This window comes from Pseudomonas sp. PSB11, assembly GCF_014596605.1.
Lineage (GTDB): Bacteria > Pseudomonadota > Gammaproteobacteria > Pseudomonadales > Pseudomonadaceae > Aquipseudomonas > Aquipseudomonas umsongensis.
In genome coordinates this window covers 1-102,940 of sequence record NZ_NOIO01000024.1, presented here as the reverse complement: position 1 = coordinate 102,940, position 102,940 = coordinate 1, and the positions used below count along the sequence as shown (strand labels likewise).

Here is a 102,940-nt window from a genome sequence, read left to right as displayed (position 1 = left end):
TTTTCAGAAGCTTTCAAGGAAACCTTAACAACTTCAACCACTTGCGCTTCAGATCTCTCATCAGCGGGAGGCGAATTCTACAGCGTTACACGCTGCTGTCAACACCTCTTTTTCAACTGCCTTGGCGCTTCGATGAACTGAAGCAACCTGCTGCCGAAAACTTCGTAACTCATTGTTTACCAAGGAGTTTTCCGTTTCGACTGCGCCGGAAGTGGGGCGAATTATAGGCCCCTGAGATCCGCCGTCAACCCTTTGTTACAGGTTTATTCAGATTTGAGCGTAATACGCGCAAAAGCCTTCTTGCCGGCCTGGCAAACGTGGGTAGCTCCCAGTACGTACATAAAGGAGCGATCGACAACCTCGCCATCGATACGCACACCACCGGAACCGAGCAGATCACGCGCCACAGCCGAGTTCTTCACCAGGCCTGCCTTATTAAGGACAGCGGCAATCGGCATATCTTCGGCTGCGGTCAACTCGATCTCAGGCAGATCGTCCGGCAGCTCACCGTCCTTCATACGGTTACCTGCCGCACGATGAGCATTGGCCGCCGCCTCTTCACCATGGAAGCGGGCAACGATCTCTTCAGCCAGCTTGATCTTGATATCACGCGGATTGGCGCCCGCCTCGACATCGGAACGGAAGGCATTGATCTCATCCATGGAACGGAAGCTGAGCAGCTCGAAGTAACGCCACATCAACGCATCCGGAATGGAGACCAGCTTGCTGTACATCACTCCCGGCGCTTCCTGGATACCGACGTAGTTGCCCAGGGACTTGGACATCTTCTTCACGCCATCCAGACCTTCAAGCAGGGGCATGGTCAGAATGCACTGGGCTTCCTGGCCGTAACCACGCTGCAATTCACGCCCCATCAAGAGGTTGAACTTCTGATCGGTGCCGCCGAGCTCGACATCCGCGCGCAAGGCGACCGAGTCGTAACCCTGGACCAGCGGATAAAGGAACTCATGGATGGCGATCGGCTGATTGGTCGTGTAGCGCTTGTCGAAGTCATCGCGCTCGAGCATGCGAGCCACAGTGTACTGCGAAGTCAGGCGGATGAAGTCGGCGGGGCCCATCTGATCCATCCAGGTGGAGTTGAACGCCACTTCAGTCCTGGCTGGATCGAGAATCTTGAACACCTGGGTCTTGTAGGTCTCGGCATTTTCGAGAACCTGCTCACGAGTCAGCGGAGGACGTGTTGCACTCTTGCCGCTCGGATCGCCAATCATCCCGGTGAAGTCGCCAATCAGGAAGATCACCTGGTGACCCAATTCCTGGAACTGGCGCAGCTTATTGATAAGCACGGTGTGGCCCAGGTGCAAATCCGGGGCGGTCGGATCGAAGCCGGCCTTGATACGTAGCGGTTGGCCACGCTTGAGCTTTTCGATCAGCTCGGACTCGACCAACAGTTCTTCCGCACCACGTTTAATCAGCGCTAGCTGCTCTTCAACCGACTTCATAACAGACCCGCAAGACTCGAATTCAAAGGGGACCAACCATACAAGATCGCGCGTCAAATACAAAGTTCGGCCGGCACAATGACGCCAATCCGCTGACAGAGCGTCCACGGACTTGCTTCAGGGATGATTTGGTTATATTTTATACAGTTATTTCATCTTCATCATGTCATTCATCTTTTCCAATTCATCTTTTTCAAAGTCAAAACACTACTTATGACCAAAGAATCGTCTAAAGCGCCACCGCTTTACCCGAAAACCCATCTGCTCGCAGCCAGTGGCATTGCCGCCCTGCTGAGCCTGGCGCTTCTGGTATTTCCTTCCAGTGATGTAGAAGCCAAAAAGACAACCCTGAGCCTTGAACTGGAAAGCCCTGCTGAACAACTGACACAAGAACAAGACGCTGCACACGCCGTCCAAGCCACAAATGAGCCGGTCGAGTCTCCTTTTGCACAGATCGAGGACAGCCCTCAGGAGCCTCAGGAAACGGCTCAGGCAGCGCCCCTGCCTGCTGCAGCACCTGTGCCGGTTGCAGAAGAAAAGAAGGCGCCAAGCCACAGGGAAGTGATCGTCAGCAAAGGCGATACGCTCTCTACGCTGTTCGCAAAAGTCGGCCTTCCAGCCACTTCAGTGCATGACTTGTTGGCCAGCGACAAACAGGCCAAGCAGTTCAGCCAGCTCAAGCATGGGCAGAAACTCGAATTCGAATTGGGTCCGGACGGCCAGTTGACCAGCCTGCATAGCAAAGTCAGCGACCTCGAAACCATCACCCTGACCAAGAACGACAAGGGTTACAGCTTCAACCGCACGACCGCCAAGCCCACCGTGCGTTCCGCCTACGTGCATGGCGTGATCAATAGCTCGCTGTCACAGTCAGCTGCGCGTGCCGGCCTGTCGCATAGCCTGACCATGGACATGGCCAGCGTGTTTGGCTATGACGTCGACTTTGCCCAGGATATTCGCCAGGGCGACCAATTCGACGTGATCTATGAACAGAAAGTGGTCAACGGCAAAGCGGTCGGCAACGGTCCGATCCTGTCCGCACGCTTCACCAACCGCGGCAAGACCTACACCGCCGTGCGCTACACCGACAAGCAAGGCAACAGCAGCTATTACACGGCTGATGGCAACAGTATGCGCAAGGCATTCATCCGCACCCCGGTGGATTTCGCCCGCATCAGCTCGAAATTCTCCATGGGCCGCAAACACCCGATCCTGAACAAGATCCGCGCCCACAAAGGTGTGGACTACGCAGCACCGCGTGGTACGCCAATCAAGGCGGCTGGCGATGGTAAAGTGCTGCTGGCAGGTCGCCGCGGCGGTTACGGCAACACGGTCATTCTGCAGCACGGCAATACCTACCGCACGCTGTACGGCCACATGCAAGGCTTCGCCAAAGGCGTCAAGACCGGAGGAACAGTCAAGCAAGGCCAGGTCATCGGCTACATCGGTACTACCGGCCTTTCCACCGGCCCGCATTTGCATTACGAATTCCAGGTCAATGGCGTACACGTCGATCCGCTGGGCCAGAAAGTAGCGATGGCCGACCCGATTTCCAAAGCTGAACGCGCACGTTTCCTGGCGCAAAGCCAGCCACTGATGGCCCGCATGGACCAGGAAAGAGCCACCCAGCTGGCTTCGGCCAAGCGCTAAGCCATGGCGCTCTATATAGGTGTAATGTCCGGGACCAGCCTTGATGGCCTGGACATAGCGCTGATCGAACAAGCCCCGGCGATCAGACTGATTGCCACCCACTACATCCCGATGCCCGACTCACTGCGCGCCGAGCTGCTTGGCTTGTGCGCCAGCGGTCCGGACGAGATCGCCCGCTCCGCCATTGCCCAACAGAACTGGGTGAAACTGGCAGCGCAGGGTGTTAACGCCCTCCTTGCCCAACAGCACCTCAAGCCTGACGACATTCGCGCGATTGGCAGTCACGGCCAGACCATTCGCCATGAACCCGCACGCGGCTTCACGGTGCAAATCGGTAATCCGGCCCTGCTGACCGAGCTGACCGGCATCACGGTGGTCAGTGATTTCCGCAGCCGCGACGTCGCCGCTGGCGGGCAAGGCGCACCGCTGGTACCAGCCTTTCACGAAGCACTTTTTGAAGAACAGCCTGGCAACCGCGCCGTGCTCAACGTGGGTGGTTTCAGCAACCTCAGCCTGATTGAACCCGGCAAGCCTGTCGCAGGTTTCGACTGCGGCCCGGGCAACGTGTTGCTGGACGCCTGGATTCAGCAACGGCTCGGAGACAACTTTGACCGTGATGGCCAATGGGCTGCCAGCGGCAAAGTCGAACCGGTACTGTTGAAGGCATTGCTCAGCGACCCCTTCTTTGTAACAAAGGGCCCGAAGAGTACCGGCCGCGAAGTCTTCAACCTGCCATGGCTGACCCGACATCTGGCAGCGCTGCCAGCCTTCGCAGCCGAGGACGTCCAGGCAACGCTGCTGGAGCTGACGGCATTGACCATCGTCGAATCGCTGCGCAGCGCCCAGGCCAATACGCAGGAACTGCTGGTCTGCGGTGGTGGCGCACACAATGCTGCACTCATGAAGCGCCTGGCGGGCCTGCTACCAGATGCGACCGTCAGCAGCACCGCCACTCACGGCGTAGACCCTGACTGGGTCGAAGCCATGGCTTTCGCCTGGCTGGCTCACTGCTGCCTGGAAGGTATCGCGGCCAATCGCCCGAGCGTCACCGGTGCCCGTGGGCTGCGCGTACTTGGCGCCATCTACCCCGCATAGTTAAATGCCGGACAGCAAAACGCCGCAGGGCCCTGAGGCCGTGCGGCGTTTTGATGATTCAGGCGCGCTGATCAGATCGAGAACGAAGAGCCACAGCCACAGGTGGTGGTAGCGTTCGGGTTCTTGATGACGAAACGCGAGCCTTCCAGACCTTCCTGATAATCCACCTCGGCTCCTGCCAGGTACTGGAAGCTCATAGGATCGACAACCAGACTCACACCTTCGCGCTCAACGATGGTGTCGTCATCGGCCACTTCTTCATCGAAAGTGAAGCCGTACTGAAAACCTGAACAACCGCCGCCCGTAACGAATACGCGCAGCTTCAAGCGATCATTCCCCTCTTCATCGACCAGGCTCTTCACCTTGTGCGCGGCACCGTGGGTGAATTGCAAAGCCGTGGGGGTGAAGGATTCGACGCTCATGCTGACTATCTCCCGGCGTTAAGCCGTCATATTGCGTGATGACGCGCATTATCCGCTTCTCCTAGAAAAGCGGTCAACTATTGTTATGGTATATCAAGCAACCCATTCGCTCGGCCTGAAATGCAAAAAGGCCCGTTCAACGGGCCTTTTGCTGTGTGCGATATAGCCTTACGGCAACATGCCCGCGTGGGACAAGCCCAGACGTTCGTCCAGCCCGAACAGGATGTTCATGTTCTGCACGGCCTGACCCGACGCGCCTTTGACCAGGTTATCGATCACCGACAGCACGACCACCAGATCGCCGTCCTGAGGGCGGTGCACGGCAATACGGCACACATTGGCGCCGCGTACGCTGCGGGTTTCCGGATGGCTGCCGGCAGGCATGACATCGACGAACGGCTCGTTCGCATAACGTTTTTCAAACAGCGCCTGCAGGTCCACCGAGCGATCCACGACGGTCGCGTAGAGCGTGGAGTGGATGCCACGGATCATCGGGGTCAGATGCGGCACGAAGGTCAGGCCAACGTCCTTGCCCGCCGCACGACGCAAACCTTGGCGAATTTCCGGCAGGTGGCGATGCCCTTTGACGGCGTAAGCCTTCATGCTTTCCGACGTCTCGGAGTACAGCGAACCCACAGCAGCACCACGACCCGCACCGCTGACGCCGGACTTGCAGTCGGCGATCAGGCGCGAAGCATCGGCCAAGCCCGCTTCGAGCAATGGCAGGAAACCCAACTGCGTAGCGGTCGGGTAGCAACCCGGCACCGCGATCAGGCGCGCCTTCTTGATCTGCTCGCGATTGACTTCCGGCAGGCCGTAGACCGCTTCATCCAACAGTTCAGGAGCACCGTGGGGCTGGCCGTACCATTTCGCCCACTCATCAGCGTCTTGCAGACGGAAGTCCGCAGACAGATCGATGACCTTGGTGCCGGCCGCCAGCAGTTCACCCGCCAGGGCATGCGCGACACCGTGGGGAGTGGCAAAGAACACTACGTCGCAAGCGCCCAGGGTCTTGATGTCCGGAACACTGAACGCCAGGCCGTCGTAGTGGCCTCGCAGGTTCGGGTACATGTCGGCTACGGCCAGGCCGGCCTCGGATCGGGAAGTGATCACCACCACTTCAGCTTGCGGATGTTGCGCCAACAGACGCAACAGTTCGACACCGGTGTAACCCGTGCCGCCGACGATACCGACCTTGACCATAAACCTGCCCTCAACGAACCCACTGGAAAGCCGTCGATAATAGGGCCCGTATCGTCCTGCGACAACCGGCAAGGTGACGTGCGGAGCCTCAAGCCTCTACTATCCGGTTACCGTGAACCTGGGAATAACCAAAAATGCTTTATCTGTGGCTCAAAGCTTTCCACATCATCAGCGTCGTGTGCTGGTTTGCCGGCCTGTTCTACCTGCCGCGCCTTTTCGTCTACCACGCCCAAAGCGAAGACACCGTCAGCAAGGAGCGCTTCAGCATCATGGAGCGCAAGTTGTACCGGGGCATCATGGGACCGGCAATGATCGCCACGCTGATCTTCGGTGGCTGGCTCATCTACCTCAATCCAGGCATCTTCAGCCAGGGCGGCTGGATACACGCCAAACTGACCCTGGTCGTGTTGCTGATCGGCTACCACCATATGTGCGGCGCGCAGGTAAAGCGCTTTGCCCGTGGCGAAAATACCCGCAGTCATGTCTTTTATCGCTGGTTCAACGAAGTGCCGGTTCTGATATTGCTGGCGATCGTGATTCTGGTCGTCGTTCGGCCGTTCTAAATCCAATAGATACCACTCACCGGGGTACTTCAAATGTCGCTGCCCGCTCTGCTTGAACAACGCTTGCGTTTGCCCGTAGTGGCCGCGCCGATGTTCCTGATTTCCAACCCGCAACTGGTGCTTGCCTGCTGTCGCAACGGCGTAGTGGGCAGTTTTCCGGCGCTGAATCAACGCGAGAGCAGTGGTTTCAAGGCCTGGCTGGAGGAAATCGAGGCGCAGCTGGCGACTCTGGAAAACCCTGCGCCCTACGCGGTGAACCTGATCGTGCACAACAGCAATCCGCGCTTGCAGGCGGACCTGGATATCTGCATCGAACACGAAGTGCCGATCGTGATCACCAGCCTGGGCGCCGTTAAGGAAGTAGTCGATGCGGTCCACAGCTATGGCGGCCTGGTTTTCCATGATGTGACGACCCGTCGCCATGCCGAGAAAGCCGCCGAGGCGGGTGTGGACGGGCTGATTGCCGTCGCGGCGGGTGCCGGCGGACACGCTGGCACCTGGAGCCCGTTCTCGCTGGTCGCCGAGATCCGCCAGTTTTTCGACAAGACGCTACTGCTGGCCGGGTGCCTGAACCACGGCCACGAAATTCTCGCAGCACAATTGCTCGGTGCGGACCTGGCCTACTTCGGTACACGATTTATCGGCACCACTGAGAGTCACGCGCCTGACGCCTATAAAGAGATGCTGCTGACGTCCAGAGCCGCAGATATCATCCATACTCCAGCAGTGTCGGGGGTACCGGCAAGCTTCATGCGCCAAAGCCTGGAGGCCGCCGGATTCGACATGGCAGCGCTGCAAAACAAGGGAGAAGTCAATTTCGGCTCCAAACTCAAACCCATCAGCGATGAAGCCAAAGCCTGGAAAACTGTGTGGTCCGCGGGCCAGGGCGTCGGTGAAATCGACGACTTGCCAAGCGTCGAACAACTGATCGCACGTCTCGACGCCGAATACCGCAAGGCACAGGAGCAAGCAGAGCAACTGCGCCAACACTGGCCGCGCTGAGCAACCACTCAAGCAGCGGCTGGCCATTCGTATCGATGACTTGCGACAAGGACGCCTGGGCAATGAGCGAAAACCATTACAAGATCGTGTTTGACGGCACTTTGTTGCCGGGGGTTGATATCAACACGGCTAAACTCAATCTCGCTGCGCTGTTCAAGAGCGACGTCAGCGCCATCGAGCGCCTGTTCAATGGTCGACCGATAGCATTAAAGACTGACCTGTCACAAGCTGATGCCCAGGCCTATCTTCAAGCCTTGAGGAACACGGGTGTCGATGCCCGGATCGAGGCGCAACCTGCGATCGAGCCAGACCTGGCCGATGTTCACGATCCTGTGCCGCAGTCCCCGTATTCGCCACCACAGGCCAGCCTGGGCGAAAGACTGCCGGAGTTTGCCGTACTCAAACCCTTCAGCGTCGAAGGTCGCATCGGGCGCCTGCGTTTTCTGGCGTGGACGATGGTGCTGAGCCTGGTGACCCTTCCCGTTGTCGGCGTGTTTGCGCTCATCGGCCTGGGTCTGGTCAGTGGCAACTCCACCACCGGACTGATCATCGGCGGCATCTTCGCCTTCTTCCTGTTCTTGGCGTTCGTGGTGATCAGTGTTCTGTTCACCATTCAGCGTTTACACGATATAGGCTGGTCGGGCTGGCTCTGGCTCCTGAACCTGGTTCCGTTCGTAGGCAGTTTCTTCCCGCTGGTGATCATGGTCATGCCAGGCAACGTCGGCGCCAACCGCTATGGCCCGCCTCCCCCGCCCAACAGCACGGCGGTCAAGGTTTTGTGTGCATTGTGGATTGTGTTTATCGGTTTATTTACCGTCGGTGCAATGGTGGGTGGAATCTCGGCAATCCAGCAAGAGTATGAAGACACCCTCGAAAGCAGCTACCAAAGCGGCTCGATGACCACTGAGGAAATCGATGTCGAAGTCGAACCGCAAGCAAATTCGCCAGCCGAGGCAGCCGAAGAAGCCCCGCCCCCTGTAGACTCTGCGAAAGAATGAACAGCGCTCCCCGCCCGTGACACCTGCGTCGCGGCGCGGAGCTGTTGCGATGGAGAATGGCATGACCCGTTACGCTCTGATCACCGGCGCTTCCAGCGGCATCGGCCTGGCGATGGCTGAAGCGCTGGCCCGGCGCGGCCGCAGCCTGATTCTGGTGGCTCGACAGCGTGATCAGCTGGAAAGCATTGCGATTGAACTGACCCAACGTTTTGGCGTGGAAGTGTTATTCCGTGCCTGCGATCTGGGCGAGCCACTGCGCCTGTCGGGCTTCCTGCTGGAACTGGAGGAAGGTGACCGGCAAATCGACCTGCTGGTCAACTGCGCCGGCATTGGCACTTGCGGCCCGTTCCTGGCTCAAGACTGGATGACCGAACAGGATTTGATTGAAGTGAACATCCTGGCACTCACTCGCCTGTGCCATGCCATCGGTAACAGCATGGCGTTACAGGGTGGCGGTCAAATTCTGAACGTCGCTTCGGTCGCGGCGTTCCAGCCCGGGCCGTGGATGAGCACTTACTACGCGAGCAAGGCCTATGTACTGCACTTTTCCGAAGCCCTGCGCGTCGAGCTGAAAAAATGCGCGGTCAAGGTCTCGGTGCTCTGCCCCGGCCCGACTCGCACGGCGTTTTTCCGCACCGCGCAACTGAACGACGACAAACTGTCCAACAGTAAAATGCTGATGAGTCCGGAGGAAGTCGCGCTCTATACCGTGCGAGCCCTGGAGAAAAATCGCGCAATCATTATTCCGGGGCGACGCAACCGCTGGTTCGCCACCCTGCCCCGGTTCGGCTCGCGCTGGCTGATCAGGACGATCACCGGCATGGTCATCAAGGCTCACTGCCCGCGCTGAAGGTAAAACACTGGGCGGGTACAACCGGCATGGGTACACTCGGGCCAGCCCAAACAACGGAGAAAACAGCTGTGGATACTCTGTTCACCAAGATCATCAACCGGGAAATCCCGGCGAAGATCATTTACGAGGACGACCAGGTACTGGCCTTCCACGATATCGCCCCGCAGGCACCGGTGCACTTCCTGGTGGTCCCGAAGAAGCCGGTACGTACCCTGAACGACCTGACCGAGGACGACAAGGCCCTGGCTGGACATATCCTGTTCACCGCCCAGCGCCTGGCCCTGGAACTGGGTTGCGAAAAAGGTTTCCGCGTTGTCATGAACTGCAATGAAGAAGGTGGGCAGACTGTTTACCACATTCATATGCACGTACTTGGACAGCGTCAGATGCACTGGCCACCGGGCTGATTCAATACACGCTCCTGTAGGAGCCAGGCTTGCCGGCGATGGCGTCATTGAGATCGCCATCGCCGGCAAACCTGGCGCCTACAAGGGCGAGCCTGCGTCGTAATGACCCAACGCAAACCTTCCCCGGCCGATTGGGTTAAACTGGCCGCCGAGATTCCTCCGGAGGTCAGCATGACTACCCAACGTCACTACTCGCCAATTGATCGCTTTCTGCTGCAAGCCGATGCGGCGATGCGGACCCTGCTGCCCTTCAGCGGCCAGCCCTACCGTCCGTCGCCGGCCATTGTGCAGCCCGATGCGAAATTGAGCGATGAAGACACTCGCCATGTTGCCGGGCTGATGCGCATCAACCATACCGGTGAAGTCTGTGCCCAGGCGCTGTACCAGGGGCAGGCCCTGACTGCCAAGCTGCCGCAAGTACGCATCGCGATGGAGCATGCCGCCGAAGAAGAAGTCGACCATTTGGCATGGTGTGAGCAACGCATCCATCAATTGGGTAGCCACACCAGCATTCTCAATCCGCTGTTTTATGGCATGTCGTTCGGAATAGGCGCTGTTGCAGGCCTGATCAGCGACAAAGTCAGCCTGGGTTTTGTCGCAGCGACAGAAGATCAGGTGTGCAAGCACTTGAATGAACACCTGGAGCAACTGCCGGCCGAGGATGAAAAATCCCGGGCGATTCTCGAGCAGATGCGCATCGATGAAGAACAACATGCCGAAAGCGCACTGGAGGCTGGCGGCTTTCGCTTTCCGGCACCGGTAAAGTTCGGGATGAGCTTGATGGCCAAGGTCATGACCAAGAGTACTTATCGGATCTGACCGGCTGCAACGGAAACAAAAAAGGCGACAGCCCTGAGGCAGTCGCCTTTTTTTGATCTCGATTCAACCCAACTCGATGATCTCGTAGTCGTGGGTGATTTCTACACCTGCCGCACCGAGCATGATCGAAGCCGAGCAATACTTTTCAGCGGAAAGTTCGATAGCGCGCTTGACCTGCGCTTCCTTCAGGCCACGCCCCTTGACCACAAAATGCATGTGGATCTTGGTGAAAACCTTCGGATCTTCAGTCGCACGCTCGGCTTCAAGGAACGCCTCGCAGCTCTCGACCGCCTGACGGGACTTCTTGAGGATGCTGACCACATCGAAATTGCTGCAACCGCCGACACCCAGCAGGAGCATTTCCATCGGCCGGACACCCAGGTTACGACCGCCGGCATCGGGCGGACCGTCCATGACCACGACATGACCGCTGCCGGATTCGCCGAGGAACATGGCTTCGCCAGCCCATTGGATGCGTGCCTTCATCGCCAAGACTCCACTGTCTAAAAAAGGGTCGCCAGCTTAGCACAGGCCCCTTGGTTGACAGTGATTGGCGTCCTAGGACATAACCATCAGCGCTGTAGGTAAAATCTCGAATATCGCAAGAAGTGTCTGGTAAGCTGGCGCCAATTCGCTGGCGCTCGGCCGGCTGAGCCGCAATGTCCGCAATTCATAAAAAACCCAACACACCGTGCAGTCTTTTCGGGATACAACCATGGTTGCTATTGCCCCCACCCTCAAGATGAAAAACCTCGACAAGCTGTTGATGCATTGCCAACGCCGTCGCTATCAGGCCAAGACCAACATCATTTGCGCCGGTGACCGCTCGGAGACGCTGTTCTTCATCATCAAGGGTTCGGTCACCATCCTGATCGAAGACGACGACGGTCGGGAAATGATCATCGCCTACCTGAACGCCGGGGATTTTTTCGGTGAGTTGGGGCTGTTTGAGCAGGCCGGCCACGAACAGGAACGCAGCGCCTGGGTGCGAGCCAAGGTCGAATGCGAAGTGGCAGAAATCAGCTATACGAAATTCCGCGAATTGTCGCAGCAGGATCCGGACATTCTTTACGTACTAAGCGGACAGATCGCACAACGCCTGCGTAACACCACCCGAAAGGTCGGTGACCTGGCTTTTTTCGACGTCACCGGTCGTGTCGCCCGCTGCCTGCTTGAATTGTGCAAGCAGCCAGATGCCATGACTCATCCCGATGGCATGCAGATCAAGGTGACCCGTCAGGAAATCGGACGGATCGTTGGCTGCTCCCGGGAGATGGTCGGACGTGTGCTCAAGGATCTGGAAGAGCGCAACCTGGTGGATGTCAAAGGCAAGACCATGGTGGTCTTCGGTACGCGTTGAGCTCGTAAATCTAGCCGTTGAACATGCGCGCAAGCATTCGACGGTAGAGATCATCAAGACGTTCCAGCGCATCCGGCGCGGTGAACTTCTCATGCAAGGCGATGTGGCTTTCAGCGCGCACCCGTTGCTCCAGACCGCAGGCCTCATTAAAGCGATTGACCGCCGCGACCATCGATTCGCGCTCGTTATCCAGCAACATCGCACCATGAACCAGCCCTACCGGACGCTGACCACCTTGGCTCTGGCGCCAGCGCTGGGCAGTACCCACCATCTTGCGCCCATCCAGATTGACGTTGAAGCGGCCATCACAGAAGGCTCCGTCGATTTCACCCAGGGACGAAGTGCCCCCCAACTCATCCAGCAACTGGCAGATCGGGTCACATAGACGCCGGTAGCCGGACTCGATACGGTTTAGATCCCCTTCGCTACGCGGTGGCGCGTAAACCAGGGCAATGTTGAGGGTTGTCGCTGATTGCGGAACGGGTTCACCACCAGTATCGCGCAACAGCACCGGCCAGCCGGCAGCGGCGGAGACTTCGCAGGCGTGTTCGAAACCTGGCAAACGATTCAAGCGGCGCGGCATTACCAATGCCTGGTCGCTGGGCTGCCAGAACAGCAGGCCAAATTCCGCGTCGCCAGCACAGACCGAGGCCAGCAGATCCTGCTCGGCCTGAAGGCCGCCTTCGATGGTCAGAGAAACAGGTGAGGTCACAAGGTACTCCGTAAGACAAAAAGTCTGTGGTGTTTCTTATGCCGCTATCGCGAGCAGGCTCGCTCCCACAGTTGATTGTGGTTACCCTCAAACCCTGTAGGAGCAAGCTTGCTCGCGATGCTTTTCAGTCGAGGGTCGAACCGCTGACGGGAATACCGCGCTCAGGGAAGAACAGTCGCTGCAATTCAGTGCCCGGATTTTCGGCACGCATGAACGCCTCGCCAACCAGGAACGCGTAGACATCGCTGATTTCCATCAACTCGACATCGGCGCGATTGAGGATGCCGCTTTCAGTGACCACCAGACGATCTCGCGGGATACGCGGCAACAGGTCGAGGGTGGTTTCCAGGCTAACCTCGAATGTGTGCAGGTTGCGGTTGTTGATGCCGACCAGCGGCGTGTCGAGGGTTTTCAAGGCCCGCTCCAACTCATCGCCATCGTGGACTTCCACCAGCACATCAAGGTTGACGCTTTTGGCCACGGCCGCCAGCTCAGCCATTTTCACGTCGTCCAGCGCGGAGACGATCAACAGCACGCAGTCGGCGCCAAGGGCACGGGCTTCGACGATCTGGTAAGGATCGATCATGAAGTCCTTGCGGATCACCGGCAGGTTGCACGCGGCACGAGCCTGCTGCAGATATGCATCGGCACCCTGGAAATAATCGATGTCGGTCAGCACGGAAAGGCAGGTCGCTCCGCCCCTCTCGTAGCTCTTGGCAATATCGGCAGGAACAAAGTTCTCGCGGATCACGCCTTTGCTCGGGGAAGCCTTCTTGATTTCAGCAATGACTGCCGGCTCTTTCAGCTTGGCCTGAGCCAGCAAAGCCTTGGCAAAACCACGGGGTGCATCGGCCGCCTTGGCCAGACTTTCCAGCTCGGCGAGGCTGACACGAGCGCTGCGCTCGGCTACTTCCTCTACCTTGCGCGCCAGAATGTTTTCCAGAACCGTCGGTACACTCATCCCTCATTCTCCACTTTGAATACCGCCGTAAACGCACCCAGTTCCTCGAGTTTTTCCCGAGCGAGGCCGGTGTGCAGCGCATCGTGCGCCAGGGCAACGCCTTCTTTCAGACTGCTGGCATGGTCAGCCGCATACAGCGCGGCACCGGCATTGAGCATGATCATCTCGGCAGCTTTCTGGCCGTTTTCGGTCTTGCGCTTGCCCAAGGCATCGCGGATCAGCTCCAGGGACGCCGCCGGGCTTTCCACCGCCAGGCCATGCAGGCTCTGGCTTTTCATGCCCAGGTCTTCCGGTTCGACCCAATATTCGGTGATCTGGTCGTTTTTCAGCTCCGCAACATAGGTCGGTGCTGCCAGGCTGAATTCATCCAGACCATCCTTCGAATGCACCACCAGCACATGCTTGCTGCCCAAACGCTGCAACACTTCAGCAAGCGGTCGACACAACGCCTGGGTGAATACACCCACTACCTGATGTTTCACACCGGCCGGATTCGTAAGCGGGCCAAGCATGTTGAACAGCGTACGCAAGCCGAGCTCCTTGCGCGGGCCGGCGGCATATTTCATGGCACTGTGATGAGTCTGGGCAAACATGAAGCCGATGCCGACGTTATCGATGCAGCGCGCCACCTGGACCGGGGTCAGGTTCAGGTAGATACCGGCTGCCTCCAGCAAATCGGCACTGCCGCTTTTACCCGAGACCGCGCGGTTGCCGTGCTTGGCCACCGTGCAACCGGCCGCCGCGACCACAAAGGATGACGCAGTCGACACGTTGAAGATGTTGGCACCGTCACCGCCAGTACCGACCACGTCGACCACGCCGTCGAGGGTCTTGAGTTCGACCGTGTCTGCCAGTTCACGCATGACCGACACCGCGCCGACGATTTCGTCGATGCTTTCGCTCTTCATGCGCATGGCCATCATGAACGCGCCGATCTGCGCGTCCGTGCATTGGCCGGTCATGATTTCGCGCATCACGTCGCGCATTTCATCGGTGCTGAGGTCGAGCTGTTCGACGATACGGCCCAGGGCTGTCTTGATGTTCATGAAAGGTCCTTAGCGCGTGCCGCCGGTTTGTTTGAGGAAGTTGGCGAACAACTCGTGTCCCTGTTCGGTAAGAATCGACTCGGGGTGGAACTGCACGCCTTCAATGTTCAGGGTCTTGTGGCGCAGGCCCATGATCTCGTCGACGGAGCCGTCTTCCAATTGGGTCCAGGCGGTCAGCTCGAGGCAATCTGGCAGGGTTTCGCGCTTGACGATCAATGAATGATAGCGGGTGACCGTCAGCGGCATGTTCAGGCCTTCGAACACACCTTTGTCTTCATGGAACACCGGGCTGGTCTTGCCGTGCATGACCTGGCGCGCGCGAACCACATCGCCACCAAAGGCCTGGCCGATGGACTGATGGCCCAGGCAGACGCCGAGGATCGGCAGTTTGCCGGCGAAATGCTTGATGACATCTATCGAGACGCCCGCTTCGGTCGGAGTGCAAGGGCCGGGAGAGACGACGATGCGCTCAGGATTGAGGGCTTCGATTTCGGCGACGGTGAGTTCGTCGTTGCGCACGACTTTGACCTGGGAGCCCAGCTCACCAAGGTATTGCACAACGTTGTAGGTAAAAGAGTCGTAGTTATCGATCATCAGCAACATGGCGTTAAGAACCTCTTGAATTCACTGACTTGATTCAGCCTTCGAATGATTTACCCGCAGCGTCCTGCACTTTGGCGGACGCTGGAATCGCGCAGCAAAGCGGTGTGTCTGACGGGTAAAGAAGGCAAAGCGGTAAAGATCCGGCCGGGCCGGCAGAAGGATTCAGGCGCGCCAACGCCAGCGGGCGTGTGCCTTGATGACTTGATCCAGGAGTTTGCTGACGATCAACACGGGGAAGGTCTCATTTATACGTCTTGGCACAGTAACTTAGCTGGGCAGAGCGTGCAATATGGGGCGATCGAAGCAAGTGAAACATTCGGCAAGTTCGCGCCGAATGGCATGAGGCTCTATAGTTTTTTGGCACTGTCGTTTACTCCACTAAAACAAAAAACAAACGGACTTGCTCATGATCAGACAGACGCTGTTTGCACCGCTTGCCGGTTGCTTGCTCGCCTTGGCTTGCGCTCAGGCAATTGCGGCGCCCAATCCTTACTCCAATTTCATCGTCTTCGGTGACAGCCTCAACGATGCCGGGCAGTTTACCGACGCGGGGGGCCCTCCCGGCTCGACTCTGCGCTTCACCAACCGGACCGGGCCGACTTATCAGGACGGCAGTGGTGAAGTCTATTCCGCCAACTCAACCCAGTTGCTCGGGGGCAGGCTTGGTTTCTCAGCGGACCAGACTGCCGCTTCGACTTCAGCCGCACGCGTCGCCCAGGGCCTGCCAGACGGTAACAACTGGGCCGTCGGCGGCTACCGCACCGACCAGATCCTCGATTCAATCACTACGTTATCCGCCACCGGCGAACGTGCACGAGCGGGTTATTTGCCGACCAACAACTTGCGCGCCGATCCGAACGCGCTGTATTACCTTTCCGGCGGCGGTAACGACTTTCTCCAGGGCCGCGTGCAAAGTGGCGCCCAGGCGAATGCCGCGGCAGACCGCCTGGCCAACAGCGTTCAGGTTCTGCAAACAGCCGGCGCCCGCTACATCATGGTCTGGCTGTTGCCTGACCTGGGCTTGACCCCTGCCATCAATGGCACCCCGCTTCAGGGACCGACCTCGCAACTGAGCGCGGCCTTCAACCGGCAACTGGTCACTCGACTGGCGGGCATCGATGCCGAAATCATCCCGCTGAACATTCCACTGTTGCTGCAGGAAACCTTCGCCGATCCCGCGCGATTCGGTTTTGCCACTGGGCAGAACCTGACCGCGACTTGCTTCAGCGGCGACGGCTGCAGCGAAAACGCTGCCTTTGGCATCAACAGCGCCACCCCCGACCCCAGCAAGCTGGTTTATAACGACAGGGTTCATCCGACCGAAGCCGGACAAAAGCTGGTGTCCGACTACGCCTATTCCTTACTCGCTGCACCTTGGGAACTGACGCTGCTGCCGGAAATGGCCCACGCCACGCTACGCGCGCATCAGGATGAACTGCGCAGCCAATGGCAATCCGACTGGGAAAGCTGGCAGGCGGTCGGCCAATGGCGGGCCATTGTGGCCGGGGGTGGCCAGCATCTCGATGTGGACCATCAAAGCAGCGGCGCCGATGCCGATGGCAACGGCTACAGCTTGAACATTGGCGGCAGCTATCGCCTCAATGAAGCCTGGCGAGTAGGTGCGGCGGCAGGCTTCTATCGTCAGAACCTGGAGGCAGGCAACAACGATTCTGACTACAAGCTCAACAGCTACCTGGCCACGGCATTCGCGCAGTTCCAGCAGAACCGATGGTGGGCCGATGCCGCATTGACCGGCGGCAAGCTGGATTACGACAATCTCAAACGCAAATTCGATCTAGGCGCGGGTGAGGGTGCGGAGAAAGGCGACACCGATGGCTATCTCTGGGCCTTCAGCACACGCCTGGGCTATGACATAGCGCAGCCGGGCAGTGAGTGGCACCTGTCGCCGTTCATCAGCGCCGATTACGCCAAAGTGGAAGTCGACGGTTATTCGGAAAATACCAGTCGCTCCACGGCGCTGACCTTTGATGATCAGAAACGCGATTCGAAACGTCTCGGCGCCGGGCTTCAGGGTAAGTATCAGATCACCTCGCAGACCCAGGTGTTTGGCGAATATGCCTACGAGCGTGAGTATGAAGATGACGTACAGAAGGTGAACATCGCCCTCAATAGCTTGCCGTCACTCGACTTCACGCTCGCTGGCTATACACCGCAGAGCCACTTGAACCGCGTGAGCCTGGGCGTCAGCCACAAGCTGACGGCCGATCTTGCGCTGCGTGGTGGGTATACGTTGCGCAAGGATGATGACTTTACCCAGCAAGGCATCAACGTGGGCGTTGCGCTGGACTTCTGATTCAGCAAACAGCAGGCATAAAAAACGCGGCACCCTCGAGGGTGCCGCGTTTTTTATGCTGATGAGATCCTTGTGGGAGCGGGCTTGCCCGCGATGGCGACCTGTCAGTCAACATGAATGTTGAATGTTCCGCCCTCTTCGCGGGCAAGCCCGCTCCCACAGGTTTTGCGTGAATTCAGGCGTCCGGGGTTTGTTCCGCCAGGGCCACTGCACGGAACATCGCGCGGCGTTTGTTCAGGGTTTCTTCCCATTCCAGCGCCGGCACCGAGTCGGCGACGATGCCGCCACCGGCCTGCACATGCAGCTCGCCGTTCTTGATCACCGCCGTACGGATCGCAATGGCGGTGTCCATGTTGCCGTTCCAGGCGAAGTAGCCGACGGCGCCGCCGTAGACACCGCGCTTGACCGGTTCCAGTTCATCGATGATTTCCATCGCACGGATCTTCGGTGCGCCAGACAAGGTGCCCGCCGGCAGAATCGCCCGCAGTGCATCCATCGCCGTCAGTCCGGCCTTCAATTGGCCGGTGACGTTGGACACGATGTGCATCACGTTGGAGTAACGCTCGATGACCATTTTCTCGGTGAGTTTCACCGAACCAATTTCCGATACGCGACCCGTGTCGTTACGACCGAGGTCGATCAGCATCAGGTGCTCGGCAATTTCCTTGTCGTCCGAGAGCAAGTCTTTTTCCAGCGCCACATCGGCCTCTTCGTTGGCTCCGCGTGGACGGGTGCCGGCGATCGGGCGTACGGTGATCAGATTGTCTTCGACCCGCACCAGCACTTCTGGCGAACTGCCGACGACGTGGAAGTCGCCGAAGTTGAAGAAGTACATGTAAGGCGTCGGGTTGAAGCAGCGCAGCGCTCGGTACAGATCGATGGGCGCTGCCTTGAAGTCGATCGACATGCGCTGGGACGGCACGACCTGCATGCAGTCACCGGCCAGGATGTATTCCTTGATGGTGTCGACGGCTTTTTCGTAATCGTTCTGGGTGAAACTGGAACGGAACACCGGATCGGCGGATTGCTGCTTGCTGAAGTCCAGGCCACGGCGCGGGGTAATTGGCTGACGGAGTTTTTCCAGCAACTCTTCCAGGCGCGTGCGGCCTTGCTCGAAAGCGTCTTCCTGGGCCGGATCGGCCAGGACGATTGCATGCATCTTGCCGGCGAGGTTATCGAACACCACCACCGCGTCGGACACCATCAGCAGAATGTCCGGCACGCCCAACGGGTCCGGGTTCGGGCATTTGCCCAGACGCTTTTCCACATAACGTACGCAGTCATAACCGAAGTAGCCCACCAGGCCGCCGTTGAAGCGCGGCAGACCGGCAATCGTCGGCACGTTGTAACGGGCCTTGAAGGTTTCGACGAAGGCCAGTGGGTCTTCTACATCGTGGCTTTCAGTCTCGACACCGTCGATGGTCACGCTGACGTGATGGTCGTGCACCCGCAGCACAGTGCGACACGGCAGGCCGATGATCGAGTATCGGCCCCACTTCTCGCCACCTTGTACGGACTCCAGCAAATAGGAGTTGGGCTCGTCGGCCAGTTTCAGGTAGATCGATAGCGGCGTGTCGAAGTCGGCCAGGGTTTCGCAAGCAAGCGGGATGCGGTTATAGCCGGCAGCGGCCAAACGCAGGAATTCTTCGCGGATCATGAGGTGCCTCGTGGCTTGAGGGTCAAACAGTCAGGTATGCAAACGCGCCGGACAACCGGCCAGGATCAGTCAGGCGCGCCAACGCCAGCGGGCCAGGGCCTTGATGACTTTCATCCAGAGTTTGCGAGTGACCACCACGATGACGTTTCCAGAAGGGGGTTGGACAGCGTCGGCCAACGTTATCTCAGCGGCCGGGTCCAGGCAACCGCGAATTAGCTTGCGCAGGTCGTCGATCACCAACGCCGGTGACTCTTCGGCAATCGGACGCCCGTGGTTGTAGCCGTAGCTCAGGGCCACGCACTTGACCCCCGCCGCTTTCGCCGCCTGCACATCACTGCGCGAGTCGCCGACAAACAAGGATTGCGAAGCCGGGATATTGGCCATCTTCATTACGAAAAACAGCGCAGCCGGGTCGGGTTTTTTCTGTGGCAGGGTGTCGCCGCCAATGATCCACTTGAAATATCGGCCGATTTTCATCTGGTCCAGCAGCGGCGCGACGAAGCGCTCCGGCTTGTTGGTAATCAGCGCCATCTCGATGCCCTGCTTTTGCAGCCATTTAAGGGTATCGCGCACACCGGGGTAGACCACGGTCAACCCATGGCTATCGGCATAGGCCTGCATGAAAATCTCCAGCGCGCTGTCGGCCTCGGCGTCATCGACCTTCGAGTGGTCGATACCGCCGGCCAGGGCACGGCGCACCAGCACGGGCGCGCCATTACCGACCCATTCACGCACCGCTTCGATACCTGCCGGAGCGCGACCGAGCTTGAGCAGCATTTTGTCCACCGCCACCGCCAGGTCCGGGACCGAGTCGACCAAGGTGCCATCCAGGTCGAACATCACCAGTCGTGGCAGGGTTCCGGGAAACAGCTGCTCAAAGCCACTCATGGGCGGGCCAGCGCCAGTTCGGAACGCATTTTTTCAATCACTTCCTGGTAGTTCGGTGCATTGAAGATCGCCGAACCGGCAACGAAGGTGTCAGCACCCGCTGCAGCGATTTCACGAATGTTGTTCACGTTGACGCCACCGTCGATTTCCAGGCGAATGTCACGACCCGACGCGTCGATCAAAGCCCGCGCCTCACGCAGCTTGTCGAGGGTGCCAGGGATGAACTTTTGCCCGCCGAAGCCCGGGTTGACGCTCATCAGCAGGATCATGTCGACCTTGTCCATCACGTACTTGAGCACGTCCAGCGGCGTTGCCGGGTTGAACACCAGGCCCGACTTGCAACCACCTTCACGGATCAGTTGCAGGGAGCGGTCGATGTGCTGGGTAGCCTCCGGGTGGAAGGTGATGTAGGTCGCGCCGGCTTCGATGAAGTCACCGACAATGCGGTCCACCGGGCTGACCATCAGGTGCGCGTCGATCGGCGCGGTCACGCCGTACTTGCGCAGCGCCGAGCAGACCATCGGGCCGATGGTCAGGTTCGGCACGTAGTGGTTGTCCATGACATCGAAATGCACGAAGTCGGCGCCGGCGGCCAGGACGTTGTCCACTTCTTCGCCCAGGCGGGCGAAGTCGGCGGAAAGAATCGACGGAGCAATTACGAAGGGCTGCATGACGCACCTTTTCTGAGCAGAATCACGATGGCGCGCATTGTATACCTCATGCTTTGGCCCGCGCACCGAAAGCGCGATGATCAGTAGGCTGCCCGGTAGATTTTCTCGATATCGACAGCACTCAACCGGCGCGGATTGTTGCGCATCAGGCGCTCGATCCCCGCTGCCTCCACGGCCATCGCCGCAATCGCATCCTCGGGAACCCCGACACTACGCAGGCCTTGGGGGATTTCCACCGCCGTGCACAGCGCAGCCATGGCCTCCACGGCCTTGTCGGCCGCTTCGTTGGCGCTCAGATGAGCCGTCCTCACGCCCATGGCTTCGGCGATATCCTGCATGCGTTCAATGCAGGCCATCTTGTTCCAGGTCATGACATGGGGCAGCAGCAAGGCGTTGCTCACGCCATGGGCGATGTTGAAGCGCCCACCCAAGGGATACGCCAGCGCATGCACCGCACCCACCCCGGCATTGCCGAATGCCATGCCCGCCATCAGGCTGGCGGTGGCCATGTCTTCACGGGCCTGCAGGTTGGACGGGTTGGCGTAGGCCTTGGGCAACGCCTTGGCTATCAGTTTGATGGCGCCAATGGCCAAGGCGTCGGTAATCGGCGAGGCATTGACCGACAGATAGGATTCGATGGCATGCACCAGCGCATCGACGCCGCTGGCCGCCGTGACCCCGCGCGGACAAGTCAGCGTCATCTGCGGGCTTATCAATGCCACGTCCGGCAACAAGTAATCGCTGACGATGCCTTTCTTCAATTGCGCGACCTTATCGGAAAGGATCGCCACGTTGGTGACTTCCGAACCGGTGCCGGCGGTGGTGGGGATGGCGATCAGTGGCGGGCCTTTGCGTGGTACCTGGTCAACCCCGAACAAATCTTCAAGGGCACCGTGGTAACCGGCGTAGGCCGCCACGCTCTTGGCGATGTCGATGGCGCTCCCCCCGCCCAGGCCGATCAGCCCGTCATGCCCGCCGTCGCGGTAGACCCGCATGCAGTCTTCGACGATGGCGATTTCCGGATCCGGCAGCACGCGGTCGAAGATTTCGAAGGTGCGACCACCCAACTGCGCCAGCGCCAGCTCTACCGTGCCAGACTTGACCAGCGCGGCGTCGGTGACGATCAGCGGATGGTCGATGTCCAGGCGTGCCAGTTCGGCAGACAGTTGCTCGATGGCCTCTGCGCCGGTGATCAGTTTGTGAGCGATCTTGAAGGAGGAAAGACCCATGTGCGCAGCCTCTTATGGATGTGGGAGCTGGGCACAAGAGTAGCTGGGGTTTAGGGGTGGGCTGATATTCAGGCGGTGAATGACCGGCGTGCTTCTGTGTCGATCGTTCCCCACGCTCCGCGTGGGAATGCAGCCAGGGACGCTCTGCGTCCCAAAAGCGGACGCGGAGCGTCCGATGAGGCATTCCCACGCAGAGCGTGGGAACGATCGTTAACCGTAGATCAGACCTGCGCGGTACGCAGTTTCTCGCTGCGCCCACGCAGCCATTCCAGGGTCAGCAGCAGGATCACCGAGAAGGCGATCAGCAGCGTCGCGGCGGCGGCGATGGTCGGACTGAGGTTTTCGCGGATGCCGCTGAACATCTGCCGTGGCAAGGTCGCTTGCTCGGGGCCGGCGAGGAACAGCGTTACCACCACTTCATCGAAGGAAGTGGCGAAGGCAAACAAAGCACCGGAAATCACCCCGGGCGCAATCAACGGCAAAGTCACCCGACGGAACGCCGTCAGCGGCGAAGCACCGAGGCTGGCCGCCGCGCGCACCAGATTCTGGTTAAACCCTTGCAAAGTCGCCGACACGGTGATGATCACGAACGGCACGCCCAACACCGCATGCACCACAATCAGTGAGAAGAAGCTGTTGCCCAGGCCCAAGGGCGCAAAGAACAGATAGCTGGCCACACCAATGATCACCACGGGCACCACCATCGGCGAAATGACCAGCGCCATCACCAGCGGTTTGCCGGGGAAGTCACCACGGGTCAGGCCGATGGCCGCCAGTGTACCGAACACCATGGCCAGCACCGTAGCGGCCGGCGCGACGATAATGCTGTTCTTCAGGGCGCGCATCCATTCCGCCGAGGCGAAAAAGTCGTGATACCACTGCAGCGAGAAGCCTTGCAGCGGGTACACCAGGAAACTGCCGGAGTTGAACGACAGCGGGATGATCACCAGCACCGGCAGGATCAGGAACAACAGAATCAAGCCGCAGAGAATCCGCAAGCTGTAGAACCACACCCGCTCGATGGGCGACATATAAGGACTCAGCATTTCATTCTCCCCTTAGCTCAGGCGCAGGCGACTGGCGCCCACCAGCCAGCTGTAAATCAGATAAAGCACCACGGTCGCCAGGAGCAACAGGCCGCCGAGTGCGGTCGCCATGCCCCAGTTGATGCTGGTGTTGGTGTAGAAGGCGACGAAGTAGCTGACCATCTGATCGTTCGGGCTGCCCAGCAACGCCGGGGTGATGTAGTAGCCGATGGCGAGGATGAACACCAACAGGCAACCGGCGCCGACACCGGCATAGGTTTGCGGGAAGTACACCCGCCAGAAGCTGGCGAATGGATGGCACCCCAGGGAAATCGCCGCACGCATGTAGGTCGGCGAAATGCCTTTCATCACGCTATAGATCGGCAGGATCATGAAGGGCAGCAGGATGTGCACCATCGAGATGTAAACACCGATGCGGTTGAACACCAGCTCCAGCGGCTTATCGATGATGCCCATGGCCATCAGGCCGCTGTTGATCAGGCCACCCGATTGCAGCAAGACAATCCACGCGGCAACCCGTACCAGGATCGAGGTCCAGAACGGTAGCAGCACCAGAATCATCAGCAGGTTGCTCTGGCGCGACGGCAGGTTCGCCAACAGGTAAGCCAGGGGATACGCGAGTACCAGGCAGATCACGGTGATGATCAGGCCCATCCAGAACGTGCGGGCAAAGATGTCGAGGTAGATCGCCTGGTCCGGGGTGGCCGGGGCGATTTCGCCGAGGTCGTCGATGCGGTGATCGACCGCGGCCAGCAAATAATACGGCGTAATGCTGCTGGTATTGCGGCGTACGGCTTGCCAGTAGGCCGGGTCACCCCAGCGCTCGTCGAGACCTTCCAGCGCTTCTTTATAAGAGGCCGGTTCAGCGGCGAACGGCAAGGCGCGGGCGGTTTTGGTCAGCAGGCTGCGATAGCCGGCCAACTCCATGTTCAAGCGCTTGGACAAATCGCCCAGGGTCTGATTCTTGCGCGCTTCGGCGAGGTCTTCGCTGGCCGCCTTGTAGACCGGTTCGGCAGGCAGGCCTCGGCCGTCCCAACTGGCGATGGCCGCCACGGTGCGCGGCATGCCACCGACCACTTCCGGGTTACCCACGCTTTTGTAGAGCAGCGCCACGATTGGCACCAGGAACACCAGCAACAGGAACAGCACCAGCGGCGCGATCAACGCCTGGGCCTTCCAGCGGTTGACCCGCTCGGCGTGCTTGAGCCGCTGCTTCAAGGTGGGGTCAGTGCCCGCGTTCACGGGAACGGCGATAGCCATGGCGTACTCCGGAAATCTTTGGATGGGCGGCATCAAACAGCGCGATGCCGCATTACATCAATGTTCTTGAACCATTCACTGGCCCCTGTAGGAGCTGGCGCAGCCTGCGATCTTTTGGCGGCTTAGAGACCGCTGAAGATCAAAAGATCGCAGCCTTCGGCAGCTCCTACAGCGTAAGCCCGCGCTACGGTCTTACTTCGCAGCCCAGGAATTGAAGCGCTGTTCCAGTTGCTCGCCGTTGTCAGCCCAGAAGCTGACGTCGATCTGTACCTGGTTGGCGATGTTTTCCGGGGTGGTCGGCATGTCCTTCAGGACATCCTTGGCCAGCAACGGTACGGCCTGGGTGTTGGCCGGGCCGTAGGCGATGTTTTCCGAGTAGGTCTTCTGCTGCTGTGGCTGTACCGAGAAGGCGATGAATTTCTTCGCCGCTTCCGCACGCTTGGCATCCAGACCTTTTGGAATAGCCCATGCGTCGAAGTCGTAGATACCGCCGTTCCACACCACTTTCAGGTTGCTTTCTTTCTGCACGGCGGCGATGCGGCCGTTGTAGGCAGAGCTCATGACCACGTCACCGGAAGCGAGGTATTGCGGCGGTTGTGCGCCCGCTTCCCACCACTGGATGTTGGGCTTGAGTTCGTCGAGTTTCTTGAACGCGCGATCCTGTCCATCTTTACCGGCCAGCACTTTGTAGACGTCTTTTGGCGCAACGCCGTCAGCCATCAGTGCGAACTCCAGGGTGTACTTGGCGCCTTTACGCAGGCCTCGCTTGCCTGGGAATTGCTTGGTGTCCCAGAAATCCGCCCAGCTGGTCGGTGCGGTCTTCAGCTTGTCGGCGTTGTAGGCCAACACGGTCGACCACACGAAGAAACCTACGCCACATGGCTGGATAGCGCCTTTGACGTAGTCCTCGGTCTTGCCGAACAGGGCCGGGTCGAGTTGCTCGAACATGTCTTCGTCGCAACCACGGGACAGTTCTGGTGATTCGACTTCTACCAGATCCCAGGACACGCTCTTGGTGTCGACCATGGCCTTGACCTTGGCCATCTCACCGTTGTATTCGCCCGCCACGATCTTGCCGTTGCCTGCCGCTTCCCACGGTGCGTAGAAGGCTTTGACCTGCGCCGCCTTGTTCGCCCCGCCAAAGGACACCACGGTCAGGTCCGGGCCAGCCGCCATTGCGCTTGCTGCCCCCATCATGCCCAGTGCCAGAGCGGTGAATTTCAGGGATCTCAACATTTATTGTTCTCTCCACGTGCAGGGTTTGTGTTGTTGAAGCCGGGGCGATCAGTTCGCCTCTAGAATGGGATCGAGCGCGCGAACGTGTTCGACCTGCCAGCCAAGCGGAACCACGTCGCCGACCGCGAGCGCAGGATCGAGCTCGGCAATCGGTTGTTTCACGAAGAAGTCGGTCTTGCCACAGACCTCCAGGCGAACCCGGACGTGGTCGCCCAGATAGATAAATTCCGCTACCCGTCCCGAGAAGCGGTTGATGCAAGACTCGCTGGAGCCATTGAGACTCACGCGTTCGGGGCGAATGGACAAGGTCACCGGTTCACCGGTCCTGCCGACGTTCACCGCCAGGGCTTCAACTTTTTCACCACGGCCCAGTTCGACCACGCAACGGTCGCCGGTCTGACTGTGCAGACGGCCATTAAGACGGTTGTTTTCGCCAATGAAGTTGGCGACGAAGGTGTTTTTCGGCTCTTCATACAACGTACGTGGAGGCGCGATCTGCTGGATCTCGCCCTGATGGAAAACGGCCACACGGTCGGACATGGTCAAGGCTTCGCCCTGGTCGTGGGTCACGTAGACCACGGTCACACCCAGACGCTGGTGCAGGTGCTTGATTTCCATCTGCATGTGTTCGCGCAACTGTTTATCCAGTGCGCCGAGGGGTTCGTCCATCAGCACCAGTTGCGGCTCGAACACCAGTGCGCGGGCCAGTGCCACGCGCTGCTGCTGTCCACCGGACAGTTGTGCCGGATAACGCTGGGCAAAGGCGTCGAGCTGCACCATGCTCAGGACTTTTTTGACCTTATCGCTGACGTCGCTTTTGTTCAGCCCGCGCACAGTCAGAGGGAACGCCAGGTTCTCGGCAACCGTCATGTGCGGGAACAACGCATAGTTCTGGAAGACCATGCCGATGTCACGCTTGTGCGGCGGCACGTTGTTGATGGCGCGTCCGGCCAGCAGGATCTCTCCCGCTGTCGGAGTTTCGAAACCGGCGAGCATCATCAGGCTGGTGGTTTTGCCGGAGCCGGAGGGGCCAAGCAAGGTGAGGAATTCGCCTTTGCGAATGTCCAGGTTGAGGTCCTTGACGATCAGGTTCTCGCCATCGTAGCTCTTCTGCACTCCACGAAAGCTGACCAGAACATCATTGGCCCCTGCGCTTGAATCGACCTGGCTCATACCCACACCTTTGTTGTTGATGACTGCTGTGGACTAAGCCTAGTGGACGCTGGGACCTGCGCAAATCGGGGGGCAAGAGAGAATCGCCTCAGCCATATGGAAGGCTGGGGGTAGGGATTGCCCTACAAGGATGGCGCGCTTTGGCAAGCGCAGCGGCGAGCGGTGAGCTGCACGCCGCAAGAACGAGCAATAGCGGTTGTCCAGGCATGTCGCAAATGGACATGGCGACGCGCGCAGGGGGGCGGGGGTGTTTTCAGAGGAGCTTGTGTTCCATCGCGTACTTCACCAGCTCCGCCAGCGAGGTGATATTGAGTTTCTGCATCAACCGCGCCTTGTGGGTACTGATGGTTTTGCTGCTCAACGCCAGTTGCTGGGCAATGTCGTTGACGTTGGCGCCCTGGGCCAGGCGTTCGAACACCGAAAACTCACGCTCCGAGAGCAGTGAGTGCAACGGCCGCGAATCGGTCAGGCCGACTTCGAAGACCATCCGGTCGGCCAGGTCCGGGTCGATATAGCGCCCTCCCGCTGCCACCCGGCGGATGGCCGTCAGCAACAGCGCCGGATCACTGTCCTTGGTGGCATAGCCTGCCGCACCGACTTTCAACGCCCGTGCCGCCATTTGCGCCTCGTCATGCATCGACAACACCAGGATCACCGGCGGATTGTTCAAGGCACGGATCCGCGGGATCGCCTCAAGGCCGTTGACACCCGGCATGGAGATATCCAGCAGCACCACTTCGCAGGGTACATGCCGCAGGGTCTCGAGCAGCTGTTCGCCATTGCTCGCCTCCCCCACCACCAGCAAGTCCTTGGCCAGGCCGATCAATTGCTTGATGCCTTCGCGGACAATGGTGTGGTCTTCGGCAACCAGTACACGGATCACTTACGTCTCCTTATCCAAGGGTACTCGCACAGTCAGGGTCGTGCCCTCACCCGGCTCACTCTCAAGGGACAGTTGCCCGCCCATGATCAACACCCGCTCGCGCATGCCGACCAACCCAAAGGAAGTTTGCCTGCCGCTTTCGGCGACAAATCCTACGCCATCATCGCTGACGGTCAGGCACAACTCGTCGCCTTCAAGAGTAAGTGTCAGTTCGACAGTATGCGCCTGGGCGTGGCGCATGACATTGGTCAGTGCTTCCTGAAGTATACGAAACAGGCCGATGGCCTTGGCATCACTGAGCACGGGCAAGTTTTCAGGCACCTGTACCAGGCACGGAATCTGCGTGCGCGCCTCGAACCGGCGTGCCTGCCATTCGATGGCCGAGGCTATCCCGGCATCTAGAATCGGTGGCCGCAACGCCGTCGCCACATCGCGTACCAGCTGGAACAGCTGTGCGATCAAACGCTTCATGCTGTTCAGGCGCTCGTTCAATCCGGGGTCGAGTTGCGCATAAGCCAGCTCGCACATGGACGTTTCCAGCTTGAGCACCGTCAACATCTGGCCCAGTTCGTCGTGAACTTCCCGGGCAATGCGCGCCTTCTCCTCTTCGCGCACGCTTTCAAGGTGCGCCGACAATTCGCGCAGTTGCTCACGCGAGCTCGCCAGTTCCAGTTCGATGCGTTTGCTCTCGCTGATGTCCCAGACAATGCCATCCCAAACGTAGGCGCCGCCCTCGAGTCGACGGGTTATCGCCTTGATCTCCGCCCAGCGTTGTTCCCCCTGACGCGTAAGGATCCGCCCCTGCCAGGACCAGTCGCTGTCAGTGTCCAGCGCACGATCCTGGGTCTGGTGATAGCTGGCCTTGTCGTCCGGATGCACGAGGCTGCGCAGGCCTTTGTCACGATGGGCCAGGGTCGCTGGCGAATAACCCACCAGGCTCTCGCTGCCCTCACTGATATAGGCAAAGTCGATCTGGCCTGTCACCGGCGCCCGTTCCAGGCGAAAAACCAGGCCCGGCACATTCGCCGCGATCCCTTGCAAGCGTGCTTCACTTTCCTGCAACGCCGCCAGGGCGCGACGACGTTCGGTGACATCGGTCAGGTAGACCACCAGGTACTCGCCATCGCGAAAGCGCAAAAAACTCAGGGAGACATCGGCCGGCAGGATGCTGCCATCGGCCCGCAGGCAATTGGATTCGAAACTTTGCGGCGCGTCGTCGCTGCCCCTGGCGCGCTTCCACAGGTTCAACCAGCGATCCATGTGCAGTTCGGGCTCGAACTCGATCAATGGCCGGTCGATAATCCCTCCGGGCGGATAGCCCAGCATGGTTTCGGCAGCGCGGTTGGCGTAGCGCACGTGGCTGTCCCAATTCACCCAGAGAATGCCGACGGTGCTCTGGTCGATGGAAAACTGCGTGAGCCGCAGGGCCTCTTCACTGGCGGCACGCAGGGCAATGTCTGCCTGCGCCGCCACCAGTCGTTGTTCCAGGCTGTGCTGCTGGCGTCGTTGCCAGAACACGATGGCCATGGCGCTGAGCGCCACCACCAATAGCAACAGGCAAAGGTTTTGCCAGAATCCCGGGGATTCGGTGAGCCGCGGGTACTTGGGTTGCAGCCACTGGTTGTGCAGCGCCTCCAGGTCCTTGGCCGGGATCGCCCGCAGCGCGCTTTCGACAATGCCGGCCAACTCGGGCAGGTCGCGTCGCGTGGCCACCCGCAGCAGCTGTGGCAAGCCGATATCACCGACCACCACCAGCCCGGAGAACTCAGGTTCAACGGACAGGCGCCCCAATTGTGCCTCGTCGACCACTGCGTAGGCGGCTTGCTGGCTCAACAACAGTTGCAAGGCCTGGCGTTCGGCCGGTACACCCTGCAGGTTCAAATGCGGATAGTTTCCACGCAGGTAGTCGGCGGTGGCACTGGGCATGCGCACGGCGACGCGGGTTTGGCTGTCGAGCTTTTCCAGCTCAACCGCCCCGGTGCTTTTCTGGTCGCTGACCACCAGTTGTGGCACCCGCATGTACGGGTCGGAAAACTGCCAGAGGCGCAGGCCGCCAGGGGTCTGGGTCAGCCCCGGGGCGAGATCGATTTCGCCGGCGCGCGCGGCCGCTTCCAATTGCTCGAGATCGGGAAAGTTGCGCCAGCTCAGTTCGACCTTGAGCGACTTGGCCAGCCACTTCATCAGCTCGACATTGACCCCGGACAGGCGCTGCAAGCGGCGGTCGTACTGCGCGTAGGGCGCTTGCAACACCAGTCCCACCCGCAAATCGCCCTGCCGCGCCAACCACTGTTGCTGGCCTGCCGACAATGGCGCGACATGCGCCGGTGGCGCGGCCGCCGCCCAGCCCATCAAGGGCAACCACAAACAGCCGATAACCCACAGGCAGCGAAAACGCATCATCGAACTCTCACACACTGACAAAAACTGACCAACCCATTAGGCTGCCGGAATAACTTCTGGCCTGGAATATCCAATGCTCCCTGTCTACCGCCTGGCACTGCCAGCATTGTGCCTGTCGCTGGTCCTGCCATGGGCTTTTTCCGTTGAAGCAGCCGACCCGACGCCTGCCACGGCAGAAACCCCCTCCGAAGCAAAACCACTCGAACGCCAGCCGTTGCCTGAGCGTAGTCAGGAAGAAGCCATTGCACTGGAGCGAAAAATTCCGCTCCAGGAACAACAGCAATTGCAAGCAGGCTCCGATACGTTCCTGGCCCTGTGGAAGCCGGCCAATACCGCCGACCCCAAAGGTGCGGTCATTATCATTCCTGGCGCTGGCGAAACCGTTGACTGGCCGCAAGCAATCGGCCCGCTGCGCCGCCAATTACCGGATGCCCAATGGAGCAGCCTGAGTATCACCCTGCCTGACTTGCAAAGCGAAGCCATGGCGCCGCGCGTGGTGCAAGCCACTGCGCAAGCCAAAGCGCCAGACGTCGGCAGCAAAGACTCGACCACCGCCGCGCCCATCGAACAGGCCGCGGGTGGCGAAGCCGAGGTGGCGGACAAGGCCGTCGCCGAAACCGCTGACGAACAGAGCAAGGCTGACGCCGAGCGAATCTTCGCCCGCATCGACGCAGCCATCGCTTTTGCCGAACAGCAAAGTGCTCGCAGCCTGGTGGTGCTGGGGCATGGTACCGGCGCCTATTGGGCTGCGCGGTATTTGAGCGAGAGGCAGACGGCACAGGTCGAGCGCTTCGTCATGGTCGCCGCGCAGACGCCGAACAAAGCGGTCCCTGAACTGGACAACCTCGCGCCAAGCCTCAAGCTGCCCACCGCCGACTTCTTCTATATGGACAAGCCGCTGGACCGCAACGCGGCGCTGGCCCGCCTGCAGGCCAGCAAACGCCTGAAGACTTCGGCCTTCAGCCAGGTCTCGCTCAAGGCTCTGCCGGGCAATAACAAGGCACAACAGGAACAATTGGTGCGCCGGGTGCGGGGCTGGTTGAATCCGCAGAATGCGTCGAACTGATGGACTGAGTCGCCCCACTCTTGGGGCGACGCAACGCTTCGCTGCTAACGAAAGTCCCGCCGTTGACGAATCAACGTATAGGCGTTGTGCAGCTCGCGTGTCTTATCGGTGGCCTCTCGAACCTGCGACGCCGTGGCACCACTGCCGGCAATCTTGTCCGGGTGATGACGACTGAGCAGGCGGCGATAGGCGCGCTTGATCTGGGCGGGCTCACTGGTGGCAGTTACACCCAACAGCCGCAAAGCGTCCTGATAGGTTGTCACACTGCTGACCAACGGACGATGCTGTGGCTCGTAATCGGCCGCCAACGCCCTGACATGCCGTTCGGACCACCCCAGCCAATTCCCCCACTGAAAGAGCAGCTCACGCTCGCGATTGCCCGCATGCCCATCAGCCCAAACCATCCGCCAACAAGCGCGCAAGACCCCTTCTGCCGCATAGGGTTGAGACTTTAGGCTGCGCAAATGGCCACGCAACCGGTCACTGCCCGACTTGCCACGATTGAACGCGGCAATCGCCCGACGCTGTGCCGATTCGGACATTTCCAGGGCACGCATCTCCGCGCGAGCCTGCTGGATATGCCCCTCCACGACCCGTCCATCACACTTGGCCAGGCGTCCCAGCAACACAAACAACAACTCGTCGTTGCGCAGGACAGGTCGCCCCCCGAGCTTTTCGCGCAAATGCGCCAGGCTTTGCAGGTGCAGGTGCCGATCCAGCACCTGCCCCAACAAGGCGCCAAGCATGGCTCCCGGAATGCTGGCGATGGCAAAGCCCACTCCGGTTCCGATCAGCGTCCCTGGCCACAGCATGTCAGCGGCTCGCTTCGATCAGGGTTTCAACTTCGGCCAGACGCTCGTGAGTGCCGACATCGACCCAATGCCCCCTCAGGCGTTCGCCGCTCACTAGCCCGTCTGCCATGGCTTTGCGCAATAGCGGCGCGAGCTTGAACGCTCCTGCCGAGCAACCATCGAACAACTGTGGATGCAGCACGGCGATACCGCTGTAGGTCAGGGTTGCGGTGTCCGGCTGACCGTCCCGGACCTGGCCGTCGCTCAGGCTGAAGTCTCCGGCGAGATGATGGGGTGGGTTGTCGGCCAGCACCAGATGCGCCAGCCCGGTAATGGGTTGATGCAGCACGCTGAAATCGTAGTCGGTCCAGATGTCACCGTTGACCACCAGGAAAGCTTCGTCACCCAATAACGGCAAGGCGCGGAAGATTCCGCCACCGGTTTCCAGGGGTTCACCTTCGGCCGAGTAGCGAATGCTCACGCCGTAGCGCGAGCCATCGCCCAGATAGTCTTCGATCTGCTGGCCCAGCCAGGCATGATTGATCACGATCTCGGTAAAACCTGCCGCCGCCAGGGCTCGCAGGTGATACTCGATCAGCGGCACGCCGCCGGCGCGCACCAGCGGCTTGGGCGTGGTCAGGGTCAAGGGACGCATGCGCTCGCCCTTGCCTGCCGCCAGAATCATCGCCTTCATGCGGTCACTCCGGCACGCAGGCTGGCCAGCAATACATCGAGCCCAGCCAGTTCAGGACGACGCGCAATCACTGCATCTATATAGGCAAAGAAGCGAGGCACATCGCCCAGGTAGCGCGGCTTGCCGTCGCGGTGGCAAATACGCGCAAAGATACCGATCACTTTCAGGTGACGCTGCACGCCCATCAGGTCGCTGGCGCGCAGGAAGTCTTCGAAGTCTGGCTGCACCGGAATGTTCAGCGCAGCCGCTTGCTGCCAGTAATTTTCCAGCCAGCCGCGCACGCGCTCCTCGGGCCAACTGAGGAAGGCATCCTTGAACAGGCAGGTTACGTCGTAGGTGACAGGACCATAGACGGCGTCCTGGAAATCCAGCACGCCCGGGTTGGGCTCGCTGAGCATCAGGTTACGTGGCATGTAGTCGCGATGCACCAGGACCTTCGGCTGGGCCAGGGCACTGTCGATCAACAGATCGCTGACCTGCTGCCAGAGCACTTGCTGCGCCGCATCAAACTCGACGCCCAATTCATGCTTGACGTACCACTCGGGAAACAATTGCAGCTCGCGTCGCAACAGCGCCACGTCGTAACTCGGCAATGGCGCAACCATCGGCAACTGCTGGAACGCCAGTAGCGCTTGCAGGGCATCGTTGAACAAATCGTCGGCGTTTTCGCTGTCGATCACGTCCAGGTAAGTCTGGTTGCCCAGGTCATTGAGCAAAAGAAATCCGCGTTCAAGGTCTTCGGCGTAGATTTTCGGCACATTTATCCCGGATTTCGCCAGCAGAAATGCGATATCCACGAAAGGCTTGCAGTTTTCCTGGGGCGGAGGTGCGTCCATCACGATCAAGCTTTGACCTGCACCCTCCCACCGAAAATAGCGCCGAAAACTCGCGTCGCTGCTTGCCGCAGTCAACGTGGCCGGGGGTACGGCACCCCACCCCTGTTGTGCAAAAAGAATTGCCAATTGCTCATCGAGCCAAACTTTCAGGTGTTGCAAACGTATATCTTGGTCAGGCATTGCAAGGGTCTCCGACGGCGCTAGCCGTCAAGCGGGTCATGCTTTATTATCCAGCATCTTTTTCAGACCATCGAGAGGCGTGCGGCCCACACCGCGGGCAGATGGCACGCAGGAAGCCCGGACTATTAAGATGGCATTGAAATCCCCCGCGTTTCGTAAAAAATTTCCGTTGTTGATGACCGGCAGTTTGCTGGCTCTGCAACCCTTGGCCACCCCTTTCGTGGTCGCCGCGGAACAGTATGACTGCTCGGTCTCCGCTTCGGGAGCCTGGAATTGTGCGCCAAAATCGCCAGCGGCTGCATTGCCACCGCGTCCAGTCCACGAGGGCAGCGCAGTCTCCGCCACCGGCGAGTCACCCGCCGAAACGGGCGCCAGCGAAGACACGGGGGCCAAACCTGCACTGGTCACCGAATCCAAAGGCCGTGGCCTGAAGTCGCGTAGCGCAGACTACAGCCACCTCGACTGGGTTCCGCGCGAGCAGCTCACTGCAGCACAATTGGCCGAAACCGGTCCTTATTGCTCTGGTTCCTATATCGAACCGATTCGTCCTGGCATGAATGACAAGACGAATAAAAGTGACGCTCCCACCTTTGTCGGCGCCAAAGCCTCCCGCTACAAGCAGGATGAGCAGGTCGCCAGCCTGGCCGGTGACGTGGTCATGCGCCAGGGCAGCATGCAGGTCGAAGCCGATGAAGCCAACCTTTACCAGGCCGAGAGCCGTGGCGAGCTGAGCGGCAACGTGCGCATTCGCGACAACGGTGCACTGATCGTGGGTGACCACGCCGACGTGCAGCTCGATACCGGTGAAGCCAAGATCGACAACGCCGAATACGTGATGCACAAATCGCGTATCCGCGGTAACGCGCTGTACGCCAAGCGTGCCGAGAACGCGATCATCCGCCTCAAGGATGGTACGTACACCACGTGCGAACCGAACAGCAACGCCTGGCAACTCAAGGGCAACAACATCACCTTGAACCCGGCGACCGGCTTCGGCACCGCGACCAACGTGACACTGCGGGTCAAGGACATTCCTGTCCTGTACACGCCGTATATCTACTTCCCGATCGACGACCGCCGTCAATCCGGCTTCCTGCCGCCGACCATCGGCACCGGCAGCGATACCGGCTTCCTGCTGGTTACGCCGTACTACTTCAACCTGGCACCCAACTACGATGCCACGTTGTACCCACGCTACATGAGCGATCGCGGCCTGTTGATGGAAGGCGAATTCCGCTACCTGACCAAGTCCAGCGAAGGTCAGTTCGGCGCCGCGTACCTCAATGATGAGAACGACGATCGCAAGCTGCAGACCGATTACGATAAAACGCGCTACATGTACAACTGGCAGCACAAGGGTGGTCTTGATTCGCGTGTCCTGACCCAGGTCGACTACACCAAGATCAGCGACCCTTATTACTTCCAGGATCTGAAGACCGACCAGATTGGCGTGAAGAGTGCCGACTACGTCAACCAGCAGGGTGTTGTTACCTACCGTGGCGACAGTTACACCGCCCGCGTGAATGCCCAGGCCTATCAACTGGCGACTGTGTCGAACATCACCCCGTATGACCGTTTGCCGCAGATCACCTTCAACGGTGCGCTACCGGATCGTCCAGGTGGTCTGAATTTCACGTATGACACTGAGCTTGTGCGGTTCGATCGGGATTTGAAGACCGGCGACTACACCGATGAAGACGGCAATGTTGAGCCACGCCTCGACCAAAACGTTCAAGGCCTGGCCCGTGCCAATGGCGATCGCCTCAACCTTGCGCCAGCGGTCAGCTTCCCGATGGAGGCGAGCTATGGGTTCCTGACGCCTAAACTCAAGTACCAGTACACGCAGTACCAACTGGACCTGGACAGCATCGGCAAAAGCCAGATTGCCGCGCAGACTGCAGAACAGGACCGACTCAACGGCACGTTCGACAGCAACCAGAACCGTGGCGTGCCAATCGCCAGCATCGACAGCGGCCTGTATTTCGATCGCAAGACCAGCTGGTTTGGCAAGAACTATAACCAGACCCTCGAACCACGCCTGTTCTACCTCTACGTACCCGAGAAGGACCAGGAAGACATTCCGGTATTCGACACCAGCGAATACACCTTCAGCTATGCCTCGCTGTTCCGCGACAATCGTTTCTCTGGCTCCGATCGCGTCGGCGACGAGAACAAACTGTCCCTGGGCGTAACCAGTCGCTGGATCGAAGAAAACGGCTTCGAACGCCAACGCATCAGCGTCGGCCAGGCTCTCTACTTCAAGGACCGCGAAGTCCAGCTGCCGGGCATCGATGCAAAAACCCGCGAAGACGCGCACTCTGACGTTTCTCCTTATGCGCTGGAGTACGAATATCGCTGGAACCGCGACTGGCGCACCACGGCCGACTACAACTGGGACCCGGACAGCCGCAGCCCTCGTTCGGGCAGTGCGATGTTCCACTACCAGCCTGAGGACAACCCGAACAAGGTTATCAACGCCGGCTATCGCTATCGCAATGACCAGGTTCGTTACGACCAGAACTCCGGTACATGGCAGGTCGGCGGTGGTGACTATGGCGTCCCGGGCCAACCTGGCTACGTGAAGGACTACTACAAGATCGAACAGCACGACTTCTCGGTGATCTGGCCGGTCGTGCCGCAATGGAACGTCATCAGCCGCTGGCAGTACGACTACAACCGCAACCGTACCCTGGAAGCCTTCGGTGGCTTCGAGTACGACAACTGCTGCTGGAAACTGCGCCTGATCAACCGTTACTGGGTCGATTATGACGAAACCAGTCAAGACGCCCCGGAAAACGAAAAAGGCGACCATGGCGTCTTCCTCCAAATTGTTCTGAAGGGACTCGGCGGCCTCACCGGCGCCAAAGTAGAGAGTTTCCTCGACAAAGGCATCCAAGGTTATCGTGAACGTGAAGACCAAGCTTTCTGATTGTCTGCGCCCGCTGTTGCTGGGCGCGCTGTTCCTGGGTACCGCGGCCAACGCCGCGGTACAGTCCATCGACAAAGTGGTGGCCATTGTCGACAACGACGTGGTCATGCAGAGCCAACTGGACCAACGGGTCCATGAAGTCCAGCAAACCATCGCCAAGCGCGGCACCGCCGTGCCACCGGCCAGCGTATTGGAGCAACAGGTGCTTGAGCGCCTGATCGTCGAGAACCTGCAACTGCAGATCGGCGAACGCTCCGGCATCCGCATCACCGATGAAGAACTGAACCAGGCCGTCGGCACGATTGCCCAGCGCAACAACATGTCGGTGGAGCAGTTCCGCGCCGCCCTGACGCGTGACGGCCTGTCCTACGACGACGCACGTGACCAGATTCGCCGCGAAATGGTCATCAGCCGTGTGCGTCAGCGCCGCGTCGCCGAACGCATCCAGGTCTCCGAGCAGGAAGTGAAGAACTTCCTGGCTTCGGACCTTGGCAAAATGCAGCTGTCCGAAGAATTCCGCCTGGCCAACATCCTGATTCCTACGCCGGAAAGCGCCAACTCCGACGCCATCCAGAATGCCGCCAAGCAGGCCGACGCGGTTTACCAGCAGCTCAAGCAAGGCGCTGACTTCGGTCAGCTGGCAATCGCCAAGTCCGCCAGCGAAACCGCACTGGAAGGTGGCGACATGGGCTGGCGTAAAGCCGCTCAACTGCCGCCACCCTTCGATCGCCTGCTGAGCACCATGGCTGTGGGCGACATCACCCAACCGATGCGCACGCCGGGGGGCTTCATCATCCTGAAGATCACCGACAAGCGTGGTGGTGAGGCGCAAGTGCGTGACGAAGTGCACGTACGCCACATCCTGGTCAAACCAAGCCCGATCCGTGACGAAGCAAAGACCAAGGCCCTGGCCGAGTCGCTCTACGCCCGCATCGAAGCAGGCGAAGATTTCGGCGAACTGGCGAAAAGCTTCTCGGAAGATCCGGGTTCCGCCCTCAATGGCGGCGACCTGAACTGGATCGACCCGAATGTACTGGTTCCGGAGTTCCGCGAAGTGATGGCCAAGACCCCGCAAGGTCAGCTGTCCAAGCCATTCCAGACCCAATACGGCTGGCACGTCCTGGAAGTCCTTGGTCGTCGCGCCACCGACAGCACGAGCCAGGCTCGCGAACAGCAAGCGATGACCGTGCTGCGTAATCGCAAATACGACGAAGAGCTGCAAACCTGGCTGCGTCAGATCCGTGACGAAGCGTATGTGGAAATCAAACTCCCTGGCGCCGACCAGGCAGCACAGTGAAACCAAAGCGTTTCGCGCTGACACCCGGCGAACCGGCCGGCATAGGTCCCGACCTGTGCCTGCTGCTCGCCGCGCACGCCCAGCCACACCCCCTGATAGCCATTACCAGCCGCGACCTGCTCCTTGAGCGGGCCGCGCAGTTGGGCGTGGCCGTCGATGTGCTGCCCGTCACGCCGGACAACTGGCCGGATGCTCCCGCTCCCGCCAACAGCCTGTATGTGTGGGATACCCCGCTCAATGCCAAGGTGGTCGCCGGGCAACTGGACAAAGCCAACGCCGCTTTCGTCCTGGAAACCCTCACCCGCGCCGGCCAGGGCTGCCTGGACGGGCATTTTGCCGGCATGATCACCGCCCCGGTGCACAAAGGCGTGATCAATGAATCCGGTATCGCGTTTTCCGGGCACACGGAATTCCTCGCCGACCTGACCCATACCGCGCAAGTGGTCATGATGCTCGCCACCCGTGGTCTGCGCGTGGCACTGGTCACCACCCACCTGCCGCTGCGCGAGATTGCCGATGCGATCACGCCGGAGCGTCTGGAGCGGGTGACGCGAATCCTGCACACCGACCTGAAAGAAAAGTTCGGCATCGCCCAGCCACGCATCCTGGTATGTGGGCTCAACCCCCATGCCGGTGAAGGCGGACACCTGGGCCATGAAGAAATCGATATCATCGAACCCACACTAGAGCGCCTTCGCGGCGAAGGCATGGACCTACGCGGCCCGCTGCCCGCCGACACTCTGTTTACCCCCAAATATCTGGAGCACTGCGATGCAGTGCTGGCGATGTACCACGACCAGGGCCTGCCTGTGCTGAAATACAAAGGCTTTGGCGCAGCAGTCAATGTGACTCTCGGCTTGCCGATCATCCGCACCTCGGTCGACCACGGCACCGCCCTGGACCTGGCCGGTAGCGGCAAGATCGACACCGGCAGCCTGCAAGTCGCCCTGGAAACCGCCTACCAGATGGCCGAGACCCGTTTATGACCGAGCAATACCAACACAAGGCGCGCAAGCGCTTTGGCCAGAACTTTCTGCACGATGCCGGCGTTATCGACCGCATCCTGCGCTCCATCCATGCCAAGGCCGAAGACCGCCTCCTGGAAATCGGCCCCGGCCAAGGCGCGCTGACCCAGGGCCTGCTCAGCAGCGGCGCCCAACTCGACGTGGTGGAACTGGACAAGGACCTGATCCCGATCCTCAACCAGCAGTTCGCTGGCAAGAGCAACTTCAACCTGCATCAGGGTGATGCGTTGAAGTTCGATTTCACCAGTTTGAATGCTGCACCTGGCAGCCTGCGCGTAGTCGGCAACTTGCCATATAACATCTCTACACCGCTGATTTTCCACCTGCTGCACAACGCCCACCTGATTCGCGACATGCACTTCATGCTGCAAAAAGAAGTGGTCGAGCGTCTGGCGGCAGGGCCTGGTGGCGGTGATTGGGGCCGGCTGTCGATCATGGTCCAGTACCACTGCCGGGTCGAGCATCTGTTCAACGTAGGTCCTGGCGCGTTCAACCCGCCACCAAAAGTCGACTCGGCCATCGTGCGCCTGGTGCCCCATGCAGTACTGCCGCACCCGGCCAAGGATCACCGCTTGCTGGAGCGCGTCGTGCGCGAGGCTTTCAACCAGCGCCGCAAGACCCTGCGCAACACCCTCAAGCTCCTGCTGAGCAACGCCGAAATCGAAGCCGCTGGCGTCGATGGCAGCTTGCGTCCCGAGCAGCTCGATCTGGCGGCGTTCGTACGCCTTGCTGACAAGCTCAGCGAACAAGCCCTACAGAAAACCGCGGACGCCTGACAGGACTGAAGCGTTATCGGGTAGGACACCAGCGCCCATGTCTGGTTTACTATCCGATACCTGGCCTAGACTGACTTATCAGCTACGTCCCGCGTTTCGCTTCGTTTTTAAGGCCCTTTGCATGTCCGATCCTCGTTATCAGGTCGACGTCAGCGTCGTCACCCGCTATCTGGCAGAACAATCGCAACCCGAGCAAGAGCGTTTTGCCTTCGCGTACACCATCACCGTGCAAAATAACGGCCTGCTACCGGCCCAACTGCTATCACGGCATTGGGTCATCACCGATGGCGATGGGCATGTCGAGGAAGTTCGCGGTGCGGGCGTGGTAGGTCAGCAACCGCTGATCGAGCCTGGGCAAAGCCATACCTACAGCAGCGGCACCGTCATGACATCCAAGGTCGGCACCATGCAGGGCACTTACGAGATGCTCGCCGACGACGGCAAACATTTCGATGCCATCATCGCCCCGTTCCGCCTGGCGGTGCCTGGAGCCTTGCACTGATGGCCACCTATGCCGTCGGCGACCTGCAAGGCTGCCTTGAAGCACTGCAATGCCTGCTCAAGAAGGTCGCCTTCGACCCGGCCGAAGACCGTCTGTGGCTGGTCGGCGACCTGGTTAATCGCGGCCCGCAGTCGCTGGAAACCCTGCGCTTCCTCTATAGCATCCGTCACTCACTGGTGTGCGTGCTTGGCAACCACGACCTGCACCTGCTGGCGGCCGGCAAGAATATCGAGCGCCTGAAGAAAGCCGACACCCTGCGCGAAATTATCGAAGCCCCGGACAGCGCCGAGCTGCTGGAATGGCTGCGCCAGCAAAAACTCATGCACTACGACGAGCAGCGCAACGTGGCGATGGTACATGCTGGCATTCCGCCGCAATGGTCGCTGCGCAAAGCACTGAAATGCGCGGCCGAAGTCGAGACGGCCCTGCGCGATGACAACCTGCTGCCGCCTTACCTCGATGGCATGTACGGTAACGATCCGGCGAAATGGGACAGTGACCTCAAGGGCGTCACGCGCCTGCGGGTGATTACCAACTATTTCACGCGCATGCGCTTCTGCACGGCCGAGGGCAAACTCGACCTCAAGAGCAAGGAAGGCCTGGGCACGGCACCTGCAGGCTTCAAGCCGTGGTTCCAGCACAAGGAACGCAAAACCAGGGACGTAAAGATCATCTTCGGCCACTGGGCAGCACTGGAAGGCAAGATCCAGGAGCCGGGCGTCTCGGCCCTCGACACTGGCTGTGTCTGGGGCGGTGCCCTGACCCTGATGAATGTCGACACGGGTGAACGCCTGGCCTGCAAATGCGACGAACACGGCCATGCCGCCGAGCCGCCAGTCGCCCCACAGATTTCCGAACCATCGCCAGCCAGCGCCCCGCGCTAGACTGCATTTTCTGCCGAGCCACAGGAGCCCGCCATGAGCGAATTCAAACGTATTCCCCCGGAACAGGCCCAGGCCCTGCGCGAACAAGGTGCAGTGGTGGTCGATGTCCGGGACCCTGCAACCTTTGCCGCCTTGCACATCAGCGGCTCGAAGCATCTGGACAACCACTCCCTGCACGCCTTCATCCAGGGTGCCGATCTGGACGCGCCCACCGTGGTGGTTTGCTATCACGGCAACTCCAGCCAGGGTGCCGCCGCCTACCTGGTCAGCCAGGGTTTTTCCGACGTCTACAGCATGGATGGCGGCTTCGAGCTATGGCGTACGACTTATCCTTCAGAAACAGCGCAAGGCACCACCGAATAATTTTTTTGTCATGCGCAAGGCCCCGCCCCCCGCGGGCTAGCGCGGTGGCAGACGAACGGTCTGCCACAACTAATTACGTATCTCGCCTTTACCTCCCGAATTCCCAACTATCCTTAAGCGCAGGCCATCCAAAACAGGGGAGAGCCGGTACACCGGCGCACGGGTCATCGGGAGTAGCTTTCGGGGTAGTCAGCTCCGAAAGAGTTCTGGGGGGTAAACAGCGACCGCCTGTTCGGTTGCTGCCAGCATCGACTGAGTGATCCGGCGTCGGCTCCACGTATCGAGCGAGGTGACGTCATGAGTATCTTTAGCCACTTCCAACAACGCTTCGAGTCCACACGCCAGGAAGAACTCTCTCTGCAAGAGTATCTGGAGCTGTGCAAAAAGGACCGTAGCGCCTACGTTTCCGCCGCCGAGCGTCTGTTGCTGGCCATCGGTGAACCGGAACTGCTCGACACCTCGACCAACTCGAGGCTGTCGCGAATCTTCTCCAACAAGGTAATCCGTCGCTATCCGGCCTTTGAGGACTTCCACGGGATGGAAGAATGCATCGACCAGATCGTGTCGTATTTCCGCCATGCCGCCCAAGGCCTGGAAGAGAAGAAACAGATCCTTTACCTGCTCGGCCCCGTCGGCGGCGGTAAGTCGTCCCTGGCCGAAAAACTCAAACAACTGATGGAAAAAGTGCCCTTCTACGCGATCAAGGGCTCGCCAGTATTCGAATCTCCCCTGGGTCTGTTCAACGCCACTGAAGATGGCGCGATCCTCGAGGAAGACTTCGGCATCCCACGGCGCTACCTCAACACCATCATGTCGCCATGGGCCACCAAGCGCCTGGCCGAATTCGGCGGCGACATCAGTCAGTTCCGCGTGGTCAAGCTCTACCCGTCGATCCTGAATCAGATCGCCGTGGCCAAGACCGAGCCGGGAGATGAAAACAACCAGGACATCTCGGCACTGGTGGGCAAGGTCGATATCCGCAAACTGGAAGAATTCCCGCAGAACGACGCCGACGCCTACAGCTATTCGGGCGCATTGTGCCGGGCCAACCAGGGCCTGATGGAGTTCGTCGAAATGTTCAAGGCCCCGATCAAGGTGCTGCACCCCTTGCTGACGGCCACCCAGGAAGGCAACTACAACAGTACCGAAGGCCTCGGGGCGATTCCGTTTACCGGGATCCTGCTGGCCCACTCCAACGAATCGGAATGGCATACCTTCCGTAACAACAAGAACAACGAAGCGTTCATCGACCGGATCTACATCGTCAAGGTGCCGTACTGCCTGCGGGTCAGCGACGAAGTGAAGATCTACGACAAGTTGCTGTTCAACAGCTCGCTGGCCAAGGCCCATTGCGCGCCCGACACCTTGAAGATGCTCGCCCAGTTCACCGTGCTGTCACGCCTGAAGGAGCCGGAAAACTCCAACATCTACTCCAAGATGCGTGTGTATGACGGCGAAAACCTCAAGGACACCGATCCGAAGGCCAAGTCGATCCAGGAGTATCGCGACAACGCCGGTGTCGACGAAGGCATGAACGGCCTGTCGACCCGCTTCGCGTTCAAGATCCTGTCCAAGGTCTTCAACTTCGATCCCCACGAAATCGCTGCCAACCCGGTGCACCTGCTCTACGTGCTGGAGCAACAGATCGAACAGGAACAGTTCCAGGCCGAAACCCGCGAACGCTACCTGCGCTTCCTCAAGGAGTACCTGGCACCGCGGTACATCGAATTCATCGGCAAGGAGATCCAGACCGCCTACCTCGAGTCCTACAGCGAGTACGGCCAGAACATCTTCGATCGTTATGTACTGTACGCAGACTTCTGGATTCAGGACCAGGAGTACCGCGACCCGGAAACCGGCGAGATTCTCAACCGAGTGGCACTGAACGAAGAACTGGAGAAAATCGAAAAACCGGCCGGCATCAGCAATCCGAAGGATTTCCGCAACGAAATCGTCAACTTCGTGCTGCGCGCCCGTGCCAACAACAATGGCAAGAACCCGACCTGGCTCAGCTACGAAAAACTGCGGGTGGTCATCGAGAAGAAAATGTTCTCCAACACCGAAGACCTGCTGCCAGTCATCAGCTTCAACGCCAAGGCCAGCAAAGAGGACCAGCAGAAACACAACGACTTCGTCACACGGATGGTCGAGCGGGGTTACACCGACAAACAGGTACGGCTTCTGTCCGAGTGGTACCTGCGGGTCAGAAAATCACAATAACCCGCTGCCGGTCAGACCGGTTGTCGTCAGCCAGAGACCTGTGCGTGCTTTTTCTGCTACACAGGCCTCTGGAAGGTGTTCGAAAGTCGGTAGCGAGTTCAGGCAGCATCCAAAGCGCTTGGGGGAGCGTTGAATATCCCTTGGCTCTCGGTCCGATGCTGCATCACCGCTCGCCCCTTTCAGGACAGCTTCTAAGGAGCAGTCATGAGCTATGTGATCGACCGACGTCTCAATGGCAAGAACAAGAGCACGGTAAACCGCCAACGGTTTCTGCGGCGTTACCGTGATCACATCAAGAAGGCTGTCGAAGAGGCGGTCAGCCGGCGCTCCATTACCGATATGGAACACGGCGAGCAAATCAGTATCCCGGGGCGCGACATCGACGAACCGGTGCTTCACCATGGTCGCGGTGGCAAACAGACCGTCGTGCACCCGGGCAACAAGGAATTCACCAGCGGCGAACACATTGCCCGGCCACCGGGGGGTGGAGGCGGCAGAGGCCCTGGCAAGGCTGGCAACTCGGGCGAAGGGATGGACGAATTCGTCTTCCAGATCACCCAGGAAGAATTCCTCGAGTTCATGTTTGAAGACCTGGAGTTGCCGAACCTGGTCAAGCGCAACCTGACCGGCACCGACACCTTCAAGACTGTACGCGCGGGGATCAGCAACGAGGGCAACCCGTCGCGGATCAACATCATCCGCACATTGCGCTCGGCCCATGCACGGCGAATCGCCCTCTCGGGCAGCAGCCGGGCGAAACTGCGCGAAGCCAAGGAAGAACTCCTGCGACTCAAGCAGGAAGAGCCGGACAATTTCGGTGATATTCAGGATCTTGAGGCAGAAATCGAAAAACTCAGCGCACGTATCCATCGCGTGCCGTTTCTCGACACCTTCGACCTCAAGTACAACCTGCTGATCAAACAGCCCAACCCCAGCTCGAAGGCGGTGATGTTCTGCCTCATGGACGTTTCCGGCTCCATGACCCAGGCGACCAAGGACATCGCCAAGCGCTTCTTCATCCTGCTGTACCTGTTTCTCAAGCGTAACTACGACAAGATTGACGTAGTGTTCATTCGCCACCACACCAGCGCCCGCGAAGTGGACGAGGAAGAGTTTTTCTACTCCCGCGAAACCGGCGGGACCATCGTCTCCAGCGCCTTGAAGCTGATGCAGGAGATCATGGCCGAGCGCTATCCGGCCAACGAATGGAACATCTACGCCGCCCAGGCCTCCGACGGCGACAACTGGAACGACGACTCGCCGATCTGCCGCGACATCCTCATCAACCAGATCATGCCGTTCGTGCAGTACTACACTTACGTTGAGATTACCCCACGGGAACATCAGGCCCTGTGGTTCGAATACGAGCGTATCGCCGAAGCCTTTTCCGACACGTTTGCCCAGCAACAACTGGTCTCGGCCGGGGATATCTATCCGGTCTTCCGTGAACTCTTCCAGCGCAGGTTAGTGACATGACCGCCAAAGAGCTGAAGCGCCAACCCATATCCACCGGATCGGAGTGGACGTTCGAGCTGATCCAGGCGTACGACCGTGAAATCAGTCGTATTGCAGCTCGCTACGCGCTCGATACGTACCCTAACCAGATCGAAGTGATCACCGCCGAACAGATGATGGACGCCTATGCTTCTGTCGGCATGCCGCTGGGCTATCACCACTGGTCCTATGGCAAACACTTCCTCAGTACCGAAAAGTCCTATACCCGCGGCCAGATGGGGCTGGCCTATGAAATCGTAATCAACTCCGACCCCTGCATTGCCTACCTCATGGAGGAAAACACCATCTGCATGCAGGCGCTGGTGGTGGCGCATGCGTGCTACGGGCACAACAGCTTTTTCAAGGGCAATTACCTGTTCCGCACCTGGACCGATGCCAGCTCGATCATCGATTACCTGGTGTTCGCCAAGCAGTACATCATGCAGTGCGAAGAACGCCATGGCATCGATGCGGTGGAAGACCTGCTCGACTCCTGCCACGCGCTGATGAACTACGGGGTCGACCGCTACAAACGTCCCTATCCTATCTCCGCGGAGGAAGAACGGCGCCGGCAAAAGGACCGGGAAGAACATCTGCAGAAGCAGATCAACGATCTGTGGCGCACCATTCCAAAAGGCGCGGACAAGTACAGCGACAAGGACAACGCGCGTTTCCCCGCCGAACCGCAGGAAAACATCCTGTACTTCATCGAAAAACATGCACCGCTGCTGGAGCCCTGGCAGCGGGAAATTGTGCGGATCGTACGCAAGATCGCCCAGTATTTTTATCCACAGCGCCAGACCCAGGTCATGAACGAAGGCTGGGCGACATTCTGGCACTACACCCTGATGAACGACCTGTACGACGAAGGCCTGGTGACCGACGGCTTCATGATGGAGTTCCTGACGTCACACACCAGCGTGGTCTTCCAGCCTGGCTTCGACAGCCCCTACTACAGTGGCATCAACCCTTACGCCTTGGGCTTTGCCATGTACCGCGATATCCGTCGCATGTGTGAAGAACCCACTGAAGAGGATTACCGCTGGTTCCCTGATATTGCCGGCACCGACTGGCTCGCCGCCATCAAGTTCGCCATGAGCAGCTTCAAGGATGAGAGCTTCATCCTGCAGTACCTTTCACCCAAAGTGATTCGCGACTTGAAACTGTTCAGCATTCTCGATGACGACCAGAAGGACGACCTGCTGGTGCCAGCCATTCACGACGAAGGCGGTTATCGCATCATCCGTGAAACCCTTGCGGCACAGTACAACCTTGGTAATCGCGAACCCAACGTGCAGATCTACAGCATCGACAGGCGCGGCGATCGCTCCCTGACCCTGCGCCACCAACAGCACGACCGTAAACCCCTGGGAGAGTCCACCGAGGAAGTACTCAAGCATCTGCACCGTCTCTGGGGTTTCGATATTCATCTGGAAACCCTGCAAGGTGACCAGGTCATGAAAACCCACCATGTGCCACCTAAGGGGGAACACAGCGAAGGCGATTACGGACGGCTGGACCTGGCCGTCATCCATTTGTGATCCTGGTTGTGCCTCCGAACGCTCGACGTAAAGGTTATCCTGTCGAGCTAACGGAGGTTTTTCATGCAGATTTATAAAGTTGGCGGTGCCGTACGTGATCGCCTGCTCGGCATAGCAGTCACCGACATCGACCGCGTCGTGGTCGGTGCGACCACTGAGGAAATGCTCGCCAAGGGTTTTCGCCCGGTAGGCGCTGATTTTCCGGTATTTCTTCATCCGAAAACCGGCGAGGAATATGCCCTTGCCCGGACCGAACGCAAAAGCGGGCGTGGATACGGCGGGTTCACGTTCCACGCCAGCCCTGACGTGACACTGGAAGAAGACCTGATTCGCCGCGACCTGACGATCAATGCGATGGCCGAAGACGATGAGCAGAACCTGACCGACCCCTATCACGGCCAGCGCGATCTCGAGGCACGAATACTTCGCCACGTTTCCCCCGCGTTCGCCGAAGATCCCCTCAGGGTTTTGCGCGTTGCCCGTTTCGCCGCACGCTATGCAGAGCTTGGCTTCACTGTTGCCCCCGAAACCCTCGAATTGATGCGCCAACTCAGCGAGTCAGGCGAACTCCAGGCGCTGACGGCGGAACGCAGCTGGAAAGAGATCTCCCGCGCCCTCATGGAAAATCAGCCGCAGGTGTTTGTCGAGGTGTTGCGCGCCTGCGGTGCGCTCAAAGTGCTGATGCCGGAAGTCGACGCGCTGTTCGGTGTACCGCAGCCCGCGATACACCACCCCGAAATCGACACCGGCACCCACACCCTGAGCGTGCTTCAGCAAGCGGCACACCATAAACAACCGCTGACCGTGCGCTGGGCCTGTCTGCTGCATGACCTGGGTAAAGGGCTGACGCCAGAGGAGCAATGGCCTCGCCATATCGCCCATGAGGCCAAGGGGCTGAAGCTGATCAAGGCGGTCAACGAACGTTTCAAGGCGCCAAGGGATTGCCAGGAGTTGGCGCTGCTGGTGGGCGAATATCACACCCACGGGCATCGCGCGCTGGAGCTGAAGGCATCTACTTTGCTCGAGCTACTGCAGAGTTTTGACGTTTACCGTCGACCGCAGCGGTTCGAGGAATTTATTGCCGCGTGCGAAATGGATGCACGCGGACGCAAGGGACTGGAGGAGAGAAGTTATCCACAGGCGGACTATTTGCGCGGGGCAGCGACGGCGGCGCGCGGCGTTGCTGTTCAGCCTTTGCTGGAGCAGGGATTTAAAGGGCCTGAACTGGGTGAGGCGATCAAGCGAGAGCGGCTCAAAGCATTGAAAGCCTACAAAGAGGCGTCGTCCTGAAAAGCTTAGCGAGCAGGCTCGCTCTCACAAGGGTTGCACTGACCCCTGTGGGAGCGAGCCTGCTCGCGAAGGCGTCAGTTAAATCACAACAAATTCAAAGGTGTCAGTTGCTCACCGCGCCATTCGAAAGCCACTGGCGCCAACACCTGGTCAATCTGCGATTCGGCCCACAACACGGCGAAACTTTTACCTACGCCCGGGTGCACGCGATCCGGAGCAATCAGCGACAGCGGCCACAACACAAAGGCGTTTTTAAGAATTTCCGCCCTCGGCAGCACCAGGCCATCGAAGTTGCCCACCAAATCACCGAAGAGTAAAACGTCGATATCCAGAGGCAAACCTCGGCGATCCGGTGCGTAACGCCCATTATCCGCTTCGATAAACTTCAGACGGCGATCCAATTCCATCAACGGCAAGTCGGTATAAGCCGACACCACGAAGTTGAAGAACGGCCCGCTCTTGATCCCCACCGGCAGGCTTTCGAAGACCGCCGAGCAACGCATATCCACGAGAAAGCTCGCCAGGGCATCCAGGCCGGCCTGCAAATGGGTTTCGCGCTCGATGTTGCTGCCGAGCCCGAGATACACCTGAGTCAGCGACATCCGCGCTCGATCTCCACACCCACGCCACCTGTGGCGGCAGGAACCGCACCTGGCTTGGTCAGTTTGAGGCGCATCCAGGTAATCTTGAATTCGCTCATCAGCGCTTCAACCAGGCGCTCGGCAAAGGTCTCGACCAGCTGAAACTGTGCCTGCTCGGCAAAGGCCTGGATACGCGATGAAACGCTCGCGTAATCAAGCGCCAGGGTCAGGTCATCGCCAGCGGCGGCTGGACGATTGTCCCAAGCGAAACTCAGGTCAAGCCGCAAGCACTGTCGGATGCCTCGCTCCCAGTCATAGGCACCGATCACGGTGTCGACTTCCAGGCCCTCGATAAACACTCTGTCCAAGCACTTTTCTCCGCTACACGACAAGGGCGCAATGCGCCGTTAGAATCAGGGCGTCCTCGCCCGGAATAGTTAGCATGTTTTGGTTACTGGCGATCCTCGCCTACCTGCTCGGCTCGCTGTCCTTCGCCATCTTGCTCAGCCGCATGACCGGTAACCCCGATCCGCGAATGAGTGGTTCGGGCAATGCTGGCGCCACCAACATGTTGCGCCTGGCCGGCAAGAAACTCGCCATCCTGACCCTGCTCGGCGACCTCTGCAAAGGCCTGCTGCCCGTACTGGTCGCCAGTGCCGCCGGCCTGTCACTGCAGGACCAGGCCTGGGTCGGCGTTTGCGCCGTCATCGGTCACCTGTTCCCGCTGTACTTCCGCTTTCGCGGTGGCAAGGGTGTCGCCACCGCTGCCGGCATGTTGCTGGGGTTATACCCGCCTGCAGCCTTGATGGCGGTCTGTGCCTGGCTGCTGACGTTCTACCTGACCCGCACCAGCTCGCTGGCTGCCTTGATCGCCACGCCCTTGACCCTGCCACTGCTGGCCTGGCAAGAACCGGCAGCGCTGCTGCCCATGTGCGCCCTGACCGGCATGATCGTCTGGCGCCACCGGGGCAATCTACGCGACCTGTTTGCCGGGCGCGAACGGCATTTTTAGCGGCCCGCATGAGTACGCTTCATCACAGGGGCGACAACTGCTCCATCGGCCACCGCGCCTGCACACTGATCGCCAGGCTTTCCTGCTGACCGGCCTGTAGGCGCTGGCAGCCCGCAAACGCAATCATGGCGCCATTATCGGTACAGAACTGCGCACGGGCGTAAAAAACATCGCCCTTCATGTCGCCTAGCATCTTTTCCAGGGAAGAGCGCAACGCCTTGTTGGCACTGACGCCCCCAGCGATCACCAGACGCTTCATGCCAGCTGCTTTCAGGGCACGCTTGCACTTGATGGTCAAAGTCTCCACCACGGCCTGCTGGAACGCCAGCGAGATGTCGCAACGGGCTTGCTCACCGTCGTCCCCGGCACTCACGCACTGCTGCCAGGTGTTCAAGGCGAAGGTTTTCAAGCCGCTGAAACTGAAGTCCAGGCCAGGGCGGTCGCACATCGGGCGCGGAAACACGAAACGCCCTGCAACGCCTTGCTCTGCCAGGCGAGCGATTTCCGGCCCACCCGGATAATGGAGCCCCATCATCTTCGCGGTCTTGTCGAACGCTTCGCCCGCGGCATCGTCCAGGGTCTCACCCAGAAGCGTGTATTGGCCGATCCCGTCGACCTGAACCAACTGCGTATGGCCGCCCGATACCAACAAAGCGACGAACGGGAATTCCGGCGGTTGCGACTCCAACATCGGCGCCAGCAAGTGACCTTCCATGTGATGCACGCCGAGTGCCGGAATGCCCCAGGCAAAGGCCAGTGCCTGAGCGCAGGAAGCACCCACCAGCAAGGCACCGACAAGACCAGGGCCGGCGGTATAAGCGATGGCGTCGATCTCGGTTGGCACACAGTCGGCTTCGGCCAAGACCTGGCGAATCAAGGGCAGCATGCGCTTGACGTGATCACGCGAGGCCAACTCCGGTACTACGCCACCATACGCCCGGTGCAGGTCGATCTGGCTGAACAGCGCGTCGGCCAGCAGGCCTCTTTCACTGTCGTAGAGTGCGACACCAGTTTCGTCGCAAGAGGTTTCTAATCCCAGTACTAGCATGGGTTTGCGCCTTGTTTAGGCTGAATTCGAAGGCGCGCATAATAGTCGTCGCGTGATGCCCCGACCAGCGGTTTTCGATCAGAGGCTTTGCATTCCGTGCGATGAGGGGTTAACATCCGCAACCCTTAAAAACCGACGTCTTCAAGTGCTCTTTTGCCGCGAGGATGTTGACCCCGGTAATGAATGAAGGTAGCTCTGGATGCCAGCCGTCAAAGTAAAAGAGAACGAACCCTTCGACGTAGCTCTGCGTCGTTTCAAGCGCTCCTGCGAAAAAGCCGGTGTACTGGCTGAAGTTCGTAGCCGCGAATTTTACGAGAAGCCAACTTCTGAGCGTAAGCGCAAAGCAGCAGCCGCTGTTAAGCGTCACGCCAAGAAAGTTCAGCGCGAACAGCGCCGCGCCGTTCGTCTGTACTAATACACAGACGATCGTAGCAAGCTTCTGCCAAGCCCGGCTCTGAGCCGGGCTTATGGCATTTGCGTAAAACGCTTGATGCTTCACCGTCGAAGCCGCAGATGCGACTGAGACAAATCTGCTTCACCGCGTCAGACCTGGCTCTTTTGCCAGCGGTGCACGTCTTTTCTGACGAGCCTTTCAAGGCTACTGACGAGCACACCCACTGATTCCTCTCACGACGATCAGCCCAAGGCACCTGTTTGCGTGCCGAATTACGAGCTATCCGAGACCATTGACTGGTCGCAGCCGGATTCAGCGTAACATTTTCAAATAGTCGAATACTGATGAGCAGTAACGTCGGTGGATTTTCGGCAGATACACTTCCCGACAGCGATCATGCAGGCGATACCGGTCGAGCCGCACACTTTGCGCGCCTCAAGCAATGACCCGCGCTCAGCCGCCCTTCGCTTCGGTTCCTTTTCAGCGCAGATGACGAGAACGCCATGGCCGGGCTAATTCCCCAGAGCTTCATTGACGACCTTCTGAACCGCACCGACATCGTCGACGTGGTCAGCTCGCGCCTGCAATTGAAAAAGGCCGGAAAAAACCATACTGCCTGCTGCCCGTTCCACAAAGAGAAAACCCCCTCTTTCAGCGTGAGCCCCGACAAGCAGTTCTATTACTGCTTCGGCTGCGGCGCTGGCGGCAATGCCCTGGGCTTCATCATGGACCACGACAACCTGGATTTCCCCCAGGCTGTCGAGGAACTGGCCAAAGCCGCCGGAATGGAAGTCCCCCGCGAAGAAAGTGGGCGCTCGCACAAACCACGCCAGCCAACTGACTCGCCGCTGTACCCGCTGCTCACGGCCGCCGCCGATTTCTATCGCGCCGCCCTGAAAAGCCATCCTGCACGCAAAGCCGCCGTGGACTACCTCAAAGGTCGCGGGCTGACCGGTGAAATCGCCCGGGACTTCGGCCTGGGCTTTGCGCCACCTGGGTGGGACAACCTGTTCAAGCACTTGAGCAGCGATACCCTGCAACAAAAAGCCATGATCGATGCCGGCCTGCTGATCGAGAACGCCGAAACCGGCAAACGCTACGACCGCTTTCGTGATCGCGTGATGTTCCCGATCCGCGACAGTCGCGGGCGCATCATCGCGTTTGGTGGCCGGGTGCTGGGCGACGACAAACCCAAGTACCTCAACTCACCGGAAACTCCGGTCTTTCATAAAGGCCAGGAACTCTACGGCCTCTACGAAGCGCGCAAGAACAATCGCAACCTCGACGAAATCATCGTCGTCGAGGGCTACATGGACGTCATCGCCCTCGCCCAGCAAGGCTTGCGCAATGCCGTCGCGACCCTGGGCACCGCCACCAGCGAAGAGCACATGAAACGACTGTTTCGAGTCGTGCCCAGCGTGCTGTTCTGTTTCGACGGCGACCAGGCCGGCCGCAATGCGGCCTGGCGCGCACTGGAAGCGACACTGACAAGCCTGCAGGACGGTCGCCGCGCGCGATTCCTGTTCCTGCCCGAGGGTGAAGACCCGGACACCCTGGTCCGCTCCGAAGGCACCGACGCCTTTCGCGCACGGATCAACCAGCACGCGCAGCCGCTGGCCGATTACTTCTTCCAACAACTGACCGAAGAGGCCGACCCTCGCTCGCTCGAAGGCAAGGCCCACATGGCCACCCTCGCCGCACCGCTGATCGACAAGGTCCCCGGTGCCAACCTGCGCACCCTGATGCGCCAGAGGCTGCTGGAAATAACCGGACTGAGCGGCGAGGCGGTGAGCCAACTGGTACACAGCGCGCCCCAGGACGCGCCACCGGCCTATGACCCTGGCATGGATTACGATGCCATGCCGGACTACTCCGACTTCCACCAACCCCAGGAGGCCTACACGCCCCAGCAGGAGTGGACGCCGAAGAAATCCGGGGCCGGCGGCAAGAAATGGGACAAGAAACCCTGGAGCAAGAACGGCAAGCGCGGTGATCGCGACGAGCCTTATGCCCCACGCAAGCCAGTCGCAGTGGAAGCCCCGACGCTTATCGCTTTGCGCACACTGATTCACCACCCGCAACTGGCCAAAAAAGTTGAGAGTGCCGATCATTTTGCCAACGAGAGCAACACGTACGCTCAGGTACTAATCGCCCTGATCGAGGCTGTGCAGAAAAATCCTGGGCTAAACTCTATTCAGTTGATGGCCCGTTGGCACGGTACAGAGCAAGGACGCCTATTGAGAGCCCTCGCAGAAAAGGAATGGCTAATTGACGGCGATAACCTTGAACAACAGTTTTTAGACACCATTACTAGGTTATCTGCGGGTCAGCACACGCAGACCCTCGATGACCTCATCAAGAAAGCAAGGCAGCCGGGATTGTCGGCTGAAGAGCAAATTCAGATAGCTAAACAGATGCGCGACCTCTTAAAACAGAATGTTTCCGCATCAAACCCGACCTCAACTGGCGCGTGAGGTCATAGCTCAGGTATAATCCTCGGCTTGTTTTTTGCCCGCCAAGACCTTCAGTGGATAGGGTGTTATGTCCGGAAAAGCGCAACAGCAGTCTCGTATTATTGAGTTGATCAAACTGGGTCGTGAGCAGAAGTATCTGACTTACGCCGAGGTCAACGACCACCTGCCCGAGGATATTTCAGATCCAGAGCAGGTGGAAGACATCATCCGCATGATTAACGACATGGGGATCCCCGTACACGAGAGTGCTCCGGATGCGGACGCCCTTATGTTGGCCGACGCCGATACCGACGAGGCCGCTGCGGAAGAAGCCGCCGCCGCGTTGGCAGCGGTGGAGACCGATATCGGTCGCACCACTGACCCAGTGCGCATGTACATGCGCGAAATGGGTACGGTCGAGCTCCTCACGCGTGAAGGCGAAATCGAAATCGCCAAGCGTATTGAAGAGGGCATCCGTGAAGTGATGAGCGCAATCGCGCACTTCCCTGGCACGGTTGATCATATTCTCTCCGAATACACTCGCGTTACCACCGAAGGTGGCCGCCTGTCCGACGTCCTGAGCGGTTATATCGACCCGGACGACGGTATTGCGCCGCCTGCTGCGGAGGTTCCGCCGCCGATCGACACCAAGACCGCGAAAGCGGATGACGATTCCGACGACGATGACGCCGAAGCTTCCGATGACGAAGAAGAAGCCGAAAGCGGTCCGGATCCAATCATCGCCGCCCAGCGCTTTGGTGCTGTCGCCGATCAGATGGAAATCACCCGCAAGGCGCTGAAAAAGCACGGTCGCCACAACAAGCTGGCGATTGCCGAGCTGTTGGCCCTGTCCGACCTGTTCATGCCGATCAAACTGGTTCCGAAGCAATTCGAAGGCCTGGTCGAGCGTGTACGCAGCGCCCTGGATCGTCTGCGCCAGCAAGAGCGTGCAATCATGCAGCTCTGCGTTCGTGATGCACGCATGCCGCGTGCCGACTTCCTGCGCCAGTTCCCGGGCAACGAAGTCGACGAAAGCTGGAGCGATGCACTGGCCAAAGGCAAAAGCAAATACGCTGAAGCCATCGCTCGCGTGCAGCCGGACATCATTCGGTGCCAGCAGAAGCTGACCGCGCTGGAAACCGAAACCGGTTTGACGATCGCCGAGATCAAGGACATCAACCGTCGCATGTCGATCGGTGAGGCCAAGGCCCGCCGCGCGAAGAAAGAGATGGTCGAAGCGAACTTGCGTCTGGTGATCTCCATCGCCAAGAAGTACACCAACCGTGGCCTGCAATTCCTCGACCTGATCCAGGAAGGCAACATCGGCCTGATGAAAGCGGTAGACAAGTTCGAATACCGCCGCGGCTACAAATTCTCGACTTATGCCACCTGGTGGATCCGTCAGGCGATCACTCGCTCGATCGCCGACCAGGCCCGCACCATCCGTATTCCGGTGCACATGATCGAGACGATCAACAAGCTCAACCGCATTTCCCGCCAGATGCTGCAGGAAATGGGTCGCGAACCGACCCCGGAAGAGCTGGGCGAACGCATGGAAATGCCTGAGGACAAGATCCGCAAGGTATTGAAGATCGCAAAAGAGCCGATCTCCATGGAAACCCCGATCGGTGATGACGAAGACTCCCATCTGGGTGACTTCATCGAAGACTCGACCATGCAGTCGCCAATCGATGTTGCAACCGTTGAGAGCCTTAAGGAAGCGACTCGCGAAGTGCTGTCCGGCCTTACTGCCCGTGAAGCCAAGGTACTGCGCATGCGCTTCGGTATCGACATGAATACCGACCACACCCTCGAGGAAGTTGGTAAGCAGTTCGACGTTACCCGCGAACGGATTCGTCAGATCGAAGCCAAGGCGTTGCGCAAGCTGCGCCACCCGACGAGAAGCGAGCATCTGCGCTCCTTCCTCGACGAGTGATACCAGAACCCCCGGCCCAGGCCGGGGGTTTTGTTTTTGCAGATAATTCCCCCCGCTTCACCCCACCCGCCGATTTGCCCGTCTACACTCGAAACATTCCCCGAGCCATAACGAGACCGTTATGCCCAGACTGCCGACCGTGTGTTTTTTGCTGTCGCTGATGACTTGGACCGCAACGGCTGGCGCGCTGACTCTAACTGACGAAGAACGTAGCTGGCTGGCGGCCCATCCGGACCTGCGCCTGGGTGTCGATGCATCCTGGCCGCCCTTTGAGTTTCGCGACGACCAGGGGCGTTACCAGGGCCTTGCTGCAGACTATATCGACCGTGTTCGCCAGCGGCTGGCCATCAAGCTCACACCCATTGAGCCCGTGAGCTGGACGGTGGTACTGGACCAGGCCAAGCAAGGCAAGCTGGACCTTTTGCCGGGCATCATGTCGACCCCGGAACGTCAGGCCTACCTGTCATTCACCCGTCCCTACCTGGATTTCCCGATTGTCATCCTGGCGCACGTCGGAGGCGCCCAACCGCGCAAACTCAAAGACCTGTACGGACTAAAAATCGCCGTAGTGGAAAACTACGCACCTCACGAACTGTTGCGCACCCACAATCCCGATTTGAACCTGGTGGCGATGCCCAATGTCAGCTCCGCTTTACAGGCGCTGGCTACCGATGAAGTAGACGCCGTGGTAGGCGACCTCGCTTCCAGCGTCTGGAGTTTGCGCCAGCTCAAGCTCGACGGGCTGTACGTCAGCGGCGAAACCCCCTACCGCTACCAGCTGGCAATGGGTGTCCCCCGGGACAACAAAATGCTGGTCGGCATTCTGGATAAAGTCCTCGCCGACATGACACCGGCCGAAATCAGTTCGATCCAGGAACATTGGGTCGGCAACGTACTGGATCATCGTACATTCTGGTCCGATCTATTGGTCTACGGCTTGCCTGGGCTACTGCTGCTGATCGCCGTGCTCGCCGCCGTGATCCGCGTCAATCGCCGCTTGAGTTCGGAAATCTCCCGCAGGGTCGACCTGGAGCAGGAACTGCGCAGCAGCGAATACCATTACCGCGGGCTGGTGGAGAGCCTCTCGGCCATCGCCTGGGAAGCGCGGATGAGTGACTTCACCTACAGCTATGTGTCGCCCCACGCCGAAGACCTGCTCGGTTACCCCTTGTCGCATTGGCTGATCCCAGGCTTCTGGCGCAACATCATCCATCCCGCCGACCTCACCCGCGCGCAGAGCTTCTGCGACCACGAAGTGTTGGCCGGGCGAGATCACACTCTCGATTACCGGGTCATCACCGCTGACGGTCGTTGCATCTGGGTCCGCGACATCGTCAGCCTGATCGAACACGGTCATGAGCCGGTGATGCGCGGCTTGATGATTGACATCAGCGAAACCAAACGCACCGAAGAAGCACTGCGCCTGTCTGAACAGAAGTTTGCCTCGGTGTTCCAGCAGTGCCCAGACATTCTGGTGATCGCACGCCTGAGTGACGGTTGCCTGCTGGAGGTTAACGATGCGTTCGAAGAACAGATCGGCCTAAAGGCCGAAGATGTGATCGGCCAGACTGCCACCGACCTGAACATCTGGGGTATTCCAGGTGTCGGGCCAGGGCTGCTGCAGCGCTTGCAGGCCGGCAGCATTCGCAACCTGGAGATGCCCTTTCGTCGCAGCAATGGCCAGGTGTTCACCGGCTTGATCTCGGCCGAACCCTTCGACCTCGATACCACCCCGGCGCTGGTCGTCGTGGTGCGAGACATCACCCAACTCAAGGAAACCCAGCAACAACTGCAAACCTCCGAAGAAAAGTTCGCCAAGGCCTTCCACGCCTCCCCCGACGGCTTGCTGCTGTCGCGCCAGAGCGATGGCCTGCTGTTGGAGGTCAACGAGGGGTTCAGCCGCATTACCGGCTTCAACAGCGCGATGTCGGTGGATCGCTCGGCCCTTGACCTGGGGATCTGGGTCAACCTCAACGAGCGCAAACAAATGCTCGACCTGTTGCACCGGGATGGTTACGTCCGCGATTTCAGCTGCCACATCCGCCGCAGCGACGGTCAGATCCGCCTATGCGAAGTCTCCAGCCGTCCGCTACCGATCGGTGACGACGACTGCATGCTGACCATCGCCCGGGACATCACCGAACGCCACCTGATGCAGGAAAAACTGCAGCAGGCCGCGACGGTATTCGAGAGCACCGCAGAAGGCGTGTTGATCACCGATACCCAGCAGCACATCAGTGCAGTCAACCGTGCCTTTACCGAAATCACCGGCTACAGCGAAAGCGAAGCACTGGGGCATACCCCGCGCCTGCTTGCCTCGGGCCTGCATGACAGTGCGTTCTACGCCGCCATGTGGCATCAACTGACCGACGAAGGTCATTGGCAAGGCGAGATTTCCAACCGACGCAAAAATGGCGAACTGTATCCCAGCTGGTTGACCATCAGCGCCGTACGAAATCGTAACAACTTCATCACGCACTTCGTGGCTGTGTTCGCCGACATCTCCAGCCTCAAGCACGCCCAGGCCAAACTGGACTACCAGGCTCACCACGACCCGTTGACCGGTCTGCCAAACCGCACGTTGTTCGAAAGTCGCCTGCTCAACGCGCTCAATCACCAGAAGGAAAACGGCGGTCAGGGCGCAGTGCTGTTCCTGGATCTGGACCGTTTCAAGCACATCAATGACAGCCTTGGTCACCCGGTCGGCGATCTTTTGCTCAAGGGTATTGCCGTGCGTCTCAAGGAGCAGTTGCGAGACATCGACACTGTCGCGCGCCTGGGCGGCGACGAATTCATCATCCTGCTCCCCGGCCTGCAGCAAGCCAGCGATGCGGACAACATCGCCACCAAGCTGCTCAATTGCTTTACCGCGCCATTCCAGGCGGGTGAGCATGAGTTTTTCATCAGCTCCAGCATCGGCACCAGCCTCTACCCCAAGGACGGCAGTGACGTGGCCACGCTGATCAAAAACGCCGACGCGGCCATGTACCGCTCCAAGGCCAAAGGCCGTAACCGCGTAGAAAGCTACACCTGCGATCTCACCGCTCAAGCCAGCGAGCGTGTGGCGCTGGAGCACGAACTGCGACGCGCCATCGAGCGCAATGAACTGCACCTGTGCTACCAACCCAAGATCAGCCTCGACGACTATCGCCTGGTGGGGGCCGAAGCCCTGATTCGCTGGCGTCATCCGACCTTCGGCGACGTGCCGCCCGAACACTTCATCTCACTTGCCGAAGAAAACGGCATGATCCTGCAGATCGGCGACTGGGTACTCGAGACCGCCTGCCGGCAGATGTTCGAATGGAACCAGATGTACGAAGGCCTCGGCCCGCTGTCGGTCAACCTCGCCGGTGCCCAACTGCGCCAACCGAATCTTTTGGGGCGAATCGAACAACTGCTCAAGGACAACCGCCTCAATCCCGGTTGCCTGCAACTGGAGATCACCGAAAACTTCATCATGAGCCAGGCCGAAGAAGCGCTTGCGGTGCTGCACCAACTCAAGCATCTGGGTGTGCAATTGGCGATCGACGACTTCGGCACCGGGTACTCCTCGCTGAGTTACCTCAAGCGCCTGCCGCTGGACATACTCAAGATCGACCAGTCCTTCGTCCGCGGTTTGCCCGACGACCCTCACGATGCCGCCATCGTGCGTGCCATTATCGCCCTCGGCCGCAGCATGCAATTCACGGTCATTGCCGAGGGCGTCGAAACCCAGGCGCAGCAGCAATTCCTGGCTGCCGAAGGCTGTGAGCAGATCCAGGGCTACATCGTCAGCCTGCCCCTGCCCCCTGACGAATTCGCCGCGACGTTTCTTCGTACAACAGTAATGGATTTTTCGGATAGCACAGCCGCGAAACCATCGCTATAATCCGCGACCAATGGGGCCTATAGCTCAGTTGGTTAGAGCAGAGGACTCATAATCCTTTGGTCCACGGTTCAAGTCCGTGTGGGCCCACCAAACAAGAAAGCCGCGCAATGCGCGGCTTTTGCGTGTCTGAAGCGCCCATTTGAGCGGCGACGAACTGCAAGGACTAGCGGCGGCTCACCTGCGAACTACACGCCCCGACCTTTCGGGGCCTGCAATTGTCATTGACGGAATGGCTTGCACTGCCCGCAGCCGCTCCAACATTGGCCCGGTGTACACAACCTCATACGTATCCGCCGCCCGCCCCCACTGCTCCACGATAACCATGCCGTCAACCAAGACCGCTGCCAATTCGGCAATGATCCCCGACAGCTCTTCCACGATGTCTTGAGTCCGCTGCCACGCGCGATCCGTCAGCATTTTAAGCTCGGCCGTAATGCGCTCAGATGAGACCGGATGGGTCTCAGGGTAGAGGATATTGCGCAGCAGGTGCTGCAACTCCCGGATCTTTGCGTAATCCTGGTGTGCGCCCTGCTCACCTTTAAGGATGGCTGTCGCTTTCAACTTGTCGACGCGCTGCCCGGCTGATTTTTTTAAAGGCAGGGTCTGCGCCATCGCGCCAGCCAGGAGGACCATCATCCGGGCCTCCAGATGTTGCTTCATGGCGTCCATCGACGAAATCGCCCGCACCAGGCTGATGGACGCCCCGCCTTGGTGCCGCAAGTCCATGGTCACCGTCAGGTTCACGCTGCCCGTGGCAAAACCCAAGGCACGGGCCACGACGTAGTGGCCCATTTCGTGATGGGCGATCTGCCAGGCGTGATCCCTTACAGTGGGCGGCAACTTCTTCGTCATGACCTGTCCCCTCGCGCCACGGCCTCAATTGAGCGTTCCTTTACGATTTGTCATACATCACAGACCCAATGGGGGTCCAGGGTCAATCATCAAAACCCGAATCGAACCACCGTTCGCCAGATGTTCTCCAGCCGCCCCTTGGCACCTTCACAGACCTCTGCGCGACCCAGGGCCACGGAAAAAATCAATGATCGGCAAGTGGGCCCCGCCGTGTATGTCAGACACGTCCTGAAATGGCGTTGCTTTTTTCCCTCCCAATTAGCGCCCACGAAAAAGCCGCGACATTGCGCGGCTTTTTCGTCGGCGGGTTCAGTCAGCTTGCCTGAATTACCGAGTTATCGTTCTTCGCGGGCAAGCCTCGCTCCTACGGTTCGTGAGAATGGCCGCGTTATCTATGGCAATGCATAGGCAACCACATAATCACCACGGTCCGGCGACTGACGTGCACCGCCAACGGTGAGCAGGATGTACTGCTTGCCCGTTTTCGGCGAGACATAGGTCATCGGGCCGGACTGGCTGCCCACCGGCAACCGCGCCTTCCAGATTTCCTTGCCGTTGCCGGTATCGAAGGCGCGCAGGTAGAAGTCCTGGGTGCCGGCGAAGAACAGCAGGCCCGACTGGGTGGCGAGCGAGGCGCCGAGGGTTGGCATGCCGATCGGGATCGGCAGGTGCATGCGGATGCCCAGTGGGCCGGTGTCCTGTACGGTGCCGACCGGTACCTGCCACATCAGTTTGTGGGTCTTGAGGTCGATGGCAGACATGGTGCCGAACGGTGGTTTCTGGCACGGAATACCGACCGCCGAAAGGAAACGCTCACGCATGGCGCCGAACGGCGTGCCTTCCTGGGGTACCACGCCCATTTCGATGCCACTGGCCCCGGCTTTGATCTTGTCGCGCGGGATCATGTAGTTGGCCAGGCCCAGGCGCATGTCGTTGACGAACATGTAGTTCGTGTTCGGGTCGACCGAGACGCTACCCCAGTTCATCCCGCCCAGCGAGCCCGGGAATTGCAGGGCGCGATCCATGCCTGGCGGGGTGTAGACGCCTTCATGACGCATGCCCTTGAACTGGATGCGGCACATCAATTGGTCAAACGGCGTGGCGCCCCACATGTCGGATTCAGTCAGGGTCTTGTTGCCGATTGACGGCATGTCCACGGAAAACGGTTGGGTTGGCGAGTAGCGTTCGCCAGGCACATGGCCCTGCGGCACCGGGCGCTCTTCGACCCGCGCTATCGGCACGCCAGTTTCGCGGTTGAGCAGGAAAATCTCGCCCTGCTTGGTGACCTGCGCCAACGCAGGCTGGGTGCCGCCCTTGTCGTCCGGCACGTCATACAGCAGCGGCTGAGCAGGCAGGTCGAAGTCCCACAGATCATTGTGAGTGGTCTGGAAGTGCCAGCGCACCTGACCGGTTTTCACATCGAGGGCAACGATGGACGAGTTCCATTTGTTGTCCATGTCGGTCCGCTGGCCGCCGAAGAAGTCCGGTGTCGCGTTGCCGGTTGGCAGGTAGACCAGACCGAGCTTGGCGTCGTAGGACATCGCCGACCAGACGTTCGGCGTACCCCGGGTGTAGGTCTCGCCGGCCGGTGGGCGTTTGGTGGTGTTCGGGTTTCCCGGATCCCACGCCCACACCAACTCGCCGCTGCGAACGTCGTAGGCGCGAACCACACCTGGCGGCTCGCCAGTGGAGTAGTTATCGGCGACACGGCCACCGACGATCACCACGTCCCCTGCGACCAACGGGGTCGAGGTCTGCTGGTAGTAACCGGGTTTGACTTCACCCATGTCGGTGGTCAGGTCGACGGTGCCCTGGTTGCCGAACTCTTCGCACGGCTTGCCGGTTTCGGCATTGATGGCGATCAGGCGGGCATCGCCGGTCGGCAGGAACAGACGTTTCGTACAAGCACCTGGCTGCTCGGCCACAGGCGCAACGCCTGCATCGAAGTAGCCCAGGCCACGGCAGCGCTGCCAGTTGGGCGCGGTACCCTGCGGGTCGAACTTCCAGCGCTGGGCACCAGTGTCGGCGTCCAGGGCGAAAACCTTGCCGTACGCGGTGCAGGTGTAGACCGTGTCACCGATCTGCAACGGGGTGTTCTGGTCTTCGGCACCGGCCCCGGTGCTTTGCGGGATATCGCCGGTGCGGAAGGTCCAGGCCACCTGCAATTTGTCGATGTTGCCTTTGTTGATCTGGTCCAGCGCGGCGAAGCGGTTGCCGGCGGTGGTGTTGCCCCAGTGCGCCCAGTCTTTCTGTTCGGTACCCGGTACCACCGGCGTGACCGCCGGTTCAGTGGTGGCCTTGACCACCGGGGTCGGTACAAACATATAGGCCAGCGTCGCGACGACACCGACACCCAGCAGCCCGGCCAGGCCATAGGCGCCTCGACCTGCGGTTGCGCCGCAAGCGCGCACCAGCGCCGGATAAATCAATGCGACGACCAGGCCGATGACGGCAAAGGTCAGCACACGCGAGACCAGTGGCCAATATTCGAGACCGGCATCCCACACTGCCCAAACGGCCGTGAGGATCAGCGCCAGACCATAAAGCCACGCCCCCAGCGGTCTACGGCGGGCAATCAACAGGCCCGAGACCAGCATCGCCAGGCCCATCAGCAGGAAATACCAGCTGCCACCGAGGGTGATCAGATACCCGCCGCCACCGGCCAAACCGAGCCCGATCAGTGCAATCAGGACACCCAGCCCCGTCAGCAGCCATTTGCTGCCGCCGGCAGCCCCAGAATTATTCATGTCGGAATTTTTCCCCATTTGTGACAAGGGCGGAATAATGTACTACCTAGTTACTTATGGCAATTTGTCGCAGGCACAAATGTCATGAACGGTATTGAGGCTAGTCCAGATATCCGGCGCGAGCGCTGCGGGGGATGTGCCTGTAACATGCCTGGACATTGATTCCATGCCGCCGGAGACCGCCCTTGCCTGACATCCGCCCGCCCGTTCTTGACGAGATCGACCGTCAGTTGATTGCGGCCCTGCAGATCAACGCCCGTGAAAGCGTGGCCATGCTCGCCCGGCACCTGGGCATCGCCCGGACCACCGTTACCTCGCGCCTGGCGCGCCTGGAAAAGGCCAAGGTGATTACCGGTTATGGCGTACGGCTCGGCCAGCGCGTGGTGGACGGCGGGTTGCAGGCGTATGTGGGGATTACCGTACAACCTCGCTCCGGCAAGGAAGTGTTGCGGCGCTTGAGTGCGATGGGCCAGGTGCAGCAACTGTGTGCGGTAAGTGGCGAATTTGATTATGTCGCCTGGTTGCGCAGCGATTCGCCAGAGCAACTGGACCAACTGCTGGATCAGATTGGCAGTGTCGATGGGGTGGAGAAGACCACGACGTCGATCATCTTGAGCAGCAAGATCGATCGGGGGCAGCCGGTTTGAAAACTATCCAATGTGGGAGCGATTGTGGACAGTATGCACAGAGCTATCGTCATATTGATCAATTAATTGGCAAAACGACGACACATTGCGTCTTATTAACGTGTTCTACGCTCTCTAGAATGGCTGGCATCTTTTCCTATACTCAGATGCGCACTCCGCGTCGGGTCGACAGCAAGGTCAGCCATGAACAAGAACAATCGCCATCCTGCAGACGGTAAAAAACCAGTCACCATTTTCGGTCCGGACTTTCCTTTCGCCTTCGACGACTGGATCGAACACCCGGCTGGCCTAGGCAGCATTCCCGAGCACCATCACGGTGCCGAAGTGGCGATCGTCGGTGCCGGTATTGCCGGGCTGGTAGCCGCGTATGAACTGATGAAGCTCGGTCTCAAGCCGGTGGTTTATGAGGCCTCGAAGCTGGGTGGCCGCCTGCGCTCCCAAGCGTTCAATGGCACCGACGGCATCGTCGCGGAACTGGGCGGCATGCGTTTTCCAGTGTCATCCACGGCCTTCTATCACTACGTCGACAAGCTGAACCTTGAAACCAAACCCTTCCCCAACCCGCTGACACCAGCCTCAGGCAGTACTGTCATCGATCTGGAAGGCAAGACCCATTACGCACAGAAACTGGCGGATCTTCCTGCACTGTTCCAGGAAGTCGCCGACGCCTGGGCCGACGCCCTGGAAGCGGGCTCGCAGTTCTCAGATATACAGCAGGCTATCCGCGACCGCGACGTACCGCGCCTCAAGGCGTTGTGGAACACCCTCGTACCGCTGTGGGACGACCGCACTTTCTACGATTTCGTTGCCACCTCCAAAGCCTTCGCCAAACTGTCGTTCCATCACCGCGAAGTGTTCGGCCAGGTCGGTTTCGGTACCGGTGGCTGGGACTCGGACTTCCCCAACTCGATGCTGGAAATCTTCCGCGTGGTGATGACCAACTGCGACGATCACCAGCATCTGGTGGTCGGTGGCGTGGAACAAGTGCCACAGGGCATCTGGCGCCATGTCCCGGAACGCTGCGTACACTGGCCGCAGGGCACCAGCCTCAAGTCATTGCACAGCGGTGCGCCACGTTCCGGCGTGAAGAAAATCGCCCATGCGCCGGACGGCCGCTTTGCGGTCACCGACAACAACGGCGATACCCGCGAATACGCGGCGGTGCTGACCACCTGCCAGAGCTGGCTTTTGACCACCCAGATCGAATGCGATGAAACCCTGTTTTCGCAGAAGATGTGGATGGCCCTGGACCGCACCCGCTACATGCAGTCGTCGAAAACCTTCGTGATGGTCGATCGCCCGTTCTGGAAGGATAAAGACCCGGAAACCGGACGCGACCTGATGAGCATGACCCTCACCGATCGCCTGACCCGCGGCACCTACCTGTTCGATAACGGCGACGACAAGCCCGGGGTGATATGCCTGTCGTATTCCTGGATGAGCGACGCCTTGAAAATGCTCCCTCACCCGGTGGAAAAACGCGTGAAACTGGCGTTGGATGCGTTGAAAAAGATCTACCCGAAAGTCGACATCGCCGCGCGAATCATCGGCGATCCGATCACCGTGTCCTGGGAAGCCGACCCGCATTTCCTCGGAGCCTTCAAGGGTGCGCTGCCCGGCCATTACCGCTACAACCAGCGCATGTACGCGCACTTCATGCAGGACGACATGCCGGCCGAACAACGCGGGATTTTCATCGCCGGCGACGATGTTTCGTGGACGCCGGCCTGGGTCGAAGGCGCGGTGCAAACCTCGCTCAATGCCGTATGGGGCATCATGAAACACTTCGGCGGTGCAACTCACGCCGAGAATCCGGGTCCAGGAGATGTGTTCAACGAGATCGGTCCGATCGCCCTGCCCGAGTAAGAGGAATCCGAAATGCGCGTAGCCCTTTACCAATGTCCACCGTTGCCCCTGGATGTCGCCGGCAACCTTCAGCGCCTGCATCAGCTGGCACTGGAAGCAAAGGGCGCCGACCTGCTGGTACTGCCGGAGATGTTCCTGACCGGCTACAACATCGGCGTCGATGCCGTCAGTGTGTTGGCGGAAGTGTACAACGGTGAATCGGCGCAACAGATTGCGCGCATTGCCAAGACCACCGGGATCGCCATTTTGTATGGCTATCCCGAACGCACCGGGGACGGACAGATCTACAACGCCGTGCAATTGATCGACGCCAATGGCGAGCGTCTGTGCAATTACCGCAAGACGCACCTGTTCGGTGACCTCGACCGTTCGATGTTCAGCGCCGGCACGGACGATTTCCCGATCGTGGAACTCAACGGCTGGAAGCTCGGGTTCCTGATCTGCTACGACCTCGAGTTTCCGGAAAACACCCGGCGCCTGGCCTTGGCTGGCGCCGAACTGATCCTGGTACCGACCGCCAACATGACCCCGTTCGACTTCATCGCCGATGTCACCGTACGTGCCCGGGCCTACGAGAATCAGTGCTACGTGGCTTATGCCAACTATTGCGGGCACGAAGGCGATATCCAGTACTGTGGCCAAAGCAGCATCGCCGCGCCGGATGGCAGCCGCATCGCCCAGGCCGGTCTCGATGAAGCACTGATTGTCGGTGAGCTGGATCGTCAGTTGATGGTCGAGTCGCGCGCCGCCAATCGCTATTTGCTCGATCGCCGCCCAGAACTATACGGCGCGCTGAACAAGCGCTAATCCGCTAGCATTGGCACTCCACTGTTCTGGAAGTGCCCATGCCTGCGCCGAATCCCCCTCGTCTCTACACTGAAACCCTGGCCAATGGTCTGCGGGTGACACTGCGTCACGTGCCTGATTTGAAGCGCGCCGCCGCGGTGTTACGTGTCGCTGCCGGGAGCCATGATGCGCCCCTGGCCTGGCCCGGTCTCGCGCACTTTCTTGAGCATTTGCTGTTTCTGGGGACCGAGCGCTTTCCTGCGGACCAAGGGCTGATGGCCTACGTCCTGGGTCATGCCGGCCAGGTCAATGCGCGGACCAGCGAGCGCACCACCGACTACTTTTTCGAATTAGCGCCTCAGGCGTTTAACAACGGGTTGGACCGTCTGTCAGACATGCTCGCCCATCCGCGTATGAATCCGGACGAACAACAGCGAGAACGGGAAGTTCTGCATGCGGAATTTGTTGCCTGGTCGCAGGATGCGGCGGCCCAACAGCAATTTGCGCTATTCGGCGGGCTTTGCGAAGCTCATCCGCTAAGGGGGTTTCATGCCGGAAACCGTGACAGCCTGCCAGTGCCACGTCCCGAATTTCAGCAGGCATTGAAGGATTTCCATCAGCGGTTTTATCAGGCCGGACAGATGACGCTGAGTCTTGTCGGCCCGCAATCCCTGCAAGAGCTGAAGGCGCTTGCCCAGGCATTTGCAGATGCAATTCCTGACGGCCACCCTATCAGGCAACAAGAGCCTCCTCGATTAATGGAAGCTGGGGGCAATAGTTATCAACAGGCCGGTGAACGACGGCTAGACCTGATGTTTGCCCTCGAAGCACTGCCTGACGCATCTCCACTGGCACTGGCGTTTCTCTGCCATTGGCTGAACGCTACGAAACCTGGTGGCTTGTTAGCCGCATTGCGTGAGCGAGGCATCGCCGACCAACTCAAGGCTGAGCCGTTGTATCAGTACGCCGGACAAGCCTTGTTGCACATCGAATTCACTTTATCCGATAACGCGACTGCAGTCGGAATTCGTGAACAACTCACGGATTGGTTGAGTTTTTTCGCACAACAAGACTGGAGTGGGTTGCGTGACGAATACACCACCCTGCTCCAACGCCAGCAGCAGGTCAGTACAGCCCTGCAGCTGGCCCGACAGGACAGCGAGCAACGTGAAGCTGCATTGTCCGAGCCCGGTGTTATCGCCCTCAAGGACATACTGAAACAAATGGGTGCTGAGGATAACTTCAGCGGCCAATGGCAACTGCCAGCGCCAAACCCGTTTTTGCAAGCAGAAGCGCCCGCGCCCAACGCCGGCCTGATTCGTGGCCAAACCAGCGCCCACCGTGGCCTGCGCACTTTTGCCCAAGATCGCTCGCGCAGCCGCCGCGAGCGTTCGCCGATGCAATTCAGCCAGGCATTACCGGATAACACCGCTGAGGGCGCTGTGTATTTGCGTTGGCGCCTGGTCTTTACACCAGGCAGCCACCTGCAAGCGAATCTGGAAAGTCGTCTTCAGCCGTTGCGCGAAGACGCTCGCCAGGCAGGTGTGGATTTTTCCTTTGGCAAATCGGGCAATGAATGGCTGCTGAAAATGGTGGGCCTGCAGGAGCCTATGCCCATCATCCTTGAGCATGCGCTGAAAGAATTGACAAAACCTGATGCAGATTGCTTACGAGAACTTCCCGCGAGCGTTGCGCCAATGCCAATTCGACAGCTACTCAAGGTGCTGCCCGATCAGTGCCTTGAATCCGTTGCCGAATCGCAAGATTTGCAGCAACTCTGGTCAGGCGCCCGATGGGATGGCCTGGCAATAGGCCTTGGCGCTCAGACCCAAGCGGCAATGGGCCTCGCCTTGAGTCGCATCCCTGGCACTGCGGACAGCCAACTGCCGCCACCCCCAGCGATCCCCGCGAAACATCTGTGGGCCCACGTCGAAACTGGCTCCAGCGAGCACGCATTACTGCTGTTCTGCCCGGCTGCAATCGACGATATAACCCACGAAGCTGCCTGGCGCTTGCTTGCGCAGGTCTGCCAGACACCGTTCTACCAACGGCTGCGAGTGCAATTGCAACTTGGCTACGCAGTGTTCAGTGCCCTGCGCCAGATTCACGGGCAAACCGGGCTGTTGTTCGGTGTGCAATCGCCGGGTGTCCTGCCGTTGGATTTGCTGCAACACATCCAACTGTTCTTGAACGAGCTGCCGGGACTGATTCGAGATATCGATGACGCCAACTTCATGGTCTTGCGCCGGGCCTTGGCCGAACAATTCGACAAGGCCGCGCTTCCCCTTGCCCAAGCAGCCGAGTTGCTCTGGCAGGGCAAATTAGCTAGCCGTTCGTCTGATTATTTGAGCCAGTTGCCTCATGAAATTCTCAACATTGATCGACCTATGCTAATAGCGGCAGCCCAACGTCTGATTCAGGTAGAAGGCGGTGCGCGCTGCTTGTCCAGCAGGCCTTGCCCTGGCCCGCCTTGGCAAGAGGCAAAGTGATCATTACCGGGGCTGCAATTAACTTTTTCGAACATTCGCAGCCAATCATTCTGAAATTTTGAGTAACATAGCTACCTAACTATCTGAACATCTCCCGCTGGAGGTGGGCTATATGTATAGATGCCGTTACTCCCATCAATTGAAGGAACGCCCCATGTCGTGGACCAAACCAGCTTACACCGACCTGCGTATCGGCTTTGAAGTCACCATGTACTTCGCCAGCCGCTAATCTCTGTCTTGGCAGAAATGCAGTTCAACGCCTCGGTTTATCCCGAGGCGTTTTATTTTCAGCGTTGAAATGATGGAGCATCCATGTTCGTCCAGATCCTAGGTTCCGCCGCCGGCGGCGGTTTTCCCCAGTGGAACTGCAATTGCGAAAACTGCGCAGGTTTTCGCAAGGGTAGCCTGCGGGCCAAGGCACGCACCCAATCGTCCATCGCGATTTCCGATAACGGCGTGAATTGGGTGCTGTGCAATACCTCCCCGGACATCCGTGCCCAGCTCCAGAGCTTCGCGCCCATGCAACCGGGGCGCGCACTGCGCGATACCGGGATCAGCTCGATCATCCTTATGGACAGCCAGATCGACCACACCACCGGTCTGCTCATGCTGCGCGAAGGTTGCCCGCACCAGGTCTGGTGCACCGACATGGTCCATGAGGATTTGAGTACCGGATTCCCGCTGTTCAACATGCTGACCCACTGGAACGGCGGCCTGAGCTGGAACCGCATCGAACTCGACCAGAGCTTCAGCATCCCGGCCTGCCCGAACCTGCGCTTCACCCCGCTGCCACTGCGCAGCGCCGCGCCGCCCTACTCGCCGCATCGCTTCGACCCGCATCCGGGCGACAACATCGGCCTGATCGTTGAAGACCTCAATACCGGTGGCAAGCTGTTCTATGCACCAGGGCTGGGCAAGGTCGATGCGCCGCTGCTGGAAATCATGGCCGCCAGTGATTGCCTGTTGGTGGACGGCACGCTGTGGGACGACGACGAAATGCAGCGCCGTGGTGTCGGCACCCGCACCGGCCGTGAGATGGGCCACCTGGCGCAGAACGGCCCTGGCGGCATGCTTGAAGTGCTGGAACAACTGCCCAAACAGCGCAAGGTGCTTATTCACATCAACAACACCAACCCGATTCTCGACGAAGATTCGCCGCAGCGGGCGGAGTTGGAACGGCGCCAGGTTGAAGTGGCTTATGACGGCATGAGTATTGTGTTGTAACCGATGGCCCCTTCGCGAGCAGGCTCGCTCCCACAGGGGGAAGGCGATCTACTGTGGGAGCGAGCCTGCTCGCGAAGAGGCCGGTAATAACGCCTCATTTCTACGGCTGTTCGTTGGAGAACCGCAATGACCGACACCCCCATGTCCCCCGCCGAATTCGAAGCCGCCCTGCGCGCCAAGGGCGCCTACTACCACATCCACCACCCCTACCACGTGGCGATGTACGAAGGCCGGGCTACCCGCGAGCAGATCCAGGGCTGGGTCGCCAACCGCTTTTACTATCAGGTGAACATCCCCCTGAAGGACGCGGCCATCCTGGCCAATTGCCCGGACCGCGAGGTCCGGCGCGAATGGATTCAACGCCTGCTCGACCATGACGGCGCCCCCGGCGAAGACGGCGGTATCGAAGCCTGGCTGCGCCTGGGCCAGGCCGTCGGTCTCGACCCGGAGCAATTGCGCTCCCAGGAACTGGTGCTGCCCGGCGTTCGTTTTGCCGTCGACGCCTACGTCAACTTCGCCCGTCGCGCCCGTTGGCAGGAAGCGGCCAGCAGCTCGCTGACCGAGCTGTTCGCCCCGCAGATCCACCAATCGCGCCTGGACAGCTGGCCGCAGCACTACCCGTGGATCGACCCCGCCGGCTACGCGTATTTCCGCACCCGCCTGGGCCAGGCGCGGCGCGATGTCGAGCACGGCCTGGCCATCACCCTCGAGCACTACACGACGCGGGAAGGCCAGGAGCGCATGCTGGAAATTCTCCAGTTCAAACTGGACATTCTTTGGAGCATGCTCGATGCCATGAGCATGGCCTATGAGTTGAACCGCCCGCCCTACCATACGGTGACGAGTGAACGGGTCTGGCATAAAGGAATCACCCTATGAGTTTCGATCGCAGCAAGACCCCGTCCTGGCGTCCTGGCTACCGTTTCCAGTACGAACCGGCACAGAAAGGCCACGTGCTGCTGTACCCGGAAGGCATGATTAAACTCAATGAAAGCGCCGCGCTGATCGGCGGCCTGATCGATGGCGAGCGTGATGTCGCCGCGATCATCAACGAGCTCGACCGGCAGTTCCCTGGCGTGCCTGAGCTCGCTGACGACATCGAGCAATTCATGGAGGTTGCCCGTGCGCAACACTGGATCGAACTTGCCTGATTCATCCAGGCAAGTACCGCCCAAGCCAGAGATCGGCCTGCCCCTTTGGTTGCTGGCCGAACTGACTTATCGCTGCCCGCTGCAATGCCCGTACTGCTCCAATCCGCTGGATTTTGCCGAACAAGGCCAGGAGCTCAGTACCGAGCAGTGGATCAAGGTGTTCCGCGAGGCCCGCGAGATGGGCGCGGCGCAGCTGGGCTTTTCCGGGGGTGAGCCGTTGGTGCGCCAGGACCTCGCCGAGCTGATTGCCGAGGCGCGCCAGCTGGGGTTCTACACCAACCTGATCACCTCCGGCATCGGCCTGACCGAACAGAAAATCAGCGATTTCAAAAAGGCCGGGCTCGATCACATCCAGATCAGTTTCCAGGCCAGCGACGAGCAGGTGAACAACCTGCTGGCGGGCTCGAAAAAAGCCTTCGCGCAAAAGCTGGAAATGGCCCGCGCCGTGAAAGCCCATGGCTATCCAATGGTGCTGAACTTCGTCACCCATCGGCACAACATCGACAAGATCGACCGCATCATCGAGCTGTGCATTGCCCTGGAGGCCGACTTCGTCGAACTCGCCACCTGCCAGTTCTACGGCTGGGCGCAACTCAACCGGGTGGGGCTGCTGCCGACCCGGGAGCAACTGGTGCGCGCCGAACGCATCACCAACGAATACCGCGCCAAACTGGAAGCCGAAGGGCATCCGTGCAAGCTGATTTTCGTCACCCCGGATTACTACGAAGAACGCCCGAAAGCCTGCATGAACGGCTGGGGCAGTATCTTCCTGACGGTCACACCGGACGGCACCGCCCTGCCCTGTCATGGCGCCCGACAGCTGCCGGTGCAGTTTCCCAACGTGCGCGACCACAGCATGCAGCACATCTGGTACGACTCGTTCGGCTTCAACCGCTTTCGCGGTTACGACTGGATGCCCGAGCCATGCCGCTCCTGCGACGAGAAAGAAAAGGACTTCGGCGGCTGTCGCTGCCAGGCCTTCATGCTCACGGGGGATGCGCGCAACGCCGACCCGGTGTGCAGCAAGTCGCCTCATCACGGCGTGATCCTCAAGGCCCGCGAAGAGGCCGAGCACGCGACTCAGACCATTGAACAACTGGCCTTTCGCAATGAACGAAACTCACGCCTCATCGCCAAAAGCTGAACCCTTCAGCGCCGCCAACGCCGTCGCGGCCGGCATCGATTTTGCCGAGCTGCAGGTCGGCGCCCATGGTTTGTTCTGGAACGAATACCGCCCGGAGGATGCCGCGTGTCGGATCTGGCACTGGCGTGATGGTGTCGCCAACTGCCTGACGCCACCCCCGTTCAGTGTCCGCAGTCGAGTGTATGAATATGGCGGTGGCGCGTTTTGCCTGACCGACGACGGCGTGGTGTTCGTCAATGAGGCGGATCAGCAACTTTATCGCCAATCACTGCAAGGCGAGACGCCAGAGGTGCTGACGTCAGGTGTGTGTCGATATGGTGATCTGCAGTTCGCCAATGGCCAGGTACTGGCGGTAGAGGAAAACCGCAATGTACACCGCCTGGTGGCGATCGACCTGGTGGATGGCGCGCGGCATTTGTTGGCCGAAGGCGCGGACTTTTACGCCGCACCGACCTTGAGTCCCGATGCGCAACGACTGGCCTGGATAGAGTGGAGTCGCCCGGATCAACCCTGGACCGCGACCCGTTTGATGGTCGCCCGACGCCAGGCCGATGGCGGCTTCGCTACCCCTTGCTGCGTGGCCGGCGACCAAGCGCAGGAATCGCTGCAACAACCTCGTTTCGATGCTGACAATCGCTTGTTCTGCCTGACCGATCGCGGTGGTTTCTGGCAGCCCTGGATGGAATCGGCCGATGGCCTGGCACCATTACCCGGCACCGCCGCCGACCACGGCCCCGCCCCCTGGCAACTGGGCGGTTGTACCTGGTTACCGCTAAGCGAAGGTACTTATCTGGCCAGCTTGACGGAAGGCGGTTTTGGCCGATTGGGGCTTTGCGGTACTTCGTGCAAAGACTTTACCGGCGATTACAGCCGCTTCCGCCATCTTGCCGTCGATGATCAGTTCATCTACTGCATTGCTGCGTCCCCCGTCAGCTCAGCGGCGGTGATCGCCATCGATCGCCAGAGCCACCAAGTAAAAGTCCTCGCCGGCGGTGTGGCACCGCTGCCCGCCGGGCAAATCAGTCGTCCGCAAACGCTGCACTACCCAAGCGGTTCGGGTGAAGCCCACGGTTTCTTCTACCCGGCGATGAACGGCGACGCCAAGCCGCCATTGGTGGTGTTCATCCACGGCGGCCCAACCTCGGCGTGCTACCCGATGCTCGATCCGCGCATCCAGTACTGGGCGCAACGAGGTTTTGCCGTGGCCGATCTCAACTATCGCGGCAGCAGCGGATACGGCCGGGACTATCGCCAGGCCCTGCATTTGCGCTGGGGCGAAGTCGATGTCGAAGACGCTTGCGCGGTGGTCAACCATCTCGCCGAACGTGGTTTGATCGATGGCCAGCGAGCTTTCATTCGCGGTGGCAGCGCCGGTGGCTATACGGCGCTGTGCGCGTTGGCGTTCCACCAGGTGTTTCGTGCCGGTGCCAGTCTTTATGGGGTCAGCGACCCAGTGGCGCTGGGACGGGCGACGCACAAATTCGAGGGTGACTACCTGGACTGGCTGATCGGTGATCCACAACAGGATGCCGAACGCTACGCCGCACGCACGCCGTTATTGCATGCCAGCAACATTCGCGTGCCGGTGATCTTCTTTCAAGGTGAGCTGGATGCCGTGGTAGTACCGCAGCAAACCCGCGACATGGTCGAGGCCCTGCAGAACAACGGTATCCTGGTCGAGGCCCATTACTACGCGGACGAACGTCACGGTTTTCGCAAAGCCGGCAACCAGGCGCATGCGCTCGAGCAGGAATGGTTGTTCTATCGGCGGGTGATGGCGCTCACAAATTGAGAGCGCCACACAGGGAAAAACGCCTCACCGCTTGGCGATGATGTACACCGCATGCACGATCCCGGGAATGTAACCGCACAGCGTCAGCAGAATATTCAGCCAGAACGCTCCACCGAACCCCACTTGCAGAAATACACCCAGTGGTGGCAACAGAATGGCGATGATGATGCGGATAAAGTCCATGGACATAGCTCCTGATTGAAGTGGGCTCACGCGAGCCCATACCCTATCGACCTGTACCGTTGGTCAGGGTTCAGCCCGACTGTTCAGGCCAATGTACCCAGGCCATGTTTCTGAACGATGCAACCGCCATAAAAAAACGCCCCACGCCAAAAGAATCAGGCGTGGGGCGTGCGTTATACCGCGAGACGGTTCGGGAATTCGTGCAGCAAGCGTCCGCTCAGACGGCAATCCCTTTACGGCATTGCAGCTGTGCGGTGCGTACGCGGGAGAAGGCACGGGCCAGGCGCAGCAGCATTTCATCGATATTGGACTTGCTGACCGTCAGCGCCGGGGTAAATCGCAGGCAATCGGCTCGCGGCGCGTCGAGCAGCAGCCCTTCGTACAACGCGGCCTTGACCACGGCGTCTGCCGAGTCGTCGGAAAGCGTCAGCCCCCAGAGCAACCCTTGTCCGCGTAATTCGCCATGTCCGTAACGATGGGACAAACGCTGGAGGCCTTCGCGCAGGTGCTGAGCCATTTCCCCGACATGCTCGAGAAAGCCTTTGTCCTGCACGCTATCGAGCACCGCCAGGCCGGCTGCAGTCAGCAGTGCGTTGCCATGATGGGTACCGCTCATTTCGCCGGTTTCCAGGCAGCAGGCCTTGCCCCGCGCCAGCAGCGCCGCCACCGGTACGCCACCACCAAGCCCTTTGCCGAGCACGACGATATCGGCCCGCACACCGAAGGACTGTTCAGCCAGCATGCTGCCACAGCGACCGACACCGGTTTGCACCTCGTCGAAGATCAGCAGGATGCCCAACTCGCGACACAGGCGCTCGACCCCCTTGAGGTAATGCGCGGTGGCCGCAATCACCCCGGCTTCACTCTGGATCGGCTCGAGCATGATCGCCACGGTCCGTTCATCCACCGCCGCATTCAGCGCCGCAAGATCATTGAATGGGACGCGACTGAAGCCCGGTAGCTGCGGCTCGAAGCGGTTGACCAGGGTCGAACTGTCCGACGCCGAAATCGTCCCCAGGCTACGACCATGGCAAGCCTGATCGGCCACGATAATCCGCGAAGCCCCGCCGCGGTGCCGTTGACCCCATTTGCGCGCCAGCTTGATCGCCGCCTCACAGGCCTCGCTGCCGCTGTTGAGCAGGTAGGCCTGGTCGCTGCCGGTGACGGCACACAGGCGCTCGGCGAGCTTGAGCATGCCGCGGTTATGCAGGGCGAAACCCGGATTGATCAACGCTTGCGCCTGCGCAGTAATGGCGCTGACCAGTGCCTTGGGGCTGTGACCAAGGCTATTGGCACCGCCGCCCTGGGAGAAATCCAGGTACGCACGGTCATCGCTGTCCCACAACCAGGAACCCTGGCCGCGGGCAAATACCTGTTGGGGTCGATCGACACTGGGCATCAAGTACTCGCTGCAAAGGTTGTCCGCGTTTGGGGCAGAGGAGCTGTCCTGCAGCAAATCATCGAGACTGGGCGCATGTCGACGCAGGCTGAACAGATTCATGGGCGCAACCCTCGCAGAAGGTTTTTTGCGTTACCTATGCAAACGTCATCGAAGCGAAGGGAGTTCATCGCGTTCCGGGGCCCTGTAAGCCGTGTGAATGCGGTTAGACTAGGCCCCCGCAAGGCGATGAGCCATTTCGATTTCCCAGCATTTTCGATAAGAATTACTTATGGATTTCAAGCAACTGCGTTATTTCGTCGCGGTCTACGAAGAGGGCCATGTGGGCCGGGCTGCCGAGCGCCTGTCCATTTCACAGCCGGCGCTGTCTCAGCAGATCCGCCACCTTGAACAAACCCTGGATGTGAGCCTGTTCGAACGCAGCAGCAAACGCCTATTGCCGACCCTTGCGGCCCATACGCTCTATAACCATGCCCTGCCCTTGCTCGATGGCCTGCAACGGGCACGTGAAGCACTGGGCAACTTCAAGGGGCATGCGCTGCGCACCCTGGCCATTGGCGTACTGCAAACCGTGCACACCAGCCTGGTGCCACAAATGCTCGAACGGGTGCGCAAGGCGCAGCCTCATCTGGTGGTGCAGATCTATGAACTGACGGGACTGGAAATCGAGCGACGCTTGCTCAATGGTTCGCTGGACATCGGCATCGGCTACTTGCCGCCTCGTCAGCCGGGTCTGCACGGAGTGCTGTTGTACGAAGACGAACTGACGCTGGTCATCCCGGCAGACCATCCATTGCGCGAATTCAAGAAAGTCTCCATGAGCCAGGCTGCCGAACTGCCGATGTTGCTGCTGGGCGAAGAGTTTCAGATACGGCAGATCTGGCAGGCGCAAATGGCCAGCCTGGGACGGCGTCCGCAAGTGCAGGCCGAGCTGAACAACATGGCCGGCATACTCGACAGCCTGCCGCACACGCGACTGGCGACGGTACTGCCCGGACGCTCGCAGAAGACCCACGGCAACCAGCAATTGTTGTGGAAACCCCTGAGCGAGCCGCGGGTGCCGCTGAAAGTCGGGTTGGTTTGTCGCGATGTGCAACGGCAACAGGCCTCGCTGGCCTTGCTGCGCACGTTGCTGGAGGAGGTGATCAATCGGCCGGATGAACGCTTGAACAGCCCGCCGGCACTGGACGGCCTGAGCTGAACACTTTTCTCGAGGCAAAAGAAAACCCCGCCGAAGCGGGGCTTTGCAGACTGTTTCCCTGACATCCATTTCACTCCGCCGTCCTGGCAGAATCCTACGTGTCCGTGTTGTTACTTTGCGCTTCCTGCGCTACGTCCATAAGCAGTAGATTAGCTGTGGATCCAATTTACGACTATGGGAGAACAGCAGCACGTCATGTAAGAGAATGCTTACATCAGGTTACAAACTCAGAATTGCCCGGCCTCCAACAGGAACAGCGATTCGCTACCCGCCTTCACCGACGCACTCAGCGAGTGAATACGCGGTAGCAAACGGGCGAAATAGAAGCGTGCGGTGCCCAGTTTACTGGCGTAGAAATCGTCCTGCGTTTCTTTGCCCAAGGCGGCCTTGGCCATCAATGCCCACATGTAGGCATAGGCCACGTAGCCAAATACTTGCAGGTACTCGACCGACGCCGCGCCGATTTCATTCGGGTTGTTTTTCGCCCGATCCAGCAGCCATGCCGTCAGCTCGTCGAGCGTCGCCACCGCATCGTTGAGCGGCTTGGTGAACTCCGCCAGGTCAGCACTGGCCGTTGCGGTGAAATGGCGAATCTCGTCGGCAAACAGATTGTAGAACGCCCCGCCGCTGCCGACGATCTTGCGTCCCACCAGGTCCAGCGCCTGGATACCGTTGGTGCCTTCGTAGATCTGGGTGATGCGCACGTCGCGCACCAATTGCTCCTGGCCCCACTCACGGATATAACCGTGGCCGCCGAATACCTGCTGGCCGTGAACCGTGGTTTCCAGGCCCAGATCGGTGAGGAACGCCTTGGCCACCGGCGTCAATAAGGCCACCAGGTCTTCCGCACGCTTGCGGGTGGTGGCGTCTTCGCTGAACTTGGCGGTGTCCAATTGCATGGCGACGTAGGTCGAGAAAGCGCGGCCACCTTCGTTCGCGGCTTTCATGGTCAGCAACATGCGACGCACGTCCGGGTGGACGATGATCGGGTCAGCGACTTTGTCTTTGTTCTGCGCGCCGGTTGGCGAACGGCTCTGCAGACGATCACGAGCGTACTCGACAGCGTTCTGATAGGAGCGCTCGCCGGTGGCCAGGCCCTGGATGCCGACGCCCAGACGCTCGTAGTTCATCATGGTGAACATCGCCGCCAGGCCTTTGTTCGGCTCGCCGACCAGGTAACCCACGGCTTCGTCGAAGTTCATTACGCAGGTCGCTGAGGCCTGGATGCCCATCTTGTGTTCGATCGAGCCGCAGTTGGCCGGGTTGCGCGCACCCAGGCTGCCATCGGCATTGACCATGAACTTGGGCACCAGGAACAGCGAAATCCCTTTAGGTCCAGCCGGCGCATCGGGCAGTTTGGCCAGCACCAGGTGGATGATGTTCTCGGTCAGGTCGTGTTCGCCGCCAGTGATGAAGATCTTGGTGCCGCTGACCTTGTAGGAACCGTCGGCCTGAGGCTCGGCCTTGGTGCGGATGATCCCCAGGTCGGTGCCGGCGTGCGGTTCGGTCAGGCACATGGAACCGGCCCAGACCCCGGCGTACATGTTCGGCAGGTAGGCGGCCTTCAGCTCTTCGCTGGCGTGGGCGTTGATCGACAGGCAGGCGCCAGCGGTCAACATCGGGTACAGACCAAACGCCAGGCTGGCCGAGTTGACCATTTCCTCGACCTGGGCCGAAACGGCCTTGGGCATACCCATGCCGCCGTAGGCCGGATCTCCACCAACACCGACCCAACCACCTTCAGCGTAGGTTTGGTAAGCCTGAGGGAAACCCGCCGGCGTGGTGACAGCACCGTCCGCCCAGTGGCAACCTTCCTCGTCAGCGGCACGGCTCAGGGGCGCAACGCTTTTACTGGTGACCTTGCCGGCTTCTTCGAGAATGGCTTCGACCGTTTCAGCATCAATGGAATCGGCCAATGCTGGCAGCTCGGCCCAGAGTTTGGCGACCTCGAACACCTCATTGAGGACGAAGCGCATATCGCGCAGGGGCGCTTTGTAGTCAGCCATGGCAAACCTCGCAAATCTAAACAGATGGCTCGTAGGAAAGATGCTTTTCTTTGGGTCCGAGTGTAACCCAACAACTTTTGCGACACATAGGGTCAGCACATGACTGTTTTGTAATTTTTAGTCACTGGTGAAATGTAGGGGGGAAACGCAAGAATTGTAGGAGCGAGCCTGCTCGCGATAAACCTGAGGACGCCTCGGGGCACCTGGCTTCCAACGTTATCGTTAACGACCATCGCGAGCATGCTCGCTCCTACAGAAAAGCCCATCAGAGCGCAAACAACTCCGCCGGTAACTGCATCAGGCAATCACTCCCCGCTTCGATCGCCGCCCGATGAGCGTCGGTACGCGGCAACAGGCGCTTGAAGTAAAACTCACTGGTCGCCAGTTTGGCCCGGCAGAAATCCGCGTCGCCGCTGCCAGCATCAAGCTGCGCCTGCGCCACCAACGCCATGCGCAACCACAAGTAGCCGAGGATGATGTAACCGCTGTACATCAGGTAATCCACCGATGCGGCGCCGACTTCATCCGGGTTTTTCATCGCCGCCATGCCGACCTTGGTCGTTAAGTCGCCCCATTGCTGATTCAGCTCATCGAGCTGTGCCACATAGTTGCCCAACTGTGGATGCTCGACGTTGGCCGCGCAAAACTTGTGGACGATTTTAGTGAAGCCGCGCAACAGCTTGCCCTGGCTGCCGAGCACTTTGCGCCCGAGCAGGTCCAGCGCCTGGATGCCGTTGGTGCCCTCATAGATCGGCGCGATCCGGCAGTCGCGAACCAGCTGTTCCATCCCCCATTCACGAATGAATCCGTGGCCGCCGAATACCTGCATGCCATGGTTGGTCACTTCCAGCCCGGTTTCGGTCATGAAGGCTTTGCAGATCGGCGTCAGGAAGGCCAGCAGGTCTTCGGCATCCTGGCGCGCCGCTGCATCCGCGCTCAGGTGCGCAACGTCGAGCAACTGCGCCGTGAAATAAGTCAGGGCCCGATTGCCTTCGTTGAAGGCTTTCATGGTCAGCAACATCCGACGTACATCCGGATGCACGATGATAGGGTCGGCAACTTTTTCCGGGGCTTTCGGGCCTGTCAATGCGCGCATCTGCAAACGGTCGTTGGCGTACTTGATCGCGCCCTGGAAACTCGCCTCGCCCAGACACAAACCCTGCATGCCCGTGCCCAGTCGCGCGTGGTTCATCATGGTGAACATGCAGTTGAGGCCCTTGTTCGCTTCCCCGATCAAAAAGCCCTTGGCCCCGTCGAAATTCAGCACGCAGGTGGCCGAGGCCTTGATCCCCATCTTGTGCTCGATGGCGCCGCAGGAAACCCCATTGCGCTCGCCTGCTTCACCCTGGGTATCGGGCAGGAACTTGGGCACGATAAACAGCGAAATACCCTTGGTGCCGGCCGGTGCATCCGGCAGTTTCGCCAGAACCAGGTGAATGATGTTGGCGCTCAGGTCGTGCTCTCCGGCGGAGATGAAAATCTTGCTGCCAGTGATCGTAAAACTGCCGTCGGCTGCCGGCACGGCGCGGGTCTTGATGATGCCCAGGTCGGTGCCGCAATGGGCTTCGGTCAGGCACATGGTGCCGGTCCATTGGCCGGCGGTGAGTTTGCTCAGGTAGGTTTGTTTCTGTTCTTCAGTGCCATGGGCGTGGATCGCCGACATGGCGCCGTGGGTCAGGCCGGGGTACATGCCCCACGACGTGTTGCTCGAACCCACCATCTCGCTGATGACCAGCCCCAGCGAGCCGGGCAGACCCTGACCGCCATACGCCGGATCAGCCGCCAGGCCATGCCAGCCACCCTCGACGTATTGGGCGAAAGCCTGCTTGAAACCTGCAGGCGTCGTGACCACACCGTTGTCGAAATGGCAGCCCTCTTCGTCGCCGCTACGGTTGAGAGGCGACAGCACGTTCTCACAAAACCTGGCACCCTCTTCGAGGATCGCACTGACCATGTCCGGACTGGCCTCGGTGGCGCCGAGCGCTGAGTAGTTGCTGTGGAAATCGAAGACGTGGTCAATCAGGAAGCGCATGTCGCGCAGGGGGGCTTTGTAGGCGGGCATGGTCGTTTCTCCGGCAGTAGATGACTCAAACCTACTGCCGCCGCACCGCCCTTCACAATGACAGTCCAGACGCTGAATGCGCCGTCATCACTCAACCGCAGCAGCGTCCATGCGCACGGCGCCACGGCGGTTCTGACCGAACGCCATCACGCAGTTGCGTCCGGCGCCCTTGGCGCTGTAAAGCGCCTGGTCAGCGGACTTGAGCACTTTCTCGGGCGTGCGTTGTTCCACCCGTTCGGCAACGCCGATGCTGACAGTCACCGACACACTCGAGGCGCTGGCGCCAGCACGACGCTGGCGGCCCTGATTGTCATCCTGTGGACGGCTGTCCTGATTGCGCAGATGAATGTTGTAGGTGGCAATGGATTCGCGAATGACCTCCAGGTGCGGCATGCATTCTTCGAGGGTCTTGCCGGCAAACACCAGGGCGAACTCCTCTCCGCCATAGCGATAGGCCTTACCGCCTCCGCCGATTTTCGACAGTTTGCTGGCGACCAGTCGCAGCACCTGGTCACCGACGTCATGGCCGTGGGTGTCATTGAATTTCTTGAAGTGGTCGACGTCACTCATGGCCAACACATAGTTGCGCCCCAGGCGCTGCATGCGCTCATTCAACGCACGGCGCCCGGGCAGCCCGGTCAGTTCGTCACGGAAGGCCATTTGATAGGCCTCATGGGCAACGGCAGCCGCGATCATCAGCATCACCTGGCTGCACATGATGTTCAGGGTGAAGGGCAGGATGAAGGTTTTCGGCAACATCCAGAACAGCCCGAGCAACCCCACCAGCTGTGCCGCATGCAACGGTCTTGGGTGGCGCCAGTACTGGTAGGCCAGCAGCGCGAACGATGCGATGAACACGGGATAGGACAGCTGGATCAGGCTCATCCAGGCGCCGTGCAGGGCAGGCCAGCGAATCTGCGACAACCACACCAGCAACGCCTGTGGGTAACTTTGCTCCAGTGCCAATGCGACGCTACCGACGGCCAGTAAAACGGCGAAACGGGCGACCATGTCCTGGAACAGATGCGTACGCTCCTGCCAAGCGGCGAATACACCGAACAGCAATGGCAACAGCAGGCAACACAAATGAAAGACCACTGCGGCGTCGTCTCGCACCTTGCCATTGTCACGGTAGTAATCGGTCTGGGTGTCGAGCAGGAAGTAGGCGATGTACACCGTGACCATCAGAAACAGCTCGCGCTGGCGTCGGTAAACCGCACAGTAGGCACCGCCGAGCAACAGCACCAAGGTTGGAAGCACCTGGAACAACGACGTGAAGAACACGTTCAGGTCCTTGATGTAGGCAGCCGCGAGCCCCGCCAGCAAGAGCACTGACGACGGCAAAAAATGACCCACACGGACAGCGGAAGAACGCGGCAAAGGTAAAGCTCCGACCCGTCATTTCGATTGATGGCAATGTGCCAACAACTGTAACGGCACCGATCTCGACTTGCTGAGTCAATTACCAAGAAATTTTTAAGACAGCGTCACGGGCGGCAGTCAATACCGCTCGTGACGCCAGGGGAAGTTGCTCAGAGATCGTTATAGAAAGGCTGTAATGGCCCCTCCTCGGGTCGGCGGCCTTCGGCACCGATCGGTTTGAGCTGGATGTTGGCGTCCGCGGCTTGCCGGGTGGTGATCTTCGGACTGACCGGTTTTTGCGTCACGACATTCTCATCACCCACATGGCCCTGCGGCAGTACCAGCGACGGATGATCGAACGGCGCCCGTTCCCAGGCGACTCGCGGATCGGTCAGGCCGACCTCCATGAATTTGACCAGCGCATCGATCTCATCCGGAGTCAGATTCAAATTGGTCATGTCCGGGTCAAGGTTCGAGCCATTGTGCTGATTGACCGAAGGATGCTCGAACCCGCTGGTGTTGCTGGCGTCCTCACCGCGACGGTCACCGCCCCGGTTGTAGAACTCCATCACCTGCTTGAGCGTGGCACGGCTGCCGTTATGGAAATACGGCCCGGTCAGCGCGATGTTGCGCAGCGTCGGCGTCTTGAAGGCGCCGTCGACCGCGTCGCGGAAACCGACATTGGGCTGCAGCGTTGCATCGCAAGGAATGGCTGCGCTCAAGGGTACTTCGAAGGTGCACACATCGACATCCAGCGGGTCAGGGATCTTCCCGCCCTGCAGGAGGGTGTTGTATTGACGAGTGAAGGACAACGGGTTGCCCCAGGCATCGACGCCACCGAGTGCCAGGTCTTCGGAGGTGGGGCGCACGCCAGTGTTGTAGAAACCGTTGTCATAGAGCGTGGTCAGGTTATCCGCCATGACCATGCGTTCGATGCGTTCGCGGGGATGGAACTGCAAGCGGCTGGCGGCATTGGTCAACTCCGCGCCGCCGTGACAGTTGACGCACTTGCCCTTGCCCAGGAACAGATTCATGCCCTGGACCTGCTGGTCGTTCATGGCTGTGTGATTGCCTTGCAGATAGGCATCCAGCGGCGCCTGGTCCGACACCAGGGTGGCTTCATACATCTGGATCGCCAAGCCGAAGAACAAGGGGAAATTGGCTTCCATCTGGGTATAGGGCGCACCGCCCACCAGCACGTTTTGCGTGGCATTCCACAGCCGTGGCTGGAACGCGTTCTTGATAAGCTCGCGATAAGTAGGACGACGCGCCCCGGAAACCGGGCCGAGCACCGAGTCGGTAGACGAGATCCGCTGCTGCTTGAGCATCAGCGTGTCGAGCATGCGCCTGCCGATGTCGGCAAATGTACGCCCGCCGCAAGACATCTCCACCGCGCTGCCCGGTGGCCCCACCGCTTGCGACGCGGCCGAGGCATCGTTGAGCGCCAGTCGTACCTTTACCGCCACGGTGCTGCGCTCATTGGTCACGTAGATCCCGGCATCGGGATCGCGATTGCCAAAGGGCGAGAAACCGTTGAATACGTTATTGGCCCTGCCGTCCCAGAAATTGCGCACGTTGAACGCGGCATTGATCACCGATGGCGCATTGCGCCCGGTGCTGCGCCGGACATTGATGCCTCCGACCTGGAAGATGCCGTCCGGTTGCTGTGTGCATTTGTCGAAGCGCGGCTGGTTGGGCTTGACGAAGTTGGCGTCGAACACGCCTTGGGAGCCGATCACGTCATCAGTGGAATACAGGATGGGCGAGTTGCGATCCAGGGGATTGGCCAGCACATGGGTCGGGAAATCGGTTTTCTTGAGCAGGTAATTCGGGCCGCCCTTGCCCCCGGAAAGGGTCGCATAGGAAGGCACGTCGCCTGGGATATCGGGCGCTACGAACGGCTTGTTGAAGATCGACGCGACGTTGGCATTGGTGTGTGCCTGGCCGGGGTTGATCTGGTTGGTGGTTCGGTGGTCCACCCCGGCGTGATAGTGGCAGGAGGCGCAGGCGGTGGCGCCGTCGCTGCCGATTTCCATGTCCCAGAACAGGGCCTTGCCCAGGAGGATGGCCGCTGAGCGATTGAGCACATAGTCGGTCATCAGGTCGACCTTGCGCCCGCCTTCGGTACCGGAAGGGTCGGGCGGAGTCATGCCGCGCAGCGATTGCAGTGTCGGCACCTCAGGCACGGGCGGGTCGACCTGCGCCGGGTCAGCGGCGAACACACCAGTGGTTATCAGTACGCCCACTATCGCGTAGGCCAGGGGGGTTGTTCGAAGGATGCGCAAATATTTCAGCATGATGTCACTCCCGATTCAGAACGGAGCAGCCAAGGCTCCGGCAACCCGTCGCGAGTTGGACTCATGGCCAGCAAACGTGCTGACACTGCAACATGAAACCCAAGTTGCAGCGCGCAAGGCATTACTGCACTGGCAAAGTGCTCGCTAATCGTTGGCTAATAGCTGTTGGCTCGTCGCTCTGCGGCGACGCTTACTTGCACTGTAGTCGTAACAAAAGATTTCAAGAGGAGATTTTTATATTTTTTTTCTCGCTTGAAATCGAGGAATAGCGACTTCCGCAACTTTGGTGAAAACCCTCCCCGACACTGGGTAAAAGTCCCCACAACCGGCCAATCACAGGCGTCTGAGGCAGAGGCCGCGCTTGTTAACGCGTTGGCAAAGTATTTGCTCGAGGAGAATAAATATCGCTACAAAGAGTATAAAAATTGATGCTAGTCGAACTAACTTATTGAGAGAACATTGTCGCAAACCATCTGAAAAGGCTAATAGCAATTTCAGCAATCAGACCTGCGCGCAACTTTCTCACTAAAAACCACAAACAAAAAAGCCGCTGTTCCCGAAAGAACAGCGGCTTTTGAACAAACGCGTTAAGACTTAATAGCCCAGCGCGAAGTCCTCTTCTTTCATGTCCATCAGGTTGTTGGCGCCCGACAGCATGGTTGCAACGTGAGTACGGGTGCGCGGCAGGATACGCTGGAAGTAGAAGCGCGCCGTCTGCAGCTTGGCGGTGTAGAACGCCTCGTCAGAAGTGCCGGCAGCCAGTTTCTCGGCGGCCAGGCGTGCCATGTCAGCCCAGAAGTAGGCCAGGCAGGCGTAACCCGAGTACATCAGGTAGTCCACCGAGGCCGCGCCGACTTCTTCGCGATCCTTCATGGCAGCCATACCGACCTTCATGGTCAGCTCGCCCCACTCCTTGTTCAATGCAGCCAGCGGGGTGACGAACTCTTTGACCGCTTCGTTGCCTTCATTGGTCTGGCAGAACTTGTGCACGATCTTGGTGAAGCCCTTCAGGGCCTCGCCTTGAGTCATCAGCACTTTACGGCCCAGCAGGTCGAGTGCCTGGATGCCGGTGGTGCCTTCGTACAGCATCGAAATACGGCTGTCGCGAACGTTCTGCTCCATGCCCCACTCGGCGATGAAGCCGTGACCACCGTAGATTTGCACACCGTGGTTAGCCGATTCGAAACCGACTTCGGTCATGAAGGCCTTGGCGATCGGAGTCATGAACGCCAGCAACGCATCGGCCTTCTTCTTCTCTTCCTCGTCCACGCCGTACTTGACGATGTCGACTTGCTTGGCAGTGAAGTAGACCATCGCGCGGTTGCCTTCGGCGAATGCCTTCATGGTCAACAGCATGCGACGTACATCCGGGTGCACGATGATCGGGTCAGCGGCTTTTTCCGGCGCTTTCGGGCCAGTCAGCGAGCGCATTTGCAGACGGTCACGAGCGTATTTCAGGCCACCCTGGAAACCGATTTCGGCGTGGGCCAGGCCTTGCAGCGCGGTACCCAGACGTGCGGTGTTCATGAAGGTGAACATGCAGTTCAGGCCTTTGTTCGCCGGGCCGATCAGGAAACCGGTTGCCGCGTCGAAGTTCATCACGCAGGTGGCGTTGCCGTGGATGCCCATCTTGTGTTCCAGGGAACCACAGGACACCGCGTTGCGCGCACCTATCGAACCATCGGCGTTTGGCAGGAACTTGGGCACGATGAACAAGGAAATGCCTTTGGTGCCAGCCGGCGCATCGGGCAGGCGGGCCAGCACGATGTGCACGATGTTGTCGGCCATGTCGTGTTCACCGGCCGAGATGAAGATCTTGGTGCCGGAGACTTTGTAGGAACCGTCGGCCTGAGGTTCAGCCTTGGTGCGCAACATGCCCAGGTCGGTGCCGCAGTGCGGTTCGGTCAGGCACATGGTGCCGGTCCACTCGCCGGAAACCAGCTTGGTCAGGTAAGCCTCTTGTTGCTCAGGCGTGCCGTGCTCGGAAATGGTGTTCATCGCGCCGTGGGACAGGCCCGGGTACATGCCCCACGACCAGTTGGCTTCGCCAACCATTTCGCTGACTGCCAGACCCAGAGACTCCGGCAGGCCCTGGCCGCCGTGCTCAACGTCGTGGGCCAGGCTTGGCCAGCCGCCTTCGACGAATTGCTTGTAGGCCTCTTTGAAGCCAGTCGGGGTCTTAACGCCGGACTCGCTCCAGGTGCAGCCTTCGGTGTCACCCACGCGGTTCAGCGGAGCCAGTACCTGCTCACAAAACTTGGCGCCTTCTTCGAGAATGGCGTCAACCATGTCCGGAGTTGCGTCTGCACAAGCCGGAAGGCTCTGATAGTGCGCTTCGTAGCCGAGCAGTTCGTCACGAACGAAGCGAATATCACGCAAGGGGGCCTTGTAGTCAGGCATAGCGATAAACCTCTGCTGATGTAACCGGGAATGAGCGACCGTTGTCGAAACGATCAAACAGCTGTTTGAAACATACGTTTACGCCCAAATCTTGTCAAGCACCGATCTTTTGCCGTTCGTCATGCGCGTGGCTGTCGACCAATGAAAATCGCCTGCCAATGGTCCTTGGAAGCGGTTTCATAGACGTCTAAAGAATAACGAACTGTCAGTTCTGACAGGTTCGGACTCAGCGCAGAACCTGTTTACTGACTATAGCGGACACGACTTCGGCCACGGTGGCCTGGAGGAATATTTTCCGCGGGAGAAACGATATGGAATTGATGCCCAGTGACACCAGTCAACCTCGCACATCCGGTAATCTCGACCGTGCCTTCGCATTCGATGGCCGTATCGAGATCAGCGAAAGAGGCACCGCAAACTCAATCACCTCTGATAAAGACGGCAAACTTATTCTGGTCTCACAGATCGGCGACCTTTTTCGGCTATCGCGCTACCTTGTCGACGGCGCTGAAGACTCCTCCTTCGAGGAAACAACCTGGAACTTCGAAAATGGCGACCAATCCGCACCGAGGCGCGTTCTGCTGCAAGAAGATGGAAAAATCCTGGTTATCGGTGACTCGTTAAAAGCCGGAGTAATGAGGCCCGCCGTCACCCGCTTTAACTCCGACGGTAGTTCCGACCTGATGTTTGGCCGCAGAGTCATTACAACAGGACCAGTCGATGCGACAGCCAATACATTAAGGTACAAATTCGTAGATGGCTGCCTGCAAAACGGTCAAAAAATACTGATAGCTGCGACCTACAAACTTCAATCAGGGCGCCCTTTGAGCAGGCTGTTTTGTCTGCAAGTCGATGGCGAGCCTGACCCGCTGTTTGGCGACGGCCGCGGGTTCATCGATATCAAGTTCCATGACCGCGATAGCTATGCCTGTAACGTCCAGATTCAACGTAATGGCAGCATTATCGTGGCCGGCAGTTGGAGATATGAAGGTGAAAAACAGCGAACACGGACCGTTGTTCGCTACACGGCCGAGGGCATTCTGGACAAAACCTTTGGCCAAGCAGGCTATGCCGATGTTGTGGTGCCCGGTGAGAAAGGGGGGCAAGCGCATATTGAAGGTCTTCTCATGGACGATATTGTTACCCGGGTTGCCGTCCAGAATGACGACAAGATTATCATCGCCGGCTATGCGAGCGGCCTTGACGGCCACCGAAACGGGCTACTTGCCAGGCTTAATCAAGACGGCAGCATTGATGGGGATTTCAACGATGGAACCCCTCTGCTGATCTCTCGCTCAATGAACGATTTGTCCTTCCAATCATTTGCGATCCAACCGGACGGCAAAATCGTCGCCGTGGGCAGAGGTATCATGGCGGATACGCCCATGGAGCTTTACGAACGCGTCAGCAACAACGGAGACATAGAGGCCTTCTGGCGTGGCCACAGTGTCGGTGACTGTACCGATGTGACGATTCAACCGGGAGGACGAGTTGTTGTTTCGGGCAGTTCCGGGGCCTTCTTTAACGGCCCTCGCTTTCCAGTAGTGTGGGGGCGCCTTGGGGCCTGATTCTGTGCAAATGCGCTCAATGGTCAAAAGCCATTGAGCTTGCGCCTTAACAGGATATTGGCGTGCCGCTAAGCCAAGCGCTCAGATGAAGGTATCGATCAGCGTACCGAGCACCTCGTCGGATGCCTTGGCGACTTTGACACCCAGTTCAACCTGAACTTTGCCCTGGGACATCTCCACCCTATTGCTGGCCAGGTCCGACTGCCGACTGCGGTCGACCGAACGCAGGCGATCAACCTGAGCCTCGGAAGACTGGCTGGTGACCGAACGCTCGATCGTCGTGTTGGCGATCTGGCCAGAGGCTTGATCGATACGATTCTGCCCTGTCTGAATAGTGCTCATACCGGCATAAAAAGCGGTGGTTCCGGAGATTTCCATGGGGTTAGCTCGTCCTACAAAGGATCAATAGTGGCCATTGAAGCAGACCCACTGACAAAAAGCCCGACAACAACACTAATGGAGCAGTGCATTGTTACAGTAAACATTGCTTTCAGAAGCTCAGTCCAGCAGGTCCAGTTGCAGATGCTCAGCCACCGCTTCGGCCGTGACCATCTTGAGCTTCGGCACTCGACCCAAACATGGCGCCGGGAGGCGTTCAGCAAGGGTTGCGAGGTTTTCTTCCAGGCGCGCGGTCTTGGGATCTATGATGTTCGCCACCCATCCCGCCAGCTGCAAACCGTCCCGGGCTATCGCCTCGGCCGTCAGTAACGCATGATTGATGCAGCCCAGACGCACGCCTACGACCAGAATGACCGGCAGGTCCAGGGCTATCGCCAGGTCCGAGAGGTTGGCCTGATCGGCCAATGGCACGCGCCAGCCTCCAGCACCCTCGATCAGGGTGAAGTCGGCCTGCATGTCGAGTAACTCTCGCATCGGCGTCAGCAGCGATTGCACGGTCAACGCGATGCCGGCCTCACGCGCGGCCAGGTGCGGCGCAATGGCTGGCTCCAGTGCCAACGGATTGACCTGCGGGTAGGTCAAAGGCAGCGAACATTCCGCCAGCAGCGCCAGTGCGTCAGCGTTGCGCAGGCCCTTGGGCGTCACCGAGCAGCCAGAAGCCACTGGCTTGCCCGCTGCGGTGCTTAACCCGGCAGATCGCGCGGCATAGAGCAGACCGGCGGCAATCGTGGTTTTTCCGACATCGGTATCGGTACCGGTGATGAAATACGCGGAGCTCATAAGGGTTTCTCCAAAACGGCGTACACCACTTGATAAGTCGCCGGCAGGCCTGGGGCCTGACGAAACTGCTCATAAGCCTCGACCAGACCGAGGATCCGTGCTCGACCGGTCAAGCCGCCCGGACGCCCAGGGTTAAGGTTGTGCGCCCCCAAGGCCTTGAGTTCATGGGTCAGGCTGCGCACGTCCGGGTAATGCAGCACATGCGCCTGGTTTTCCAGGCTGATTGCGCGCAAGCCGCTGGCCGCACACAGCTGTTGATAAACGCTGAACTCACGGAAGCGGTTGACGTGCACCATGCCATCCACCTGACGCCAGCTGTCACGCAGCTCGAACAACGTGCCCACACAGAGACTAGCAAATGCAAAGACACCGCCCGGCTTGAGCACCCGATGCGCTTCGCTGAGCACCGACGCGAAGTCCGCGCACCACTGCACGGCCAGGCTGGAGAAAATCAGGTCGCACGTCGAATCGCGCAATGGCATCCGCTCGGCGTCGCCGGCGATGAAGTGCGCGGCGCCGCCCAACGGTCGGGCGTGATTAAGCATGCCTTCGGCGATGTCCAGCGCCACGCCCTGGCCGTCGGGAAACCGCTCGCCCAGCGCACGACTGAAATAGCCGGTGCCGCACCCGAGATCGAGCCAGCGCCGGGGCACGAACGCCTGCGGCAAACGGTGCAACAACTGGCCACCGACATCACGTTGCAACTCGGCCACGCTGTCGTAGCTTGCCGCGGCACGGGAAAACGACGCGGCTACCTGGCGCTTGTCGGGCAAACCACCGGGCAATTTGGGAAAGGATAAATCAGTCATCGCCGCACTCATGCAAAAAGGCCTGGATCGCCCCCGCGACACCGTGGGGATTTTCCAGGAGAAACGCGTGGCCGGCCTGTTCGATCAGACCGATTTCGACATCGGGTAGCAACGCCAGCAAGGCCTCGGCGGCTTCGGCCGGCACCAGCCCGTCGAGGCCGGCAAACAGATGCAACTGCGGCCCGCGGAATGTCTGCAGGGCTTGGCGAGTGTCCAGCTGCGCGAGCAACTCCAGGCCACTCAATAGCACTGCCGCCGTTGAGTGCGGTGCCCCTGCGAGCAATAGGCGAGACAAGCCGCGCGGGTCTTCGGCACCTTGGGCGCAGAGCAATGAAAAACGCTTCAAGGTCATGCGCGGATCGGCAGCGCAGCCTGCCAGAAAGGCATCGAACGTTTCGCCAGGCATTGCGTTTGGCCATTGGTCATGACTGACAAAAGAAGGATTGCTCGCCAGGGTCAGCAGGCCACAGCAACGGTCACCACGGCGCGCCGCCAACTCGGACGCGAGCATGCCACCCAGTGACCACCCGCCCAACCAGGCGTCCTGTGGCACGCTGGCGTCGAGTTCATCGAGCCAATGCTCAAGATTGCTCGAATCCAGCTCGGGCAGCGGCTCGATTTCGACCCGCATGTGTTCGTCCAGGCCCTGCAGGGCAGCGCCCAATGGTTGCAGCGGCGAAATTCCGAGGCCCCAACCGGGCAACAGAATCAGTCGATCACGCATGGTCAGGCTCCGCTCCCAGTCGTTGATAACAATCGGCCAGTCCCTCCAACAATAGCTGCACTTGCGCCTCGCTATGGGCGGCAGTCAGGGTCACGCGCAGTCGGGCACTGCCGGCCGGCACGGTTGGCGGACGGATCGCACTCACCATCAAGCCGCGTTCGCGCAGCATCTGCGACAAGCGCACCGCGCGCCCGGCGTCACCGATCATGATCGGCTGGATCGGCGTGAAACTGTCCATCAGCTCCAGGCCGATTTGCTCGGCGCCCTGGCGGAACTGGCGGATCAGCGTCTGCAAATGCTCGCGGCGCCAATGCTCGCTGCGCAGCAGTTCCAGGCTTTTGAGGGTCGCACAGGCCAGGGCCGGTGGTTGGCTGGTGGTGTAAATGTAGGGGCGAGCGAACTGGATCAGGCTCTCGATCAACTCTTCGCTGCCAGCTACGAAAGCCCCCGCCGTTCCGAACGCCTTGCCGAGCGTGCCGACCAGTACCGGCACGTCGTCCTGGCTCAGGCCGAAATGTTCGACGCTCCCGCCGCCATTGGCGCCCAGCGGGCCGAAACCGTGCGCATCATCGACCATCAGCCATGCACCTTTGGCCTTGGCTTCTCGCGCCAGCGCTGGCAGATCGGCGATGTCGCCGTCCATGCTGAAGACGCCGTCAGTCACGACCAGCGTATTGCCGGTGGCTTTCTCAAGACGATTGGCCAGACTCGCCGCATCGTTGTGCAAGTAGCGATTGAAACGTGCCCCTGACAAGAGGCCCGCGTCGAGCAACGAGGCATGGTTGAGCCGGTCTTCGAGCACCGTATCGCCCTGCCCCACCAACGCGGTGACCGCCCCGAGGTTGGCCATGTAGCCCGTGGTGAACAACAAGGCACGCGGACGACCGGTGAGGTCGGCCAAGGCCTCTTCCAAGGCATGATGCGGACCGCTGTGGCCGATGACCAGATGCGACGCCCCGCCCCCCACGCCCCACTTGGCAGCCCCGGCGCGCCAGGCTTCGATCACTTGGGGGTGATTGGCCAGGCCCAGGTAGTCGTTGTTGCAGAACGCCAGCAATGGCTGGCCGTCGACCACCACTTGCGGGCCCTGTGGGCTTTCGAGCAATGGACGTTGGCGGTAGAGGTTTTCAGCACGACGGGCAGCCAGGCGTGCGGCGAGATCGAAAGACATGCAGGCCTCGACTATCAAATGACACATCTCCACTGTGGGAGCGAGCTTGCTCGCGAAAGCGGTGTGTCAGTCGACATCAATGTTGGATGACGGTCCGCATTCGCGAGCAAGCCCGCTCCCACAGGGTTTTGCATTTCAATCAGCGGGAACGGCGAAACGCTCAAACAGCCGCGTTATAGAACTGTTCGCTGCTCTTTTGCTCCACCAGCGCCTGTTCAATGGCGGCCTGGTGCACTTCGTCGGCGTGCTCTTCACGGGCTTCCGGCAAAATCCCCAAGCGCCCGAACAGTTGCATGTCCTTGTCGGCCTGCGGGTTGGCGGTGGTCAGCAGTTTTTCGCCGTAGAAAATCGAGTTGGCACCGGCAAAGAACGCCAGCGCCTGCATCTGCTCGTTCATGGCTTCGCGGCCAGCGGACAGGCGCACGTGGGATTTGGGCATGAGGATCCGCGCGACGGCGAGCATGCGGATGAAGTCGAACGGGTCGACGTCGTCGGCATTTTCCAGGGGCGTGCCGGCGACTTTCACCAACATGTTGATCGGCACCGACTCCGGGTGCTCCGGCAGGTTGGCCAGCTGGATCAGCAGGTTGGCGCGGTCATCGAGGGACTCGCCCATGCCAAGGATGCCACCGGAGCAGATCTTCATCCCCGATTCACGGACGTAGGCCAGGGTTTGCAGGCGCTCGCTGTAAGTGCGGGTGGTGATGATGCTGCCGTAGAACTCAGGCGAGGTGTCGAGGTTGTGGTTGTAGTAGTCCAGGCCAGCCTTGGCCAGCGCTTCGGTCTGGTCTTGATCGAGCCGGCCGAGGGTCATGCAGGTTTCCAGGCCAAGGGCCTTGACGCCTTCGACCATCTTCAGCACATACGGCATGTCTTTGGCCGACGGGTGCTTCCACGCCGCGCCCATGCAGAAACGGGTCGACCCGATGGCCTTGGCACGCGCGGCCTCTTCGAGGACCTTCTGCACTTCCATCAGCTTTTCTTTTTCCAGGCCGGTGTTGTAGTGACCCGACTGCGGACAATATTTGCAATCTTCCGGGCAAGCACCGGTCTTGATCGACAGCAAGGTCGATACCTGGACGCGGTTAGCGTCGAAATGCGCGCGGTGCACCGTCTGCGCCTGGAACAACAGGTCATTGAATGGCTGAACGAAGAGTGCTTTGACTTCGGCCAAAGACCAGTCATGACGCAAAGTTGCAGAGGTGCTGGCGCTCATGGGCGTTTCCTTTGTTTTATGCTTTGGCAGGCGACCGGGAAATGGAATTTCCACCGGCGCATCACAGGTGTTTCGGCATATTTAAGGAAGAGTCATGCCCTGTCAACCACGATACGATAGACTGGTTTACATCTGGTTAAAAAATAACCATCACTGCTTACTGTGTGATGAAGTAGCCGATGGCACCACGCCCGTTTGCATGGCTTGCGAAACCGAGTTGCCATGGCTCGGCGATCATTGCCAGCGCTGCGCACTGCCCTTGCCCGCTGCGGGCATGACGTGCGGCCAATGCCTCATGCAGCCACCGGCCTTCGAGCGAGTGGTCGCGCCCTGGACTTACAACTTTCCGATCGACAGCCTGATTACACGCTTCAAGCACAGCGCGAAATGGCCGTATGGCCATCTGCTCGGCGACCTTCTGGCTCAATCACTGCAACATCGCTTCAACGAAGACCTGCCGCGTCCCGATGTGCTGGTACCCGTGCCGATGTCTACCCGGCGCCTGCGCCAACGCGGCTTCAATCAGGCTGCCCTGCTGGCGCGCTGGCTCAGCGAACGCCTCGACGTGCCTATCGATGAACGATTGCTGTTGAGGCCCCAAGACACCAATGCCCAGCAAGACCTGAACGCCGAGGCTCGCAAACGCAACCTGCACCACGCCTTCGCCCTGGCAAGCGACGCATCAGTGAAGGGTCGCCACCTGGCGCTGGTGGACGACGTTCTGACCACCGGTGCCACGGCGCAGGCACTGGCCCTGCTGCTGCTGGACGCAGGCGCCAGTCGGGTCGACGTCTATTGCCTGGCGCGCACACCCAAACCTGGCGAGTCACCGTGACTTGACTCCCGGGCCCCGAGCCGCCAACGTCCTCACCACTGTCATAGCCAAAGCGTCTTGCCATGTCCTTGCCTACGTTGTTGTCCCAGCACATTGTTCGTCGCCCGCAACGCATTGCCTTGCTGCAACACATCGCCGAGCAGGGCTCGATCACCCGCGCGGCGAAAAGCGCGGGCCTGAGCTACAAGGCCGCTTGGGATGCTATCGATGAGCTGAACAACCTGGCACAGAAACCGCTGGTGGAACGCAGTGTCGGGGGCAAAGGAGGGGGTGGCGCCAAACTGTCTGCTGAAGGCGAGCGGGTGCTGCGTCTCTATCAAAAGCTGCAGGCGCTGCAATCCCAGGTACTGGAAGCCGCTGAAGACGCAAGCGACCTTGACCTGCTCGGTCGCCTGATGCTCAGGACCAGCGCACGCAACCAGTTGCACGGAAAAGTCGCGGCCATTGAAACCCAGGGCCATAACGATCGGGTTCGCCTTGAGCTGGCTGAAGGCCTGAGCATCGCGGCGCAGATCACCCACGACAGTACCGTGCGCCTGGACCTGCAAACCGGCACTGAAGTTGTCGCCCTGATCAAGGCCGGTTGGCTCGATCTGCTGGGCAACAGCGACGAGGCAATACCCGGTCACAATTGCCTCGAAGGTGTCATCGAGGAAATCCTCGACGCCGAAGACGGCCCCTGCGAAGTGCGAATCAGCCTGCCCAATGGCCAGACGCTCTGTGCTCTGGTCGAGCTCCGGCATTTGCAATCACGCAAGCTGACCCGCGGAACATCGGTACGCGCGCAGTTCTCTCCCTCCAATGTATTGCTCGGCACTCCGTTGTAGGAGCTGTCGCAGGCTGCGATCTTTTGACTTTGCTTTTCAAGATCAAGATCAAAAGATCGCAGCCTGCGGCAGCTCCTACTGCAACAAAAGCTTCATCACCCACCATTAAGGTGACTGCAAAATTCGCAGGGAGCCTGATGTGAGCCTATTAGAAGAAAACCAGTCCACCGACCTCGAACAGATGGTCGGCCTCAGCCGTCGTGGCTTTATCAGCGCAGGCGCCTTGTGCGGTGCCGCCATGTTCCTCGGCGGCAACCTGCTGAGCCGCAGCGTAATGGCCGCCAGCGTCAGCGCCGGCACCAGCCAGTTGCTGGGTTTCGAAAGCATTCCTGCCGCGACTGCCGACGCGATCAGCTTGCCCCCCGGCTACAAATCTTCGGTACTGATCAGCTGGGGTCAGCCCCTGCAGAAAAACGGCCCGGCGTTCGACATGAGTGGCAACGGCACCGCCGAGCATCAGGAAGTCCAGTTCGGCGACAACAACGATGGCATGAGCCTGTTTGCCTTCCCGGATGACAACAATCGGGCACTGATGGCGATCAACAACGAATACACCAATTACCGCTACCTCTACCCCCACGCGGGCATGCCGCAATCGGCGCAGGAAGTGCATAAGGCCCTGGCTTGCGAAGGCGTGTCGGTAATCGAGGTACGGCGGGAGAATGGTCATTGGCAGTTTGTTCAGGGCTCGCGCTATAACCGGCGCATTCATGGTAACTCGCCGATCAATCTGAGCGGCCCGGCCGCCGGTCACGAACTGTTGAAAACCCGTGCAGATGCGCAAGGTAAAACGGTCCTCGGCACGTTCCAGAACTGCGCCAACGGCAAGACGCCGTGGGGCACCTACCTGACCTGCGAAGAGAACTTTACCGACTGCTTTGGCAGCAGCGATGCCGAACAGAAATTCGATGCCGCACAGAAACGCTACGGTGTGGTGGCAACCAGCAAAGACATCAACTGGCATCAACACGATTCGCGCTTCGACATGGCGCACCATCCCAACGAGCTCAACCGTCATGGCTGGGTGGTCGAGATCGACCCGTTCGACCCGCAGTCGACCCCGGTCAAGCGCACTGCACTGGGCCGCTTCAAACATGAAAACGCCGCCCTGGCTGAAACCACAGACGGCCGCGCCGTGGTTTACATGGGCGACGATGAGCGCGGCGAATTCATCTATAAGTTCGTCAGCCGCGACAAGATCAATCACCAGAATCCCAAGGCCAACCGCGACCTGCTGGACCACGGCACCTTGTACGTGGCACGTTTCGACGCGGGCGACGGCAATGCCGATCACCCCAAGGGCCAGGGGCAATGGATCGAATTGACCCATGGTAAAAACGGCATCGACGCCAGCAGCGATTTTGCCGACCAGGGCCAAGTGCTGATTCACGCGCGCCTGGCAGCCAGCGTGGTGAAGGCCACGCGCATGGACCGCCCGGAGTGGATTGTCGTCAGCCCCAAGGACGGTCAGGTTTACTGCACCCTGACCAACAACGCCAAGCGTGGCGAAGACGGGCAACCGGTAGGCGGGCCGAACCCGCGTGAGAAGAATGTCTACGGGCAGATCCTGCGCTGGCGCACCGACCGCGACGACCACGCCTCGAACACCTTTGCCTGGGACCTGTTCGTGGTCGCCGGCAACCCGCAAGTGCATGCTGGTACGCCGAAGGGCGGCTCGTCGAACATCACCCCGCAGAACATGTTCAACAGTCCGGATGGATTGGCGTTCGATAACGCCGGGCGGTTGTGGATTCAAACCGACGGCGATTCGAGTAATGCCGGTGACTTCGCCGGCATGGGCAACAACCAGATGCTCTGCGCCGACCCGGTGACCGGCGAGATCCGTCGGTTCATGGTCGGGCCGATTGGTTGTGAGGTAACGGGGATCAGCTTTTCGCCGGACCAGAAGACCTTGTTCGTCGGCATTCAGCACCCGGGGGAGAACGGCGGTTCGACCTTCCCTGAGCACTTGCCGAATGGAAAGCCGCGGTCTTCGGTGATTGCCATTTCGCGTGAAGACGGCGGGGTCGTCGGCGCCTGATAGTGCCTCTTCGCGAGCAAGCCCGCTCCCACATTGACTCTGTGGCGTTCACAAATTGTGTGTTCACCGCAGCCCCAATGTGGGAGCGGGCTTGCTCGCGAAAGCGTCAGCCCGGGCAACACACATCTCACCCCCTAAAGCAGCCCCGTCTGCGCTACCATGCCTGGCCGGACGCAGCAGCCTGCTGCGCGCAGGAGTCAGCATGGCCCACCCGTTTGAAACGCTCACCCCAGACCTCGTGCTCGATGCCGTCGAAAGCATCGGTTTTCTCAGCGATGCCCGCATTCTGGCGCTCAACAGCTACGAAAACCGTGTCTACCAGGTTGGTATCGAAGACGCCGAACCATTGATCGCCAAGTTCTATCGCCCGCAGCGCTGGACCAACGAAGCGATTCTGGAAGAACACCAGTTCACCTTCGAGCTCGCCGAGGTCGAGGTACCGGTCGTCGCGCCGCTGATCCACAACGGTGAAACCCTGCACGAGCACAACGGCTTCCGTTTCACCCTGTTCCCCCGCCGCGGCGGCCGCGCGCCGGAACCTGGCAACCTCGATCAGCTGTATCGCCTGGGTCAACTGCTCGGCCGACTGCATGCAGTGGGCTCGACCAAACCGTTTGAGCACCGTGAGGCGCTGGCGGTGAAAAACTTTGGCCATGATTCGCTGACGACCTTGCTCGAAGGCAACTTCATCCCCCGCAGCCTGCTGCCGGCCTACGAGTCCGTGGCCCGCGATCTGCTCAAGCGTGTGGAGGATGTCTACAGCAATACGCCGCACCAGAACATCCGCATGCACGGCGATTGCCACCCCGGCAACATGATGTGCCGTGATGAGATGTTCCACATCGTCGACCTCGACGACTGCCGCATGGGCCCGGCGGTACAGGACATCTGGATGATGCTGGCCGGCGATCGCCAGGAATGCCTGGGCCAGTTGTCGGAATTGATGGATGGCTACAACGAATTCCACGATTTCAATCCCCGGGAACTGGCGCTGATCGAACCCCTTCGCGCGCTGCGCCTGATGCACTACAGCGCCTGGCTCGCCCGTCGCTGGGACGACCCGGCATTCCCGCGCAGCTTTCCGTGGTTCGGCACCGAACGTTATTGGGGCGACCAGGTGTTGGCGTTGCGCGAGCAGCTCGCGGCGCTCAATGAAGAACCGCTGAAGCTCTTCTGAACACCACCGCCCCCTGTAGGAGCGAGCATGCTCGCGAAAAACCTGAGAACACTGCGGAGCATCAGGTTCCCCGCGTTATCGTTAACGACCATCGCGAGCGTGCTCGCGCCTACAGGTACCAGCACATACAATCCCTCCTTTGTTAGCTGCCTAAGCAAGGATTCTGCATGCAAGCCGCCAACCTGCGTCGCGGGTACATTCTGGGCCTGAGTGCCTACATCATCTGGGGACTTTTCCCGCTCTACTTCAAGGCCATTGCCAACGTGCCCGCCGTGGAGATCATCATTCACCGCGTGCTGTGGTCGGCGTTGTTCGGCGCCTTGTTGCTGATGGTCTGGAAACATCCGGGCTGGTGGCGCGAGTTGCGGGAGAACCCACGTCGGCTGGCGATCCTGGCGCTGAGCGGTACGCTGATCGCCGCCAACTGGCTGACGTATGTGTGGTCGGTGAACAACGGGCGCATGTTGGAGGCCAGCCTCGGTTACTACATCAACCCCTTGGTGAACGTGCTGTTGGGGATGCTGATCCTCGGTGAGCGGCTGCGACGCATGCAATGGATTGCCGTGGGGCTGGCGGCGGTTGGCGTGGCGCAACAAGTATGGCAAGTGGGCAGCCTGCCTTGGGTGTCGCTGGTGCTGGCATTGACCTTCGGTTTCTACGGGTTGATTCGCAAGCAGGCGCCGGTCAAGGCGCTCCCGGGATTGGTGGTCGAAACCTGGATGTTGGTGCCGATAGCGCTGGCCTGGTTACTGCTCAATCCAACCGCCAGCAGCGCCCAGGCTGAATTCTGGACCACCTCCGAAGCCTGGTGGCTGGTGGCTGCCGGTCCGGTAACGCTGGTGCCGCTGGTCTGCTTCAACGCTGCCGCGCGGCATTTGCCCTACACGACCCTGGGATTCCTGCAATACCTGGCACCGACCCTGGTGCTGCTGCAGGCCGTCCTGCTGTTTGATGAGCACCTATCGTCGAGTACGCTGGTTGCGTTCATCTTCATCTGGGCAGGCCTGGCGGTCTACAGCGTCGATGCCTGGTTCAGCCTGCGCCGCCGCAGCTGATCAAAAAACACACAACTCTCTACAGGCCACGTTATCCGTGGCCTGCATCGATCCTTCCCAAGGTTATCCACAGCGTGATCCCCGCCGTTTGTGCGCAAGTTACTGAAACTGCTGGTTTTTTGATCAATCTTTGAAGAGCCACGGCCGGCGTGGCCTGGCGGGCTGTCTCTACAGGTTATCCACAGGCAGGTGCACGTTTAAACTGGATAACCGGATCAAGGTTCACTGCGCAGTACCAATTCCACCATCAAATCGTCCGCCAGGGTTTCCAGGCGCGATTGCAGCACGTCCAGAGACAGCGTCAGGGGCACCGCCAGTATCGCTTCGGCGTGGAACAGCGGCTCGCTGCTCATGGGGGCCGGACGCACCTCCGTCACCAGCCGTTCCAGGTTTACCCCCTGCTCACTGAGCAAGCGCGTGATGTCGCGCACGATCCCCGGCCGGTCATTGCCCACCAACTCCATGGCGATCGGCTTCCAGGTGCAAGACTGTTCGATACCGCTTTCGGCGATCAAGACGCGAATGCCGTGGGCCGATAATCCTTGCAGGGCATCGACCAGTGAATCGTAGGCTTCCGCCGGGACCCCCACCCGAAGAATCCCGGCGAATTGCCCGGCCATGCGCGACATGCGGCTTTCCAGCCAGTTGCCACCATGCTCGGCGATGCATTGGGCTATGCGCTCGACCTGCCCAGGCTTGTCCGGTGCAAAAACAGTGAGTACGAGGTGGTCCATGGCGCAGCCCTCTTTTGTTATTGAAAGAGAAGTATAGGCAAGGGTTGATTCGGCGCTGGCAGGTCCGACCTCTTCGCGAGCAGGCTCGCTCCCACAAGGTCGGCGCAGGGCTTTGTGGGAGCGAGCCTGCTCGCGAATCGGCCCCGACCAGAATCTGCGCAACATAAATCGTGTACAACTTTTTATATTTAACTGGAACAATCTCATGCTTTTTTGAGAACATCCTCATCCCCGGCGTGACTGCAATGCGTCATGGGGTCGCAGAACGACGTAATTAGTCTAATTTTCACAACCGCAACTCATCATGTAGTATGCCGCTGCGCGCACTACATAACGTTGGATCGATGTCCGCCGCAGGCGCAGACGCATCCCTGAAAGCCCTGTCAGCAAGCCCCTAAAGCCGTTGATTGGTCCCCACCCAGCCGTCAGAAATGGCATGTACTGGTCGCAGGGTTTGTGGTTTAAATGGCCAGAGGCTTCATTGTTAAATTGAAGAGCTGAAAAGCGAAATAGCTGAGCAGAGTGAGGCAAGCAATGACTGAACACGTTCAAGTCGGTGGCCTGCAGGTCGCCAAAGTCCTGTTCGACTTCGTGAACAACGAAGCCATTCCCGGAACCGGCCTCACCGCCGACCAATTCTGGGCCGGTGCCGACAAGGTCATCCATGACCTGGCGCCGAAGAACAAAGCCCTACTCGCCAAACGCGATGATTTCCAGGCTCGTATCGACGGCTGGCACCAATCCCGTGCCGGTCAACCACACGACGCCGTGGCTTATAAAGCCTTCTTGCAAGACATCGGTTATCTGCTGCCAGAAGCGGCCGATTTCCAGGCAACGACGCAAAACGTCGATGAAGAAATCGCCCACATGGCCGGCCCACAGCTTGTGGTGCCGGTGATGAACGCCCGCTTCGCGCTCAACGCTTCGAACGCCCGCTGGGGTTCGCTGTACGACGCGCTCTACGGCACCGACGCCATTAGCGAGGCTGACGGCGCGGAAAAAGGCAAAGGCTACAATAAGGTTCGCGGCGACAAGGTCATCGCCTTCGCCCGGGCCTTCCTCGACGAAGCGGCGCCATTGGCGGCCGGCTCCCACGTCGATTCGACACACTACAAAATCGTTGAAGGCAAACTGGTCGTCGCCCTTAAAGGCGGCAGCAACAGCGGCCTGCGCAACGACGCCCAGTTGATCGGTTTCCAGGGCGATGCGGCGGCACCCACCGCGATCCTGCTGAAAAACCATGGCCTGCATTTCGAAATCCAGGTCGATGCCAGCACCCCGGTCGGCCAGACCGATGCTGCCGGTGTCAAAGACATCCTGATGGAAGCCGCACTGACCACCATCATGGACTGCGAAGACTCCGTCGCCGCCGTCGACGCCGATGACAAGGTTGTGATCTACCGCAACTGGCTCGGCCTGATGAAGGGCGACCTGGCGGAAGAAGTCGCCAAGGGCGGCAAGACGTTTACCCGCACCATGAACGCCGACCGCACCTACACCGCTGTCGACGGCAGCGAATTGAGCCTGCATGGTCGTTCGTTGTTGTTCGTGCGTAACGTCGGTCACCTGATGACCATCGATGCGATCCTCGATAAAGATGGCAACGAAGTACCGGAAGGCATCCTCGACGGTCTGGTGACTGTCCTGGCGGCGATGCACAACCTGAACGGCAATACGTCGCGCAAAAATACCCGCACCGGTTCCGTCTACATCGTGAAGCCGAAGATGCACGGTCCTGAAGAAGCTGCGTTCACCAACGAGCTGTTCGGGCGCATCGAAGACGTGCTGGGCCTGCCTCGCAACACCCTGAAGGTCGGGATCATGGACGAGGAGCGCCGTACCACGGTCAACCTCAAGGCCTGTATCAAGGCTGCCAGCGAGCGCGTGGTGTTCATCAACACCGGCTTCCTCGATCGCACGGGCGATGAAATCCACACCTCCATGGAAGCCGGCCCGATGGTGCGCAAGGCCGACATGAAGGCCGAAAAATGGATTGGCGCCTACGAGAACTCCAACGTTGATATCGGCTTGAGCACCGGCCTGCAAGGCCGTGCGCAGATCGGTAAAGGCATGTGGGCCATGCCCGACCTGATGGCAGCGATGCTGGAACAGAAAATCGCTCACCCACTGGCGGGTGCCAACACCGCATGGGTGCCTTCGCCGACCGCTGCCGCGCTGCACGCGCTGCACTACCACAAGGTTGACGTGTTCGCCCGTCAGGCCGAACTGGCCAAGCGTGCCCCTGCGTCGGTGGACGATATCCTGACCATCCCGCTGGCAGTGAACCCGCAGTGGACCGCCGAACAGATCCAGAACGAACTGGACAACAACAGCCAGGGCATTCTGGGTTATGTGGTGCGCTGGATCGACCAGGGCGTTGGTTGCTCGAAGGTGCCGGACATCAATGACGTCGGCCTGATGGAAGACCGTGCAACGCTGCGTATTTCCAGCCAGCACATCGCCAACTGGCTGCGTCATGGCATCGTCACCGAAGAGCAGGTGATGGAAAGCCTCAAGCGCATGGCGCCAGTGGTGGACCGTCAGAATGCCGGTGATGCGCTGTACCGTCCGCTGGCACCGAACTTCGACAGCAACATCGCCTTCCAGGCGGCCGTCGAACTGGTGGTGGAAGGCACCAAGCAGCCCAACGGCTACACCGAGCCGGTCCTGCACCGTCGTCGTCGCCAGTTCAAGGCTGCCAATGGCCTGTAACTGAGCACTGACGCCGGACACAAAAAAGCCCTGATCGAAAGACCAGGGCTTTTTTATTCACTTTGCTTCGTCCTGAATAAGGTTTACACCTTCTGGCTTCTTATCAGGAAGGTGCAATGGATACGGGCACAAAACGCAGTCAACGAGATTACACACTGACTTTTAAATTGTCGGTCGTCGATCAAGTCGA

General features: G+C 59.7%; 85 protein-coding genes and 1 tRNA gene. 46 read left to right on the top strand and 40 right to left on the bottom strand.

Annotated elements, in window-relative coordinates:
- Positions 1-263 precede the first annotated feature (263 nt).
- Entirely contained in the window at positions 264-1,463 is a 1,200-nt protein-coding gene (tyrS, locus tag CGA21_RS23390) for a tyrosine--tRNA ligase (protein WP_188265134.1), read from the bottom strand.
- Between the two features lie 213 nt (positions 1,464-1,676).
- On the opposite strand from tyrS, the gene CGA21_RS23385 reads away from it, so the two are divergent.
- Positions 1,677-3,113 (top strand): peptidoglycan DD-metalloendopeptidase family protein, encoded by a 1,437-nt coding sequence (locus CGA21_RS23385; RefSeq protein WP_110754857.1) that lies wholly within the window; start codon positions 1,677-1,679, stop codon positions 3,111-3,113.
- Positions 3,114-3,116: 3 nt separating this feature from the next.
- On the top strand, positions 3,117-4,208 hold the full coding sequence (locus tag CGA21_RS23380; protein ID WP_188265133.1) for an anhydro-N-acetylmuramic acid kinase: 1,092 nt from the start codon (positions 3,117-3,119) through the stop codon (positions 4,206-4,208).
- Between the two features lie 71 nt (positions 4,209-4,279).
- Here CGA21_RS23380 and erpA read toward each other — a convergent pair whose 3' ends face one another.
- Positions 4,280-4,630, bottom strand: coding sequence for an iron-sulfur cluster insertion protein ErpA (gene erpA / locus CGA21_RS23375; protein WP_007906865.1), 351 nt, complete (start codon positions 4,628-4,630; stop codon positions 4,280-4,282).
- Between the two features lie 168 nt (positions 4,631-4,798).
- On the bottom strand, positions 4,799-5,833 hold the full coding sequence (argC, locus tag CGA21_RS23370) for an N-acetyl-gamma-glutamyl-phosphate reductase (RefSeq protein ID WP_020798783.1): 1,035 nt from the start codon (positions 5,831-5,833) through the stop codon (positions 4,799-4,801).
- A 134-nt stretch (positions 5,834-5,967) separates the two neighbouring features.
- Between argC and hemJ the strand changes: the two genes are divergently transcribed.
- The 6 genes from hemJ to coq7 all read left to right on the top strand — a co-directional run bounded on the left by hemJ (position 5,968) and on the right by coq7 (position 10,475).
- A complete protein-coding gene (gene hemJ, locus CGA21_RS23365; protein WP_033038776.1) occupies positions 5,968-6,396 on the top strand; it encodes a protoporphyrinogen oxidase HemJ in 429 nt (142 codons plus the stop codon).
- A gap of 33 nt (positions 6,397-6,429) precedes the next feature.
- Positions 6,430-7,398, top strand: a complete 969-nt coding sequence (locus CGA21_RS23360) for an NAD(P)H-dependent flavin oxidoreductase (protein ID WP_110754854.1) — start codon at positions 6,430-6,432, stop codon at positions 7,396-7,398.
- A gap of 62 nt (positions 7,399-7,460) precedes the next feature.
- Positions 7,461-8,396 (top strand): DUF805 domain-containing protein, encoded by a 936-nt coding sequence (locus CGA21_RS23355; protein ID WP_188265132.1) that lies wholly within the window; start codon positions 7,461-7,463, stop codon positions 8,394-8,396.
- A gap of 61 nt (positions 8,397-8,457) precedes the next feature.
- Complete coding sequence (locus CGA21_RS23350) at positions 8,458-9,246, top strand: SDR family NAD(P)-dependent oxidoreductase (RefSeq protein ID WP_033038784.1); 789 nt, start codon at positions 8,458-8,460, stop codon at positions 9,244-9,246.
- Between the two features lie 71 nt (positions 9,247-9,317).
- Positions 9,318-9,656, top strand: a complete 339-nt coding sequence (locus tag CGA21_RS23345) for a histidine triad nucleotide-binding protein (RefSeq protein WP_007986008.1) — start codon at positions 9,318-9,320, stop codon at positions 9,654-9,656.
- A 171-nt stretch (positions 9,657-9,827) separates the two neighbouring features.
- Entirely contained in the window at positions 9,828-10,475 is a 648-nt protein-coding gene (coq7, locus tag CGA21_RS23340; protein WP_110754859.1) for a 2-polyprenyl-3-methyl-6-methoxy-1,4-benzoquinone monooxygenase, read from the top strand.
- A gap of 63 nt (positions 10,476-10,538) precedes the next feature.
- On the opposite strand, the gene CGA21_RS23335 is transcribed toward coq7, so the two are convergent.
- Positions 10,539-10,961 carry an OsmC family protein gene (locus CGA21_RS23335; protein ID WP_008061600.1) on the bottom strand — a complete coding sequence of 141 codons (423 nt, stop codon included), beginning with the start codon at positions 10,959-10,961 and terminating at the stop codon, positions 10,539-10,541.
- 229 nt (positions 10,962-11,190) lie between these two features.
- Here CGA21_RS23335 and crp point away from each other — a divergent pair, with 229 nt between their 5' ends.
- Positions 11,191-11,835: a cAMP-activated global transcriptional regulator CRP gene (crp, locus tag CGA21_RS23330; RefSeq protein ID WP_188265131.1), complete on the top strand. Its 645-nt coding sequence runs from the start codon at positions 11,191-11,193 to the stop codon at positions 11,833-11,835.
- A 10-nt stretch (positions 11,836-11,845) separates the two neighbouring features.
- Here crp and CGA21_RS23325 read toward each other — a convergent pair whose 3' ends face one another.
- From CGA21_RS23325 to CGA21_RS23310, 4 genes are all read right to left on the bottom strand, one after another.
- Positions 11,846-12,547 carry a biotin/lipoate A/B protein ligase family protein gene (locus CGA21_RS23325; protein WP_188265130.1) on the bottom strand — a complete coding sequence of 234 codons (702 nt, stop codon included), beginning with the start codon at positions 12,545-12,547 and terminating at the stop codon, positions 11,846-11,848.
- Positions 12,548-12,671: 124 nt separating this feature from the next.
- Complete coding sequence (gene trpC / locus CGA21_RS23320) at positions 12,672-13,508, bottom strand: indole-3-glycerol phosphate synthase TrpC (protein WP_188265129.1); 837 nt, start codon at positions 13,506-13,508, stop codon at positions 12,672-12,674.
- Positions 13,505-14,554: an anthranilate phosphoribosyltransferase gene (trpD, locus tag CGA21_RS23315; protein ID WP_110754848.1), complete on the bottom strand. Its 1,050-nt coding sequence runs from the start codon at positions 14,552-14,554 to the stop codon at positions 13,505-13,507. Before trpD ends, trpC begins: the two co-directional genes overlap by 4 nt.
- 9 nt (positions 14,555-14,563) lie before the next feature.
- Positions 14,564-15,157, bottom strand: a complete 594-nt coding sequence (locus CGA21_RS23310) for an aminodeoxychorismate/anthranilate synthase component II (RefSeq protein ID WP_020798793.1) — start codon at positions 15,155-15,157, stop codon at positions 14,564-14,566.
- A gap of 406 nt (positions 15,158-15,563) precedes the next feature.
- Here CGA21_RS23310 and estP point away from each other — a divergent pair, with 406 nt between their 5' ends.
- On the top strand, positions 15,564-17,471 hold the full coding sequence (gene estP, locus CGA21_RS23305; RefSeq protein WP_188265128.1) for an esterase EstP: 1,908 nt from the start codon (positions 15,564-15,566) through the stop codon (positions 17,469-17,471).
- Between the two features lie 175 nt (positions 17,472-17,646).
- Here estP and trpE read toward each other — a convergent pair whose 3' ends face one another.
- The 10 genes from trpE to CGA21_RS23255 all read right to left on the bottom strand — a co-directional run bounded on the left by trpE (position 17,647) and on the right by CGA21_RS23255 (position 29,914).
- Complete coding sequence (gene trpE / locus CGA21_RS23300; protein ID WP_020798795.1) at positions 17,647-19,128, bottom strand: anthranilate synthase component I; 1,482 nt, start codon at positions 19,126-19,128, stop codon at positions 17,647-17,649.
- A 69-nt stretch (positions 19,129-19,197) separates the two neighbouring features.
- Positions 19,198-20,016: a phosphoglycolate phosphatase gene (locus tag CGA21_RS23295; RefSeq protein ID WP_188265127.1), complete on the bottom strand. Its 819-nt coding sequence runs from the start codon at positions 20,014-20,016 to the stop codon at positions 19,198-19,200.
- Positions 20,013-20,687: a ribulose-phosphate 3-epimerase gene (gene rpe / locus CGA21_RS23290; RefSeq protein ID WP_033044299.1), complete on the bottom strand. Its 675-nt coding sequence runs from the start codon at positions 20,685-20,687 to the stop codon at positions 20,013-20,015. The genes CGA21_RS23295 and rpe overlap by 4 nt, the downstream gene beginning before the upstream one ends.
- Before the next feature lie 80 nt (positions 20,688-20,767).
- Positions 20,768-21,916 (bottom strand): iron-containing alcohol dehydrogenase, encoded by a 1,149-nt coding sequence (locus CGA21_RS23285; protein ID WP_188265126.1) that lies wholly within the window; start codon positions 21,914-21,916, stop codon positions 20,768-20,770.
- Positions 21,917-22,137: 221 nt separating this feature from the next.
- The gene (locus CGA21_RS23280) at positions 22,138-22,962 is read right to left on the bottom strand and encodes an ABC transporter permease (RefSeq protein WP_008061581.1); all 825 of its coding nucleotides are present in this window, start codon (positions 22,960-22,962) and stop codon (positions 22,138-22,140) included.
- 12 nt (positions 22,963-22,974) lie between these two features.
- Positions 22,975-24,222 carry an ABC transporter permease gene (locus CGA21_RS23275; protein ID WP_188265125.1) on the bottom strand — a complete coding sequence of 416 codons (1,248 nt, stop codon included), beginning with the start codon at positions 24,220-24,222 and terminating at the stop codon, positions 22,975-22,977.
- 192 nt (positions 24,223-24,414) lie between these two features.
- Positions 24,415-25,458: an ABC transporter substrate-binding protein gene (locus CGA21_RS23270; protein ID WP_020798800.1), complete on the bottom strand. Its 1,044-nt coding sequence runs from the start codon at positions 25,456-25,458 to the stop codon at positions 24,415-24,417.
- 48 nt (positions 25,459-25,506) lie between these two features.
- Positions 25,507-26,631, bottom strand: coding sequence for an ABC transporter ATP-binding protein (locus CGA21_RS23265; protein ID WP_110754844.1), 1,125 nt, complete (start codon positions 26,629-26,631; stop codon positions 25,507-25,509).
- 253 nt (positions 26,632-26,884) lie between these two features.
- Positions 26,885-27,514, bottom strand: a complete 630-nt coding sequence (locus tag CGA21_RS23260; protein WP_020798801.1) for a response regulator transcription factor — start codon at positions 27,512-27,514, stop codon at positions 26,885-26,887.
- Positions 27,515-29,914: a PAS domain S-box protein gene (locus CGA21_RS23255; RefSeq protein WP_188265124.1), complete on the bottom strand. Its 2,400-nt coding sequence runs from the start codon at positions 29,912-29,914 to the stop codon at positions 27,515-27,517.
- A 73-nt stretch (positions 29,915-29,987) separates the two neighbouring features.
- Here CGA21_RS23255 and CGA21_RS23250 point away from each other — a divergent pair, with 73 nt between their 5' ends.
- Positions 29,988-30,980, top strand: a complete 993-nt coding sequence (locus CGA21_RS23250) for an alpha/beta hydrolase family protein (RefSeq protein ID WP_188265123.1) — start codon at positions 29,988-29,990, stop codon at positions 30,978-30,980.
- A 44-nt stretch (positions 30,981-31,024) separates the two neighbouring features.
- On the opposite strand, the gene CGA21_RS23245 is transcribed toward CGA21_RS23250, so the two are convergent.
- Genes CGA21_RS23245 through CGA21_RS23235 form a run of 3 tightly spaced genes read right to left on the bottom strand, consistent with a single transcriptional unit; the run spans position 31,025 to position 33,481 of the window.
- Complete coding sequence (locus CGA21_RS23245) at positions 31,025-31,792, bottom strand: TerB family tellurite resistance protein (RefSeq protein WP_110754841.1); 768 nt, start codon at positions 31,790-31,792, stop codon at positions 31,025-31,027.
- Position 31,793: 1 nt separating this feature from the next.
- Complete coding sequence (murU, locus tag CGA21_RS23240) at positions 31,794-32,465, bottom strand: N-acetylmuramate alpha-1-phosphate uridylyltransferase MurU (RefSeq protein ID WP_110754840.1); 672 nt, start codon at positions 32,463-32,465, stop codon at positions 31,794-31,796.
- Positions 32,462-33,481 (bottom strand): aminoglycoside phosphotransferase family protein, encoded by a 1,020-nt coding sequence (locus tag CGA21_RS23235; protein WP_110754839.1) that lies wholly within the window; start codon positions 33,479-33,481, stop codon positions 32,462-32,464. Before CGA21_RS23235 ends, murU begins: the two co-directional genes overlap by 4 nt.
- A 130-nt stretch (positions 33,482-33,611) precedes the next feature.
- Between CGA21_RS23235 and CGA21_RS23230 the strand changes: the two genes are divergently transcribed.
- From CGA21_RS23230 to CGA21_RS23180, 11 genes are all read left to right on the top strand, one after another.
- Positions 33,612-36,410: an LPS-assembly protein LptD gene (locus CGA21_RS23230; RefSeq protein ID WP_110754838.1), complete on the top strand. Its 2,799-nt coding sequence runs from the start codon at positions 33,612-33,614 to the stop codon at positions 36,408-36,410.
- Positions 36,391-37,707: a peptidylprolyl isomerase SurA gene (surA, locus tag CGA21_RS23225; RefSeq protein ID WP_110754837.1), complete on the top strand. Its 1,317-nt coding sequence runs from the start codon at positions 36,391-36,393 to the stop codon at positions 37,705-37,707. The genes CGA21_RS23230 and surA overlap by 20 nt, the downstream gene beginning before the upstream one ends.
- A complete protein-coding gene (gene pdxA / locus CGA21_RS23220; RefSeq protein ID WP_020798809.1) occupies positions 37,704-38,693 on the top strand; it encodes a 4-hydroxythreonine-4-phosphate dehydrogenase PdxA in 990 nt (329 codons plus the stop codon). The genes surA and pdxA overlap by 4 nt, the downstream gene beginning before the upstream one ends.
- Positions 38,690-39,508, top strand: coding sequence for a 16S rRNA (adenine(1518)-N(6)/adenine(1519)-N(6))-dimethyltransferase RsmA (gene rsmA, locus CGA21_RS23215; RefSeq protein WP_110754835.1), 819 nt, complete (start codon positions 38,690-38,692; stop codon positions 39,506-39,508). The genes pdxA and rsmA overlap by 4 nt, the downstream gene beginning before the upstream one ends.
- Positions 39,509-39,629: 121 nt before the next feature.
- A complete protein-coding gene (gene apaG, locus CGA21_RS23210; protein ID WP_110754834.1) occupies positions 39,630-40,010 on the top strand; it encodes a Co2+/Mg2+ efflux protein ApaG in 381 nt (126 codons plus the stop codon).
- Positions 40,010-40,894, top strand: coding sequence for a symmetrical bis(5'-nucleosyl)-tetraphosphatase (locus tag CGA21_RS23205; RefSeq protein WP_110754833.1), 885 nt, complete (start codon positions 40,010-40,012; stop codon positions 40,892-40,894). The genes apaG and CGA21_RS23205 overlap by 1 nt, the downstream gene beginning before the upstream one ends.
- A 33-nt stretch (positions 40,895-40,927) precedes the next feature.
- On the top strand, positions 40,928-41,257 hold the full coding sequence (glpE, locus tag CGA21_RS23200; protein ID WP_110754832.1) for a thiosulfate sulfurtransferase GlpE: 330 nt from the start codon (positions 40,928-40,930) through the stop codon (positions 41,255-41,257).
- A gap of 297 nt (positions 41,258-41,554) precedes the next feature.
- Positions 41,555-43,477 (top strand): PrkA family serine protein kinase, encoded by a 1,923-nt coding sequence (locus CGA21_RS23195; RefSeq protein WP_020798814.1) that lies wholly within the window; start codon positions 41,555-41,557, stop codon positions 43,475-43,477.
- Between the two features lie 204 nt (positions 43,478-43,681).
- The gene (locus CGA21_RS23190; protein WP_110754831.1) at positions 43,682-44,953 is read left to right on the top strand and encodes a YeaH/YhbH family protein; all 1,272 of its coding nucleotides are present in this window, start codon (positions 43,682-43,684) and stop codon (positions 44,951-44,953) included.
- Positions 44,950-46,512, top strand: a complete 1,563-nt coding sequence (locus tag CGA21_RS23185; protein ID WP_020798817.1) for a SpoVR family protein — start codon at positions 44,950-44,952, stop codon at positions 46,510-46,512. The genes CGA21_RS23190 and CGA21_RS23185 overlap by 4 nt, the downstream gene beginning before the upstream one ends.
- 63 nt (positions 46,513-46,575) lie before the next feature.
- Entirely contained in the window at positions 46,576-47,802 is a 1,227-nt protein-coding gene (locus CGA21_RS23180; RefSeq protein WP_188265122.1) for a multifunctional CCA addition/repair protein, read from the top strand.
- 83 nt (positions 47,803-47,885) lie between these two features.
- Here the strand turns inward: CGA21_RS23180 and folK are convergent, their stop codons facing one another.
- Positions 47,886-48,404 carry a 2-amino-4-hydroxy-6-hydroxymethyldihydropteridine diphosphokinase gene (gene folK / locus CGA21_RS23175; protein WP_110754829.1) on the bottom strand — a complete coding sequence of 173 codons (519 nt, stop codon included), beginning with the start codon at positions 48,402-48,404 and terminating at the stop codon, positions 47,886-47,888.
- A complete protein-coding gene (folB, locus tag CGA21_RS23170) occupies positions 48,395-48,751 on the bottom strand; it encodes a dihydroneopterin aldolase (RefSeq protein WP_110754828.1) in 357 nt (118 codons plus the stop codon). Before folB ends, folK begins: the two co-directional genes overlap by 10 nt.
- A 74-nt stretch (positions 48,752-48,825) precedes the next feature.
- Between folB and plsY the strand changes: the two genes are divergently transcribed.
- Positions 48,826-49,395: a glycerol-3-phosphate 1-O-acyltransferase PlsY gene (plsY, locus tag CGA21_RS23165; RefSeq protein ID WP_110754827.1), complete on the top strand. Its 570-nt coding sequence runs from the start codon at positions 48,826-48,828 to the stop codon at positions 49,393-49,395.
- A 22-nt stretch (positions 49,396-49,417) separates the two neighbouring features.
- On the opposite strand, the gene tsaD is transcribed toward plsY, so the two are convergent.
- Entirely contained in the window at positions 49,418-50,443 is a 1,026-nt protein-coding gene (gene tsaD, locus CGA21_RS23160) for a tRNA (adenosine(37)-N6)-threonylcarbamoyltransferase complex transferase subunit TsaD (protein WP_110754826.1), read from the bottom strand.
- A gap of 199 nt (positions 50,444-50,642) precedes the next feature.
- Between tsaD and rpsU the strand changes: the two genes are divergently transcribed.
- The 5 genes from rpsU (at position 50,643) to CGA21_RS23135 (ending at position 59,184) form a co-directional block, all read left to right on the top strand.
- Complete coding sequence (rpsU, locus tag CGA21_RS23155; protein WP_002551877.1) at positions 50,643-50,858, top strand: 30S ribosomal protein S21; 216 nt, start codon at positions 50,643-50,645, stop codon at positions 50,856-50,858.
- A 482-nt stretch (positions 50,859-51,340) separates the two neighbouring features.
- Positions 51,341-53,311, top strand: a complete 1,971-nt coding sequence (gene dnaG / locus CGA21_RS23150) for a DNA primase (RefSeq protein ID WP_033043880.1) — start codon at positions 51,341-51,343, stop codon at positions 53,309-53,311.
- A gap of 67 nt (positions 53,312-53,378) precedes the next feature.
- The gene (rpoD, locus tag CGA21_RS23145; RefSeq protein ID WP_110754824.1) at positions 53,379-55,226 is read left to right on the top strand and encodes an RNA polymerase sigma factor RpoD; all 1,848 of its coding nucleotides are present in this window, start codon (positions 53,379-53,381) and stop codon (positions 55,224-55,226) included.
- Between the two features lie 121 nt (positions 55,227-55,347).
- Positions 55,348-59,094 carry a bifunctional diguanylate cyclase/phosphodiesterase gene (locus CGA21_RS23140; RefSeq protein ID WP_188265121.1) on the top strand — a complete coding sequence of 1,249 codons (3,747 nt, stop codon included), beginning with the start codon at positions 55,348-55,350 and terminating at the stop codon, positions 59,092-59,094.
- Positions 59,095-59,107: 13 nt separating this feature from the next.
- Positions 59,108-59,184: transfer RNA gene (locus tag CGA21_RS23135), tRNA-Ile, on the top strand.
- An 84-nt stretch (positions 59,185-59,268) separates the two neighbouring features.
- On the opposite strand, the gene CGA21_RS23130 is transcribed toward CGA21_RS23135, so the two are convergent.
- Both CGA21_RS23130 and CGA21_RS23125 read right to left on the bottom strand, forming a co-directional pair.
- Complete coding sequence (locus CGA21_RS23130) at positions 59,269-59,946, bottom strand: peptidase M41 (protein ID WP_188265120.1); 678 nt, start codon at positions 59,944-59,946, stop codon at positions 59,269-59,271.
- A 392-nt stretch (positions 59,947-60,338) separates the two neighbouring features.
- The gene (locus tag CGA21_RS23125) at positions 60,339-62,693 is read right to left on the bottom strand and encodes a glucose/quinate/shikimate family membrane-bound PQQ-dependent dehydrogenase (RefSeq protein WP_188265119.1); all 2,355 of its coding nucleotides are present in this window, start codon (positions 62,691-62,693) and stop codon (positions 60,339-60,341) included.
- A 185-nt stretch (positions 62,694-62,878) separates the two neighbouring features.
- Here CGA21_RS23125 and CGA21_RS23120 point away from each other — a divergent pair, with 185 nt between their 5' ends.
- The 10 genes from CGA21_RS23120 (at position 62,879) to CGA21_RS23075 (ending at position 73,792) form a co-directional block, all read left to right on the top strand.
- Positions 62,879-63,340 carry an Lrp/AsnC family transcriptional regulator gene (locus tag CGA21_RS23120; RefSeq protein WP_188265118.1) on the top strand — a complete coding sequence of 154 codons (462 nt, stop codon included), beginning with the start codon at positions 62,879-62,881 and terminating at the stop codon, positions 63,338-63,340.
- A 183-nt stretch (positions 63,341-63,523) separates the two neighbouring features.
- Complete coding sequence (locus CGA21_RS23115; protein WP_110754773.1) at positions 63,524-65,206, top strand: flavin monoamine oxidase family protein; 1,683 nt, start codon at positions 63,524-63,526, stop codon at positions 65,204-65,206.
- A 12-nt stretch (positions 65,207-65,218) separates the two neighbouring features.
- On the top strand, positions 65,219-66,013 hold the full coding sequence (locus CGA21_RS23110; protein ID WP_188265117.1) for a carbon-nitrogen hydrolase family protein: 795 nt from the start codon (positions 65,219-65,221) through the stop codon (positions 66,011-66,013).
- 38 nt (positions 66,014-66,051) lie between these two features.
- Complete coding sequence (gene pqqF, locus CGA21_RS23105; protein ID WP_188265116.1) at positions 66,052-68,481, top strand: pyrroloquinoline quinone biosynthesis protein PqqF; 2,430 nt, start codon at positions 66,052-66,054, stop codon at positions 68,479-68,481.
- Between the two features lie 154 nt (positions 68,482-68,635).
- Positions 68,636-68,710 carry a pyrroloquinoline quinone precursor peptide PqqA gene (gene pqqA / locus CGA21_RS23100; RefSeq protein WP_003422658.1) on the top strand — a complete coding sequence of 25 codons (75 nt, stop codon included), beginning with the start codon at positions 68,636-68,638 and terminating at the stop codon, positions 68,708-68,710.
- A gap of 83 nt (positions 68,711-68,793) precedes the next feature.
- Entirely contained in the window at positions 68,794-69,705 is a 912-nt protein-coding gene (gene pqqB, locus CGA21_RS23095) for a pyrroloquinoline quinone biosynthesis protein PqqB (RefSeq protein WP_110754766.1), read from the top strand.
- Between the two features lie 126 nt (positions 69,706-69,831).
- Positions 69,832-70,584 (top strand): pyrroloquinoline-quinone synthase PqqC, encoded by a 753-nt coding sequence (gene pqqC, locus CGA21_RS23090; RefSeq protein ID WP_110755350.1) that lies wholly within the window; start codon positions 69,832-69,834, stop codon positions 70,582-70,584.
- Positions 70,581-70,856, top strand: a complete 276-nt coding sequence (gene pqqD, locus CGA21_RS23085) for a pyrroloquinoline quinone biosynthesis peptide chaperone PqqD (protein ID WP_188265115.1) — start codon at positions 70,581-70,583, stop codon at positions 70,854-70,856. Before pqqC ends, pqqD begins: the two co-directional genes overlap by 4 nt.
- Complete coding sequence (pqqE, locus tag CGA21_RS23080) at positions 70,828-72,000, top strand: pyrroloquinoline quinone biosynthesis protein PqqE (protein ID WP_188265114.1); 1,173 nt, start codon at positions 70,828-70,830, stop codon at positions 71,998-72,000. Before pqqD ends, pqqE begins: the two co-directional genes overlap by 29 nt.
- Complete coding sequence (locus CGA21_RS23075; RefSeq protein ID WP_188265113.1) at positions 71,966-73,792, top strand: S9 family peptidase; 1,827 nt, start codon at positions 71,966-71,968, stop codon at positions 73,790-73,792. Before pqqE ends, CGA21_RS23075 begins: the two co-directional genes overlap by 35 nt.
- A gap of 24 nt (positions 73,793-73,816) precedes the next feature.
- Here CGA21_RS23075 and CGA21_RS23070 read toward each other — a convergent pair whose 3' ends face one another.
- Positions 73,817-73,975 (bottom strand): YqaE/Pmp3 family membrane protein, encoded by a 159-nt coding sequence (locus tag CGA21_RS23070; protein ID WP_003228885.1) that lies wholly within the window; start codon positions 73,973-73,975, stop codon positions 73,817-73,819.
- 217 nt (positions 73,976-74,192) lie between these two features.
- Positions 74,193-75,476: an aspartate aminotransferase family protein gene (locus tag CGA21_RS23065; protein ID WP_188265112.1), complete on the bottom strand. Its 1,284-nt coding sequence runs from the start codon at positions 75,474-75,476 to the stop codon at positions 74,193-74,195.
- A gap of 169 nt (positions 75,477-75,645) precedes the next feature.
- Here CGA21_RS23065 and CGA21_RS23060 point away from each other — a divergent pair, with 169 nt between their 5' ends.
- Positions 75,646-76,575: a LysR family transcriptional regulator gene (locus CGA21_RS23060; RefSeq protein WP_020796023.1), complete on the top strand. Its 930-nt coding sequence runs from the start codon at positions 75,646-75,648 to the stop codon at positions 76,573-76,575.
- 227 nt (positions 76,576-76,802) lie between these two features.
- On the opposite strand, the gene CGA21_RS23055 is transcribed toward CGA21_RS23060, so the two are convergent.
- The 5 genes from CGA21_RS23055 to CGA21_RS23035 form a co-directional block, all read right to left on the bottom strand.
- The gene (locus CGA21_RS23055) at positions 76,803-78,581 is read right to left on the bottom strand and encodes an acyl-CoA dehydrogenase C-terminal domain-containing protein (RefSeq protein ID WP_110750503.1); all 1,779 of its coding nucleotides are present in this window, start codon (positions 78,579-78,581) and stop codon (positions 76,803-76,805) included.
- Between the two features lie 265 nt (positions 78,582-78,846).
- Entirely contained in the window at positions 78,847-80,643 is a 1,797-nt protein-coding gene (locus CGA21_RS23050; RefSeq protein ID WP_110750501.1) for an acyl-CoA dehydrogenase C-terminal domain-containing protein, read from the bottom strand.
- An 87-nt stretch (positions 80,644-80,730) separates the two neighbouring features.
- Positions 80,731-82,023: a GGDEF domain-containing protein gene (locus CGA21_RS23045; protein ID WP_042955245.1), complete on the bottom strand. Its 1,293-nt coding sequence runs from the start codon at positions 82,021-82,023 to the stop codon at positions 80,731-80,733.
- 152 nt (positions 82,024-82,175) lie between these two features.
- The gene (locus tag CGA21_RS23040; protein ID WP_188265111.1) at positions 82,176-84,302 is read right to left on the bottom strand and encodes a cytochrome-c peroxidase; all 2,127 of its coding nucleotides are present in this window, start codon (positions 84,300-84,302) and stop codon (positions 82,176-82,178) included.
- 594 nt (positions 84,303-84,896) lie between these two features.
- Positions 84,897-86,702, bottom strand: a complete 1,806-nt coding sequence (locus CGA21_RS23035; RefSeq protein ID WP_020796028.1) for a phenylacyl-CoA dehydrogenase — start codon at positions 86,700-86,702, stop codon at positions 84,897-84,899.
- Positions 86,703-87,013: 311 nt separating this feature from the next.
- Here CGA21_RS23035 and CGA21_RS23030 point away from each other — a divergent pair, with 311 nt between their 5' ends.
- On the top strand, positions 87,014-88,270 hold the full coding sequence (locus CGA21_RS23030) for a hypothetical protein (protein WP_110750499.1): 1,257 nt from the start codon (positions 87,014-87,016) through the stop codon (positions 88,268-88,270).
- A gap of 81 nt (positions 88,271-88,351) precedes the next feature.
- Here the strand turns inward: CGA21_RS23030 and CGA21_RS23025 are convergent, their stop codons facing one another.
- The 6 genes from CGA21_RS23025 to bioB all read right to left on the bottom strand — a co-directional run bounded on the left by CGA21_RS23025 (position 88,352) and on the right by bioB (position 93,369).
- On the bottom strand, positions 88,352-88,648 hold the full coding sequence (locus CGA21_RS23025) for a pyrroloquinoline quinone biosynthesis protein PqqE (RefSeq protein ID WP_110750497.1): 297 nt from the start codon (positions 88,646-88,648) through the stop codon (positions 88,352-88,354).
- Positions 88,649-88,768: 120 nt separating this feature from the next.
- On the bottom strand, positions 88,769-89,449 hold the full coding sequence (gene bioD / locus CGA21_RS23020; RefSeq protein WP_110750495.1) for a dethiobiotin synthase: 681 nt from the start codon (positions 89,447-89,449) through the stop codon (positions 88,769-88,771).
- The gene (gene bioC / locus CGA21_RS23015; protein WP_188265110.1) at positions 89,446-90,258 is read right to left on the bottom strand and encodes a malonyl-ACP O-methyltransferase BioC; all 813 of its coding nucleotides are present in this window, start codon (positions 90,256-90,258) and stop codon (positions 89,446-89,448) included. The genes bioD and bioC overlap by 4 nt, the downstream gene beginning before the upstream one ends.
- Positions 90,251-90,982 (bottom strand): alpha/beta fold hydrolase, encoded by a 732-nt coding sequence (locus tag CGA21_RS23010; RefSeq protein ID WP_188265109.1) that lies wholly within the window; start codon positions 90,980-90,982, stop codon positions 90,251-90,253. The genes bioC and CGA21_RS23010 overlap by 8 nt, the downstream gene beginning before the upstream one ends.
- Positions 90,975-92,153, bottom strand: coding sequence for an 8-amino-7-oxononanoate synthase (bioF, locus tag CGA21_RS23005; protein WP_110750489.1), 1,179 nt, complete (start codon positions 92,151-92,153; stop codon positions 90,975-90,977). Before bioF ends, CGA21_RS23010 begins: the two co-directional genes overlap by 8 nt.
- Positions 92,154-92,313: 160 nt before the next feature.
- On the bottom strand, positions 92,314-93,369 hold the full coding sequence (gene bioB / locus CGA21_RS23000) for a biotin synthase BioB (RefSeq protein ID WP_020796035.1): 1,056 nt from the start codon (positions 93,367-93,369) through the stop codon (positions 92,314-92,316).
- A 94-nt stretch (positions 93,370-93,463) separates the two neighbouring features.
- Here bioB and CGA21_RS22995 point away from each other — a divergent pair, with 94 nt between their 5' ends.
- The 5 genes from CGA21_RS22995 to rarD all read left to right on the top strand — a co-directional run bounded on the left by CGA21_RS22995 (position 93,464) and on the right by rarD (position 99,304).
- Positions 93,464-94,204 carry a ComF family protein gene (locus tag CGA21_RS22995; RefSeq protein WP_188265108.1) on the top strand — a complete coding sequence of 247 codons (741 nt, stop codon included), beginning with the start codon at positions 93,464-93,466 and terminating at the stop codon, positions 94,202-94,204.
- 62 nt (positions 94,205-94,266) lie between these two features.
- Positions 94,267-95,031 (top strand): TOBE domain-containing protein, encoded by a 765-nt coding sequence (locus CGA21_RS22990; protein WP_188265107.1) that lies wholly within the window; start codon positions 94,267-94,269, stop codon positions 95,029-95,031.
- Positions 95,032-95,170: 139 nt separating this feature from the next.
- The gene (locus tag CGA21_RS22985) at positions 95,171-97,072 is read left to right on the top strand and encodes a PhoX family protein (RefSeq protein ID WP_188265106.1); all 1,902 of its coding nucleotides are present in this window, start codon (positions 95,171-95,173) and stop codon (positions 97,070-97,072) included.
- A gap of 202 nt (positions 97,073-97,274) precedes the next feature.
- On the top strand, positions 97,275-98,249 hold the full coding sequence (locus CGA21_RS22980) for a serine/threonine protein kinase (protein ID WP_020796039.1): 975 nt from the start codon (positions 97,275-97,277) through the stop codon (positions 98,247-98,249).
- Between the two features lie 167 nt (positions 98,250-98,416).
- Positions 98,417-99,304, top strand: coding sequence for an EamA family transporter RarD (gene rarD, locus CGA21_RS22975; RefSeq protein WP_083349832.1), 888 nt, complete (start codon positions 98,417-98,419; stop codon positions 99,302-99,304).
- A 215-nt stretch (positions 99,305-99,519) separates the two neighbouring features.
- On the opposite strand, the gene CGA21_RS22970 is transcribed toward rarD, so the two are convergent.
- Positions 99,520-100,038: a glycine cleavage system protein R gene (locus tag CGA21_RS22970; RefSeq protein WP_110750477.1), complete on the bottom strand. Its 519-nt coding sequence runs from the start codon at positions 100,036-100,038 to the stop codon at positions 99,520-99,522.
- Positions 100,039-100,572: 534 nt separating this feature from the next.
- Between CGA21_RS22970 and CGA21_RS22965 the strand changes: the two genes are divergently transcribed.
- Positions 100,573-102,750: a malate synthase G gene (locus CGA21_RS22965; RefSeq protein WP_110750475.1), complete on the top strand. Its 2,178-nt coding sequence runs from the start codon at positions 100,573-100,575 to the stop codon at positions 102,748-102,750.
- Positions 102,751-102,940 lie beyond the last annotated feature (190 nt).

Coding starts and splice junctions, on each gene's coding strand:
- CGA21_RS23130 (WP_188265120.1), bottom strand. CDS start 59,946: ATGACGAAGAAGTTGCCGCCCACTGTAAGGGATCACGCCTGGCAGATC.
- coq7 (WP_110754859.1), top strand. CDS start 9,828: ATGACTACCCAACGTCACTACTCGCCAATTGATCGCTTTCTGCTGCAA.
- CGA21_RS23275 (WP_188265125.1), bottom strand. CDS start 24,222: ATGGCTATCGCCGTTCCCGTGAACGCGGGCACTGACCCCACCTTGAAG.
- CGA21_RS23125 (WP_188265119.1), bottom strand. CDS start 62,693: ATGAATAATTCTGGGGCTGCCGGCGGCAGCAAATGGCTGCTGACGGGG.
- trpC (WP_188265129.1), bottom strand. CDS start 13,508: ATGAGTGTACCGACGGTTCTGGAAAACATTCTGGCGCGCAAGGTAGAG.
- folK (WP_110754829.1), bottom strand. CDS start 48,404: ATGTCGCTGACTCAGGTGTATCTCGGGCTCGGCAGCAACATCGAGCGC.
- CGA21_RS23285 (WP_188265126.1), bottom strand. CDS start 21,916: ATGGGTCTTTCCTCCTTCAAGATCGCTCACAAACTGATCACCGGCGCA.
- murU (WP_110754840.1), bottom strand. CDS start 32,465: ATGAAGGCGATGATTCTGGCGGCAGGCAAGGGCGAGCGCATGCGTCCC.
- glpE (WP_110754832.1), top strand. CDS start 40,928: ATGAGCGAATTCAAACGTATTCCCCCGGAACAGGCCCAGGCCCTGCGC.
- CGA21_RS23040 (WP_188265111.1), bottom strand. CDS start 84,302: ATGCTGAAATATTTGCGCATCCTTCGAACAACCCCCCTGGCCTACGCG.
- CGA21_RS23355 (WP_188265132.1), top strand. CDS start 7,461: ATGAGCGAAAACCATTACAAGATCGTGTTTGACGGCACTTTGTTGCCG.
- CGA21_RS23025 (WP_110750497.1), bottom strand. CDS start 88,648: ATGGAAATCTCCGGAACCACCGCTTTTTATGCCGGTATGAGCACTATT.
- CGA21_RS23140 (WP_188265121.1), top strand. CDS start 55,348: ATGCCCAGACTGCCGACCGTGTGTTTTTTGCTGTCGCTGATGACTTGG.
- pqqB (WP_110754766.1), top strand. CDS start 68,794: ATGTTCGTCCAGATCCTAGGTTCCGCCGCCGGCGGCGGTTTTCCCCAG.
- CGA21_RS23190 (WP_110754831.1), top strand. CDS start 43,682: ATGAGCTATGTGATCGACCGACGTCTCAATGGCAAGAACAAGAGCACG.
- CGA21_RS23280 (WP_008061581.1), bottom strand. CDS start 22,962: ATGCTGAGTCCTTATATGTCGCCCATCGAGCGGGTGTGGTTCTACAGC.
- CGA21_RS23115 (WP_110754773.1), top strand. CDS start 63,524: ATGAACAAGAACAATCGCCATCCTGCAGACGGTAAAAAACCAGTCACC.
- erpA (WP_007906865.1), bottom strand. CDS start 4,630: ATGAGCGTCGAATCCTTCACCCCCACGGCTTTGCAATTCACCCACGGT.
- CGA21_RS23050 (WP_110750501.1), bottom strand. CDS start 80,643: ATGCCCGCCTACAAAGCCCCCCTGCGCGACATGCGCTTCCTGATTGAC.
- CGA21_RS23245 (WP_110754841.1), bottom strand. CDS start 31,792: ATGCTGTGGCCAGGGACGCTGATCGGAACCGGAGTGGGCTTTGCCATC.
- CGA21_RS23075 (WP_188265113.1), top strand. CDS start 71,966: ATGAACGAAACTCACGCCTCATCGCCAAAAGCTGAACCCTTCAGCGCC.
- CGA21_RS23035 (WP_020796028.1), bottom strand. CDS start 86,702: ATGCCTGACTACAAGGCCCCCTTGCGTGATATTCGCTTCGTTCGTGAC.
- CGA21_RS23185 (WP_020798817.1), top strand. CDS start 44,950: ATGACCGCCAAAGAGCTGAAGCGCCAACCCATATCCACCGGATCGGAG.
- CGA21_RS23385 (WP_110754857.1), top strand. CDS start 1,677: ATGACCAAAGAATCGTCTAAAGCGCCACCGCTTTACCCGAAAACCCAT.
- CGA21_RS23350 (WP_033038784.1), top strand. CDS start 8,458: ATGACCCGTTACGCTCTGATCACCGGCGCTTCCAGCGGCATCGGCCTG.
- CGA21_RS23070 (WP_003228885.1), bottom strand. CDS start 73,975: ATGGACTTTATCCGCATCATCATCGCCATTCTGTTGCCACCACTGGGT.
- pqqD (WP_188265115.1), top strand. CDS start 70,581: ATGAGTTTCGATCGCAGCAAGACCCCGTCCTGGCGTCCTGGCTACCGT.
- CGA21_RS23255 (WP_188265124.1), bottom strand. CDS start 29,914: ATGATGCGTTTTCGCTGCCTGTGGGTTATCGGCTGTTTGTGGTTGCCC.
- CGA21_RS23180 (WP_188265122.1), top strand. CDS start 46,576: ATGCAGATTTATAAAGTTGGCGGTGCCGTACGTGATCGCCTGCTCGGC.
- bioB (WP_020796035.1), bottom strand. CDS start 93,369: ATGAGCGCCAGCACCTCTGCAACTTTGCGTCATGACTGGTCTTTGGCC.
- plsY (WP_110754827.1), top strand. CDS start 48,826: ATGTTTTGGTTACTGGCGATCCTCGCCTACCTGCTCGGCTCGCTGTCC.
- trpE (WP_020798795.1), bottom strand. CDS start 19,128: ATGATCCGCGAAGAATTCCTGCGTTTGGCCGCTGCCGGCTATAACCGC.
- CGA21_RS23310 (WP_020798793.1), bottom strand. CDS start 15,157: ATGTTGCTGATGATCGATAACTACGACTCTTTTACCTACAACGTTGTG.
- CGA21_RS23230 (WP_110754838.1), top strand. CDS start 33,612: ATGGCATTGAAATCCCCCGCGTTTCGTAAAAAATTTCCGTTGTTGATG.
- CGA21_RS23060 (WP_020796023.1), top strand. CDS start 75,646: ATGGATTTCAAGCAACTGCGTTATTTCGTCGCGGTCTACGAAGAGGGC.
- estP (WP_188265128.1), top strand. CDS start 15,564: ATGATCAGACAGACGCTGTTTGCACCGCTTGCCGGTTGCTTGCTCGCC.
- CGA21_RS23205 (WP_110754833.1), top strand. CDS start 40,010: ATGGCCACCTATGCCGTCGGCGACCTGCAAGGCTGCCTTGAAGCACTG.
- crp (WP_188265131.1), top strand. CDS start 11,191: ATGGTTGCTATTGCCCCCACCCTCAAGATGAAAAACCTCGACAAGCTG.
- tyrS (WP_188265134.1), bottom strand. CDS start 1,463: ATGAAGTCGGTTGAAGAGCAGCTAGCGCTGATTAAACGTGGTGCGGAA.
- CGA21_RS23265 (WP_110754844.1), bottom strand. CDS start 26,631: ATGAGCCAGGTCGATTCAAGCGCAGGGGCCAATGATGTTCTGGTCAGC.
- argC (WP_020798783.1), bottom strand. CDS start 5,833: ATGGTCAAGGTCGGTATCGTCGGCGGCACGGGTTACACCGGTGTCGAA.
- rarD (WP_083349832.1), top strand. CDS start 98,417: ATGCAAGCCGCCAACCTGCGTCGCGGGTACATTCTGGGCCTGAGTGCC.
- CGA21_RS23055 (WP_110750503.1), bottom strand. CDS start 78,581: ATGGCTGACTACAAAGCGCCCCTGCGCGATATGCGCTTCGTCCTCAAT.
- CGA21_RS22990 (WP_188265107.1), top strand. CDS start 94,267: ATGTCCTTGCCTACGTTGTTGTCCCAGCACATTGTTCGTCGCCCGCAA.
- rsmA (WP_110754835.1), top strand. CDS start 38,690: ATGACCGAGCAATACCAACACAAGGCGCGCAAGCGCTTTGGCCAGAAC.
- bioD (WP_110750495.1), bottom strand. CDS start 89,449: ATGAGCTCCGCGTATTTCATCACCGGTACCGATACCGATGTCGGAAAA.
- pqqC (WP_110755350.1), top strand. CDS start 69,832: ATGACCGACACCCCCATGTCCCCCGCCGAATTCGAAGCCGCCCTGCGC.
- CGA21_RS23010 (WP_188265109.1), bottom strand. CDS start 90,982: ATGCGTGATCGACTGATTCTGTTGCCCGGTTGGGGCCTCGGAATTTCG.
- CGA21_RS23110 (WP_188265117.1), top strand. CDS start 65,219: ATGCGCGTAGCCCTTTACCAATGTCCACCGTTGCCCCTGGATGTCGCC.
- CGA21_RS23065 (WP_188265112.1), bottom strand. CDS start 75,476: ATGAATCTGTTCAGCCTGCGTCGACATGCGCCCAGTCTCGATGATTTG.
- apaG (WP_110754834.1), top strand. CDS start 39,630: ATGTCCGATCCTCGTTATCAGGTCGACGTCAGCGTCGTCACCCGCTAT.
- CGA21_RS23360 (WP_110754854.1), top strand. CDS start 6,430: ATGTCGCTGCCCGCTCTGCTTGAACAACGCTTGCGTTTGCCCGTAGTG.
- CGA21_RS22995 (WP_188265108.1), top strand. CDS start 93,464: ATGCCCTGTCAACCACGATACGATAGACTGGTTTACATCTGGTTAAAA.
- CGA21_RS23235 (WP_110754839.1), bottom strand. CDS start 33,481: ATGCCTGACCAAGATATACGTTTGCAACACCTGAAAGTTTGGCTCGAT.
- CGA21_RS22965 (WP_110750475.1), top strand. CDS start 100,573: ATGACTGAACACGTTCAAGTCGGTGGCCTGCAGGTCGCCAAAGTCCTG.
- pqqF (WP_188265116.1), top strand. CDS start 66,052: ATGCCTGCGCCGAATCCCCCTCGTCTCTACACTGAAACCCTGGCCAAT.
- rpsU (WP_002551877.1), top strand. CDS start 50,643: ATGCCAGCCGTCAAAGTAAAAGAGAACGAACCCTTCGACGTAGCTCTG.
- CGA21_RS22970 (WP_110750477.1), bottom strand. CDS start 100,038: ATGGACCACCTCGTACTCACTGTTTTTGCACCGGACAAGCCTGGGCAG.
- tsaD (WP_110754826.1), bottom strand. CDS start 50,443: ATGCTAGTACTGGGATTAGAAACCTCTTGCGACGAAACTGGTGTCGCA.
- CGA21_RS23195 (WP_020798814.1), top strand. CDS start 41,555: ATGAGTATCTTTAGCCACTTCCAACAACGCTTCGAGTCCACACGCCAG.
- CGA21_RS23270 (WP_020798800.1), bottom strand. CDS start 25,458: ATGTTGAGATCCCTGAAATTCACCGCTCTGGCACTGGGCATGATGGGG.
- CGA21_RS23295 (WP_188265127.1), bottom strand. CDS start 20,016: ATGAGTGGCTTTGAGCAGCTGTTTCCCGGAACCCTGCCACGACTGGTG.
- CGA21_RS22980 (WP_020796039.1), top strand. CDS start 97,275: ATGGCCCACCCGTTTGAAACGCTCACCCCAGACCTCGTGCTCGATGCC.
- CGA21_RS23030 (WP_110750499.1), top strand. CDS start 87,014: ATGGAATTGATGCCCAGTGACACCAGTCAACCTCGCACATCCGGTAAT.
- trpD (WP_110754848.1), bottom strand. CDS start 14,554: ATGAACATCAAGACAGCCCTGGGCCGTATCGTCGAACAGCTCGACCTC.
- bioC (WP_188265110.1), bottom strand. CDS start 90,258: ATGACTGATTTATCCTTTCCCAAATTGCCCGGTGGTTTGCCCGACAAG.
- CGA21_RS23250 (WP_188265123.1), top strand. CDS start 29,988: ATGCTCCCTGTCTACCGCCTGGCACTGCCAGCATTGTGCCTGTCGCTG.
- CGA21_RS23380 (WP_188265133.1), top strand. CDS start 3,117: ATGGCGCTCTATATAGGTGTAATGTCCGGGACCAGCCTTGATGGCCTG.
- rpoD (WP_110754824.1), top strand. CDS start 53,379: ATGTCCGGAAAAGCGCAACAGCAGTCTCGTATTATTGAGTTGATCAAA.
- CGA21_RS23335 (WP_008061600.1), bottom strand. CDS start 10,961: ATGAAGGCACGCATCCAATGGGCTGGCGAAGCCATGTTCCTCGGCGAA.
- dnaG (WP_033043880.1), top strand. CDS start 51,341: ATGGCCGGGCTAATTCCCCAGAGCTTCATTGACGACCTTCTGAACCGC.
- rpe (WP_033044299.1), bottom strand. CDS start 20,687: ATGCAGCCCTTCGTAATTGCTCCGTCGATTCTTTCCGCCGACTTCGCC.
- bioF (WP_110750489.1), bottom strand. CDS start 92,153: ATGTCTTTCGATCTCGCCGCACGCCTGGCTGCCCGTCGTGCTGAAAAC.
- hemJ (WP_033038776.1), top strand. CDS start 5,968: ATGCTTTATCTGTGGCTCAAAGCTTTCCACATCATCAGCGTCGTGTGC.